Origin of the sequence: Thermosinus carboxydivorans Nor1, from assembly GCF_000169155.1 — a bacterium.
GTDB classification, from domain to species: Bacteria; Bacillota; Negativicutes; order Sporomusales; family Thermosinaceae; genus Thermosinus; species Thermosinus carboxydivorans.
The window spans coordinates 197,672-313,014 of the sequence record NZ_AAWL01000001.1 but is presented as its reverse complement, the minus strand read 5'-3'; the positions used below and the strand labels follow the sequence as shown (position 1 = coordinate 313,014).

General features: G+C 51.4%; 104 protein-coding genes, 1 pseudogene, 2 CRISPR repeat arrays and 2 riboswitches (2 of these 109 running past the window's edge). Of the genes and pseudogenes, 83 read left to right on the top strand and 22 right to left on the bottom strand.

The annotated features are described in order from the left end of the window. On the top strand, positions 1-412 hold the 3' end of the coding sequence (locus tag TCARDRAFT_RS01380; RefSeq protein WP_007288204.1) for a LysR family transcriptional regulator. It extends 488 nt beyond the left edge of the window; only the last 412 of its 900 coding nucleotides appear in the window; its start codon lies beyond the left edge, outside the window; it ends in the stop codon at positions 410-412. Positions 413-433: 21 nt separating this feature from the next. Here TCARDRAFT_RS01380 and TCARDRAFT_RS01375 read toward each other — a convergent pair whose 3' ends face one another. From TCARDRAFT_RS01375 to TCARDRAFT_RS01365, 3 genes are all read right to left on the bottom strand, one after another. Next, on the bottom strand, positions 434-1,234 hold the full coding sequence (locus tag TCARDRAFT_RS01375; RefSeq protein WP_007288203.1) for a tRNA 2-thiocytidine biosynthesis TtcA family protein: 801 nt from the start codon (positions 1,232-1,234) through the stop codon (positions 434-436). A gap of 70 nt (positions 1,235-1,304) precedes the next feature. Beyond that, on the bottom strand, positions 1,305-2,072 hold the full coding sequence (locus TCARDRAFT_RS01370; protein ID WP_007288202.1) for a DUF4130 domain-containing protein: 768 nt from the start codon (positions 2,070-2,072) through the stop codon (positions 1,305-1,307). After that, positions 2,035-3,252, bottom strand: coding sequence for a putative DNA modification/repair radical SAM protein (locus tag TCARDRAFT_RS01365; RefSeq protein ID WP_007288201.1), 1,218 nt, complete (start codon positions 3,250-3,252; stop codon positions 2,035-2,037). Before TCARDRAFT_RS01365 ends, TCARDRAFT_RS01370 begins: the two co-directional genes overlap by 38 nt. 161 nt (positions 3,253-3,413) lie before the next feature. Beyond that, positions 3,414-3,500, top strand: a riboswitch (glycine riboswitch). Between the two features lie 160 nt (positions 3,501-3,660). Here TCARDRAFT_RS01365 and gcvT point away from each other — a divergent pair. From gcvT to waaF, 20 genes and pseudogenes are all read left to right on the top strand, one after another. Then, a complete protein-coding gene (gcvT, locus tag TCARDRAFT_RS01360; RefSeq protein ID WP_007288200.1) occupies positions 3,661-4,758 on the top strand; it encodes a glycine cleavage system aminomethyltransferase GcvT in 1,098 nt (365 codons plus the stop codon). 3 nt (positions 4,759-4,761) lie between these two features. Continuing rightward, positions 4,762-5,148, top strand: a complete 387-nt coding sequence (gene gcvH, locus TCARDRAFT_RS01355; RefSeq protein ID WP_007288199.1) for a glycine cleavage system protein GcvH — start codon at positions 4,762-4,764, stop codon at positions 5,146-5,148. Then, positions 5,149-6,498: an aminomethyl-transferring glycine dehydrogenase subunit GcvPA gene (gcvPA, locus tag TCARDRAFT_RS01350; protein ID WP_007288198.1), complete on the top strand. Its 1,350-nt coding sequence runs from the start codon at positions 5,149-5,151 to the stop codon at positions 6,496-6,498. Beyond that, positions 6,495-7,964 (top strand): aminomethyl-transferring glycine dehydrogenase subunit GcvPB, encoded by a 1,470-nt coding sequence (gcvPB, locus tag TCARDRAFT_RS01345; protein WP_007288197.1) that lies wholly within the window; start codon positions 6,495-6,497, stop codon positions 7,962-7,964. The genes gcvPA and gcvPB overlap by 4 nt, the downstream gene beginning before the upstream one ends. Next, on the top strand, positions 7,940-8,785 hold the full coding sequence (locus TCARDRAFT_RS01340) for a lipoate--protein ligase family protein (RefSeq protein ID WP_232199064.1): 846 nt from the start codon (positions 7,940-7,942) through the stop codon (positions 8,783-8,785). The genes gcvPB and TCARDRAFT_RS01340 overlap by 25 nt, the downstream gene beginning before the upstream one ends. 141 nt (positions 8,786-8,926) lie before the next feature. Continuing rightward, positions 8,927-10,570: a putative manganese-dependent inorganic diphosphatase gene (locus tag TCARDRAFT_RS01335; RefSeq protein ID WP_007288195.1), complete on the top strand. Its 1,644-nt coding sequence runs from the start codon at positions 8,927-8,929 to the stop codon at positions 10,568-10,570. Positions 10,571-10,688: 118 nt separating this feature from the next. Further along, positions 10,689-12,890 carry a DNA helicase PcrA gene (pcrA, locus tag TCARDRAFT_RS01330; RefSeq protein WP_007288194.1) on the top strand — a complete coding sequence of 734 codons (2,202 nt, stop codon included), beginning with the start codon at positions 10,689-10,691 and terminating at the stop codon, positions 12,888-12,890. Positions 12,891-12,903: 13 nt separating this feature from the next. Beyond that, the gene (gene ligA, locus TCARDRAFT_RS01325) at positions 12,904-14,925 is read left to right on the top strand and encodes an NAD-dependent DNA ligase LigA (RefSeq protein WP_007288193.1); all 2,022 of its coding nucleotides are present in this window, start codon (positions 12,904-12,906) and stop codon (positions 14,923-14,925) included. Between the two features lie 78 nt (positions 14,926-15,003). Further along, entirely contained in the window at positions 15,004-15,294 is a 291-nt protein-coding gene (gene gatC / locus TCARDRAFT_RS01320) for an Asp-tRNA(Asn)/Glu-tRNA(Gln) amidotransferase subunit GatC (RefSeq protein ID WP_007288192.1), read from the top strand. Positions 15,295-15,304: 10 nt separating this feature from the next. Beyond that, the gene (gene gatA, locus TCARDRAFT_RS01315; protein ID WP_007288191.1) at positions 15,305-16,768 is read left to right on the top strand and encodes an Asp-tRNA(Asn)/Glu-tRNA(Gln) amidotransferase subunit GatA; all 1,464 of its coding nucleotides are present in this window, start codon (positions 15,305-15,307) and stop codon (positions 16,766-16,768) included. A 3-nt stretch (positions 16,769-16,771) separates the two neighbouring features. Continuing rightward, a complete protein-coding gene (gene gatB / locus TCARDRAFT_RS01310; RefSeq protein WP_007288190.1) occupies positions 16,772-18,205 on the top strand; it encodes an Asp-tRNA(Asn)/Glu-tRNA(Gln) amidotransferase subunit GatB in 1,434 nt (477 codons plus the stop codon). A gap of 148 nt (positions 18,206-18,353) precedes the next feature. Then, positions 18,354-19,034, top strand: a complete 681-nt coding sequence (locus TCARDRAFT_RS01305) for a CPBP family intramembrane glutamic endopeptidase (protein ID WP_007288189.1) — start codon at positions 18,354-18,356, stop codon at positions 19,032-19,034. Between the two features lie 13 nt (positions 19,035-19,047). After that, positions 19,048-19,305 (top strand): hypothetical protein, encoded by a 258-nt coding sequence (locus TCARDRAFT_RS01300; RefSeq protein WP_040682887.1) that lies wholly within the window; start codon positions 19,048-19,050, stop codon positions 19,303-19,305. A gap of 53 nt (positions 19,306-19,358) precedes the next feature. Next, on the top strand, positions 19,359-21,797 hold the full coding sequence (locus TCARDRAFT_RS01295; protein WP_007288188.1) for an ATP-binding protein: 2,439 nt from the start codon (positions 19,359-19,361) through the stop codon (positions 21,795-21,797). Between the two features lie 98 nt (positions 21,798-21,895). Continuing rightward, on the top strand, positions 21,896-23,284 hold the full coding sequence (gene rlmD, locus TCARDRAFT_RS01290; RefSeq protein ID WP_007288187.1) for a 23S rRNA (uracil(1939)-C(5))-methyltransferase RlmD: 1,389 nt from the start codon (positions 21,896-21,898) through the stop codon (positions 23,282-23,284). 152 nt (positions 23,285-23,436) lie between these two features. Continuing rightward, positions 23,437-23,691 carry a hypothetical protein gene (locus tag TCARDRAFT_RS01285; protein ID WP_040682886.1) on the top strand — a complete coding sequence of 85 codons (255 nt, stop codon included), beginning with the start codon at positions 23,437-23,439 and terminating at the stop codon, positions 23,689-23,691. A gap of 167 nt (positions 23,692-23,858) precedes the next feature. Continuing rightward, positions 23,859-25,086 (top strand): annotated as a pseudogene (locus tag TCARDRAFT_RS01280) (IS256 family transposase). A gap of 52 nt (positions 25,087-25,138) precedes the next feature. After that, positions 25,139-25,414, top strand: coding sequence for a hypothetical protein (locus TCARDRAFT_RS01275; protein WP_007288255.1), 276 nt, complete (start codon positions 25,139-25,141; stop codon positions 25,412-25,414). A 194-nt stretch (positions 25,415-25,608) separates the two neighbouring features. Next, positions 25,609-26,820 (top strand): O-antigen ligase family protein, encoded by a 1,212-nt coding sequence (locus tag TCARDRAFT_RS01270; RefSeq protein ID WP_040682885.1) that lies wholly within the window; start codon positions 25,609-25,611, stop codon positions 26,818-26,820. A gap of 32 nt (positions 26,821-26,852) precedes the next feature. After that, the gene (gene waaF, locus TCARDRAFT_RS01265) at positions 26,853-27,878 is read left to right on the top strand and encodes a lipopolysaccharide heptosyltransferase II (RefSeq protein WP_007288184.1); all 1,026 of its coding nucleotides are present in this window, start codon (positions 26,853-26,855) and stop codon (positions 27,876-27,878) included. Between the two features lie 50 nt (positions 27,879-27,928). Here waaF and TCARDRAFT_RS01260 read toward each other — a convergent pair whose 3' ends face one another. Beyond that, positions 27,929-29,812, bottom strand: coding sequence for an LTA synthase family protein (locus TCARDRAFT_RS01260; protein ID WP_232199063.1), 1,884 nt, complete (start codon positions 29,810-29,812; stop codon positions 27,929-27,931). 92 nt (positions 29,813-29,904) lie between these two features. After that, complete coding sequence (locus TCARDRAFT_RS01255; RefSeq protein WP_007288182.1) at positions 29,905-30,813, bottom strand: diacylglycerol/lipid kinase family protein; 909 nt, start codon at positions 30,811-30,813, stop codon at positions 29,905-29,907. 105 nt (positions 30,814-30,918) lie between these two features. Here TCARDRAFT_RS01255 and TCARDRAFT_RS14785 point away from each other — a divergent pair, with 105 nt between their 5' ends. Beyond that, positions 30,919-31,239, top strand: a complete 321-nt coding sequence (locus tag TCARDRAFT_RS14785; RefSeq protein ID WP_007288181.1) for a VanZ family protein — start codon at positions 30,919-30,921, stop codon at positions 31,237-31,239. A 43-nt stretch (positions 31,240-31,282) separates the two neighbouring features. Here TCARDRAFT_RS14785 and TCARDRAFT_RS01245 read toward each other — a convergent pair whose 3' ends face one another. Both TCARDRAFT_RS01245 and TCARDRAFT_RS01240 read right to left on the bottom strand, forming a co-directional pair. Next, entirely contained in the window at positions 31,283-31,702 is a 420-nt protein-coding gene (locus tag TCARDRAFT_RS01245; protein WP_007288180.1) for a PIN domain-containing protein, read from the bottom strand. Then, positions 31,674-31,946 (bottom strand): AbrB/MazE/SpoVT family DNA-binding domain-containing protein, encoded by a 273-nt coding sequence (locus TCARDRAFT_RS01240; protein WP_007288164.1) that lies wholly within the window; start codon positions 31,944-31,946, stop codon positions 31,674-31,676. Before TCARDRAFT_RS01240 ends, TCARDRAFT_RS01245 begins: the two co-directional genes overlap by 29 nt. 848 nt (positions 31,947-32,794) lie before the next feature. Between TCARDRAFT_RS01240 and wbaP the strand changes: the two genes are divergently transcribed. The 14 genes from wbaP (at position 32,795) to TCARDRAFT_RS01165 (ending at position 50,931) form a co-directional block, all read left to right on the top strand. After that, the gene (gene wbaP / locus TCARDRAFT_RS01230; protein WP_007288179.1) at positions 32,795-34,282 is read left to right on the top strand and encodes an undecaprenyl-phosphate galactose phosphotransferase WbaP; all 1,488 of its coding nucleotides are present in this window, start codon (positions 32,795-32,797) and stop codon (positions 34,280-34,282) included. Continuing rightward, positions 34,283-35,125, top strand: a complete 843-nt coding sequence (rfbD, locus tag TCARDRAFT_RS01225) for a dTDP-4-dehydrorhamnose reductase (protein WP_007288178.1) — start codon at positions 34,283-34,285, stop codon at positions 35,123-35,125. Positions 35,126-35,141: 16 nt separating this feature from the next. Beyond that, positions 35,142-36,206: a dTDP-glucose 4,6-dehydratase gene (gene rfbB / locus TCARDRAFT_RS01220; RefSeq protein WP_007288177.1), complete on the top strand. Its 1,065-nt coding sequence runs from the start codon at positions 35,142-35,144 to the stop codon at positions 36,204-36,206. A 30-nt stretch (positions 36,207-36,236) separates the two neighbouring features. Continuing rightward, the gene (gene rfbA / locus TCARDRAFT_RS01215) at positions 36,237-37,121 is read left to right on the top strand and encodes a glucose-1-phosphate thymidylyltransferase RfbA (RefSeq protein WP_007288176.1); all 885 of its coding nucleotides are present in this window, start codon (positions 36,237-36,239) and stop codon (positions 37,119-37,121) included. Continuing rightward, on the top strand, positions 37,118-37,678 hold the full coding sequence (gene rfbC / locus TCARDRAFT_RS01210; RefSeq protein ID WP_007288175.1) for a dTDP-4-dehydrorhamnose 3,5-epimerase: 561 nt from the start codon (positions 37,118-37,120) through the stop codon (positions 37,676-37,678). Before rfbA ends, rfbC begins: the two co-directional genes overlap by 4 nt. A 49-nt stretch (positions 37,679-37,727) precedes the next feature. Beyond that, positions 37,728-38,546 carry an ABC transporter permease gene (locus TCARDRAFT_RS01205; RefSeq protein WP_007288174.1) on the top strand — a complete coding sequence of 273 codons (819 nt, stop codon included), beginning with the start codon at positions 37,728-37,730 and terminating at the stop codon, positions 38,544-38,546. Then, entirely contained in the window at positions 38,536-39,870 is a 1,335-nt protein-coding gene (locus tag TCARDRAFT_RS01200; RefSeq protein ID WP_007288173.1) for an ABC transporter ATP-binding protein, read from the top strand. The genes TCARDRAFT_RS01205 and TCARDRAFT_RS01200 overlap by 11 nt, the downstream gene beginning before the upstream one ends. After that, the gene (locus TCARDRAFT_RS01195; RefSeq protein WP_007288172.1) at positions 39,863-41,338 is read left to right on the top strand and encodes a hypothetical protein; all 1,476 of its coding nucleotides are present in this window, start codon (positions 39,863-39,865) and stop codon (positions 41,336-41,338) included. The genes TCARDRAFT_RS01200 and TCARDRAFT_RS01195 overlap by 8 nt, the downstream gene beginning before the upstream one ends. A gap of 2 nt (positions 41,339-41,340) precedes the next feature. Continuing rightward, a complete protein-coding gene (locus tag TCARDRAFT_RS01190) occupies positions 41,341-44,088 on the top strand; it encodes a glycosyltransferase (protein WP_007288171.1) in 2,748 nt (915 codons plus the stop codon). Between the two features lie 20 nt (positions 44,089-44,108). Next, the gene (locus TCARDRAFT_RS01185) at positions 44,109-45,533 is read left to right on the top strand and encodes a glycosyltransferase (RefSeq protein WP_007288170.1); all 1,425 of its coding nucleotides are present in this window, start codon (positions 44,109-44,111) and stop codon (positions 45,531-45,533) included. After that, entirely contained in the window at positions 45,530-47,485 is a 1,956-nt protein-coding gene (locus tag TCARDRAFT_RS01180; protein ID WP_007288169.1) for a glycosyltransferase family 2 protein, read from the top strand. The genes TCARDRAFT_RS01185 and TCARDRAFT_RS01180 overlap by 4 nt, the downstream gene beginning before the upstream one ends. A 323-nt stretch (positions 47,486-47,808) precedes the next feature. Then, complete coding sequence (locus TCARDRAFT_RS01175) at positions 47,809-48,732, top strand: NAD-dependent epimerase/dehydratase family protein (RefSeq protein ID WP_007288168.1); 924 nt, start codon at positions 47,809-47,811, stop codon at positions 48,730-48,732. A gap of 33 nt (positions 48,733-48,765) precedes the next feature. After that, positions 48,766-49,683: a glycosyltransferase gene (locus TCARDRAFT_RS01170; RefSeq protein WP_007288167.1), complete on the top strand. Its 918-nt coding sequence runs from the start codon at positions 48,766-48,768 to the stop codon at positions 49,681-49,683. Positions 49,684-49,791: 108 nt separating this feature from the next. Further along, positions 49,792-50,931 carry a glycosyltransferase family 4 protein gene (locus tag TCARDRAFT_RS01165; RefSeq protein WP_007288166.1) on the top strand — a complete coding sequence of 380 codons (1,140 nt, stop codon included), beginning with the start codon at positions 49,792-49,794 and terminating at the stop codon, positions 50,929-50,931. Positions 50,932-51,012: 81 nt separating this feature from the next. Here TCARDRAFT_RS01165 and TCARDRAFT_RS01160 read toward each other — a convergent pair whose 3' ends face one another. From TCARDRAFT_RS01160 to TCARDRAFT_RS01145, 4 genes are all read right to left on the bottom strand, one after another. Then, positions 51,013-51,432, bottom strand: coding sequence for a PIN domain-containing protein (locus TCARDRAFT_RS01160; RefSeq protein WP_007288165.1), 420 nt, complete (start codon positions 51,430-51,432; stop codon positions 51,013-51,015). After that, positions 51,404-51,676, bottom strand: coding sequence for an AbrB/MazE/SpoVT family DNA-binding domain-containing protein (locus TCARDRAFT_RS01155; protein WP_007288164.1), 273 nt, complete (start codon positions 51,674-51,676; stop codon positions 51,404-51,406). Before TCARDRAFT_RS01155 ends, TCARDRAFT_RS01160 begins: the two co-directional genes overlap by 29 nt. A gap of 424 nt (positions 51,677-52,100) precedes the next feature. Beyond that, entirely contained in the window at positions 52,101-52,409 is a 309-nt protein-coding gene (locus TCARDRAFT_RS01150; protein ID WP_007288252.1) for a type II toxin-antitoxin system PemK/MazF family toxin, read from the bottom strand. Then, positions 52,394-52,588, bottom strand: a complete 195-nt coding sequence (locus tag TCARDRAFT_RS01145; RefSeq protein WP_040682883.1) for a DUF2281 domain-containing protein — start codon at positions 52,586-52,588, stop codon at positions 52,394-52,396. Before TCARDRAFT_RS01145 ends, TCARDRAFT_RS01150 begins: the two co-directional genes overlap by 16 nt. A 331-nt stretch (positions 52,589-52,919) precedes the next feature. Here TCARDRAFT_RS01145 and TCARDRAFT_RS01140 point away from each other — a divergent pair, with 331 nt between their 5' ends. The 5 genes from TCARDRAFT_RS01140 to TCARDRAFT_RS01120 all read left to right on the top strand — a co-directional run bounded on the left by TCARDRAFT_RS01140 (position 52,920) and on the right by TCARDRAFT_RS01120 (position 56,059). Beyond that, a complete protein-coding gene (locus tag TCARDRAFT_RS01140) occupies positions 52,920-54,320 on the top strand; it encodes an ISLre2 family transposase (RefSeq protein ID WP_007288163.1) in 1,401 nt (466 codons plus the stop codon). A 144-nt stretch (positions 54,321-54,464) separates the two neighbouring features. Then, the gene (locus tag TCARDRAFT_RS01135) at positions 54,465-54,878 is read left to right on the top strand and encodes a nucleotidyltransferase substrate binding protein (protein WP_007288162.1); all 414 of its coding nucleotides are present in this window, start codon (positions 54,465-54,467) and stop codon (positions 54,876-54,878) included. Continuing rightward, a complete protein-coding gene (locus TCARDRAFT_RS01130) occupies positions 54,868-55,194 on the top strand; it encodes a nucleotidyltransferase family protein (RefSeq protein WP_007288161.1) in 327 nt (108 codons plus the stop codon). The genes TCARDRAFT_RS01135 and TCARDRAFT_RS01130 overlap by 11 nt, the downstream gene beginning before the upstream one ends. A 243-nt stretch (positions 55,195-55,437) precedes the next feature. Then, positions 55,438-55,887, top strand: coding sequence for a type VII toxin-antitoxin system MntA family adenylyltransferase antitoxin (gene mntA, locus TCARDRAFT_RS01125; protein ID WP_007288160.1), 450 nt, complete (start codon positions 55,438-55,440; stop codon positions 55,885-55,887). Then, complete coding sequence (locus TCARDRAFT_RS01120; protein WP_007288159.1) at positions 55,880-56,059, top strand: hypothetical protein; 180 nt, start codon at positions 55,880-55,882, stop codon at positions 56,057-56,059. Before mntA ends, TCARDRAFT_RS01120 begins: the two co-directional genes overlap by 8 nt. A gap of 182 nt (positions 56,060-56,241) precedes the next feature. Here TCARDRAFT_RS01120 and TCARDRAFT_RS15175 read toward each other — a convergent pair whose 3' ends face one another. After that, the gene (locus TCARDRAFT_RS15175) at positions 56,242-57,360 is read right to left on the bottom strand and encodes an RNA-guided endonuclease InsQ/TnpB family protein (protein WP_007288158.1); all 1,119 of its coding nucleotides are present in this window, start codon (positions 57,358-57,360) and stop codon (positions 56,242-56,244) included. Positions 57,361-57,497: 137 nt separating this feature from the next. Here TCARDRAFT_RS15175 and TCARDRAFT_RS01105 point away from each other — a divergent pair, with 137 nt between their 5' ends. Together TCARDRAFT_RS01105 and TCARDRAFT_RS15400 are read left to right on the top strand one after the other, a co-directional pair. Next, complete coding sequence (locus TCARDRAFT_RS01105) at positions 57,498-57,740, top strand: AbrB/MazE/SpoVT family DNA-binding domain-containing protein (RefSeq protein WP_007288157.1); 243 nt, start codon at positions 57,498-57,500, stop codon at positions 57,738-57,740. Next, positions 57,727-57,867 carry a PIN domain-containing protein gene (locus tag TCARDRAFT_RS15400; protein WP_156784613.1) on the top strand — a complete coding sequence of 47 codons (141 nt, stop codon included), beginning with the start codon at positions 57,727-57,729 and terminating at the stop codon, positions 57,865-57,867. The genes TCARDRAFT_RS01105 and TCARDRAFT_RS15400 overlap by 14 nt, the downstream gene beginning before the upstream one ends. Before the next feature lie 153 nt (positions 57,868-58,020). On the opposite strand, the gene TCARDRAFT_RS01100 is transcribed toward TCARDRAFT_RS15400, so the two are convergent. From TCARDRAFT_RS01100 to TCARDRAFT_RS01085, 4 genes are all read right to left on the bottom strand, one after another. Continuing rightward, entirely contained in the window at positions 58,021-58,341 is a 321-nt protein-coding gene (locus tag TCARDRAFT_RS01100; RefSeq protein ID WP_040682882.1) for a type II toxin-antitoxin system PemK/MazF family toxin, read from the bottom strand. Then, positions 58,334-58,594, bottom strand: coding sequence for an AbrB/MazE/SpoVT family DNA-binding domain-containing protein (locus TCARDRAFT_RS01095; protein WP_007288251.1), 261 nt, complete (start codon positions 58,592-58,594; stop codon positions 58,334-58,336). Before TCARDRAFT_RS01095 ends, TCARDRAFT_RS01100 begins: the two co-directional genes overlap by 8 nt. A 223-nt stretch (positions 58,595-58,817) precedes the next feature. Continuing rightward, positions 58,818-59,399 carry a DUF1847 domain-containing protein gene (locus tag TCARDRAFT_RS01090; protein WP_040682881.1) on the bottom strand — a complete coding sequence of 194 codons (582 nt, stop codon included), beginning with the start codon at positions 59,397-59,399 and terminating at the stop codon, positions 58,818-58,820. Between the two features lie 90 nt (positions 59,400-59,489). Next, complete coding sequence (locus TCARDRAFT_RS01085) at positions 59,490-60,332, bottom strand: aldehyde ferredoxin oxidoreductase C-terminal domain-containing protein (RefSeq protein ID WP_269635003.1); 843 nt, start codon at positions 60,330-60,332, stop codon at positions 59,490-59,492. Between the two features lie 352 nt (positions 60,333-60,684). Here TCARDRAFT_RS01085 and TCARDRAFT_RS01080 point away from each other — a divergent pair, with 352 nt between their 5' ends. From TCARDRAFT_RS01080 to TCARDRAFT_RS00990, 18 genes are all read left to right on the top strand, one after another. Beyond that, positions 60,685-61,287 carry a Uma2 family endonuclease gene (locus TCARDRAFT_RS01080; protein WP_007288154.1) on the top strand — a complete coding sequence of 201 codons (603 nt, stop codon included), beginning with the start codon at positions 60,685-60,687 and terminating at the stop codon, positions 61,285-61,287. Between the two features lie 26 nt (positions 61,288-61,313). After that, entirely contained in the window at positions 61,314-61,640 is a 327-nt protein-coding gene (locus TCARDRAFT_RS01075; protein ID WP_007288153.1) for a nucleotidyltransferase family protein, read from the top strand. After that, positions 61,610-62,011, top strand: coding sequence for an HI0074 family nucleotidyltransferase substrate-binding subunit (locus TCARDRAFT_RS01070; RefSeq protein WP_007288152.1), 402 nt, complete (start codon positions 61,610-61,612; stop codon positions 62,009-62,011). The genes TCARDRAFT_RS01075 and TCARDRAFT_RS01070 overlap by 31 nt, the downstream gene beginning before the upstream one ends. Positions 62,012-62,083: 72 nt before the next feature. After that, positions 62,084-62,731, top strand: a complete 648-nt coding sequence (gene grpE, locus TCARDRAFT_RS01065) for a nucleotide exchange factor GrpE (protein ID WP_007288151.1) — start codon at positions 62,084-62,086, stop codon at positions 62,729-62,731. Further along, positions 62,724-64,568, top strand: a complete 1,845-nt coding sequence (locus TCARDRAFT_RS01060; RefSeq protein ID WP_007288150.1) for an Hsp70 family protein — start codon at positions 62,724-62,726, stop codon at positions 64,566-64,568. Before grpE ends, TCARDRAFT_RS01060 begins: the two co-directional genes overlap by 8 nt. 2 nt (positions 64,569-64,570) lie before the next feature. Then, the gene (locus TCARDRAFT_RS14470; protein WP_007288149.1) at positions 64,571-65,902 is read left to right on the top strand and encodes a DnaJ domain-containing protein; all 1,332 of its coding nucleotides are present in this window, start codon (positions 64,571-64,573) and stop codon (positions 65,900-65,902) included. 401 nt (positions 65,903-66,303) lie between these two features. Further along, positions 66,304-67,686 carry a mannose-1-phosphate guanylyltransferase/mannose-6-phosphate isomerase gene (locus TCARDRAFT_RS01050; protein WP_007288148.1) on the top strand — a complete coding sequence of 461 codons (1,383 nt, stop codon included), beginning with the start codon at positions 66,304-66,306 and terminating at the stop codon, positions 67,684-67,686. A 276-nt stretch (positions 67,687-67,962) separates the two neighbouring features. Further along, positions 67,963-69,327: a phosphohexomutase domain-containing protein gene (locus TCARDRAFT_RS01040; RefSeq protein ID WP_007288147.1), complete on the top strand. Its 1,365-nt coding sequence runs from the start codon at positions 67,963-67,965 to the stop codon at positions 69,325-69,327. 317 nt (positions 69,328-69,644) lie between these two features. Further along, positions 69,645-70,580, top strand: coding sequence for a UTP--glucose-1-phosphate uridylyltransferase GalU (gene galU / locus TCARDRAFT_RS01035; protein WP_007288145.1), 936 nt, complete (start codon positions 69,645-69,647; stop codon positions 70,578-70,580). Continuing rightward, positions 70,580-71,575: a UDP-glucose 4-epimerase GalE gene (gene galE, locus TCARDRAFT_RS01030; RefSeq protein WP_007288144.1), complete on the top strand. Its 996-nt coding sequence runs from the start codon at positions 70,580-70,582 to the stop codon at positions 71,573-71,575. The genes galU and galE overlap by 1 nt, the downstream gene beginning before the upstream one ends. Further along, a complete protein-coding gene (locus TCARDRAFT_RS01025; protein WP_040682879.1) occupies positions 71,565-71,753 on the top strand; it encodes a hypothetical protein in 189 nt (62 codons plus the stop codon). Before galE ends, TCARDRAFT_RS01025 begins: the two co-directional genes overlap by 11 nt. After that, complete coding sequence (locus TCARDRAFT_RS01020; protein ID WP_007288143.1) at positions 71,743-74,616, top strand: tetratricopeptide repeat protein; 2,874 nt, start codon at positions 71,743-71,745, stop codon at positions 74,614-74,616. Before TCARDRAFT_RS01025 ends, TCARDRAFT_RS01020 begins: the two co-directional genes overlap by 11 nt. Before the next feature lie 10 nt (positions 74,617-74,626). Then, the gene (gene pgaB / locus TCARDRAFT_RS01015) at positions 74,627-76,492 is read left to right on the top strand and encodes a poly-beta-1,6-N-acetyl-D-glucosamine N-deacetylase PgaB (RefSeq protein WP_007288142.1); all 1,866 of its coding nucleotides are present in this window, start codon (positions 74,627-74,629) and stop codon (positions 76,490-76,492) included. Positions 76,493-76,504: 12 nt separating this feature from the next. Next, positions 76,505-77,758: a poly-beta-1,6-N-acetyl-D-glucosamine synthase gene (pgaC, locus tag TCARDRAFT_RS01010; protein ID WP_007288141.1), complete on the top strand. Its 1,254-nt coding sequence runs from the start codon at positions 76,505-76,507 to the stop codon at positions 77,756-77,758. Between the two features lie 26 nt (positions 77,759-77,784). Next, entirely contained in the window at positions 77,785-80,493 is a 2,709-nt protein-coding gene (pgaD, locus tag TCARDRAFT_RS01005; RefSeq protein WP_007288140.1) for a poly-beta-1,6-N-acetyl-D-glucosamine biosynthesis protein PgaD, read from the top strand. Between the two features lie 155 nt (positions 80,494-80,648). After that, a complete protein-coding gene (locus TCARDRAFT_RS01000; protein WP_007288139.1) occupies positions 80,649-82,133 on the top strand; it encodes a hypothetical protein in 1,485 nt (494 codons plus the stop codon). Positions 82,134-82,273: 140 nt separating this feature from the next. After that, the gene (locus TCARDRAFT_RS00995; RefSeq protein ID WP_007288138.1) at positions 82,274-82,666 is read left to right on the top strand and encodes a GxxExxY protein; all 393 of its coding nucleotides are present in this window, start codon (positions 82,274-82,276) and stop codon (positions 82,664-82,666) included. A 155-nt stretch (positions 82,667-82,821) separates the two neighbouring features. After that, positions 82,822-84,063 carry an adenosylhomocysteinase gene (locus tag TCARDRAFT_RS00990; RefSeq protein ID WP_007288137.1) on the top strand — a complete coding sequence of 414 codons (1,242 nt, stop codon included), beginning with the start codon at positions 82,822-82,824 and terminating at the stop codon, positions 84,061-84,063. A gap of 40 nt (positions 84,064-84,103) precedes the next feature. On the opposite strand, the gene TCARDRAFT_RS00985 is transcribed toward TCARDRAFT_RS00990, so the two are convergent. Continuing rightward, positions 84,104-84,526 (bottom strand): helix-turn-helix domain-containing protein, encoded by a 423-nt coding sequence (locus tag TCARDRAFT_RS00985; protein ID WP_083795350.1) that lies wholly within the window; start codon positions 84,524-84,526, stop codon positions 84,104-84,106. A 148-nt stretch (positions 84,527-84,674) separates the two neighbouring features. Here TCARDRAFT_RS00985 and TCARDRAFT_RS00980 point away from each other — a divergent pair, with 148 nt between their 5' ends. From TCARDRAFT_RS00980 to TCARDRAFT_RS00960, 5 genes are all read left to right on the top strand, one after another. Further along, positions 84,675-84,920, top strand: a complete 246-nt coding sequence (locus TCARDRAFT_RS00980; RefSeq protein WP_040682878.1) for a hypothetical protein — start codon at positions 84,675-84,677, stop codon at positions 84,918-84,920. Between the two features lie 96 nt (positions 84,921-85,016). After that, the gene (locus TCARDRAFT_RS00975) at positions 85,017-85,523 is read left to right on the top strand and encodes a hypothetical protein (protein ID WP_007288135.1); all 507 of its coding nucleotides are present in this window, start codon (positions 85,017-85,019) and stop codon (positions 85,521-85,523) included. Between the two features lie 38 nt (positions 85,524-85,561). Next, on the top strand, positions 85,562-86,806 hold the full coding sequence (locus TCARDRAFT_RS00970; RefSeq protein WP_007288134.1) for a secretin N-terminal domain-containing protein: 1,245 nt from the start codon (positions 85,562-85,564) through the stop codon (positions 86,804-86,806). A gap of 28 nt (positions 86,807-86,834) precedes the next feature. Continuing rightward, the gene (locus TCARDRAFT_RS00965; RefSeq protein ID WP_007288133.1) at positions 86,835-87,512 is read left to right on the top strand and encodes a response regulator; all 678 of its coding nucleotides are present in this window, start codon (positions 86,835-86,837) and stop codon (positions 87,510-87,512) included. Between the two features lie 67 nt (positions 87,513-87,579). Continuing rightward, positions 87,580-88,065, top strand: a complete 486-nt coding sequence (locus TCARDRAFT_RS00960; protein WP_007288131.1) for a glycosyltransferase family protein — start codon at positions 87,580-87,582, stop codon at positions 88,063-88,065. Here the strand turns inward: TCARDRAFT_RS00960 and TCARDRAFT_RS00955 are convergent. Beyond that, positions 88,062-88,640: a hypothetical protein gene (locus TCARDRAFT_RS00955; RefSeq protein WP_007288132.1), complete on the bottom strand. Its 579-nt coding sequence runs from the start codon at positions 88,638-88,640 to the stop codon at positions 88,062-88,064. The two genes, TCARDRAFT_RS00960 and TCARDRAFT_RS00955, sit on opposite strands and share 4 nt — an antisense overlap. 356 nt (positions 88,641-88,996) lie before the next feature. Here TCARDRAFT_RS00955 and TCARDRAFT_RS00950 point away from each other — a divergent pair, with 356 nt between their 5' ends. From TCARDRAFT_RS00950 to TCARDRAFT_RS00940, 3 genes are all read left to right on the top strand, one after another. Then, the gene (locus TCARDRAFT_RS00950; protein ID WP_007288130.1) at positions 88,997-90,298 is read left to right on the top strand and encodes an IS110 family RNA-guided transposase; all 1,302 of its coding nucleotides are present in this window, start codon (positions 88,997-88,999) and stop codon (positions 90,296-90,298) included. A gap of 475 nt (positions 90,299-90,773) precedes the next feature. Further along, entirely contained in the window at positions 90,774-91,685 is a 912-nt protein-coding gene (locus TCARDRAFT_RS00945) for an acyl-CoA dehydratase activase-related protein (RefSeq protein WP_007288129.1), read from the top strand. Further along, a complete protein-coding gene (locus tag TCARDRAFT_RS00940; RefSeq protein WP_007288128.1) occupies positions 91,682-92,761 on the top strand; it encodes a hypothetical protein in 1,080 nt (359 codons plus the stop codon). Before TCARDRAFT_RS00945 ends, TCARDRAFT_RS00940 begins: the two co-directional genes overlap by 4 nt. A gap of 134 nt (positions 92,762-92,895) precedes the next feature. On the opposite strand, the gene TCARDRAFT_RS00935 is transcribed toward TCARDRAFT_RS00940, so the two are convergent. The 3 genes from TCARDRAFT_RS00935 to rbr all read right to left on the bottom strand — a co-directional run bounded on the left by TCARDRAFT_RS00935 (position 92,896) and on the right by rbr (position 94,332). Beyond that, positions 92,896-93,195 carry a nucleotidyltransferase family protein gene (locus TCARDRAFT_RS00935; RefSeq protein WP_007288127.1) on the bottom strand — a complete coding sequence of 100 codons (300 nt, stop codon included), beginning with the start codon at positions 93,193-93,195 and terminating at the stop codon, positions 92,896-92,898. Next, positions 93,192-93,590 carry a nucleotidyltransferase substrate binding protein gene (locus TCARDRAFT_RS00930; RefSeq protein ID WP_007288126.1) on the bottom strand — a complete coding sequence of 133 codons (399 nt, stop codon included), beginning with the start codon at positions 93,588-93,590 and terminating at the stop codon, positions 93,192-93,194. The genes TCARDRAFT_RS00935 and TCARDRAFT_RS00930 overlap by 4 nt, the downstream gene beginning before the upstream one ends. A gap of 148 nt (positions 93,591-93,738) precedes the next feature. After that, on the bottom strand, positions 93,739-94,332 hold the full coding sequence (gene rbr / locus TCARDRAFT_RS00925; protein ID WP_007288125.1) for a rubrerythrin: 594 nt from the start codon (positions 94,330-94,332) through the stop codon (positions 93,739-93,741). Positions 94,333-94,842: 510 nt separating this feature from the next. On the opposite strand from rbr, the gene TCARDRAFT_RS00920 reads away from it, so the two are divergent. After that, positions 94,843-95,049 carry a hypothetical protein gene (locus TCARDRAFT_RS00920; RefSeq protein WP_007288124.1) on the top strand — a complete coding sequence of 69 codons (207 nt, stop codon included), beginning with the start codon at positions 94,843-94,845 and terminating at the stop codon, positions 95,047-95,049. A gap of 118 nt (positions 95,050-95,167) precedes the next feature. Here TCARDRAFT_RS00920 and TCARDRAFT_RS00915 read toward each other — a convergent pair whose 3' ends face one another. After that, positions 95,168-96,337 (bottom strand): ABC transporter substrate-binding protein, encoded by a 1,170-nt coding sequence (locus TCARDRAFT_RS00915; protein WP_007288123.1) that lies wholly within the window; start codon positions 96,335-96,337, stop codon positions 95,168-95,170. A gap of 180 nt (positions 96,338-96,517) precedes the next feature. Further along, positions 96,518-96,618: riboswitch (glycine riboswitch) on the bottom strand. A gap of 564 nt (positions 96,619-97,182) precedes the next feature. On the opposite strand from TCARDRAFT_RS00915, the gene cas1 (TCARDRAFT_RS00905) reads away from it, so the two are divergent. The 13 genes from cas1 (TCARDRAFT_RS00905) to TCARDRAFT_RS00845 form a co-directional block, all read left to right on the top strand. After that, on the top strand, positions 97,183-98,181 hold the full coding sequence (gene cas1 / locus TCARDRAFT_RS00905; protein WP_007288122.1) for a CRISPR-associated endonuclease Cas1: 999 nt from the start codon (positions 97,183-97,185) through the stop codon (positions 98,179-98,181). 26 nt (positions 98,182-98,207) lie between these two features. After that, positions 98,208-98,543 carry a CRISPR-associated endonuclease Cas2 gene (cas2, locus tag TCARDRAFT_RS00900; protein ID WP_007288121.1) on the top strand — a complete coding sequence of 112 codons (336 nt, stop codon included), beginning with the start codon at positions 98,208-98,210 and terminating at the stop codon, positions 98,541-98,543. A 173-nt stretch (positions 98,544-98,716) separates the two neighbouring features. Continuing rightward, positions 98,717-101,572: a CRISPR direct-repeat array (repeat unit 35 nt; unit sequence GTTTAAAAACAAAATCCCCGTAAGGGGACGGAAAC). A gap of 233 nt (positions 101,573-101,805) precedes the next feature. Then, positions 101,806-104,322, top strand: coding sequence for a type III-A CRISPR-associated protein Cas10/Csm1 (cas10, locus tag TCARDRAFT_RS00895; RefSeq protein WP_007288120.1), 2,517 nt, complete (start codon positions 101,806-101,808; stop codon positions 104,320-104,322). Next, entirely contained in the window at positions 104,322-104,726 is a 405-nt protein-coding gene (gene csm2, locus TCARDRAFT_RS00890; RefSeq protein WP_007288119.1) for a type III-A CRISPR-associated protein Csm2, read from the top strand. The genes cas10 and csm2 overlap by 1 nt, the downstream gene beginning before the upstream one ends. A 2-nt stretch (positions 104,727-104,728) precedes the next feature. After that, complete coding sequence (gene csm3 / locus TCARDRAFT_RS00885; RefSeq protein ID WP_007288118.1) at positions 104,729-105,445, top strand: type III-A CRISPR-associated RAMP protein Csm3; 717 nt, start codon at positions 104,729-104,731, stop codon at positions 105,443-105,445. Next, positions 105,426-106,451: a type III-A CRISPR-associated RAMP protein Csm4 gene (gene csm4 / locus TCARDRAFT_RS00880; protein ID WP_007288117.1), complete on the top strand. Its 1,026-nt coding sequence runs from the start codon at positions 105,426-105,428 to the stop codon at positions 106,449-106,451. Before csm3 ends, csm4 begins: the two co-directional genes overlap by 20 nt. After that, a complete protein-coding gene (csm5, locus tag TCARDRAFT_RS00875; protein ID WP_007288116.1) occupies positions 106,448-107,632 on the top strand; it encodes a type III-A CRISPR-associated RAMP protein Csm5 in 1,185 nt (394 codons plus the stop codon). The genes csm4 and csm5 overlap by 4 nt, the downstream gene beginning before the upstream one ends. After that, positions 107,629-108,492, top strand: a complete 864-nt coding sequence (gene cas6, locus TCARDRAFT_RS14465; RefSeq protein WP_007288115.1) for a CRISPR system precrRNA processing endoribonuclease RAMP protein Cas6 — start codon at positions 107,629-107,631, stop codon at positions 108,490-108,492. The genes csm5 and cas6 overlap by 4 nt, the downstream gene beginning before the upstream one ends. 6 nt (positions 108,493-108,498) lie before the next feature. Next, positions 108,499-109,689: a Card1-like endonuclease domain-containing protein gene (locus TCARDRAFT_RS00865; RefSeq protein ID WP_007288114.1), complete on the top strand. Its 1,191-nt coding sequence runs from the start codon at positions 108,499-108,501 to the stop codon at positions 109,687-109,689. Between the two features lie 14 nt (positions 109,690-109,703). Further along, positions 109,704-111,005, top strand: coding sequence for a TIGR02710 family CRISPR-associated CARF protein (locus TCARDRAFT_RS00860; RefSeq protein WP_007288113.1), 1,302 nt, complete (start codon positions 109,704-109,706; stop codon positions 111,003-111,005). 9 nt (positions 111,006-111,014) lie between these two features. Further along, positions 111,015-111,350, top strand: a complete 336-nt coding sequence (cas2, locus tag TCARDRAFT_RS00855) for a CRISPR-associated endonuclease Cas2 (protein WP_007288247.1) — start codon at positions 111,015-111,017, stop codon at positions 111,348-111,350. Between the two features lie 19 nt (positions 111,351-111,369). Then, positions 111,370-112,368 (top strand): CRISPR-associated endonuclease Cas1, encoded by a 999-nt coding sequence (gene cas1 / locus TCARDRAFT_RS00850; RefSeq protein ID WP_007288112.1) that lies wholly within the window; start codon positions 111,370-111,372, stop codon positions 112,366-112,368. 223 nt (positions 112,369-112,591) lie between these two features. Next, positions 112,592-114,595: direct repeats of the CRISPR family, unit length 35 nt; unit sequence GTTGTACAACCCTCACCCCGTAAGGGGACGGAAAC. Positions 114,596-115,043: 448 nt separating this feature from the next. Continuing rightward, on the top strand, positions 115,044-115,343 hold the 5' portion of the coding sequence (locus TCARDRAFT_RS00845; protein WP_007288111.1) for a ferritin-like domain-containing protein. It continues 198 nt past the right edge of the window; 300 of the gene's 498 nt are visible here — the first part of the coding sequence; its start codon is at positions 115,044-115,046; its stop codon lies off the right edge, out of view.

Genomic DNA, 115,343 nt, shown 5'->3' with positions numbered 1-115,343 from the left:
TGATGAACTGGCGGTTATTGCGCCGCCCAGCCATCCCCTGGCATGTGGCGAGCCATGTGCGCTTGGCGCGCTGCTCAGCCAGCGCTGGGTGATGCGGGAGCGGACATCAGGTACGCGCCGTTTTTTTGAGCTTTTCGTCGAGAAGGCAGGTTATGCGCTCGACCGTCTCAACGTCGTCATGGAACTGGGCAGTACTCAGGCAATAAAGGAAGCGGTAAAAGCTGGCTTCGGAATTGCCGCTATTTCAATTCTAGCCGTGAGCGACGAAGTGGAGCGGGGTGAAATGCGGCCGATTGTCCTGCAGGAAGGGCCTGTCCGCCGGGATTTTACCATGATTTACAACGCCGAAAAGTTCTGTACGCTGGCTGTGGAAAAATTTCTGGCGTTTGTCCCGCAACATTTCGGTCAATAATAATAAAACCTCCCACCTGGTTTATTCAGGCGGGAGGTTTTCGCATGGATGCCAAAAAGCATGGTGTTTTTGTTGCATGTCCTGGCGGGAAAGGGGCGCTGGCCATAGTTCAATGAGCGAGCCTTCCCGCATCGCCGCGGACAAATGGGTGTAGATTAGTTTATTTTTCCGCTCTAAGCCGCGAATTAGTTCTTTTATTTCCTGGCGCTTGGTCTTGCCGTTATACGGGCAGGGACTGGGGATAGGCGTAAAACCGTGGTATTGAATGGTGCGGCGCAGTTCTTTTTCCCGGAAATAAATGAGGGGCCGGATGACGGTGAGACCGGTGCGGTCTAAGTAAGTCTTAGGCAAGAAAGTTTTGATCTGCCCTGAATAGAGAATGCTCATGAGAAAAGTTTCGACGGCGTCATCGTGGTGGTGGGCATAAGCAATTTTGTTAAAGCCGTTTTCCTTGGCAAACCGGTTGATGGCACCGCGCCGGAAAAAGGCGCAGCTATAGCAGGGGTCTTTGCCGTCATTCCGGGCGATGGCACCGGCAATGTCAATTTTAAAGGTATGAAACGGAATGCCCAGGTCGGCGCAGAACGCCGCTAGGCCGGCGGTGGCAAAGTCGGTGGAAAACATAGGATCGAGGGTGATAGCGGCAAGTTCAAATTTGCGGGGCGAATGATCGCGCAGTAGGGCCAGGGCATAGGTAAGAAAGCTGCTGTCTTTGCCGCCGGACAACCCGATAAGGATGCGATCGCCATCGCTGATAAGGTCAAATTCAATGACGGCCCGCCAGAGACGGCTGAAATATTGCTGCGGTAAATGTCGACGCATATGGCACCTCGTAGAGAAAAAATTACATAAAATATTATATAAGCTGCGCGAAATTTTGCCAGCGGCAAAATTAGGTGGAAGCCTCCCGCGCCAAGATTTTGCCTTCCGCCAGCCAGTCCCAGTATTTTTTGGGGATAACCCGTTTGGCCAAGGCTATATTCTTGCGGGTGGCAATATATTGGGACTGGTAATAGGTTTCCCAGGCCTGGCTGAAACGGTCGACGGCAATATGCGGCAGATAATCGGCGGCCGGCACGGTAAACAAGCGCCTGTTTTCCAGGGCGAGAGCGCGGTCGTCCAAGAGCAAAACCAACCGCTGCTTGGGGTAACGGCCAGCGAATTTGCGCAGGATAAGGTCGGCCGTGTCATGAAATAGCTTGGGGCGAGCCACGAGTGCCCCGTCCGGGGCGGGCTGAAACCGGATAAACCCCAGCATCTTATGAATTTCCCGGGCAATAGCCCGGGCCCGGTTGACAAATAACTTACTGACTTCGCTGACCCCGCACAGACAATAAGCATGGCCGTAGCGGAGAGATTGCTCGACGGCGGCGAAAATAACGGCGGCGCGGTCAGGGGACGCGTAACGCAGATTGGCGGCAATCAGCCGGGTCAGCGTGCGTCCCGGCGAACCGAGTAGCCAGCTGGCGTTTAGGCCGCAGTTTTGCCGTAATTGTTCTATCAGACAGGGGAGGGCGGTAAGATCGGCGTCCAGCTGGTCGGTATACATAAACAGACCAAGTGCTGCGTGGTCTCCCTTGAAGCAAGGCAGGTCGTTGTGGATTTGGGCCAATATCGCCGCTTTAATTATCGACCCGGGGGTCGGCGAGCAGGAGATCACGGTCATCACCCCAGAGGCTGAGTTGTTGATAGTATTCACGTTTGGGCGCTTGGAGCAATCGGCGGTTGCCGTAATATTTGCCGTTGACGGTGAGAAACGCTAAGGCCCGTTTGATGACTACCCCGATATTTTTGAGCTGGGCGGGGTCGCTAAACCGGTAGGCGCGCCGCACCTGGACAATCTTGGCCGCTGACCGCGGACCGATACCGGGAACCTTTAGCAGTTCGCGGTAAGAAGCCTTGTTAATTTCCAGGGGAAACAGCTGGGGGTTGTGCAGCGCATAAGCGAGTTTAGGGTCGAGAGATAGATCCAGGTTGCCGGTCGCGTCAAAAACAATATCGTCAAAGGAAAAACCGTACAGGCGCAGCAAAAAATCCGACTGATAGAGACGGATTTCCCGCAGCAGCGGCGTGGGCTGGACAGTGGCCAGCGGCGTGGCGGCGACAGGTTGAAAAGCGCTGAAATAAGCGCGTTTTAATTCGTATTCCCGGTAAAGCCGGGTGACAGACAAGAGGATATCCCGGTCGCTTTCGCCAGCAGCGCCGACGATGTATTGGGTAGAATGGGTGGTATTCTGATGGTGTCGGAGGACGTTGCGGATGTTGGCCATGCCTGACAGCAGCTCGTCGTCAAACTGTTTGGTGCGGCTCAGCCGGGCAAGGTGCGCTGCGGTCGGCGCCTCCATATTAAGGGAAATACGGTTGGCCAGGGCGGCGGCTTTTTCAATCTCGGCCGGCGTGGCCCCAGGGATAATTTTTAGATGGATATAGCCGCCAAAGTGGTAACGATAGCGCAGGATTTCGGCAACCTTGATAATCTCTTCCATGGTGCGGGCAGTGGAATGCCAAACCCCTGAGCTCAGGAACAGCCCTTCTACATAATTGCGGCGGTAGAACTCCATGAACAGCTTTGCTAGCTCGTCGGCGGCAAAGCGGGTGCGGGGCACGTCGCGAGCCGCGCGATTGGGACAGTAGGCGCAATCGCGTTCGCAGTAGTTCGTAAGCAAAACTTTGAATAAAGATATACAGCGCCCGTCGGGAGTGAACGAATGGCAGACGCCGGCCGGGCTGGTTTGGCCGATGGCCGGCCGCCGATGTTTACCAGGGCGGGCGGCCGTCGAGGCGCATACATCGTACTTGGCGCCTTCACCCAGCAGTTTTAGCTTTTGCTCTATTTCCATAGGCTCCACCTGCCCAACCAAGTGTTACTTGTCTTTATTATAAGAAAAAAACATATGTTTGACAAACGTTTGTTCATGGAAAAAATATGGATAATAACGCAATATTCGGGCAGGAAAAGGCTGATTGGCAGAGAAACTATATGCCAAAAGCATAAAGTTGGATGATGACCGGGGGAGAGACCGCCTTAGGCGGCGCCGAAGGAGCAAACAGGCGAGAAACTCTCAGGCAAAAGGACCCTGGTTTGACACGCCTCTGGAGAGAACCGCATGCTGCGGTCACCGAAGGGGAGCCGAATTTAGGCAATCTCTCAGGTAAAAGGACAGAGTAAGCGCCGCGCTTACTTAGTGTCCTTTTTTTCTTTTGTGCTTTTTGGAACAAATAATAATATAGTCTGAAGGGAGGATTTTATGAGCGACAAAAAGACGCCCCTCTACGACATCCACGTGGCTAGCGGCGCCAAAATCATCGAATTTGGCGGCTGGCTCATGCCGGTGCAGTATACCGGCATTATTGAAGAGCACCGGGCCGTGCGGCAGGCGGCAGGACTCTTCGACGTATCCCACATGGGAGAAGTGTCGGTCAGCGGGCCGGACGCCACCGACTTTGTGAATAGGCTGGTGACCAATGATGCTTCCCGTCTCGCCGTCAACCAGGTGATGTACACTCCCATGTGCTATGACCACGGCGGGGTGGTTGATGATCTTTTGGTCTATCGCCTTGGCGAACAAGAATATCTGTTGGTGATTAACGCCGCCAATATTGACAAAGATTACGCCTGGATGGTGCAGCACGCGGCGAACTATGACGTTACCGTCAAAAATATTTCCGATGTTACCGCCGAACTGGCGCTGCAGGGCCCGCGGGCCGAAGCCATCCTGCAGCGGTTGACCGATGAAGATTTGAGCACCATTAAATATTATTGGCTGCGCCGGCATGTCCGCGTTGACGGAATAGACTGTTTGATTTCCCGAACGGGTTATACGGGAGAAGACGGCTTTGAAATTTACTGCGCGCCGGAGGAAGCTGGCAGACTATGGAAGCGCCTGATGGAGGTCGGCAAGCCGCTGGGACTGGTGCCGGCCGGATTAGGCGCCCGTGATACGCTGCGGTTTGAAGCCGGCTTGCCGCTTTACGGTCACGAACTTTCCGAAAGCATCACACCGCTCGAAGCCGGTCTTGGCGTCTTTGTCAAGTTTGACAAACAAAGCTTTATCGGCTATGAGGCGCTACTGGCCCAGAAAAACGCCGGCATCCGGCGCAAAATTGTCGGGATCGAGATGGTAGGGCGGGGTATTGCCCGCGCCGGCTATACCTGTCATGCCGCCGGCCGGGTCATCGGCACGGTGACAAGCGGCACCTACGCCCCCACCCTTGATAAAAACCTGGCCTTAGCCATTTTGGAAACGGAGTTTTCGGCGCCGGGGACGGAAGTGGCGGTGGAAATCCGCGGCAAACTGGTAGAAGCCAAGGTTGTTACCAAACCATTTTATAAAAGGAGGAAATAAACTATGAATATCCCGCAGGAACTTAAGTACACCAAAGACCACGAGTGGGTTCGCGTCGAGGGGACGCGTGCGGTTGTGGGCATCACCGACTATGCCCAGCATGAGCTGGGAGATATCGTTTTTATCGAGGTGCCCGCCGTCGGCAAAAAAGTTAAGGCGCACGGCAATCTGTCCGTGGTCGAATCGGTTAAAGCCGTTTCCGATATTTATGCACCGGTCAGCGGTACGGTTGTGGAAGTGAACGAGGCGTTAAACGACCGTCCCGAAGTGGTCAACCAGGATCCCTACGGGGAAGGTTGGCTGGCCGTTATTGAACTGGACGATGCCTCCGAATTGGAGGGCCTGCTCAGCGCCGAGGACTACCGCGCGCTGACCGAGGGGGGAAAATAAATGGCCGGGCGCCATTATTTGCCCAACACCGAATCCGACCGGCAGGCCATGTTGGCGGCCATCGGCGTCAGCAGCGTCGATGAGCTCTTTCAGGATATTCCACCGGCGGTGCGGCTGGGCCGCCCGCTTAATTTGCCGCCGGCCCTGAGTGAACTGGAAGTGCTGCAGCTAATGCAGCAGCGCGCGGCCGAAAATGTCCATGTCGGTCAGATGCCTTGTTTTTTGGGAGCGGGCGCTTATGACCATTTTATTCCGGCGGTTGTATCTCACTTGGCCGGCCGCTCGGAATTTTACACCGCCTATACGCAGTATCAGCCGGAAATCAGCCAGGGCGGCCTGCAGGCTCTCTGGGAGTACCAGAGCTATATCTGCGAACTGACCGGCCTGGACGTATCAAATGCTTCGCTGTACGACGGGGCTACCGCCCTGGCGGAAGCGATGAACATGGCCTGTGGTGCTACCGGCCGCAGTAAAGTCGTAGTGAGCGCCGGGATCCATCCGTTTTATCGCCGCGTGCTGGCTACTTACGCCCGCGATCTCGGGTTTGAAATTATTACCGTGTCGACGGTGGACGGCCAAACGGACCGTGCGGCGCTCAAGGCAGCCGTTAACACGGAAGTGGCGGCCCTGCTTATGCAAAACCCGAACTTCTACGGTGTTGTGGAGGACATGGAGGGTATCGCCGATTTGGTGCACAGTCATGGCGGGTTGCTCGTTGCTTGCGTTAATCCTATTTCCCTTGCAATCCTAAAACCCCCGGGCGCTTACGGAGCCGACGTGGCGGTGGGCGAGGGACAGCCGCTGGGCCTAGGACTTAATTTTGGCGGGCCCTACCTTGGTTTTATGGCGGTGCGGGAGAAATACATGCGCCGCATGCCGGGGCGTATCGTCGGCCAGACCACTGATCTTGAGGGCAAGCGCGGCTTTGTGCTGACCCTCCAGGCGCGGGAACAGCATATCCGCCGCGAAAAGGCTTATTCCAATATTTGCTCCAATGAAGGATTGTGTGCCATTACCGCCGCCATTTACCTGTCAGCTTTGGGCAAGCAAGGCCTGGCGAAAGTGGCCCGTCTTTGCCTGCAGAAGGCGCACTACGCCGCCGGGCGCATCGCCTCTCTTCCCGGTTACCGTCTTGCCTACACCGCGCCCTTCTTCCATGAGTTCGTGGTGGAAACGCCGCTGCCGGCCGCGGAAATCAATGCCCGGCTTCAGGAAAAGGGCATCATCGGCGGCCTTGATCTAGCCACCGTGGAAGACGGGCCAGATAGCCGCATGCTGCTGTGCGTGACGGAGAAACGGACGAAAGCTGAAATCGACGCCCTTGTGGCGGTATTGGAGGGGATAAAATGAACCTGACGAACCGCAAGGCCCTGGTGTTTGAACTGAGTAAACCGGGCCGGATCGGCGCCGACCTGCCGGAGGCCGATGTGCCGGAGCAGGAACTGACCGCGCTCGTGCCGGCTGCGGCGCTGCGGGACAAAGAGCCCCAACTGCCGGAGATCAGCGAGGTAGACGTCGTTCGTCATTATACCGCCTTATCGCGGCGCAACTATGGCGTTGACAATGGTTTTTATCCGCTCGGTTCCTGCACCATGAAGTACAATCCGAAAGTGAACGAAGAGGCGGCTAAACTGCCGGGCTTCAGCAATATCCACCCGCTGCAGGATAGCAAGACCGTGCAAGGAGCCCTGGCCGTCATGTATGAACTGCAAAACTATCTGGCCGAAATTGCCGGCATGGACGCCTGCACCCTGCAGCCGGCGGCTGGCGCCCATGGCGAACTGACCGGCCTTAAAATCATCCGGGCATACCACGAAAGCCGCGGCGAGAAGCGGACCAAGGTCATTGTGCCCGACTCGGCCCACGGGACAAATCCGGCAACGGCCACTGTATGCGGCCTGGAGACGGTAGAAATTAAGTCCAATCCCGACGGCAGCGTCAATCTTGATGCCCTGCGGGCTGCCGTTGGCCCTGATACGGCGGCGCTCATGCTGACTAATCCCAGCACCCTGGGGCTTTTCGAGACGCAAATTATTGAGATTGCCAAAATCGTCCATGAGGCCGGCGCTCTCCTCTACTATGACGGCGCTAATGCCAACGCCATTTTGGGGATTACCCGCCCCGGCGACATGGGGTTTGATGTGGTCCACTTCAATCTTCATAAGACGTTTTCTACGCCGCACGGCGGCGGCGGGCCGGGTTCGGGACCGGTCGGCGTTAAGGAAAAACTTATTCCTTTCCTGCCGGTGCCGGTTATCGAGTTTGATGGAAAACGATACCGCCTGAATTACGACCGGCCCCAGACGATCGGCAAGGTTCACGGCTTTTACGGCAATTTCAGCGTCATGCTGCGGGCCTATACCTACATCCGCACGATGGGACCGGACGGTCTCCGTCAGGTCAGCGAGGATGCCGTTCTTAACGCCAACTATGTTATGCGTGCCCTGGCGCCGTACTATAAGCTGCCCTTTGATCGCCACTGCATGCATGAATGCGTGTTCGCTGGACTCAAGGAGCACGCCCCGGAGGTTAAAACCCTTGATGTGGCCAAACGCATTCTGGACTATGGCTATCATCCGCCCACCATCTATTTTCCGTTAATCGTTCATGACGCGCTGATGATTGAACCTACCGAGACGGAGAGTAAGGAGACCTTGGATGAGTTTATCGCCGTCATGAAAGAAATTGCCCGCGAGGCGGTTGAGCAGCCCGAGCTGGTAACCGGCGCGCCGCGAACCACAGTGGTGCGGCGGCTGGACGAAGCAACGGCCGCCCGCAAGCCGGTGGTACGGTGGAAGGAACCGCTTACGCCATGAAATGGCGGGTGATATTTGACAGTCCTCGCGATGCCAGGCACAATATGGCTGTTGATGAGGCCATTCTCCGCTGTCATGCCGCAGGGGCGGTGCCGCCGACGCTGCGCTTCTACACCTGGCAGCCGCCGGCGCTCAGTATCGGTTATTTTCAAAAAGCGCACGCCGAAGTGGATGTAGATGCCTGCCGCGCCCGGGGAATCGACTTTGTCCGGCGCATTACCGGCGGGCGGGCCGTCCTGCATGACCGTGAACTTACCTATAGCGTCGTCGTCCGCGAGGACCACCCGCTATTGCCGCCCACCTTGCTCGGCTCCTACCGCATTCTAAGCCAGGGCTTAATCGCCGGTCTGCATGCCCTTGGCGTACCGGCCGAGATGTCGCTGCCGGGCGCGGCCTTTGGGCAAACGGCGCGGCTGCCGAAAAACGGCGCTTGTTTTGACGCGCCTTCTTTCTATGAAATTACTGCTGGTCGCAAGAAACTGCTTGGCAGCGCTCAGGTGCGCAAAGAAGGGGCGCTGCTGCAGCATGGCTCGCTGCTCTTTGACTTTGACCCGTCCGCGCTGACCAGTCTCTTAAAGTTTCATGACGACGGCGAACGGGAGCGCTGTGAAAAAGTGCTGCAGGCCAAAGCGACATCGCTGCGCCACATCCTGGGTACCGTGCCGGACACTGCGGCCGTGGCCCGCATCATGGCCGGTGAGTTCGGCCGGGCGCTTGGGCTTACGCTGGAAGAGGGACGGTTGACGGCAGAGGAAGAAGCGCTGGCGGAGCGACTGGCAGTCGAAAAATTCGGCGCCGACAGTTGGAACTTTAGTAAATAAAGCCGTTTTGGGGCGTGCCGGCTTGACCGGGCGCACCGTTTAGCGTTACGATAGACTTTGGTCGTGTTGGTCGGCCAGAGTCTTCTTTTTCATTTTAGATATAATACTGCGGAAGAGTTACCAGGAAGCAAGGAGGACCCTATGGCGAAACCTGTGTATGTGATCGGACATCGTAGCCCCGACACCGATTCCATCTGCTCCGCCATTGGCTATGCCCATTTGAAGCAGGCCCTTGGTGAGTCCGCCGTACCGGCCAGAGCGGGCAAGATCAATGCGGAGACGAAGTTTGTCCTGGAATATTTCGGCGTTAAAATGCCGGCGCTAATTAATGACTTTTATCCCCGCGTCAAAGATATTATGACCGATCGCGTGGTGACGGTCAGTCCCCAAAGTACTGTGCGCGAGTTGGGCCAACTAATGAAGCAGCATAATGTTAAGTCCGTCCCGGTGGTGGAAAGCGGCAGCACCCTGGTCGGTATCGTCACGGTCGGCGATTTAGCGAAACGCTACTTTGACGAACTGGAAATGCAGGACTTATCCGAGGCTGGCGTAGACTATGCCAGCGTGCTCAGGGCGCTGGACGGCCGGCTGGTCTGCGGTCAGGATCTCGATCGGCCGGTAACTGGCAAAGTGCGGATTGCGGGGGCGCGGACGCAGACGATGGCTCAATTGGTAGAACCGGGCGACATTGTGCTGGTAGGCGACCGGAATAAGGCTCAACTAGTCTCTATTGAACAAGGCATCGCCTGCCTGGTAGTAACCGGCGGCGCCGCGGTTACGGACGCGGTAGAGCAGTCTGCCCGTAGCCGGGGCGTGATTATTATTAGCACTCCTTATGATACTTACACATGTGCCCGGCTGATCAACCAGAGCATTCCGGTGCGCATGATAATGCAGACCAAGGTGGTCGTGTTTAAGCCTACGGACTTAGTAGCCGATATCAAAAGCGTCATCGTAGCCACCAATCATCGTAATTATCCGGTAGTGGAAAACGGACGCCTTATCGGACTGATCAATCGGGATCGTCTGATCGTGCCCGAGCGGGAAAAGGTCATCCTGGTAGACCATAATGAGCCGGGCCAGGCAGCAGAGGGTATTGAAGAAGCCCAGATTGTCGAGATTATTGATCATCATCGTCTGGGCGGGTTGGAAACAAGTGAGCCTATTTTCATTTGCCACGAACCGGTAGGAGCGACGGCTACCATCGTGGCCAACATGTACTGGCACCGCCATATCGATATTCCTTCGCAAATTGCCGGACTGCTGCTAGCCGCTATTCTTTCCGACACACTGCTGTTTAAATCGCCGACGGCTACGCCTAAAGACCGGGAGACAGCTGAGAAGCTGGCAGCAGCAGCCGGGCTGGATATTCAGGAGTTTGGCCGGGCAGTCTTGAAGGCGGGATCAAGTATTGCCGGCTTGACTCCGGCCGAGTTGATCCAGAGCGATCTCAAAGAGTTTTTGATTGGCGAATACCGGGTTGCGATTGCCCAGGTTTCGGTGATGGAGCCGGCCGAGCTGCTGGGCTTAAAGGACGAACTACTGCAGGCGATGCAGTCGCTGCGGGCCAAAGAAAACTACGATTTGGTGCTGCTCATGATCACCGACATCTTAAGCGAAGCCACCCATCTTGTCTTTGTGGGCCAGCCGGCGGCACTGGTTAGCCAGGCTTTTGGCCAGCCGGCTCGCGATGGGGTACTTTATTTGCCTGGCGTCATGTCCCGGAAAAAACAGGTTGTGCCGCCCCTAATCGAGGCGGCGCGTGCAAAAGTTGGCGCCCCGTAAGGGTCGCCGCTTTTTTATCTTGAGGGAAACCCCAAAATCGACAGGAAAAGCGCGCTTTGTGGAGAAAATACTTATGTTTATGTTTGTGGATAATGTTGCCTGATAACCGGGAGGAAAAATGCGAAACCTATTCGATAGATTGAACGAGAAACAGCTAGAAGCCGTCACCCATATCAACGGGCCGCTTTTGGTACTGGCCGGAGCAGGGTCAGGCAAAACACGGGTTTTGACTTGCCGCATAGCCTATCTGCTTGAACAAGGTGTGCGGCCGTATAACATTTTGGCGATTACCTTTACCAATAAGGCGGCCGCCGAGATGCGCGAGCGGGTCAACGCGATGGTGGGCATACAGGCCAAAGAAGTGTGGCTGAGCACTTTTCACGCCTTTTGCGCCCGCTTTTTGCGCATGGAAATCGATCATTTGGCAGGGTTTAATCGTAACTTTGTCATTTATGATGCGTCCGATGCCTTGGCTTTGATAAAAAGCTGCCTGAAAGAACTCAACCTGGACGAAAAACATTTTTCGCCCTCCGGCCTGCAGGCCGCTATTTCTAACGCCAAAAATGCCCTGCAGGACGCGACAGACTTTGCGGCGCAGGCGGATAATTTTTATGGACAAAAGGTGGCCGAAGTCTATCGTCTCTATCAGCAGAAACTGCAGCAAAACAATGCGGTTGACTTTGACGACCTGCTGCTATTGGCCGTCCGCTTGCTGGAAAGAAATGAGGAGGTACGCCGCCGCTACCAGGATAAATTTCAGTACATCCTGATTGATGAGTACCAGGATACGAACCGGGCGCAGTATTTGCTCGCCCGGCTTTTAGCCGCTAAACACCGCAACATCTGCGTGGTGGGCGACGCCGACCAGAGCATTTACGCCTGGCGGGGCGCCGACATTCGCAACATCCTTGATTTTGAGGCCGATTATCCCGATGCCAAAGTTATCAAATTAGAGCAAAACTACCGTTCAACCCAGACCATTCTCGCTGCCGCCAACGCTGTGATCGAAAACAACACCGGCCGCAAGCCCAAGGCGCTGTGGACGGAAAACTCCCGTGGCGAGCCGATAACCCATTATCTGGCCTTTGATGAACGGGACGAAGCCCGGTTTATTGCGGATACCGTCACTAAACTCCATACGGTGTATCGCGCGTCTTATGGTAGTATGGCGGTATTGTACCGCACCAACGCTCAGTCGCGTGTCATCGAAGAAGCCTTGATGAGAAACGGTATTCCCTACACCATTGTGGGCGGCGTCAAGTTCTATGACCGTAAAGAAATCAAGGATATCCTGGCATATTTGCGCGTCATCTTGAACCCGGCCGATGCGGTCAGTCTGCTGCGCATCATCAATGTGCCGCGGCGGGGCGTTGGCGATGCGACGATTGCCCGCCTGACCGATTATGCCGCGCAAAACGGAATTTCCCTTTTTGATGTGGTGTCCAATCCCGACATGGTGCCCGGTTTGACGGCGCGGGCCAAGCGGCCGCTCGAAAATCTCGCCGAACTAATTTTTAACCTGATTGCCGTTAAAGACCAGTTGCCGGTAGCTGACTTAATTGAACGAGTGATGCAGGATTCGGGCTATCTGGCCGAACTGGAAAAAGAGCAGACGCCGCAGGCCGATGGACGTATCGAGAACCTGCGGGAACTTTTGTCTGTCGCCAAAGAGTTTGCCACAACTGCCGCCGAAGACACCCTGGAAAACTTTCTGGCCCATGTGGCGCTGGTGTCCGACATCGATACGGCGGAACTGGCGGACGAGCGGGTAACGCTGATGACTCTCCATTCGGCCAAGGGACTGGAATTTCCCTATGTTTTCCTGGCCGGCATGGAGGAAGGAATTTTTCCGCACAGCCGGACCTTGATGGACGAAGAAGAGATCGAGGAAGAGCGACGGCTGTGCTATGTAGGCATCACGCGGGCTGAGCGCAAACTGTATCTAACCAACGCTCGACTGCGCACAATTTATGGCAACACGGTCATGTATCCTCCGTCCCGTTTCTTGGCCGAAATCCCGGCAGAACTATTCGAGCGGCATGGCGGCCCTGCGCGTCAGACTGCCGCCGGTGCAGCCGTTAGTCCTGCGCCAGCGGCAACGCCTCGCCCGGCGCCGGTCAGACCGTCGGCCGCTGCCGTCAGCCGCCCGTCCGCACGGGAGTGGCGGGTCGGAGATAAAGCGCAGCACGCCAAATGGGGAGTGGGGACGATTGTGGCCGTGCGCGGCAGTGGTGACAACCAGGAAGTGCATGTTGCCTTTCCCGGGCAGGGAGTGAAGCAATTGATGGTTAAATTTGCCCCCCTGACGAAAGTTGAGTAACGGAGGACTGAGTATGCAAGCGGCTATTCCCGCCACGCTGGAGCAAGCCGCCCGCGAGGCTGAACAGCTGCGGCGGCAGATCCATTATCACAATCACCGGTACTATGTGCTTGACGCACCGGAAATCAGCGATGCTGAGTTTGATGCGCTGATGCGGCGCTTGATTGCCATCGAAGAGGCCTATCCGTCGCTTATCACGCCTGATTCGCCTACCCAGCGCGTGGGCGGCGCACCGGCCGAAGGCTTTGACCGGACTCTTCACCTGACGCCGATGCTCAGTTTGGCGAATGCTTTTTCTGCTGAAGACCTGCGGGCTTTTGACAACCGGGTCCGGAGCGGTCTGGGCGTAGATAAAGCAGAGTATGTCGTTGAACTAAAAATTGACGGTTTGGCAGTCAATCTTGTGTACGAAGCCGGCCGCCTGGTGCGGGGAGCAACCCGCGGCGACGGGCAGTACGGCGAAGACGTGACGGCCAATGTCCGCACCATCCGGTCGGTGCCGCTAGTATTGCCGGTTAATGACCCTCCGGCTCTACTGGAAGTGCGCGGCGAGGTTTATATGCCCCGGCGGGAATTTGACCGACTGAATGAGGAGCGGCAAGCAGCCGGGGAGGCGCTCTTTGCCAATCCGCGCAACGCGGCGGCCGGTTCGCTCCGCCAGTTGGATCCGCGTGTTACGGCCCAGCGGGCGCTCGATATTTTTGTCTATGCAACCGGCCGGCGCGAAGGTCTGAATATGGAAACTCATGCTCAAACGCTGGAAACGTTGGCGGCGCTTGGGTTTAAGGTTAATCCCCATTATCGCGTTTTCGGCAGCATTGAGGAAGTAATTGACTACTGTTACAGCTGGAACGAGCGACGCGTCGATCTGCCCTATGATATTGACGGCTTGGTCATCAAGCTGAACAGTCTGGCCGGCCAAGCGCGGCTCGGGGCAACGGCCAAAGACCCGCGCTGGGCCATTGCTTTCAAATTTCCGGCTGAGCAGGCGACGACCATTGTCGAGGACATCTTTGTCCGGGTGGGCCGCACCGGCGTGTTGACGCCGACGGCCCAGCTCAGGCCGGTCCGATTAGCCGGCTCGACCGTAAGCCGGGCGACGCTCCATAACGAAGACTATATCCGCGACAAAGACATCCGCATTGGCGACACCGTCATAATTCACAAGGCCGGCGAGGTCATTCCCGAAGTGGTAGCGGTAGTGGCATCCCGGCGCAATGGGAGTGAGCGGCCGTTTGTCATGCCCGACCGGTGTCCCGAATGCGGCAGCCCTGTTGTTCGCGAACCGGGCGAAGCGGCGCATAAGTGCGTTAATTCCGCCTGCCCGGCTATGCTGCGCGAGGGGCTCATCCATTTTGTCTCTCGCGATGCGATGAATATCGAAGGCCTGGGGCCGGCCGTCATTGGCAGCCTACTGGATGCCGGTCTGGTCCGCGATGCCGCCGACCTGTACGCTCTCCGCTTTGACGACCTGACGAAACTTGACCGCATGGGGCCCAAGTCGGCGCAAAATCTGCTCCAGGCTATCGAGGCCAGCAAGGAGGCCGGTCTGGCCCGCCTGCTCTTTGCCCTGGGAATCCGCTTTGTCGGGGCCAAAGCCGCGGGGACGCTGGCTCGCCACTTTGGCAGCATCCATGCCTTGGAACGGGCTACGGTGGAGGAATTGATGGCGCTGGAAGAAATCGGCCCCAAGATTGCCGAAAGCGTCGCCAACTATTTTGCCGACCCGCAGAACATTGCCCTGGTACGCAAACTGGAAGCGGCCGGGGTGAAAGTGACGGAGGAGCGGCCTGCGGCTAAGCGGCAGACGCTGGCCGGTATCACTTTTGTCCTCACCGGGACGCTCGCGACCATGACCCGGGCCGAGGCGACGGAGCTCATCGAGAGCCGGGGCGGCAAGGTTTCTTCTTCGGTCAGCAAAAAGACCAATTATGTTGTCGCCGGCGAGGAAGCAGGCAGTAAGCTGGATAAGGCGCGCGAGCTCGGCATTCCCGTCTTGACCGAGGGTGAATTCAAAAAGCTGCTGGAAGCCTAATCACCAGTTTTCGCTAAATTTGGACAGGTATGGTATAATATAAACTATGCGAACTTTTGCGATTGGATGGTGAAGGAAATGAAAATTTCGCGCAAAGACGTTGAGCAGGTGGCGTTACTATCCCGTTTGGAAATTAGCGACCAGGAAGCCGAACGCTTTACGCAGCAGCTTAACGCGATTTTAGAATATATGGACGTGCTGAACAAGGTAGATACCGAGGGCATTGAACCGACCGCCCACGTTCTTCCCCTGAAAAACGTGCTGCGCGAGGACCGGGTCCAGCCGTCTCTCGACCGCCGCCTCGCCCTGAGTAATGCACCGGAAGAGGAAGAGGGCTACTTTAAGGTGCCCAAAATTTTGGAAGGTTAGGGGGAGTACCGTGAAACTGTATCAATATACCGCGCATGCGCTGCATGAAAAACTGCTAAAGAAAGAAGTGTCAGCCCGCGAAATCACCGAAGCCGTATTTGGCCGCATCGATGCGGTTGAGGGCGAAATTCGGGCCTACATTACCCAGACGCGCGAGCAGGCCTTGGAGCAGGCGCAAAAAGTGGATGAGAAAATTCGCCGGGGCGAAAAGATTAGTCCCCTTGCCGGCCTTCCCGGCGCCATAAAGGACAATATCTGCACGAAAGGGATAAAAACGACCTGTGGCTCTAAAATATTGGCCAATTTTGTCCCTCCCTACGACGCTACCGTTATGGTTAAATTAGCCGCCAACGACGCCGTTATTGCCGGTAAAGCGAATATGGACGAGTTTGCCATGGGCAGTTCGACGGAAAACTCCGCCTTTTTCGCTTCGCGCAACCCGTGGGATACAGCGGCTGTCCCCGGCGGCTCGAGCGGCGGGTCGGCGGCGGCCGTAGCCGCCGGTGAAGCCGTTTGGGCGCTGGGTTCGGATACGGGCGGTTCAATCCGCCAGCCTGCCGCTTACTGCGGTGTTGTCGGCCTCAAACCCACCTATGGCCTGGTATCCCGGTTTGGCCTGGTCGCTTATGCCTCGTCGCTCGACCAAATCGGTCCCATCACCCGGGATGTTACTGACTGCGCTCTGGTACTGAACGTTATCGCCGGCCATGATGCTCATGACTCCACCTCCATCCGGACGGACGTACCTGACTATACCACGGCGCTTGTTCCTGATGTCAAAGGCCTGAAAATCGGCCTGCCGAAGGAATATTTCGTCGCCGGCCTGGACAGCGCCGTCGAACAGGCCGTGCGCCGGGCCGTCGACCAGTTTCGGGCGATGGGCGCTGAAATCGTCGAAGTTTCCATGCCCCATACCGAGTATGCCTTAGCCGTTTACTATCTGATTGCTCCAGCCGAGGCCAGCTCCAACCTGGCGCGGTACGATGGCGTGGGCTTTGGTTATCGCGCCGAAGGCAATGACATTGTTTCCATGTATAAACGGACACGCAGCGAAGGGTTTGGCGCTGAAGTCAAGCGGCGGATTATGCTGGGTACTTATGCCCTCAGTTCGGGGTATTATGATGCTTACTACAATAAGGCGCTAAAAGTGCGGACGCTGGTTAAGCGGAATTTCGACCGGGCCTTTGAACAAGTCGATGTGCTGATCACGCCGACAGCGCCTACCACGGCGTTTAAAGCGGGGGAAAAAGTCAACGATCCGCTGGCCATGTATTTGCAGGACATTTTCACCATCCCGGTCAACCTGGCCGGCGTGCCGGCCATTTCGCTGCCTTGCGGTTTTGCTGGCAACCTGCCCATTGGCCTGCAGCTCATTGGCAAGCCGTTGGGCGAGGCGACCATTTTGCGCGCCGCCTACGCGTTTGAGCAGAATAATGATTACTACAAGCGCCTGGCGCCGCTGGGGGAGGTTTAAGCCATGGATTACGAAATTGTCATTGGCCTGGAAGTTCATACCGAACTTAAAACCAATTCCAAAATTTTTTGTGGCTGCAGCACCAAGTTCGGCGCCGAGCAGAATACCAATGTCTGCCCGGTCTGTCTTGGCTTGCCGGGAGTACTGCCGGTTCTCAACCAAAAAGTGCTGGAGTTCGCGATCCGCACCGGTTTGGCGCTAAACTGCCAAATCTTGCCGTTCAGCAAGTTTGACCGCAAAAACTACTATTATCCCGACCTGCCGAAAAACTATCAGATTTCCCAATATGACTTACCCATCGCCGTTAACGGCTACCTGGATATTGAGGTGAATGGCGAGGTTAAGCGCATCGGCATTACCCGTGTACATATGGAGGAAGATGCCGGTAAGCTGGTTCACGCCGGTACCATTGCCAACGCCGATTACGCGCTGGTTGACTATAACCGTACCGGTGTCCCTTTGCTGGAAATTGTTTCCGAACCGGATATCCGCTCGCCAGAAGAGGCAAAAGCCTATCTGGAGAAACTCAAAGCCATTCTGCAGTATATTGACGTGTCAGACTGCAAGATGGAGGAAGGGAGTCTCCGCTGCGACGCCAACATTTCCCTCCGGCCGCGGGGGTCCGCCCAATTTGGCACCAAGACAGAAATCAAAAACCTCAATTCGTTCCGGGCCGTCCAGCGCGGGCTGGAGTATGAAGCGGCCCGGCAGGCCCAAATCCTGGACGAAGGGGGCACCATCGTCCAGGAAACCCGTTCCTGGGACGAGGGAAGAGGGATTACACTTTCCCTCCGCAGCAAAGAGCAGGCCCATGACTATCGGTATTTTCCCGATCCTGATCTGGTGCCGATCGTTGTTGACCCCGCGTGGGTGGAAGAGATCCGCCGCAGCTTGCCCGAGCTGCCCGATGCGCGCAAAAAGCGCCTAATGGACAGCTATGGCCTTTCTGCCTATGACGCCGATATTATTACTGCCAGCCGGGCCATGGCTGATTATTTCGATGCAGTAGTGGCCCATGAAGTAGACCCCAAGGCCGCTGCCAACTGGTTGATGGGCGAAGTGGCCAAGCACCTCAATGCCCAAAACATTGATATTACCGACTGCCCGATCAAGCCGCAGGATTTGGCCGGAATGCTGAAACTGATTGATAAGGGGACAATTTCGGGTAAGATTGCCAAGACGGTATTTGAGGAGATGTGGACCAGCGGCAAGGACGCCGAGACCATCGTGAAAGAGAAAGGTTTAGTTCAGATTACCGACGAGAGTGCCATTGTGGCCGTGGTCGAGGCCGTTATCGCCGCCAATCCGCAGTCGGTGGCCGACTACAAGGCCGGCAAGGAACGGGCGCTCGGCTTTCTGGTCGGGCAGGTAATGAAACAGACAAAAGGCCGGGCCAATCCCGAACTGGTGAACAAGTTGCTGCGCGAACGGCTGTAGCCGCTGATTTTATTCATCCGCCCAACCTTATAACATAGTAAACTAATTTTTCCAACAGGAGCGCCGTGGTGGCGCTCCTGTTTTTGTGCATGAAAGCAAAGATGCTCGCGCATAATGGTACTGTTACGCTAAAAAAAGAGGGAATGTTATGTTGCCGGAGCAGGTGCCATGGGGTTTAAAAGAGGTACTGCTTGTCCATGTTTTGCGGCTGGTGACCGGGCTAATTCTCGTGCGGGGAGCGTTTCCGCTATTTTTTGTCGCCAGTCCTTTAGTTATTGAAGCAACCGACCGGCTGTTGGTGTTGGCCCTGGTCGGGCTGGTTATTCACCGGCATGGCGCCAAGTGGCAAGAATGGGGTGTTTCTTTCCGGCACGGCGTGCAAAACAGCCTGCGCGGGCTGGCCGGTGGCGCCGTCTTACTCGGCATCAGCCTTTACAGCGAGCGGCTCTATGTTTCTGTTTTTTTTGCTATGCCGGCGCAGCACCCTTTGATTGTGCAGGTGCAAAACGCCGCCACGTGGCGTGACTTGGCCGTCCCGCTGTTTTTAGCCGCACTGGCGGCGCCGGTCATGGAAGAAGCATTATATCGGCTGCTGACCTTTCCGGCGCTTACAGCCCGCTTCGGCTTATGGGGCGGCGCACTGGGCAGTGCCGCTATCTTTGCCTTCTTTCATTTTAATGTTTACTGGTTGGCGGAGATGATGGTAGTCGGCGTTGGATTGGCCTTGCTGTATTATTGGACTGGGTCGCTAATCAGTGCCGTTGTTGCCCACTCTTTTATCAATACCAGCAAAATCCTTATGTTGTTCTTAGGTATACCACTAGTCTAACGAGGTGAAAAACATGCCGCAGTGCAAAAAATGTGGAAATCGTCGTCTATTCGGTTCCAGCAAAGTTCCGTCGGTTGTACCCTATACAAACGGGCCCGTCTCGGGGATCATCGGCCACTTTCATACGGCCGGCGAGGTAGAAACCATTACCAGTATGGGAGTTGATAAAGAAATCACTACTTTGGCGTTTCGGCGGCCGGAAGACTACTTCGACCTGTGTTTGGAATGCGGTAGCCCGGATTTGGAGTGGTCAGGGTCAAGAGGTATTTGAATAGAATATAACGAATTTTCATTATTAACGCTAAGTGAGAAGGGATGATTTAATTGACCAAATGGCAGGAACTTCCGGTAGAGAAACTCCGTTTTCATTGCGACGAGAGTATGTTTAACTTTGAAACTACCGAAACCGTCCCGCCGCTGGATGTTATGATTGGTCAGGAACGGGCCGTCAAAGCCGTTGAATTTGGCCTTTTCACGAAAAATCCGGGCTATAACATTTTTATTTCCGGTTTGGCGGGAACCGGCAAAATTACTTATGCTAAGGCTGCGGTGCGCAAGGTTGCGAACGACGAACCGGTACCTGATGACTGGTGTTATGTCAATAACTTCGAAAATCCTAGTCAGCCGATTGCACTGGCGTTGCCGGCCGGTTTAGGGCGGGGCTTCTGCCAGGACATGCAAGAACTGGTCGATAATCTGAAAAGCGGCATTTCCAAGATGTTTAGCAGCGATGATTACGAACAGGCGAAAACGGCCATTGTGAAAAAATTCCAAGCGCGCAGCGCAGAAATCATGGAGGCCTTTGCCAATAAGGCCAAGCAACACGGTATCCTGCCCCAATGGACCACTACCGGTTTTGCCGGGGTTCCCATCACCGACGACGGACGGCCGATAACGCCGGAAGAATATCAGCAACTGGATAAAAATAGACGCGAAGAAATTGAAAAACAGCTCATGGCCGTTCATGAGAAAGCCATGGAGGCCATGCGCCTGGTGCAGCAGGTGGAGCGCGAAGCCCGTGAAGAATTGAAAGATTTGGACGCTAAGGCGGGCCTTTTTGCTGCCGGCCATTTGATTGACGAACTGAAAGAGAAATATAAGGCCTACGCCAAGGTGGTCCGTTATCTTGAGGCCGTCAAGCAGGATGTAGTGAAAAACATCAACGACTTTAAACCGACGGCCGCCGAAGACGAAAACAATCCCTTTCTGCTGTTTAAGCGCAACCTCCACGATGCCAAAGAGAAATACCGGGTCAACCTACTTGTCGATAACCGCGACATCGACGGCGCCCCGGTGGTTGTCGAGACCAACCCGACGTATTACAACCTCGTCGGCCGGGTTGAGTATGAAACGCGCATGGGAGTTGTCAGTACCGATTTCACTATGATTAAGTCAGGCGCCCTGCACCGGGCCAACGGCGGCTATCTTATCCTCAATGTTCGGGATGTCTTGGCTAATATCGGCGCGTGGGAAGCTTTGAAGCGGGTGCTGAAGACCAAGAAAATCGTGATTGAAAACCTGGGGGAGCAGTATGGCGCTATTGCCATGGCTTCGCTTAAACCGCAGCCCATCCCGGTTAATGTAAAGGTTATTCTCATCGGCAACCCCATCCTTTATCACTTACTATACGCTTACGACGAGGACTTTCGTAAACTCTTTAAAGTTTATGCCGACTTCGATGTGGAAATGGACAACACACCGGTAAACATTCAAAAACTTGCCGGCTTTATTGCCAGCACCGTGCGGCGGGAAAATCTAAAGGACTTTGACCGGACGGCGGTCGCCAGGGTGGTAGAATATTCAACGCGGCTAGCCGGCAGTCAAAACAAACTTACGACCCGGTTCAGCGAAATCGTCGAACTGTTATGCGAGGCTGATACCTGGGCTACCCAGGACAATAGCCCAATCGTTACGGCTCGGCACATCGAGCGTGCCATTGAGGAAAAACGGCGGCGGTTTAACAAGTACGAAGAAAAACTGCAAGAAATGTTCGCCGAGGGTAAGCTGCTGATCGACACCGACGGGGAAAAAGTCGGCCAGGTTAACGGCTTAGCGGTGCTAGCTATCGGCGAGTATATGTTTGGCAAGCCGTCGCGCATTACGGCCAATACCTATCTTGGCAAGAGCGGTGTGGTCAACATCGAACGCGAAACCAAAATGAGCGGGACCAGCCACAGTAAAGGCGTAATGATTTTAAGCGGTTATCTCGGCCAGAAATATGCACAGCGGCAGCCGCTGACCTTGACGGCCAGCCTGACGTTTGAGCAGCTTTATGACGGGGTGGACGGCGACAGCGCTTCCAGTACCGAGCTGTATGCCATCTTGTCCAGTCTGTCCGGGCTGCCGATCAAGCAGTATATTGCCGTTACCGGCTCGGTGAACCAGAAGGGCGAGATCCAGCCGATCGGCGGGGCAACCCAAAAAATTGAAGGCTTTTTTGCCGTGTGCAAGATTAAGGGCTTGACCGGCCAGCAGGGTGTGATGATCCCGTACCAAAATATAAACAATCTCACGCTTTCCGACGAAGTGGTTGCGGCCGTACGAGAGGGTAAATTCCATATCTACCCGGTACGGACCATTGACGAGGGAATTGAAATTCTTACCGGTGTGCCAGCCGGACAGCTGCAGCCTGACGGCACTTATCCGCCGGGTACCGTCCACTATCTTGTCAGCAAAAAATTGGAGGAATATACCCAGACACTTGTTAAATTGGGGAAGAGTGTTGAAGCCGGACAAGATGGAGCCGAAAAAAACGAAAACTAAGATAAAAAATAATATAACCGCAGAGTGAGTGGCAAAAGCTATTGACGCCACCCGCTCTGCGGTTTAATCTGTTTGTAGGCAAAGAAAGGAATGTATATATGACCAAGCAAGTTACAGTTATTCCTGTACAAAAAGGAAAAAGCTATAAAGTTGAAGTTACCGGCCTCGGTCATAGCGGCGAAGGAGTGGGGCGGTACGAAGGGTTTACCGTGTTTGTGCCGGGGGCGTTGCCCGGCGAAACCGTTGTTGCGGCTATTACCGAAGTCAAAAAAAATTACGCCAAAGGCGTGTTGAGCAAAGTGCTAATGCCGTCGCCTGACCGGGTGGAGCCCTTATGCGCCCTGTTTCACCGCTGCGGCGGCTGTCAGCTCCAGCATCTAAGTTACGCGGCGCAGCTCACCGTTAAGCGCCAGCAGGTCGTCGATGCCATTATGCGTATCGGCAAACTGGACGGTGTCGTGGTCCATCCCACGCTACCGGCGCCGAATCCATGGTATTATCGCAATAAAATGCAATTTCCGGTTGGGCTTGCCGGCAACCGGGCAGTGGTGGGCTGTTATGCCCAGGGGACGCATGATATTGTTGATACTGAGCACTGCTATATCCAGCATCAGGCAAACAATATCATCGCTGCCGTCATGCGCGACGTCGTGAACAAGCTAGGTATCGCCACCTATGACGAGCGGACCGGGAAAGGCGTCATCCGCCACATCCTTGGCCGGGTGGGGACGGCTACCGGCGAAGTAATGGCGGTAATTGTCACTGCGACCCGTGAACTGCCGCACCGGGAACGCCTGATTGCAAAGCTCACCAAAGCAGTGCCTGGTTTAGTGAGTATTGTGCAAAATATCAATCCTAAGCGCACTAATGTTATTCTCGGCGAAGAAACCAGCGTCATCTGGGGAAAAGAGACCATCACTGACCGACTTGGCGGGTTTGTTTTCCAGATTTCGGCGCGGTCTTTTTTCCAGGTCAATACCGAACAGACCGTCAGGTTATATAATAAAGCGGTAGAATATGCGGGGCTCACGGGCGTAGAAACGGCGATTGACGCGTATTGCGGCACCGGTACCATAACCTTGTTTCTGGCCAAACGGGCCGCGAAAGTATACGGAATTGAGGTGGTCGAACCGGCGGTGCGGGATGCTTGGCTAAATGCCCGCCGAAACGGCGTGGATAATGTAGACTTCATCGTCGGCGACGCGGTGGACGTTATGCCTAAGTTGTATAAAAGCGGCGTTCGTCCCCAGGCGATCGTTGTCGATCCGCCTCGCGCCGGCTGTGACCGCCGCGTGTTGGAAACATTTGTCCGCATGCAGCCTGACCGCATTGTCTATGTCTCCTGCAACCCCGCCTCGCTCGCCCGTGATTTGGCCGTACTGGCGGAGTGCGGCTATATGACCAGGGAGATTCAGCCGGTAGACATGTTTCCGCAGACAAGCCACATCGAGTGCGTGGTATCGCTTAAAAGAAAACACAGTGAGTAAAGCCTTGCGCAGCAAGGATTTATGGGTTTTTGGAAGGAATTGGATATGTTTCCGTGGGCGGGGGGAACACCTGATTTAAAGAAGTAGTAATATTGTTGTGATAAAATTAAAGCGAAATTGTTTTATCGATATACATGGGGGTGTTAAATAGAATGAGTAAAAATGTTGTTATCCAAGAATACCAAAATGAGGTCGAAATACCTGTATATATCTCGGTAAGTAGAGTAGGTAAGAATTTGATTAAACGCATGCTTAAAGGAAAAGATGTTATTAAAAATAGACTATCTCCTAGTACACAATATGGTCCGAATACTTTTATTGCTTTTAGTAAAAATGGAGAAGAGTATATTTTTACTAATAAGAAGGATTTTTGCGAGGTAAGTACATTTGGAAATGAATGTTATTGAAATCAAGAGCGGTTATCGAATGAAAAATGGTTATTTATATCTTACTCCTAAGGCAAAACAGTAGAGTCCGTATAATTGTGTAAAAAGGAATTATCAAAAAAAGAGCCAATTCAAAATCCTCAGTTAGAATGAAGCGGCAACAACATTCAACGAGAGGTGATTTTGAAATGGCTCAATACCAGATTAACATTGATTCGAAAATTTTGCATCAACTTTTTTTAAGCAATGCAAAAGATGCGGCAATGGCGTCTTTTTTGGAGGAGGTATTGAACCAGATTTTACAAGCACAAGCCACAGAACAATTGCGTGCTGAGCGCTACGAGCGTACAGACGAGCGTCAAGGTTATCGTAATGGAGTGTACCCTCATCGACTTACCACCCGTGTTGGCACGATCACCCTAAAAGTACCACGGTTTCGTGACGGTAAGTTCTCAACCGGAGATGTTTGCCCGCTATCAACGTAGTGAGCAAGCATTAGTGCTGACTTTGATGGAAATGGTCGTAAACGGTGTGTCGACCCGTAAGGTGGCGCAAATCACAGAAGAACTTTGTGGCAGCGAGTTTTCCAAGTCGACCGTATCAGACCTTTGTAAGCGCCTAGATCCAATTGTGCACGCTTGGAATGAACGTCCATTAAAGGATCAAAAATACCCGTTTGTCATGGTAGATGCCATGGTCATTAAAGTCCGTGAAGAAGAACGTGTGCGTTCACGTGGCGTAATGATTGCCGTTGGCATAAATGCTGAGGGCTATCGGGAAGTCCTGGGGATTATGCTGGGCGACAGCGAGTCGGAAGCCAGTTGGAGTGAATTTTTCAGCTGGCTGAAGCGGCGGGGCTTGTGTGGCGTTGATCTGATTATATCGGACCATCACGGTGGGCTAATCCGTGCTATCCGCCAATACTTCCAAGGAGTCACCTGGCAGCGTTGCCAAACGCATTTTATACGCAACATCTTGGATGCGACGCCGAAGTCCTTGCAGCCGGAAATTCTTGCTCGGGTAAGAGCCATTTTGGCTGCGCCGGATAGAGAAACTGCAGTAATGCTTCTTAACGAAACGCTTGCCGCTTATGAAACAAAAGCGCCAAAGGCAATGGCTATACTAGAAGCCGGCTTTGACGATGCCATAGCCGTTTTAGCCTTGCCGGAAAAGTATCGTAAACGCTTGCGTACGACTAATGGGGTTGAACGTCTCAATGAAGAAGTTCGACGTCGCGAAAGGGTCATTCGGATTTTCCCGAACCGGGCTTCTGCTTTACGTTTGATTGGCGCTTTACTCATGGAAATCGATGACAAATGGGCAAGCGGCAAAAAGTACTTGGATATGACCGATTATTGGGATTGGCGTGAACGACAAACTCATATCACGGACAGCAAAATTGTTAAAATATGTTAATTGCTTCAATTTTAACTGGGGATGATTTTACACATAAATTAGGACTTGATCTATGTATGGCTATAATGACAGAAAGAAAAGATTAGAGTATTATAACGACTTGGATCCTGGGTCTGGCGGGCATAGATATTATTTATTTGAGGACTATCCCCATGAAATAGTTTATACTACAGAGAAAATTAATCCCGATATTCTGCGAATGATAAAGTCGGATGGAAACCTGCAAAAATATGAATTTAAAGTATCTGGGTTTAATCAAGCTAAACATGAGTTTGAGATGACAGTAAAGAAGTACTGGTCTTATTTTAGATACGCTATGAGAATTTAAAGCTAAAGGTCACTAATGTAAATTGCTGCGGCTCTCAAAGTGCCTTTAGTTGCTATTTGGGTTGCGCTTCATATGTTCTCTGATACCTGTTGTGTTGAGTAAAAGAGCTGAAGAAGTTATATAGCTGTGTAGAATCTAGTCCTTGCTAAGGAAGACCAAGGTTTTGAACATAAATTCATATGCGGAGGTTACTAATGGTGAATTGGTGTCAATTATCGAACACTAGTTGTGTGATACAAAAAAACATAATTGAAAAAATTATATACTTTTTACTGATTGCTTATGCAGCTGTTGCTACCATTTCAATTTCTGCATCAAATATTGTAATATCACTTGCTTTAGTATTAGCTATTATTCATTATGCAAAGTATCCGACAACAAACTTAGGTATCGACAAAGGACTATTAAAGGCGATATTATTTTTTTTATTTGCCATGTTTGTTTCCGCGGTTTTTGCTTATAATCCTGCACTGGGATTTCCGGAGATTGGGCATACAGCTTACCGGACGGCACCTTTATTTTTAGCATCGTCATTTATAAAGGATAAGCGTCAATTGTGGATAATATTATTGGTCTTAATTGCAGCATTTACTGTGAATAATTTTTATGCAATATGGCTAGGGGTTAATGGTAACCTTAGGGCATCCGGTATTAGGGGGGGACCGATGATTTTAGCCGGTTATCTAGTACAATTAATACCGTTAATCTTTATTTTGTTCATCAATAATATTTGTAACACAAAGGATAGACGTTTTTTGGGCTTAGCGATTTTTATCGCGTTTTTAGCTTTGTTGTTTAATGGTACACGGGGGGCGTGGATTGCTGTTGCTGCAGTACTCTTTGCATATGCAATTCTTCAGGTGCGCAGGAATACGAAATTAAGCTTAGTAGCATTATTATTTTTGATTGTGTTGATTATCTCGCTGTTCAGTAATCAGATGTTTTATGACCGGGTCAAAACTATAACCGACATAACATTCCAGTCTAATTCAGAAAGATTATTAATGTGGCAAAGTGCGTGGCACATGTTTTTGGATCACCCGTTGACCGGTGTGGGGACAGGAAACTATGGCGATCTTTACCAAATAAAATATATTTCACCCCAAGCGCAGGAACCATTCCAGCGACATGCTCATAACAACTTTTTTCAGGTATTGGCTGAGTATGGGTTGATAGGTTTTATCGCTTTTTCTTATATGTTTGGATATATTCTTTTTAATGCTTATGTAAAACTACGGGATAACCAAAACAATATATGGGCGCTGGCAGCTATATTAGTGACTTTGGGACTATTAGTACAGGGACTTACTGAATATAATTTCGGGCATTCGGTAATTATGCGGTTGTATTGGTTTTTGCTCGGGCTGTTTTATGCAGCGGGACGTATTTACGGGACGTATTTATAAGTTAACATTACTATAGCGTTACGGAGATACATATGTACAATAGCATCCTCATCATCAACCTCATGTACATCGGCGACTTATTATTTACCACCCCACTTATCCGCGCTCTGCGCGCCAACTTCCCGAGCGCCCATATTGCCATGCTGGCGGATAAGAAAAACGCCGACGTAATCAAATATAATCCACACCTTTCCGAGCTAATTGCCATTGATAAAAAAGGATATCACAACAAGTTAAAAAATTACATCGGTCTGATTAGCGATATCCGCAAACGTCAATTCGATCTTGTTATTAATCTCCATGCCAATGAGCGGGCTTCGGCTATCGCGGCTTTTAGCGGCGCTAGGGAAGTCATTGGCTTTGCTGCCCGCCCGTTTGGCATCTTTTTTGACCGCGTAGTAAAAGAGCGGCATGATGTCCACCAAGCCGATGCTTATCTTGAAATCCTCAGGGAGCCGGGGATTGCGCAAGTAGATAACCATGGCCTGGAAATATGGGTGGACGAAGGCACGGAGGCTAGGGCAGACAAGCTTTGGCAAGAAGCTTTTGCTGATAATAGTGTTGATACCCGTAAGGTCATCGGTCTCAACACCGGCGGGAGCTGGCCGACTAAGCGCTGGACTAAGGAGGGATTTGCTGCTCTTGCCGACCGGTTGCTGGAAACCGGCTACGGCGTGGCATTTTTTGGCGGTCCCATGGACAGAGAGGACGTTGACCAAATACTTAGCCTGATGAATAAGCCGGACCATCCCAAACTGGCCGTATTTACCGGCAAGACGACACTGTTGGAGACCGCTGCTTTGATAAAAAAATGCGCCGCGTTTATCAGCGGCGACTCTGGCCCCATGCATATTGCTGTCGCGCAAAAAGTGCCGGTAGTAGCAATATTTGGCCCTTCTGACCCGGTACGCTATCATCCCTACGATCAGCAAAACGCAGTTGTTACAGCAGGACTTTTGTGCCAGCCGTGCGGCGAACATGCATGCAGCCGCAGGCATGAATGCATGGAACGAGTAACTGTGGATATGGTTTGGGAAAGAATAATGAAGCGAGTATAGAACATCTAGCAGAATTTGGTGTTTGGGCAACATGCGTTAATTTTGCAGCTTTACAGCCCTGATCCCATCTTTACCCGCCACCAGGACACCGCTTGCACCGCATCAACCGTCGCCTTAAGCTCGGCCTTGTCCGGCGGAACTGCTCCCGGACGGTAGTAAGGCGTATGCTCGGTAGCATTAGTACTGATGCGGCCGATGTAGTCGTACGTCACCCACAGATCGCTGCCGATGCCGATCCCCGCGCCGTGCGTAAGGCTGCGGCCGAGGGAATAATAGACAAAACCGCGCGGGGCAATAAGTTCTATCAGGGTGGGGGCGATGTCGAGGTGGCTGCCGTAAGCTGTTTGCGGCAGAATATTTTTATGTATGCCTTGACCGTACAGCACTAACGGCACGGCGTAGCGGACAAATAGCGGCGGGTTTGGTTCGATGTTCATCCTGTCGGCATGGTCGCCGGTGATGGCAAACAAGCTGTCCGGATAGCGGCGGTACATTGCATCAACAAAATCAGCTAGTACTTTATCGGCATACCAGAAATGACCTAGTTTTGCCAGCCAAGCTTTATCTTGCCGGAAAGTTTCAGGCAAGATGGACGGGCTAAACCCTTCTTTGGCCAGGTCGACGGTATATGGAGGATGGTTGGAGATAGTAAGAATTAGGTGGAAACTTGGCTCGCTTCCATCCCAAATACGCTCTATTGCTTCAAACAAAAATTTATCTTCAATGCCCCAGGCGTTACCGGGAGCTTGACCGATATCACCGGCTCCGTAAAACGCGTCAAATCCCTGGGCCAGGGCGAAATCGCGGATGCGCTGCCAGGAGGGAAAACCGCCATACCAGAAATATGTCTTGTAGCCGAGGCGTTTCATCTGCACAGCTAACGCCGTTGGGTATTGCTGCCGATAGGTTTCCGGCTGGTAGTTGGGATAGAGGTTAACTTCGGCCAGCCCGGTGATTAAGCTGCCCAAACTGCTCATTGTACCATGACCAGCCGGCACGAAGGCCGAAGCGCAGGCGGCATTGTCGCGGGCGGCGATGTTTTTTAGCCCGTCAGCTATATGCAGGTTGTCATATTCCGGCAAAAGCGGCCAGGCAGCATAGCTTTCACCGACAATTAAAAAGATATGACGGGGCCTGGGGATAAGCGCGCCGTCAGCTTCTTTGCGCAAATAATCGTCCAAGTTAGCCGTTACCGGTTGTTTGCCGGTTAAATTGGCGGCATAATTGGCAACGCGCGTCGCTGTGAGATTTAGAGCAGTCGCTTGGGCTAGCATTTTGTGCATGCTCCAGGCCCGATACAAGGCTTGCACATCGTCAAGCACGGCTTCATTAAGAAATTCATCGCGGGTGACCGCCGCGTTATGCCAGTGAACCGAACCGGCATAACCGAGGCTGCCGCCAAAACGGGCGAAAACCATAAACCAGGCGATAGCGAGCACAACCACGGTACGAAACCCTCGGCGCAACCAGCGGTTGGTAAACCGGGGAACCGGTAAATTACGCGTGTTAAGCCACCAGGCCAGTAGCCAACAGCCACCCACGGCGCCGGCAATGGCGGCAGCGAGGCGGGGAATGAGATCATATTCTTTAACCAAGGTAGATATAATTGCTTGGACATCATCGCGGAACGTATTGAAAATAAGTGGGCTAAACACGGTGTGGAATTGTTTGTAGTAGGGCAAACGGGCCGCGAATAATAGCGTGAGCGTAAAAATAAAGGTATAGCCGATAATACGACGCAGTCTTTCTGTGCGCAGTGACGGACGAATAACGTTAATCAGGGTGCAGAATATAAAACTAAGCAGGGCAGCGATGCCGGCGCTCTTAAGACTAATGCGGCCGCCGTAATAGATGGATGTCGCGATATCGACCCAGGTTATGCCTGGGCTTATATATTGTGGCAAAAGGGCAATAAAGGCAATGCGAAAAAACATTAATAGCATCCATATAAACGTGTAAAGTTTTAAATCTTGCTGGCAATTGAGCCAAAACCGTTCCCAACGAGTCATTATTATATTTGCCCCTCTCAATAGACGACTGTTAACGGTACCGTGCCGACTTCTATTAGTAGCGGCAATCGGCCGCCAGGGTCACCGTCAAGTTGCACCGGCTGACCGACCGGGCCGTGAATTAATATGGAGTTGGCCGGTAGCACGGTTACCTGACGATGCTGATTTAACCGGCCGCAAGCGAGATGAAAAATATAGGACGCCAAAGAACGAATAGTGCCGCTCGCAAATAAAACGGCGTACAGCTGTTGATCGGTAAGACGTGCCTGGTTGGCAACTACAAAACGCCCGGCATAGTAATGGCCTTTTGCCACGATTAGCGCTGGCGTGTGGTAACTATGTCCGTCAATTTCTACGGTATAGCGATGCGGCCAGCCGCGAGCGGTATAGGTTGCTTTTATTAAAGTTTTTATTGTCTCATAAACATAGGCGAAGCGTGAGAACAATTTTTTCTTTAGCAAACTTACGCTATTAACGACATAAGCATCGATACCAACACCGGCTACAGCGACAAAATAGCGCCCATTGGCTTGGGCGGGCCAAATGGTTGCCGTATTGGCCCGGGTTAGGACGCGGGCGGCAAATGTATCCGGACAAGATGGCACATTAAGTTCTCTGGCAACGAGATTAACCGTTCCTACCGGAAATACGGCAAGTAATGGCAATTTATTTGTCAGACCGCTGGCCAGCATTCCGTTTATGACCTCGTTAAGCGTACCGTCGCCACCAGCAGCCACAATAATGCTGGCGCCAGTACGACAGGCTTCGGCGGCCAACGCTATGGCATGTCCAGGATGCAGTGTTGGCTTTACTATTGGCATGATGCCGCGCGACGCAAACGCCGTCAAAAGCTTTTTTACCCGTCGCCGCGTGCACCAGCCGGCAGCAGGATTATGTATGATCCAGATATTGGTATGATTGCTCATAGATGCTCCTGTTGATCATAGCATTATTTTCCAAAAATAATATACCATATCATCTCCAACCTGCATATCGTTACCGACGGCCCATTGCGGGCAAAGCTTGTCCAAATGTTTGGCATCCATACCTATAAAATCGGCCGTGACGGTTTTTTCTCGTATGTCTTTAGCATCGATCCGGACTGGATAGCCCACAAAATTGGCCATGTGGTGTTCTTCGGCCTCTTGGGGGCTACGCTGCAGTACGCGTTGCGGCGGCCATACCTGGCGGCAGTAATCGCGCTTGCCATTGCCTGTGGCGACGAACTGCACCAATATTTTGTTAGCGGCCGCAGTAGCCGTTTTGGTTATATTGTCTTGGACAGCATCGCTGCGATTGGCGCAATTATTGTCATACATAGAGCATTTGCCAAAAGACGGGCTCAGGCTTGACTTATTTGAAAAATTGACTTATTTTGCTGTAGTTATGCCGTCTTTACGGAGTAACGCGGGTAATCCCGGGTATCCGGGTGAAGTGGTGGTCAAAAGTGCATATGGTTGTGTAGCCCCATTCCAACATCCTGGCAGCGATCAGGGCATCTGACCATTTAATGTTCTTTCCCCAAAACAGGTCTAAGGAAGTGTGGACTACGCTGGCTTCGATGCCGAGAGGGAGTACGCCGGGCAAGTTAAACCAGTCTCTGACGGTAGCAACTATTTCTTCCTTAGGAACTTTCATTCCGGATAATACATAGATAACATCGGAAATCACAGGCTCAGGCACCAAAAGGACTATCTCACCGGCTTCGGCTCTTTGCAGGAGGTTAAAGACCTTACTAGCCTGGTCCGGGACATCATTTAAAACCGCCCGCAGGACGATATTGGCATCAATAACCAAGTTCTTTACGCCGGTCACTTTCCATGTTCTCCCTCAGTTCGTAAGCATTAACGATCTTTTCTGTATTTGCGTATTTCTGCAGCCGTCCGATCACTTGGGCGGCAGTCGTTGGCCTTTCAACAACAACGACACCGTCATATCTTACCCGAAAGCGGACTTTGCCGCCATTGGGCACACCTAAATAGTCGCGGACTGGCTTGGGGATAGTGACTTGTCCTTTTTCGGTAACAGTAGCCCATGCATCATATTCTACCGGCACCATTTTGCTTACCTCCAACCATAATTCCTTACATATTATTATAAAGTAATGAAAAAATGCCGTCAAGGCAAGGGGTCAGGCTTGACTTATTTGAAAAATTGAATTATTTGGGCGAAAAGTATGGGCCGTTTTTCCGTGGGCATTGCTTAGCGTTATCAAAAAGTTTTAAAAAGTTCTTAAATGAACAAAGACGGCCGGGTTTGGGCCGTCTTTTGGTATAATATGGTATAATATGGTCAGGAGTATTTTTCGGGAGAAAGATAGCTTTAGCATGCAGCATGCGCTAGGTGCTTTTGCTGTAGCCGGATAATTCAATGGCTTCTACACTTTCTTGATTATTTTATCTCGCATTTCCATGACATTTTATATCCCCCTGGCGTTTTTACAATATAACCTGATTTTTCAGCTTCTTTTAAGAAATAATATACGGCGCGGGCTAATGCTTTAGCCTCATATGGCGTGCGGGAGCTTATAAAAAATTTTATAAAAATAAAATATGCTGTTTTGTTTACCATGATTTTTAAACTTTTAAAATATGGATTTGTCGAAGAAGCATATTTATTTTGGCTAAAACTGCGGGATTTTCATAAAAAAGAGTTCCCCTGTTTACCATTCATCCCGTGGTGTTTATTTGTTATGATGGCGCGGGTGGAGTTTTTACGAAAAAGATTTAAGAGAGCGGTAAAACGATTTTTACTCTAACAGTTTTTTGGAGTACGCAAAATAGTTATGACAAATTATGACAAAGTTCGCTATTGCTTTAAGATATGTCGAAAAATTATAATTGAGTTTAGTTGATAGATACTTTTCTATACTAGATCCTCGCCAATAGAAAGCGGAGTGATGCGATAATGCAGTCTGAAGCACATACGCCAGCTGTCAACGTGCATATGGGACAAGCGGCGGCCTTGCCACTGGCGGTACGGCTGGGGCAATTTCTATCTCCGCTTTTGCTAGCAGCGGCCGACTACTTTGCGGTCGTTGCGGCCATTTATAGCGCCGCCTGGTTGCGGGGAACTTTTCTGCCAAAGCTATTTCCCGCCCTCTTGCCGTTTCACTTCGGCCATACTTACATATATTTTGTAATTCCCGTTGTGTATTTGACATTTATTGCGGCTCAAGGCCTGTATACCAAGCGCCTGCCCTTCTGGCAAGGAGCAGGGCTGTTATTCAAGGCATGCAACTATGTTATCATATTAGTCATTGGAATTGTATATTTTTTAAAAACCGGGCATGTATCGCGAATATTTACCGTTGCCGTTTGGGGGCTGAGTTTTGCTTATCTTGCCGCAAGTCGTTATGTTCTCAAGCACCTCCTTGCTCGGGCCGGCCTTTGGCAAAAACCGGTGATTATCGTTGGCGCCGGCAAGACGGCCGAACTTCTGGCCGGGGCGTTTGCTGCTGACCCTTATATTGGTTATAAGGTTGCCGGCCTGATTGAAGACAACTATGCTGATCGCCCGCTGACCCGCCAGTATCCTTATCTTGGGACATTTGACCAGGCCGAGAGAATAATAGCTGCCAGCGACATCAAAGATGTAATTATCGCCGCGCCCGGTCTTAATCGCGACCGGCTCCTGGCTCTGGTCAACCGCCTGCAGCCGCACGTAAGCAGTTTGACAGTTGTTCCCGACGTATGCGGTTTGCCGCTTGCCGGGATGGAAGTTGAAACCCTGTTTAACGAAAAACTGGTGCTGCTCAAGTTGCGCAACAACTTGGCTTTGCTTCACAACCGTCTGCTGAAAAGGGCGTTTGATATTGCGGCCAGTGTGGTCGGTGGCATATTTATTTTACCTCTGCTGCTAGTCATTGCGGCGGCAATATATCTAGATTCACCAGGTCCGGTGATATTCTCGCACCAGCGCATCGGCCAGAATGGCAGGCCTTTTCCGTGTTACAAATTCCGGTCAATGGTGGCTAACGCCCAGGAAGTGTTAGAGTCTTATCTTGCGCAAAACCCGGCTGCCCGTGAAGAGTGGGAGCGCGACTTCAAACTGAGAGACGACCCGCGGGTAACCAGAGTTGGCAAATTTTTGCGCAAAACCAGTTTGGACGAGCTCCCCCAGATCATAAATGTAATCTGCGGCGAGATGAGCCTGGTCGGGCCGCGCCCGATCGTAGAGCAGGAAGTAGTCAAGTATGGCGAGTATATTAACGACTACTATCTTGTGCCGCCGGGTATTACAGGGTTATGGCAGACCAGCGGACGCAATGATGTCGACTATGAAACGCGCGTTCAGATGGATTCCTGGTATGTACGCAACTGGTCGCCGTGGTTAGACATTGTCCTCTTGTTCAGGACCATAAAAGTTATACTAAAAGGGGAAGGGGCGTATTAAATGCAGAAAATACTTGTCACCGGCGCCAACGGCCAGCTGGGGCGCGCTTTGCAAAGACAATTTTGCGAAAAATATGAACTTGTGCTTTGCGATTTGCCTGAGCTCGATATAACCAATTTCAAAGCTTGCCGTGATGCTGTCCGGACGTATGGGCCGGACATCGTCATTAACGCCGCCGCTTATACCAATGTCGAGCGAGCCGAAGACGAACCCGACGCCGCCTATGCTGTCAATGCCATTGGCGCTCACAACCTGGCGCTCGTCTGTCGGGAGGCGAATGTTAAGCTGATACATATCAGTACCGACTACGTCTTCGACGGCGCCAGGGGTACCCCTTATTCCGAATACGACGCTCCTAACCCTTTATCCGTCTATGGCAAGAGTAAGTTGTTGGGAGAGCAGCTTATTCGTGACACGGGCGGCTGGTATTTCATCGTCCGTACCGCTTGGCTGTACGGCGACGGGCATAATTTTGTCCGCACCATGCTGCGCTTGGCCGGTGAACGACCGGAAATCGCCGTTGTCGCCGACCAGTACGGCACTCCCACCTATACTGTTGACCTGGCCGCTCTCTTAGAACAGATCATGCACACTGAATACTACGGTATCTATCATGCGACCAACGCCGGCAACTGTACTTGGTACGAATTTGCCTGTAAAATATTTGAATATGCCGACAAAAAGGTAGCCGTGCGGCCGATAACGACGGATGAATATCCCACAAAAGCCAAGCGGCCGCGCTATTCCGTACTGGATAACCACATGCTTAGACTTCGAGGCTTTGATATCATGCGCCCGTGGGAAGAGGCGCTTAAAGACTATATAGCAAACGACTGTAAATAAATGTGGAGGCAGATTGATGAAGACTATATTCGTGACGGGTGGCGCCGGCTTTATTGGTACCAACTTCGTCCGCCATATGCTTAGCACATATCAAGATACGACCATTATCAATCTGGACAAGCTCACCTATGCAGGCAACCTGGACTCACTCGCCGATGTTTTAAATAACCCCAGGCACATATTTGTTAAAGGTGGCATCGAAGACCGCTCATTGGTCGAATATCTTCTCGCGCAATACCGCCCTCAAGCGGTCGTAAACTTTGCTGCTGAATCCCATGTCGATCGGTCTATCGACGGCCCGGCAGCCTTTATCCAGACCAATATCGTGGGTACTTTTCAATTGCTCGAAGCAGTCCGCGCCTACTGGCAGGCCTTGGCGGAAGTAGAAAAAGAAAATTTTCGCTTTCTCCATGTCTCCACTGACGAGGTTTACGGTTCGCTGGGTCCGGAAGGCTATTTCACCGAGGCTACACCGTATGCCCCGAACTCACCCTACTCAGCCTCCAAGGCCGCGTCCGATCACTTAGTTCGCGCTTGGCATCATACATATGGGTTGCCTGTTCTTACCACTAACTGTTCCAATAATTACGGTCCGTATCAATTCCCCGAAAAGCTTATTCCCCTCATGATCCTCAACGCCCTCGACGGCAAGCCGCTGCCTGTTTATGGTGACGGGCGGAACGTGCGCGATTGGCTGTATGTTCTCGACCACTGCCGGGCGATTGACACCGTCCTGCGCTACGGCCGTCCCGGCGAAACGTATAATATCGGCGGAAATAACGAAAAGGCCAACATCGAAGTCGTTGAAACTATCTGTGATATTCTGGATGAAATGCAGCCCAGACCGGACGGCTCGTCATACCGCACACAGATAACCTTTGTTCAGGACCGGCCTGGCCACGATCGTCGTTATGCCATTGACGCGTCGAAAATAAAACGTGAACTTGGCTGGCAACCGCAAGAAACATTTGCCACCGGCATCCGTAAGACGGTTGAGTGGTATTTGGCTAACCGCGCCTGGTGTGACCGCGTTACTGACGGCAGCTACCGCCGTGAACGGTTAGGGCTTGGTCTTAAATAGAGCGATAAAACCAACGATGCGAGGTGTCCCATGACCAGAAAAGGCATAATCTTAGCCGGCGGCTCCGGTACCCGGCTGTACCCCTTGACGCGGGCGGTGAGCAAGCAGCTCATGCCCGTCTACGATAAGCCGATGATATATTACCCCCTGACTACCCTTATGCTTGCCGGCATACGCGATATTTTGGTCATAACTACCCCTAATGACAACCATTTGTTTCGCGAACTGTTAGGTGACGGCAGCCAGTGGGGGATAAATATCAACTACGCCGTTCAGCCTTATCCGGGTGGTCTGGCCCAAGCCTTCATTATTGGCCGTGAATTTGTCGGCCGTGATAACTGCTCGCTCATATTAGGTGATAACATTTTCTACGGCCACAGCCTTACCGGGCACCTGCGCCGGGCAGCTGCCCAGAAAGACGGTGCTACCGTCTTTGCCTACTGGGTAGCCGACCCCGAGCGTTACGGAGTGGTCGAGTTTGATCAGGACGGCAAGGCGGTCAGCATTGAGGAAAAACCGAAAAATCCAAAATCCAACTATGCTGTCACCGGTCTGTACTTCTACGACAATGACGTGGTTGATATCGCCGCTAACCTAAAGCCATCAGAGCGGGGCGAGCTGGAGATCACCGATGTAAATCGGGTATATTTGGAAAAAGGTATGCTTAATGTCGAGATTCTTGGCCGCGGCTATGCCTGGCTGGACACGGGAACCCACGAGTCGCTTTTAGAAGCGGCCAATTTTATCGAGACCATCCAGAAACGGCAGGGCCTCATGGTCGCCTGCCCAGAAGAAATCGCCTACCGCATGGGCTATATCAGTGCCGACGAGCTTGCCGCTCTGGCCGACCCGCTCAAGAAAAACGGCTACGGGCAATACCTCTTAAATATACTTAACGGAGGCGGGCAACTGTGAAAGTGATTGAGACTAAATTGTCTGGCGTACTTCTCATTGAGCCCGACGTATACGGCGACAACCGTGGCTATTTTCTTGAAACCTGGAATGCCGCACGGTATAGAGAGTACGGCCTGCCGGAAAAGTTCGTCCAGGACAACCTGTCCTTTTCCCGCCGGGGCGTGCTACGGGGCTTGCACTTTCAAAACCCCAACCCCCAAGGCAAACTGGTCTACGTCATCCAGGGCGAGGTATTTGACGTAGCGGTAGATATCCGGCCTGGGTCGCCTACCTTTGGCCAGTGGGTAGGGGTGACGCTGTCGTCTGATAACAAGCGCCAGCTCTACATTCCGGAAGGCTTTGCCCACGGTTTTTGCGTCCTGAGCGATACAGCTCTTTTTGCGTACAAATGTACTGATTTTTACAACCCTCAGGCCGAAGGCGGCATTATCTGGAATGACTTCGATATCGGCATTGCTTGGCCGGTGAGTGAGCCTATTATAAGTGACAAAGATAAAGCAAATCCCCGCCTGCGCGATATCCCGTCGGATAAGCTGGCAGGGTACAATATCGGCTAAACAGAACGAATTAAAGAAAAAACTCGTTTAATATAGAGGTGCTTTTTTGATGCAGCAGTTTTCCATCTCCCCACGGGAAATGATACTCAGCCTATGGCGCAACCGAGGTCTAATCAATACGCTTGTTAAACGGGAAGTGGCTGGCCGTTATCGCGGGTCGATGATGGGCAGTTTGTGGTCGTTTTTTAATCCAGTATTTATGCTCGCTGTTTATACTTTTGTATTCAGTGTGGTGTTCAAGGCCCGCTGGAATTCTGGCAGCGATTCTAAAGCAGAATTTGCTCTCGTCTTGTTTGTTGGCCTGATGGTTTTCAACTTGTTTGCCGAATGTGTCAACCGGGCGCCAGGCTTGGTACTTAGTAATGTGAACTATGTTAAAAAAGTAGTCTTTCCCCTGGAGATTCTGCCATGGGTCGCTATGGGTTCGGCCCTTTTTCATATGTCCATTAGTTTAGGCGTATGGTTCATTTTTTATGTGTTATTGTTTGGCATACCGCCGGTTACCATTCTGCTGTTTCCCTTGGTGCTGCTTCCGCTGATCATGCTAACCGTGGGGCTCTCCTGGTTACTTGCTTCGTTAGGGGTTTACGTAAGAGACGTAGCACAACTTATCGGTATTTTTACTAATACACTCATGTTTCTTTCACCTATTTTCTATCCGACTTCTGCATTGCCAGCAGAATATCAGCCGTTATTGCTCTTAAACCCCATTACGCCGGTGGTGGAGCAGGCCAGAGACGTCCTTATCTGGGGCAAGGCGTCGGAATGGACGTTATTTGTAATTTATCTTATTTTCACAACTTTCGTCGCCTGGCTTGGTTTTGCCTGGTTCCAGAAGACGCGAAAGGGGTTTGCCGATGTCCTCTGATATTGCTATTCGTGTCACCAATCTTAGCAAGTGTTACCAGATTTACGACAAGCCGCAGGACAGACTAAAACAATTCATATTGCCGCGTTTGCAGCGCCTTGCCGGGCGGCAGCCTAAGCAATATTACCGCGAGTTCTGGGCGCTCAAAGACGTGTCGTTTGAGGTAAAAAAAGGCGAAACTATCGGCATCATCGGGCGTAATGGGTCGGGCAAATCGACGTTGCTGCAGCTTATATGCGGTACTCTTACCCCGACAAGCGGCACGGTGGAGACCAATGGCCGTATTGCGGCGCTTCTTGAGCTAGGCTCCGGCTTCAACCCGGAGTTCACAGGGCGCGAGAATGTATACATGAACGGCGCGCTTCTCGGCCTCAGCCAAGAGGAAATCGATGCCCGCTTCGACGACATCGCTGCTTTCGCTGATATCGGCGATTTTATCGAACAGCCGGTGAAGACCTATTCGAGCGGTATGTTTGCACGCTTAGCATTTGCGGTTGCAGTACATGTTGATCCTCAAATATTGATTGTCGATGAAGCTTTAAGTGTTGGAGATGGCTGGTTTCAGCACAAAAGTATGGCAAGGATGCGTAAACTAATGGAAGGCGGCACAACCGTTCTTTTTGTTTCGCATTCAATTGATGCAGTAAGGTCACTTTGCCAGCGCGCAGTATGGCTTGAAAATGGTGCTGTAAAACTGATTGGTGATTCAAACGATATAACTAACCGGTACATGAATGATGTATTCATTGAACACAACCGTTTAGTTATGGCTTCGATAAGTGAATTTTCAAAAAATGAAACCGAAAACTTAGAAATGCTCTCAGCATCGGATGACCAAGAAGATGATAATGCTGTTCTGCCATCAATTAATCTTGATAATTACAATATTGTAACTGTTCGTGATGTATCAGTCCTTAATAGCCATGGATTAGTAACAGATAAAATTAGGCAGGGAGAACCTTTTTCCATATCTATTAGTTTGTTAGTGAATTCCACAATCCGTGACTTGAGTGTTGGGATATTGATTAAGGATCAATTTGGCCTTGAACTTACTGGAGAAAGCATATTTAATAAGTACAGAAAAGGTTTGAATTGTAAACCCGGTGATCAGATCAAGGTAATATTTAGGTCAAAAATGATCTTGCGAGGCGGGCAAAGTTATTCTGTTGCGGTTCGGCTGAATAAAGTGTCGAAGTGGGACAGATCCGATAATATTTTGCTTTTTTGTAATGAGATTGCTGCTGTTTTCGATGTAGTTGCCGACTCGGACGGTCCGATGTGGTTCAAATTTAAACAAGATTTTGAGGTTGATATTCATGGATAAATGGTATCTATACTGTGATCCTGACAGCAAGGAAATACTTGAGAGTTCAGCTCCCAAAGCATTTCTGGTAGGAAGCGATTTCGGCTATGGTAATTTTGGTGACATTCTCCAATTAAAAGGAACAATTCGGCTGCATAACAGTATTGGCAGTTTTATACCTATACCTGTATTCGCCGTTGAATCTATTAGTGATCAAAACTTTATCCTTTATGCAAAGAGGGTATATGGGGTTTCTTGTATATTATTTGTTTCGCAGAAACCTTTAGATTTTTCAGAGTCAGGACTTTATATTGAGAAAGCTCTGAATTTTAGAGCGGTTGAATTAATGCACTTATACGGCGGCGGATTTTTAAACGGAAAATGGGGTGATTATGTTCTTTCATTAACAGAGTTTCTAATCAATTCATTAAAAATACCAGCTTATGTTATATCAGGGCAGCAAGTTGATTCCATATTTTCTGAAAGAGTAGCAAAGCACATTGTTACTTTTAAACCGCTCATGGTAGGCGTAAGAGATGAGTTATCTCGTCAAAATTTGGCCAATAATGGTATTGCCGCCTCATTCTCTTTTGATGACGCATATGAAGAGTTGAAAAAACTTGCGTCTGGATTTGATGTTGATGTTAGTCGCGGGTTGTTGTTACATTTAAATCTTTCGACATATACCGGAAACGATAATCAGCTTTCTTTACTGTGTGATCACCTAAATAAGCTAACTACCACTGAGGCTGCAAAAGGCGGCGTGACTGTTATTAATGCGTTTAATGACAAACGGCACTTTGTCGTTGATACTCTTTCTTCGATAAAGGAACTGGAAAAACAGTTCCCTTTTGGTGACTATCGCGTTCTCGACGGCGCTTTTTTAGCTTACTGCGGCAAACCTTGTAATAAGAAGCGGATTTCTGCGTTAATGGCTTATTCATGTTCATACCATGTTACGCTGTTTATGCATTTACTGGGCGTGCCATGTTGGCTAAATAGTAATAACGACTATTACAGCCAGAAGTGCCTTGCGCTAGACATCAAACAAAGTTTTGAAGAATTCTTAGTAAATCCTGTGCTGCCAGATTATGAATGGAAAGTAGCCGCCAGAAAGCGCTGGCTTGAAGGGGTGGTTAACTGCATTCAAGGGTTGGTTTCTAAACGTAGAGAGATAACAGCTATCCTTGATTATGATCCTGTTGGGTTTTCACATAAATTTGTTTATAAGAGCAATGAAATAGCTTCTATTCATGATGTTGAGTGGCATAAAAACAATGCAACAAAGTACTGGGAAGAAGCCAGTCATTTTAAGTGGAGGCTTGCACTGGCGGAACAAGATATTGCTTGCAAAGAACAAGAGATCGCCAGCCTCAAGCAGGCCGTGGAAGAACGTGATGCGCAGATCGCAGCGGTTCTGTCTTCACGATCATGGCGGCTTACCAAGCCGTTGCGAGTATTGCGAAAGCTAGTTATGGGGGACTTTTGATTATGACACTTTTTTCTACATCTCTCTTTGCGAATTTCTCAGCAGGTACTTACACTTATATTCCAACTCAGTTTAAGGTAAATCGTGGCCTATTTCAGGAAATGGGGCTTACGTTAACTGGAGTTTGTTCCAGTGGCCGGCAGCTATGGATATTCGGTGATTATGATTTTGAAGTCCCTGATGATTGTTCGGTAACTTGGTTCGATTTCCCTGCTGAACGGTATTTGGGCCGTGAGCGGTTTGTGCCCCTAATGGTGGATAGCTGGGCAACAACGGTGGACGACCTTTATTTGCGAGGCTCGGCGCAGCCATGCGTTTTTCTGCTAACATCTGAGTATCTTTCGTGTCTCGTCGATCCCAGACCTGTGCTGCTGGCACTCAAGAAGCTTTCTTTGCACAATAGGTCTTCTGCAGTTGTGATTTATACCCCGGAACAGAAGGGTGTCAGATATTGGACAGAGGATGAATTTAAAACCTTTTTGCTAGCTAGTGGCTTTGAACTGACTGAACTCAGCCGAAAGCCATCAGGGATAGTTTTCAGCTGTAGCGTGTCGCCATTAGGTTATCAGCGTTACCTTGAGAGCTTAGGCTTACTGCACTCTGCTCTGCAAGCTGACTTTTTGCTGGTTACAACCGAAGATGCATCATTAAAGCCAACGGGCGGGATTGGTACATACGTTGCCAACATCAAGCGCTTTAATGACAGGTGTGTAACTCTATTTTGCGATCTCGATCCGTCAGTTGAAGCAAAAGATGGCCGAACGATATTAGTTCGATCAGTTATCGAGCATTTGTCATGGGAGCAGATGATTGACGGTCCTGGTTTGATTGAAGCAATTAAAGTCGTTCTCTTTACTTTACCGAACTTACGGATCTGCGAGTTTCAGGACTATCTATCTCTTGGGTTTAGGATTGTTCAGGCCAAGAAGACCGGGGTTCTTCCACAAAGTTTGTGGCTGCGAGTGTTCCTGCATGGTTCAGTGGATTACATCAAATTCGGAGAGCAGGATGAAAAAGCCTCAAATTATACAGTTGATGAATTGAAAATAACTATAAAAGACAACTATACTTTTAAGAATGTCGATGAGTGCTGGGTGCCATCCAATTACTTGGCGCAATTGTTGCAGAATGAGTTTGGCCACGAGGTGCATAATCTAACCATTCGAAGATTGCCTTTTGATTTGAGCCTTTTGCCAGAGGTGTCGCCTGTCAAATTTGGTCAGATCCGAAAAATTATATTTATTGGGAAATACATGCAATTAAAGGGGTGGCCGGATTTCCTCGATGCAATCTTCCTGCTTTACGGGCGATCGGCGTTGGACGGCATTCAAGAAATTATATCTGTTGGACCAGGCAGTCCAAGCGATGAGGATATTCATAGACTTGGTAAAATAAAGGCCTATAGATGGTTGAGATTTAATCATTCGGACTTCATAAAGTTTGTAATCGATAATCGCCAGGATGCCTTGTTTGTAGTGCCCTCGCGCGGAGAAAGCTACTCTTATGTAGTGCTTGAGCAATTGCTTTTATCGACCCGTTTTGTTGCCTATAATACCGGCGGTGCCATTGAGGTGGTTGATGATGAGCAGTATGTGAAGCGATTTTTTTCAAATCCGTCGCCAGAAGCTTTAGCCCAAAAAATCGAGGAGATAATTACATTACCTGTGGATAGCTACGAAGATATTGTTTACGAAAAGTCGGTACGAATTCTCAAGCGACAGCATGAAGTCAATAATACATACAAAGTGACATCTCCTGCTACCTTTACCTTAAGCCAATTGGAATGGGACTGGGCAGCAGCGACAGATATTACGATTTCGACACCTGTGTACAACACACCACTTCATTATCTTCGTGACTTGTTTAAATCCATTTTGGGATCGCAATTAAGACCCAAGGAATGGATTCTTATCGATGATGGCTCTAATAATTCGTACCATCAGGAATTGCTTCGCTTCGTTGAAGATTGTAACTCCGTCCTTCCCACGCGAGTCATAAGGCAGGAGAATAAAGGCCTTGCCGGCGCCAGAAACTGTGGTTTATATGCGTCGCAATCGAAATACACCTTCATGATTGATTCCGATGATGTATTGCTGCCTCAAACTTTAAGCGATGCCTTCGTTGCGATGCAGGTTGATAATTCTCTTATCGCAGCTACTGGTTTTGCGATCTACTTTTCTGAGCTTGCTGATCTGCCAGACGATTTATCTCCAATGCGTTATGGGTGGTATTGGAAACCCATCGGTGTACCTGAGGCTCGTGCTTTATCGCTTTACGAAAACCAGTTTATTTCAGCTAATGTTTTCATAGATACTGATAGGGTTCGTGCCGTGGGCGGTTGGGATCAGAGTGATCGCTCTACGTGGGAGGATTGGGCATTTTATACCAAAATGGCATGGTTAGGGAACCGTTTTAGCTTAATTCCTTCTCCAGGCTATTTGTATAGAAACACTCCTGGTAGCATGTCGAAAACTTACAACCGCTATTTTGGCCGTAGAAGGTTGATCCGTAACATTCCAGTATTGTCGCGTCTTGATGCTAATGTGATTCTAAGCCTCATTCACGCATCGCCTGGTCACCCGGATTCGGTCACAACCATACAGTTCAACAGCAGCGAAGTCTTATTTCCTAAAGAGATTGAACTTATATCTCTTGTCAGAACGATCAGGGGTAAAAAAGTGTGGCGACTTCTCTTGAAATTTTCATATTGGGTGTACTCTCTTTTAAAGCTTATAGGTAAAAATAGATAAGTTCTTTGCGGAGGGAAAAGTTGACTAATTCGAAGTGGTTTATTTATTTCGTTCGTTATCTTTATCACCGAATTCCGCTTCCTATACGTGTCAAATGGCGCATTCGTGAGATTGTTTCTCAATTTTTGAAAGTGTTCTTAAGCAGCATCCATGGTCGATCTTTTTGGGATGTACTACGGCAATTGTACGTTGCAGTCAGAAGACGACCGGTCTGGAGCGCTAGTGACGATTTATCTTTGGTGCAGTTGGTTCAGGATTTAAGCGTTCATTGTGCTATCTATGGGCCAGTAGGTCATGTAATTGCTCTGCCTTTGTTAAGTACAGGTGGCGCTGAGCTTGTTGCGCTTAATTTTGCGCAGGCGATACGCGAAATAGAACCGGACCGATCGGTTGTCATTTTGGTAGCGGATCAGAATGTAGTGAATAACCGCATCGAACTGCCGTCCGGGGTCAAATTGGTAGTGCTGGATCGTTACCTGGGGGGGGATTTAGGCTACCATCGCAAGCGTGCGTTGATGAAAAATCTTCTGTTAGCTTTACGCCCCAATGTTTTTCATAACATTAACAGTGAAGTCGCCTGGAGGTTGATCTTGGACGAAGGCGGTCGTATACGCAATTTTACCAAGATATTTGCCAGTATTTTTGCCTTCCAATTCGATCCGGGTGGTAAAAAGATTGGCTATGCTGCGTATTTCCTTCAACCAGGTTTGCCTTATTTAAGTGGTTTGCTTAGTGACAACCGTCGTTTTCTGAACGACGCGATTCGGGAGTATGCACTCGATGAGGCTAGCCAGCGGAAATTGAGGGTCGTCTACAATCCGTGTCGGATACTTGATGAGACGACTATTAGCCGATCTAGAGCCTTTATCCGGACACTTGCTGCACGCTCTCCTGGCCGACGGTTGCGTGTGCTGTGGGCGGGGCGGCTAGATGCAGAGAAGCGGGTGGACTTGCTGCTTGAAATAATACGTCACTGTTCATTCGCAGATTTCGTTGTTTTCGGTCACTGTGTTGTTGATGAAGAAAAAACTCTGCCGGTATTACCAAATCTTATTTACCGGGGACCGTTTTCGAATCCTCGGGAACTGATTACCGATAGTGATTTCGACGGTTTCATCTTTACCTCGCGGTGGGAGGGAATGCCTAACATAATTCTGGAAGTCGGTGCACTTGGTATTCCGGTAATTGCTCCGATGGTCGGTGGTGTTGGCGAATTGATCTATGAGAATACTGGCTACCCGCTTCCAGAGCGGCCGGACGTGGCTGATTATGAGTCCGCGTTGCGCCAAATTGCAGCAAATCCTGAAGACGCAGCACGCCGTGCCGAGGCGCTACTGAATCTCATTGAAACCCGTCATGCTTGGAACGTGTTCGTCAAGAGTGTAAAGGAGATTCCATTATATTTTTCCACTGTGGACGGATCTCGGGAGGAGGCACTCGGATGATTCCTATTTCCCCCCCAAAGGTATCTGTAATCATCCCCTGCTATAACCAAGGAAAATATTTGTATGAATCAGTCTCTTCGGCTCTGCTGGCGTATAGTGGACCATTGGAGATCATTGTTATCGACGACGGCAGCTCGGATCCCAAAATGCCATATTACCTCAACCAGGTTGCAATGCTTTCCGATTTTATTCGGGTTGTTCGACAGTCAAACCGTGGACTATCTGGAGCACGGAATGTAGGTATTGAGATGGCGACTGGGGATTTTATTCAGTTCCTTGACGCTGACGATTTACTGATTCCAGGAAAACTAGATGCCCAGGTGGCGCATATGATAGTTGCCCGCGATCTTGATGTGTCCGTGTGCAATTTTCTTATCTGCGATGAGACATGTAGTCATTTTTACAAGCCGGACGAAGCAATTGCGCGTTTCGATCTCTCGCTGGAGGATTTCCTCTACCGGTGGGAAAGGGGCTTCTCTATTCCAATCCATTGCGCGCTTTTTCGCGCCAGCGTGTTCGCGGAAACTTGCTTTGACAATGAGGTGCGCGCCAAGGAGGATTGGGTCTTTTGGTGTTCCCTTGCTATCAAAGGCAAAAGGATGGCTTATTTGCCAGGCCATTATGCGATTTATCGCCAACATGAAAATAGTATGCGTCGTTCTGTAGTTAGTATGGGAAAGAACTGGCTAAATGCTGCTCTCAAAATTGATTCCATGGTACATAAGATGGAACCGCTATTTTTCGATTCGGCAGTGTCATGGTTCGAGCAGTACTACCGAGGCCATCCTGAATATCGGAAGGAAATCTCCAGATTGCAGGCCGAGGTGCCATCATCCCAGCCAACGGGGCTATCAGCAGGTCCCCTGAACGTAGATTCTGATCTTTCGGATCAGCTGCTTGCGAGGCTTGGCTTTCTGGGTACGATAGTTGAATCTCCGTTGCTAACTGTCATTATTCCGATCTATAACCATTTTGACTATCTTGAGGAATGCTTGAATTCGCTTGCTAATCAGGGATTGACGGACATTGAGGTTATCTGTATTGATGACGCTTCGCCCGATATGCGGGTGAAGGCACTCTTGCGGTCTCTTGAAGGGAAGCTATCAAGACTACGGATTATCATAAATGAACAGAATCGCGGTGTTTCTGTCACGCAAAATGTGGCCGTTGAACTTTCCCGAGGCGAGTACATAGCCTTTCTTGATTGTGATGATGCACTGCCGCCTGGTGCGCTTGCACGGGTGAGGGAAGAAATTATACGGCATCCTGAAGCAGATTACTTCTTTACAGACCGCCTGGATGTCGACGAGTCTGGCAAGGTGCTTCGCGTTGCCAAATACGGGGGCTATGACCAAATCCGGCCACGGGGCCCCGAACATATTCGGAGCGATCTACTCGATGGCATGATCGCCTCGCACTTAAAGGTGATCCGTCGGCACGCCTATATTGCCGTAGGAGGATGTGACGAGGAATTGTCGGGGGTTCAAGACTGGGAACTGGCTTTGAAAATTGCGGAAATCGGCACATTTGTGTATATCCCAGAGCCGCTTTATCGGCATAGAATTCACTTAAAGTCGGTGACCAAGTCGGCTCGGGTCGAGCAGTTCCGTAAGACAAACATAGTTCGCCGGCGATTCATTCGGCGTTGGCTCGTCCCGACTGACTACCAGCCGCTTGAGCGCGCCGAACTACAAAAACTTATCCAAAGCGGGAGAGCTGGGGCCTTTAGAGTGTTCAAAGTAAGGGAGAGCTTGCCGTCTCTGGCTGATCTCAAGGAGTGTCAGTCGCGTGGGCAAGCATGCGTGTTTGATTTGCGTGGTTCGGTGCCGATTGACGTGATCAATTTTGTTCGCGAGTACAACTCATACGTGGATCTCATCTTATGGGACGATCCAGCCACCGCAGCGGCGTTAATCGGATATTTGTGGGGAGATGTGCTTTGGAGACAATGATATTGCCTGGCTATTTGGACTGCGAAGTCATCATTGTCACTTACAATACCGAGAATTTGCCGGCTACGTGTGTCGCGTCAATGCTTTCAATGACATTGGGTGCGTAATTGTCTGTATAAGTAGTGAAGTTAAAAGAGCGGTGAATTAAATAGGTAAAAAAGGTCAATGTATCTTAAGCAGGTTTAGGTCAAAAAGTGTGAATTGAAATAATTTACTCCATAGATGGGTTAAGGCATTTGAACATCTTTTTCTGCTAGTGCGGGGAATAGCGGCAGCACGGATTAGGTTTAGTGTATTGGGCTTGCAAAAAAGGAGCTGATGTAATGAAGATATTGGTTACTGGCGGGGCCGGATTCATTGGTTCCCATACGGTTGATAAGTTAATACATGAGGGTTGTCAGGTGACGGTTGTGGACGATCTTAGCACCGGCCGACGGGAAAACGTCAATGCTCAGGCTACATTTATCGAAATGGATGTGTGCAGTCCAGTATTGTTTGAACTGTTTGCAAATGTTAAGTTTGATGGGGTTGTCCACCTGGCGGCGCAGACGTCGGTACCGGTATCGATGGACAAGCCAGATTTTGATTGTCGAGTCAATGTACTGGGAACAGTGAATGTACTGGAAGTCTGTCGTCGTTTTGGGGTGCGTCGGGTAGTGCTGGCTTCGTCGGCAGCGGTTTATGGCGATGGAGTAGCCGTGCCGGTAAGGGAAGACGCTAAGATGGCTCCTGCGTCTGTTTACGGTTTGAGCAAGTTGACGGCAGAAACATATTTGTCCATGTACACGCGGTTGTTCGGTCTTGAAGGCGTGGTACTGCGATATGCCAATGTCTATGGTGAGCGTCAGGGCGACGGTGGAGAAGGTGGTGTTGTTAGCATTTTTACCAGCCGGATGGCTCGCGGTGAAGCATTGACAGTGTATGGCGACGGTTACCAGACGCGAGACTTTGTGTATGCAGGCGATGTGGCTAATGCCAATTGGCTGGCGTTGATTACGCCTGATGTCAACGGGGTATTTAATGTTGGTACGGCTAGTGAGACAAGTGTTAACGATTTGATACAGTTATTGACTGATGTAGCTGGACGGACAGTTGACATACAGTACTGTACGCCACGTCACGGTGATATATATCGATCGGCGCTGGATAACCGACTGGCTAGGGAAAAGCTTTGTTGGCAACCTCAGATTCCGCTTAGAGAAGGTTTGGCACGGACTTGGGACTGGATTGGACAGATTCAGAGTTAGAGGGATTATTGCTAGGATAAAGGTGTGGCTTCAATGTTTAAAGCCTTATCACTTATCATTCCCACTCTAAATGCCGGCAGCAACTTTGAATTGTTGTTGCAGTCAATAAAGAAACAAAGTATAGTTCCTCATGAAGTCATTGTAATCGACTCAGAATCTGATGATGCAACTCCCCAAGTTGCGCTGAAATATGGGTGTAGCGTTATTTCGATACGGCGCAAGGACTTTAACCATGGGGCTACCAGGCAGTTTGGCGTGGAACGATCAGGCGCTGATATAGTTGTTTTTTTAACACAGGACACAATATTAGCGTCTGCCAGTTCCTTAAAAAATATTATTGACTGCTTTAATGATCCGACCGTCGGCGCCGCTTACGGACGCCAGCTGCCCCACCTCCATTCTTCGCCCATTGGCGCCCATGCCCGGCTGTTTAATTATCCGCCGGAGAGCAGGATAAAAACGATGGGCGACGCCGCGGAATTAGGGATAAAAACTGCTTTCATCTCAAATTCCTTTGCCGCCTACCGGCGGGCGGCGCTGCAAGAAGTTGGCGGCTTTCCCGCTAATGTTATTCTTAGCGAGGATACCTATGTGGCCGCGAAAATGCTGCTGGCTGGGTGGAAGGTCTACTACTCCGCCGACGCGCAGGTTTATCATTCGCATGACTATACTGTCTGGCAGGAGTTTAAGCGCTACTTTGATATAGGCGTTTTTCATGGCCGTGAGTCTTGGCTTCGCGAAGCCTTTGGGCAGGCTGAGGGCGAGGGCTTTAGGTATGTTTGTTCCGAGCTGAGGTATTTATGGGTGAGCGGCAAACGCTTCATACCAAAAGCTTGTTTGCAAAATCTCGCCAAGCTGGTGGGCTATAAACTGGGGCTGCACGAAAAGCTTCTTCCTCGCTGGGTGAAAAAAAGGCTGAGTGCTAACAAACAATACTGGGCTCAGGCTTGACTTATTATAAATTAAAAGACGGCATTAGTGACGCCGTCTTTTGCTTTTTTTAGTATAATATGGAATAGTAGTGGACTGTGCTAATGGCTTACCTAATTGCATGTATGCATGATCATGTCAGGCTATCAGGAAGCGGGGGCGACCAATACCGGGGCGGAGCTGCAGGCGGCCACTCTTATCAGGCACCTGCGCCAGAACGGCTGCCAGGTGACGGTGATCGCCAAGAAACACACCTGGCGCAGTCCCTGGCAGGAAATGATTGATGGGGTAGAGGTGTACCGGGTGGGACCGCCGGGGCTGCGTCGCCTGATGGCGGCCGCCATTTTGTGGCGGCAGCGGCGCAAGTTTGATATTGTCCATGTGCATGGCCAGGATGGACTGGGGGTAGCGGCCATTACCTTGGCACAGTTGTTGGGCTTGCCTTCGCTACTAAAAGTTACCATGGCCGGGCGGGTGTTTGTGCGTACTGCCTGGGACAAGCCTTTTCCCCGGTCTTGGCGTATATTTCGCCGCCTATCCAATCTGCTGGCCCGCCGGGCAACGGCGTATATCGCTATCAGCCAGCAGATTGCCGAGGAATTGCCCCGGGCCGGGTATCACCGGGAACGGATTGTGCGCCTGCCTAATGGGGTAGACACCAACCGCTTTCATCCTGTAACGGATGAGAAACGAATAAGATTGCGGCGCGATTTGGGTTTGCCGGAAAAGGCGAAAATCGTGCTGTTTGCCAGCCGGCTTATTCCCCGCAAAGGGTTTGATTTGCTGTTGGCCGCGTGGCCGGATATTAAATCCAGGCATGCCAATGCCCACCTGGTAGTGGTGGGCGGGGGTCCAGCGGCGGCGGTCGGGGCGCTGCAGCGGCTTAATGAAGCCACCCCCGGCGCGGTTACTTATATTGGTGAAGTTGCTGACACCGCGCCGTATCTTCAGTGCGCCGATGTCTTTGTTTTTCCCTCGCGCGGCGAAGGTCTTCCCAACGCCTTACTGGAAGCCATGGCCTGCGGCTGTGCGTGTGCCGCCTCCGACCTGGAAGGCTGTCAGGAACTATTAGACAGTGGGCGGTGCGGCGTATTATTCACTAGAAACGACGCCGCTGCGCTGACCGCCGCGGTATGCGCCCTGTTGGCTGAACCGGTGCGGGCGCAAGCTTTGGGGCAGGCGGCGGCGCAACGGGCTGCCAGCGATTTTGATATTACGGTAGTCGCCCGGCGCGTCATGGCACTGTATGAGGCGTTAGCACGACGGTGATTTTCTGCTCTAGCGTTAAGCGTAGGCGGGCTCAGGCTTGACTTGTTTTTTAAATTGACTTATTTTGCTGCATTGGCCGGCTTATGGAGTAACGCGGGTAATCCCGGGTATCCGGGTGAAGTGGTGGTCAAAAGTGCATATGGTTGTGTAGCCCCATTCCAACATCCTGGCAGCGATCAGGGCATCTGACCATTTAATGTTCCTCCCCCCAAAAAGGTCTAAGGAAGTGTGGACTACGCTGGCTTCGATGCCGAGAGGGAGTACGCCGGGCAGGTTAAACCAGTCTCTGACGGTAGCAACTATTTCTTCCTTAGGAACTTTCATTCCGGATAATACATAGATAACATCGGAAATCACAGGCTCAGGCACCAAAAGGACTATCTCACCGGCTTCGGCTCTTTGCAGGAGGTTAAAGACCTTACTAGCCTGGTCCGGGACATCATTTAAAACCGCCCGCAGGATGATATTGGCATCAATAACCAAGTTCTTTACGCCGGTCACTTTCCATGTTCTCCCTCAGTTCATAAGCATTAACGATCTTTTCTGTATTTGCGTATTTCTGTAGCCGTCCGATCACTTGGGCGGCAGTCGTTGGCCTTTCAACAACAACGACACCGTCATATCTTACCCGAAAGCGGACTTTGCCGCCATTGGGCACACCTAAATAGTCGCGGACTGGCTTGGGGATAGTGACTTGTCCTTTTTCGGTAACAGTAGCCCATGCATCATATTCTACCGGCACCATTTTGCTTACCTCCAACCATAATTCCTTACATATTATTATAAAGTAATGAAAAAAATGCCGTCAAGGCAAGGGGTCAGGCTTGACTTATATGAAAAAATGACTTGTTTTTGCGTAAAATACATACTTGCCAGCACGAAACCGTGGTACTGAGCCAGTGATAAGAAAAAACTAGTTTAATCTGCTAATATCACTTACTTTGCTGCATTGGCCGGCTACGGAGTAATGCGGGTAATCCCGGGTATCCGGGTGATCAAAAGTGCATTAAAAAAGACGGCGCGAGCAGCGCCGTCTTTTTTGGTATAATAAGAATAAAAGAGTAAGCCAGCGAGGTGGCTGTATGTATTATTCGGATGATACCGATATTCGTTGGAAGCAGCGATATCAGAATTTTGCCAAAGCGGCCACCAAGCTGACCTTGCTCATTTCACTTTTCAGACTTTATAATGTTGATAATTCGCCCGACTACTTCCCGCATTTTAGAACGCGTTAATGAGCCAATACGATATAAAATAATATTATGATCAGCGGTAAATAAACGGTTTGGCCGGATATTGCTGCTTCTGTTAAGTTTGCCATCGCGCATGTCTTGATCGGCAAAAGCTATGGCATAATCATCGCTAACATTCTGACTGGTAATTTGACATAGGATTAAATCATCACCTTTAAGCGAAGCGACTACCAATGCAGGCCGACGTTTTGCCTGAGTTACATCACCTTTTACAAATCGGCCCATGCGTCATCTTCCTCTTGCCGTAGCCAATCTTTTGCCAAAGCACTTTCGCTTAACAGGGCTGAAGAAAACTTTTCTTGGGCAGTTTTTGCCTTTAGGAAACGGATAAAATCCAATACTTCGGCTAGGATTGGTTCAGATACATTTTCTAATTCCTTAAGTAAAATTTCTTTATGCAGCATTTACCGTCACTCCTACCGTTTAATAATTTGGAGATACCGTTATATTTTGATTAATATTATTATATCATACTGCAGCCCAAAATCGAAAATCGCAGGCGTTTTGACGCAAGACATATGTGCGGTACCAGATTGAACGGCGGGCCGGAGCAGCTAGAGGCCGCCGGTAAAGCCGGTATCCCGCAACGCCTTGTTCCGGGACGCAAAGAGATCTTAGCATATGAAAGTTAGTGTAAAATTACTGTAGGATTTTTGAGGAAGAAAAAAGAAGAAGACATCACCATCCTTCGACGGGATGAGTAATCCAAAAAGATTACCCAGGGGTGATGTCTTCATGTCAGTATTTATTCGATATATCAAAGAAATTATCCTTTCGAAGTTGGAAGAAGACGAGAAAGAATTTGAGCGTTTATTGTATGAGATGGATTTTCAGAATTTTGAGCGGCTGTTACAAAATAAACTACATGACGTAGGGCGCACAATCATCAAGGCGGTTTTAGAAAAAATGGACCAACTGATCAAACAAGATAAGACGCTTCGTCCTGGCTGGGTAGTTTGCCGAAAAGATGACGTTAAAGAAGTAGTAACCTGTTTTGGGCCTGTAAGCTATGCCAGAACCTACTACCGACATAAGGAAACAGGGCAATACGCATATTTAGTTGATGAACAAGCAGGTTACGCGCCGCATATGCGATTAGACCCAACGGTCAAGGCAAAACTGATCGAGCATGCAGCCGAAATGTCTTACCGCAAAAGCGCCGAAAAAGTAGGAGCGGCATGTGGCGGGGTAGCATTAAGCGGGCAGACAGTCTTGCGGGCAGTTCGCGAATTCAAAGAGCCCGAGCTGCCGGTACAAGAGCGTAAAGTAGTGCCAAGACTCTACATAGAAGCAGATGAAGACCATGTAGCCTGCCAGCATGGGCGGGCGTTGGAATCCCGGCTGGTTTATATACATGAGGGCTGGGAAGAAAAAGACGGAAGACGGTCACTAAAAAATCCGGTATATCTAAGCGGTATGGATAAAGAAGCAGATGAATTTTGGGAAAAAGTATGGGACGAAGTAAACAAGCGCTATGACCTTGATCGTATCGAAAAGATCTATGTAATAGGTGATGGTGCAGCATGGATTAAGTGTGCTCAGCTTGTTTTTCCGAAGGCAGAATTTATTCTAGATAAGTTCCACTTAATGAAGTACATTCGGCGAGCGTTAGGCGGAAACAAAGAACTTAACAAGACCCTAATAGGAGCATTGCGATTTGGCAACTTTGAAAAAGCGCAAGAAGTCATTGAAAAGCTATTAAAAAGGGCGACAACGGCAAGTCGGAAACAGGCAATTATACAATCCTGGGGCTACATTCGAAGCAACTGGGAAGGGATAACCAGAATATACAGTTACAAAGAGATAAAATGCAGTGCAGAAGGGCATATCAGTCATGTATTATCGGCGCGCATGAGCAGCCGGCCGATGGGGTGGAGCCGAGAAGGCGCCAAGCATATGGCATACATACGCGTATGTCAGGCAAATGGTCAGTCAGTAGCCGAGGAATATCTAAGACAACAACAAGTAAATTACAAAATTGAGATAATGACAACAAGCCCGGCAGAAACTGTAGAAGTTGAACGGCAAAAGAAAACAAAAGCAACCTGTGAAACACATGACAATATTCCTGTATTAAAGGGGCCGAAAAACTTCTTATATAAGGCCTTGCGGGAGCTTTCGCTTGCCTATGCTTAATATTATGTTAACTCATCCGCGATGGTATGTCTTCTAAAAAATCCTACAATGTCTTGACACTATCGCATATGAAAAGACGGCGCGAGCAGCGCCGTCTTTTTTGGTATAATAAAGATAAAAGAGTGATGCCAGCGAGGTGGCTGTATGTATTATTCGGATGATACCGATATTCGTTGGAAGCAGCGATACCAGAATTTTGCCAAAGCGGTAGCCCAACTGACCGAATTCGTGGAAAAAGGCGAGCTAAATAAGTTTGAAGTACAAGGCCTGATCCAGTGTTTTGAATATACCTTTGAACTTGCTTGGAAAACGGCGAAAGATTATCTGGAGGCCCAGGGATTTGTAGTAAAAAGTCCCAGGCAGGCAATCCAGACGGCCTATCAGTACGGCCTTATCGCCGATGGTCACACTTGGATTGACGCTCTCGAAAAACGCAATCTCATGGCGCATACGTATAATGAAGACTTAGCCCAAGAAATGCAGGGGTTAATTTGTGAAAAATATTATCCAGTCATAAAAGGGCTATACCAAACGATGGCGAGGTTATATGGAGACTAAAAAATGCTTTGGTTTGACCGATGCGGATATAGCCTATATCGTGTCGATAATCGATGACTTTCCCGAGATAAAAAAAGCGGCCATTTTCGGCTCGCGGGCCAAGGGAAACTACAAACCAGGTTCAGATGTGGATATTGCCGTTTATGGCGAGGACATATCCTTAACAACATTGGCGCGGCTGCATTATCGTTTGGAAGAGGAAAGTCCTTTGCCGTATTTTTTTGATATTGTGGATTATACCCATTTAAAACATCAGCCACTGAAAGAACATATTGAGCGGGTTGGGAAAGTAATCTTTGAGCGGGGTCAGGCTTGACTTATTTGAAAAATTGACTTATTTGCCTGCCCAGGGGAGGGTCATCACGCAAACAGTCGCGGGAGGTTGGTTAGGGATGGGCAAGGCCGTTGCTTGGGAACGGATATTGGCTATGGTCAAAAAAATAGTGATCGACAGCTTTGCCGGCCAACCGGCGCGCATTTATTTATTTGGCTCTTGAGGGCTAAGGCGAGAGAGGAAGGGATATTGTGGCGAGAGTATTGAAAAGGGGGAGGGAGCGCTATGGCCGGACATTCGGTAGAGCGGGTCGGGGCTTGCGAGGTCAGGGGAAAAATTTTGCCGCTGTGCCAAGCGCGGCCAGCAATTGCCGCCGTATTTTTATTCGGTTCGTATGGGACCGATTATCAGACGCGGTTTAGTGATATCGACCTCGGGGTGCTCTTTTTTCCTGACGGTATTCCCAATCTGCGGGGCGAAATGGAGCTGGCTGGCGCGTTTTCCAGCGCCCTTGGCCGTGATGATGTCGATCTGGTGATTATGAACAAGGCGCCGCTGCCGCTGCGTTATCGGATTGTCGCCGAAGGCGAGATTGTTTACGAAAAAGATTATGTTTATACCAGCGATTTTTTGGCGGCAACTTATAAATATTTCCTCGATTATAATATTGACTACCGGATGTTTATGGCTGAATACAGTCGTTCACTAAAGGAGGCATACAAGGCTAATGGTTGACCGGGATATTATTTGCAACCGGATAAGTTATATCGAAGACAACATCCGGCAGCTCAATGAGCTGGCGAAGTTACCGGAAGCGGAGTTTCTCAGCCGCTTTTATAAGGAAGGTATAAGCGATATCCAGGCATTTGTCAAGGCTATTGTTGCCTATATGGATGAAAACTCATGAAGGGCAGGCTTGAGCAAAGACGGCATTGGAATAATATAAAAGTGACATCCTCCCCTCAATAAATTGAGGGGCATCCCAACGTGGGATGGCGATTGACCAATCGCAGGTTAGCCAGCATTCCCCGGTCGACCCGGATCATCACCTTGGCCTTAAGGGGTGCCACACTCCCATTTCTCCTAGGGTCATGCCCCAAGAGCATTGAGCGCTTTGGCGGCAATGTTTAAGGCACCAACTCTGTCCGCATCGGATTGGTAGCCACATTTGATACATTTGAACCAACCCTGCGTTTTGCGGTTGTAGCGGGAAACATTCCCGCACTTCGGACAAGTCTTGGAAGTCTCTTTGGGGTCAACGTAGAAAACCAGCACTCCGGCAAGGGCGGCTTTGTACTCGATAAAAGATGCCAATTCTTTGAAATTCCAGCCGGACAGCATCCGGTTGAACTTCTTTGAACCTCTGACCCGCTCGCGGATACCGGTTAGCTGTTCCAGCGCGATGGCTTTACCTTCATCCTTCGCTATCTGCACAATGCGCTTAGAAATGCAGTGGTTGATATAGCGCATCCACCTGCGCTCATGACCAGCTTCTTTCTTCATGCGGGAAAGCCGGCCTGTCTGCTGTAGCGCTTTGCGCCGCTCTGCCCAATGTTCTTTGCGCCACCTTATCGGGCGACCGTCAAAAAAGATATTGCTTGACAGTACGGCCAATTTTACTATCCCAAAGTCGACCCCTATTACGCCGCTTGGCTCTTTAAAACTTGGTTCATATATAAGAGATATAGAAACGTACCATTCGCCGCCTTTATCACGCCAGATTTCCATAGACCCCTGGCGGCAAGAACCTCTTGCCAAATCTACGAGCTTTCTGACGTGATATAAAGAAGCGGCAATAGGTACGGCTATCTGGCTTCTGCCGGAAGAGACGGGAAATTTAATAACCCACGTCCCGGAAGGGAGCTGGTGGAGAGAGTAGCAGTCCTGCCGCACCATTACCGGAACCATTGTCTCAAACTTAGGCAGGCTGGCCTTTTTACCCCTTTGCTTGCGGGAAAGGTAGGAGCGCCTGGCAGACAAGGCTTTAAGCATGGCGCACTGGAGCGTACCTCGATTTAGGTCGAATAATCCCGAAGCCTGCTTATAAGTTTCACGGTTTAAAACTGCCCGGCTGGCAGTATTGAGTGCTTCGGCCTGGGCCAGGAACCAGGAGCACGCCTGGTGGTAGATCTCCAGCATCCGGATCATTTTCTCCAGCTTACCTTTGTTGGGAGACAGGAGTTTCATTTTAAGAGTTATAGTTTGCATTTAATATCTCCTCCGGTTTGCTTAAATTATAGCATAACCAGGAGAATTTTCAAATCGCCATTCATCCCCCGATTAAAATCAGGGGCATTCTGGCGGAGATTTTGTAAAACCAGGACTGCTTATAGGAGGTGGCTGTTATGTTTCTTGCTAAAATATCGGGAAAGGGTCAGCTTACATTGCCGAGCGAGATTAGGCGAAAATATAAAATTGACAAAGCAAGCTATGTTCGTATTATCCAGCTTGAAGACGGCGTTAAACTGGTTCCGGTTAGTCAAGGAGGGATAGCTTCTTTGAAGGGTGTTGTTAAGGTGGACGGTGAACAGGATTTTAAGGCCATTCGTAAACAGGTGATGGAGGCCCGTAATAATGAATATCATTGATGCCAATGTTATCGATTGGTCGGATGCGTTTACAGCCAGCCAAATGATAAATCGAGGAATTGCTGAGATATATTCATTTGATAAGCACTTCGATCGAATTGCTAATATTACTAGAGTTGAGCCATGAGAACTTTTAGGTCAAGCCAAATTCCTTGCCGCTCTCAAGGACAAATAAAGAATCTGTGTTCTTTAAGACTACCCAGAGAACACCCAACGACACCAATAGCCCTCAATAAATAAATAGACTTCTATACTAATAGAAGCCTAATAGATACCAATTTTAATCCACAAGATATTCCTTAATGATTGATTTAATTGTTTGTATCTCTACATTACTCAAGCGACCTACCTTATTACAGAAGCGAGTTTTATCTAATGCCCTCATTTGGTCTAAAGCGACAAACCCTGTTACATTCTTTACTTTAACTTTACAGCGCGTGGGTAGCCCTAAGTCGGTGCTTGTTATAGGGGCAGAAATGACCGTCAGAAAATGCTTATTTGCTTCAGTCGGTGAAAGTATCACACAAGGACGGACTTTATTCATTTCGCCACCTTTGGTCGGGTTTAGGTCTACCCAATATACACTATATTGTTCATACATTGGTAGACTTCTCCTCCAGCATGTCGAGGTCTATTGTGTCATCATAAATAACATGGTCATCTTCATGTACTCTTGAGACCGCTTTCTTAAAGGCTTCTTCCCAGCCCTGACGAGGAGCGCGGGCAGGTGTCAGTATGATTTTATTACCGTCCACCTTAATTACAACCTTCTTGTCTATTCCGCATTGTTTTAACAAACTGGCAGGTAGGCGGATACCTTTGGAATTACCTATTCTGATTATATCGATTTCCATATTAACCTCCCGATGTAATTATATTGTAATTACATTATATCGGGTCATTTAGTACTCTGCAAGAGTATTTATTTTAATAATCTTATGGTCAAACTAGAGGGTCAGGAAATATGCGAGACGGCCGAACAGTGCCGTCTTTTTTGGGGTGTCAGAGGGACGGTTCTGGTGACAATGGTAAAATTTACCATTGTCACCAGAACCGTCCCTCTGACACACGGCCCTATCAATCTGCCAAGCCCAAACGCTTGTTGCGCCAATAACCGGCATAAATGGCGCCAAGCGGATTATGGGACAACAACCGGTCCTTAGCTACTAATGCCGATACCGGTGCCGCCGAGTGGCGGTTGAAGATCATGTCATGGCCAACGCACAAGCCGACGGTGAAGTTTAGTTCGGTACCGGCGTCGTTGAGTATTTTGGCCTGGATAGCGGGATTGCACATGGCTTCAAACCGGTCGGCTTGAATTTGTTCCAAACCAAACCGCTGCTTATCGATACCGCATACTTTGCAGCATACCGAATGGACCGTGAAAAACTTTTGGAAATACTTGACAATATATTTGGCCTCATTGGCCAAACCAATGCAAAAAGCTACCCCAATGGTTTTGCAGCCTAGTTCCTGGGCAAACTTGACGCTTTCTTCGAGCCGGGAAAGCTGCATATAATGGCGGCCCTCGATAGCGGCAGCAGCGATCGTTAACCGCATGTCTTGTTCATCATAAACTGCCTCGACATCCGCAATTGACAGTTTTGTACAATTTTGACCGGTGTAGCATTTCTTTTCTTTGCATAACGCACATTGCACTCTTATCCTCTCCTTGTCTATACAATACATTTTTGCTTCCCCTAGCATACCGACATTTCCGGCATCGCTATAGAACTAAGCTAGCTGCCATCAGCCAAGATTTAATTCTTTCAGCTTTTCGGCCGCAGGTACACCATCTTTTGTCCATCCTCTGGCTTGGTAATATTCCTGCAGAACCTCCTGCACCTTATCATAATCAAGTTTTCTCCCCGCAGAAGGACCGCCAGGCAGAGGCTCATGGTAAAACCTTGCCGGGTAAACACTCTGCTGCGGTTTTTCCCCGCATCTTAGATTGAATAACTTTTGCATGTTCCAAGTTCTTTCCCCGGCTAACATGACTTCTGTTTCGGATGTGTCAATTCCCGTTAAAGCAGAAAAAAGTTGCGCGATATATTTAGGGCCAATTGTTTGCAAGACCGGCGGCCTTATACAAATCCCGACGGAATTGAAAACAGAAATTAAATCTTCTGCCCATTTCGACATTTTAGGGATATTAACATTGTCGCCTTCAAAAATCTCGTTCTTCAAATTGCGCGGTATGTCAAGCTTGTTAAATACGTCCTCCCCCAGACCAAATTTCTCATATTTATACTGGTTTGGTTCGGAATTAAATCGCAAGTTTTCGACCGGATTACGATTGCGTAAGTGGTCGCCGCCGCGAATATTGGTAAGATTGCCAAAAGTCCAGGTTGACCAGCGACCCCTCGGATCAGCCATGGGTATTTCCAACCCTTTAACATGCATGGCATAATAACTGGCTCCACTTATCTTTTCCCCGGCACGCATAGTACCTTCGGCCAATAAATCGCCAATCCCCTCTCTGTTGGCGATCAAGTCCAGTAGTCCCAAAACGGCTTGTTCACTGCCCCATTCCAGCTTAAAGCCGATATCTTGTTCTTTTAAAATACCTCTTTGATAAAGCTCTTGTCTGATAAATATGCGAAGTTTATTGTACGCTGTCTAGCAGCAGTTCTCTGTACTCAAAGACAATCAGACCATGTTCTCAAACAACGGAGTAATCTCCAAACCGTCCCTCGGTCTTATTCCTGCAACTTTGAGTATAGCATAAAACTTGGTTTGTGCGGCTGACGTCGTTTTCATCAGTTCTCTGTGTCAAGCATTGTCATGGCTGTTCTGGTGACAATGGTAAATTTTACCATTGTCACCGGAACCGTCCCTCTGACACAGAACCGTCCCTCTGACACACAACTTACCATTTGCTACTTCCCAGAATAAAAGGATATAATAAAAATTAAGGTAATTGTGCGCGAAAGGGGAGATGGGGATGGCATTGGCGGCACCAAAACCTGAGCGGCGCTATACGTATCGCGATTATCTTAAGTGGCATGACAATGAGCGGTGGGAACTTATCGGCGGGGAGGCCTATAGTATGACGCCGGCGCCGTCACGGCGGCATCAAATGTTGGTTGGCAATATTTTTGCCGCGCTGCATGCGTATTTCCGCGACAAAACGTGTGAGGTGTATGTCGCGCCGTTTGACGTGCGGTTGCCGGCGGCGGGTGAGGACCCGGACGAGGCGAGCAATGTGGTGCAGCCGGACATCGTCGTAGTGTGTGACCAGGCGAAGCTGGATGATCGGGGCTGTCTAGGGGCACCGGATTTGGTCGTGGAAGTGGTGTCGCCTGGTACCGCGAAAAAGGATATGGCTGAAAAACTAGAGCTATACGAACAAGCGGGCGTGAAAGAATACTGGATTGTCCATCCAGGTGACGAGACGGTCATGGTCTTTTGTGCAGGCGAAGATGGCCGTTACGGGCGGCATAAGATGTACGGCAAGGAAGACAAACTAGCGGCAACGATATTTCCAGAGCTTGTCATTGAGCTGGCGGATGTGTTTGTAAAAAGCGGGGACAGGGGGCAGGCTTGATTTATTTGAAAAGAGGTTGGTTAGGAATGGACAAGACCGATGCCAGGGAACAAATATTGGCTATGGTCAAAAAAATAGTGACCGATTGCTTTGCCGGCCAGCCGGTGCGGATTTATCTGTTCGGTTCGTGGGCCCGTGGCGAAGAGCGACGGTCGTCGGACATCGATATCGCGGTTGAACACGATGGCCGCGTGGCCCGCAGTGTTTTTGCTAGTGCTCGCGAAAGGCTCGACGAGGCGCCCGTGCCGTACCGTGTGGATTTGGTTGATCTAGCCGCGTCGGCGCCTGAGCTGGCGGCTAAAGTGAGAGAGGAAGGGATACTGTGGCGAGAATACACCAGCGGCTTGAATTAGCCGCCAGAACCTTGACGCGGCTTGAAGAAACGCTGGCCATCGAGCAGCCGACACTTGTTGAGCGCGATGCCGCCATCCAACGATTTGAATTTACGTTTGAAGCGGTGTGGAAGGCGGCTAAAGACTACCTGTTTACGTTGGAAGGAGTTGATGTAGCGTCACCTAAAGGCGTGATCCGGCATTGCCGGGAAGTAGGCATTTTGACTGATGAAGAAGCCCAAACCGCACTGCTCATGGCCGATGACCGCAATTTAACGGTTCATACTTACAACGAGCCGTTGGCAGTGGCTATTCATAGCCGTCTGCCGGCCTACCGCGCGATTTTGGCAAACTGGCTGGCGCGCATGCAGGAGCGGGTTCTTAAATTGTAAAAAAGCAAAAAAACGGCGCGAATTGTGCCGTTTTTTGCTATAATTAAGGAAAGAAATGAAGGGAAGGTGCCAATGGGTTTATTTTTTTGGCGTAAGAATAAAGACGATGTGCAGTACGAACAACTGGCGGGGCAATTAGCGGCGATCCAATACGCTTTGACCAATTTAAGCGAGCAGTTGTCAGCCGATGCCGACAAGCGGCAGGATATAAGCGATCAACTTGCCAAACTGGCCCGGTTGCAATATAAATCAAGCCAGGAAATAACCGGCAGGCTGGCCGATGTGGACCAGCGCCTGGCAGCACTGGCGGCCGCCCAGGCCGAAACCGTGGTGCGGGAGGAAACAGTACAGTCACTTGTTTGGCAGCGGCAATACTTAGTTGATATATTATTGCAGCAACTTGACGAATTGGATCGGGCCTGCGCCGGACTAAACGGCGAAGCGGCTGCTGCCTGGCGTGACCTATTGGCGGCCTGGGCCGAGCGGCTGGTGGCCGCGCTGGCGGCGGTCGGCCTTTATGAGCTAAACGTCACCGGCCAGACATTTGATCCGGAGGTAGCCATTGCGGTCGGCAGCATCCGCCGCCAACAGCCAACGCAAAATGCCGTGCCATATGAAGTGGCCGAGGTCGTCAGGCGTGGGTTTTGCGACGGCGCCGGCCAGGTGGTGCGCAAGGCGGAAGTAATTACCTATCAGGAGGGAGAAAGGGCACATGACTAGTTATGCGCGACCGATTGTAGGCATTGACCTGGGGACAACCAACTCGGCGGTTGCTTACATTAATAATGGCAAACCGGAGATTATCCCATCGCCGCAGGGACAGCGCATCATCCCCTCGGTGGTCATGATCGGCCTGGACGGCAAAGTGCATGTCGGCGAAACGGCCCGGGCGGCGCAGATTGCTATGCCTGACCGGGTCGTCGCTGCCGTTAAGCGCAAAATGGGTTCGACCGAGCCGGTCACCATGGCTGGGCAGCAGTTTTTACCCCAAGAAATCTCGGCAATGATCTTGCGTGAACTCAAAAGTTATGTCGATGCTAAATTTGGACCCGGCGAAAAAGAGGCGGTCATCACCGTCCCGGCCTATTTTACCGATGAACAGCGCCGGGCGACCAAACAGGCCGGTGAACTGGCCGGCTTTATCGTCGAGCGGATTATCAACGAGCCGACGGCGGCGGCCATGGCATTTGGCCTGGAGCGGCTGGAGGAAGATAAGCACATCCTGGTGTATGACCTGGGCGGCGGCACGTTTGACGTGTCGATTGTGGAAATGATGAGCGGTATTTTGGAAGTAAAGGCTTCGGCCGGCAACAACCATTTGGGCGGGGAGGATTTTGACTGGCGGCTGGCCGAGTGGTTGGCCGACAAAATTCGTAAAGCTCATGGCGTCAACCCTATGAAGGATTTGCGGGCCAAAAGCCTGCTCAAAGAACAGGCCGAGCGCATTAAAAAAGAATTATCGACCGTCGACAAAGTCGAAATCCACCTGCCGCTAGTCACCATGAAAGATGATCAGCCGGTCGGCCTGTCGACCACCATAACCCGCCGCGAGTTTGTCGCCCTCATCGACGACCTGCTGGCGGAAACGATTGACTGCGTGCGGCAGGTATTGGCCGATGCCGGCCTTACTCCCGGCGACATTCACGACGTGCTGCTGGTCGGCGGTTCGACTCGTATTCCCCGGGTGCGGGAGCTGATTACTGAATTTTTCAAAAAGGAGCCGCGCTGCGATATTCATCCGGATGAAGCCGTGGCGCTGGGGGCGGCGGTGCAGGCCGGGCTTAAGGCAGGGATACTAGCCGACAGCGGCATGGTTGTTACCGATGTCGCACCATTTTCGCTAGGCATTGCCGTCGTTGGCAATTACAATGGTGAAGAGCGCAGTGGCGTATTTCACGCGATCATTCCCCGCAACACCACCGTGCCGGTGACGCGGACCCATCGCTTTTACACCGCCGCACCGGGCCAGACCGAAGCGGAGATTGAGATTTATCAAGGCGAACACAAGTTAGTTAAACATAACCACTTTTTGGGCAAGTTCCGCCTGAAGGGCATTCCCCCCAACTGGGAAGAAAGCCAGCCAATAGACGTCACCTATCGCTATAACCTCAATGGTATCCTGGAGGTTACCGCCAAATGCGTGGCAAATAGCAAAGAGGCCAGCCTGACCGTGCACGATGCGCTGCAGCGCGACTCGGAAGAAGCATTCCGCCAGAGTTTGGACAAGCTGCAGGCGTTGTATGACCAGGCCACGGCCGCTGAGAATGAGACAGGCGCTGACGATAACGAGGACGACGAGGATTTTGACGATTTGGTACAAGAGCTTTACGACGATCCGGCAGAATACACATATGATAAATTGCATCATCAAATTAAGCGGCTCCTTCTGCGGGTGCAGGTATTTAGCCGGGATTGTGATGAGCTGACCAAGCGTAAACTTAAGAAACTGGAAGAGAAACTGGTGCAGACCGATGCTAGTGGTGATCTTGAGGCAATGCAGCAGGTGATTGACGAAGTGACCGATGCGCTCATTGAATTTGAGCTGCGGGAGGAATAAGAATGGCGAGGCAAGAAAGCCTGTTTTGGGACGAAAGTTACGGTGAAGAAATTGAACGAAAGGCGGCATCAAAAACCAAGCCCCAGCTTAGGCGCCGCAAAAAAGCCAAACGCGAGGTAGAGGACTATTACGCGCTGCTTGGCGTTGACGCCGCTGCCAATCCGGCAGCGCTCAAACGCGCCTACATTGCCAAAACCAAAGAATTTCCGCCGGAAACCCATCCGGAAGAGTTTCAGAAAATCCGTGCGGCCTACGAAACGCTGCGCGATCCGGCCAAGCGCAAGGAACATGACATCCTCCTCCGGTACGGGGAAACGATCGAGGACTTGCTGCGCGAGGCGACCAGCAAGCCGACAATTACCCGTAATGCCATAACTTTGCTCAAGCGGGCGGTGACTATCGATCCTGATCACCGGGGGGCCCGCCTCGCCTTGGCGTATGCGTATTTTGCTACCGGCCGGCTGGCAGAAGGGTGCGGGCAGTTTTACTATATGCGCCGCCGTGCCCAGCCCGAGGAGCTGCCCGCTTTATGGCGCGACCTGATAAAAATGCTGGTGCAGACCAGGTGGGAAGACGAAGCGCTGGCTGAGGCCAAACGGTTTTTGGCAACGTATCCGCGAGAGGCGTGCGCGGCGTGGGATGTGCTTTATGATGCATATGAAACGCTTGGTGAAGGTGACGATCTAATAGTAACGATTGAAAAGATAATTAGCGAACAAAAACCGCCGACGCCGGACGACATAATACTGTACGTTGCCTGGATCCAGGTGGCGGACGCGGTCGATTGGCGCGATCGAGTGATACGCGCTACCAAAGAAGCGCGCAAGTTTATTAAGTCATTCTCCGCGCGTGAAGATTTGAGCCGCATCGCCGCAATTTTGCGGAAAGAAAGCGAAAAATGTTATAACGACAACGATTTTGACACCGCGAAGATATTGATCGATCTGGCACTGGTTGCTGACAAAAGCGATACTGAGAGCAAAGAGTTGTCGCAGCGCTTGGTAACAATAAGTAGCCTCCTGCGCGAAATCGAGTTAGCTCAGCATGATCGAAAAATTTTCCCGCCGCTTATTGGTTTGGCGATGCGGTGGTTAAATGAAGAATTTGACTTTTTTGACGAAGAGATTGACGATGTAATAGACAACATGCTTGATGAGGCGGAAGAAACACTGATGGATTTTGGCGGGATTGGCGGTTATTATGCTGCCGGGGTCAAATATCTCAAGAAAAAATATCCTGCCTTATACAAGCATTTTGAGCAGCGCTGGCAAGACCTTATAAAAGAAAAAACCGCCAACCTCAACCGTGATGAACGCCGCAGCTTCTATTTCTAATTTGTTTCAATTTACTAATAACCAGACCGGTATTTCCCTAACTTGTATTATTTTAACTAATCTCGCGCGACAACTGTCGCGCTTGAATTTATATTATAGAACCACAGAGGACGCGGAGCGTATTTTTACTTTAGCGCGATGAAATCGCGCTCTCTGCGCTCTCCGCGGTTGAATAACTATTTTCATGTTTTTGTGGTGCCAATTATTGGCATGATTATCTTTGCGTCCTTCGTGGTTTTACACTTTTCAGGAGTAGACGGCAGTGTTTATGCCGTCTTTTTTGGTGTGCGGGGCTATAGAAAATTTTGGGGTGGAAGGAAAAGGACGTTTTTTCCCGAATTTTTGTTTATAAATACTAATTTTGGCAATAAATGTAGCTGATAAGGAGGAGGAATGCAGGCATGAAGGTCATCATCTTGGCAGGCGGCGGGGGAACGCGTCTGTTTCCTTTGTCTCGTGCCGGTTTCCCCAAGCAGTTTTTGAAACTGGACGGCGGCATGTCGCTGCTGGCGCTGACGGTCAAACGGTTTTTGGCGGTGGCCAGGCCGGCCGACATCGTAGTCGTGACTAATAAAGACTATGTCCATCATGTTAGGTCTGAGCTGGCGGCCGCTGGTGCATCAGACGCCCATGTCGTCCTGGAACCGGCGGCACGCAACACGGCGCCGGCGATCGCCCTGGCGGCGCGGTATTGTGCGGACGAGCTGGGGGCGCAGCCGGACGAGGTGCTGTTTGTCACGCCGTCCGACCACATTGTCCGGCCGGTCGAAATCTTTGGCCGGAGCGTCCGGCAGGCGGCCGAGCTGGCGGCGGCCGGGCGCATCGTGACGTTCGGCGTAAAGCCGGACAAGCCGGAAACAGGCTATGGCTACATCCAGGCCGGAGCCAAGCTCGGCGCAGGGTTTGTAGTAGACTCGTTCAAGGAAAAACCGGATAAAGCCACGGCGGAAAAGTATCTGGCCGCAGGCAACTACTACTGGAACTCCGGCATGTTCGCCTTTACCGTCGGCTGTCTAATGGACGAGCTGAAGGCCTGTCAGCCGGATGTATACGAGCTGGCGGCGCGCCCGTTTGGCGAGGTGTTGGCGCACTTTGCCGACATGCCCGATATTTCCATCGACTATGCGGTGGCGGAAAAGTCCAAGAAAGTGGCGGTCATCCCTTTTACCGGCTACTGGAACGACATCGGCTCCTGGGACGCCATTTACGAGGTCCTGGACAAGGACGCCGACGGCAACGCCGTGAAGGGCGACTGTCTGGCGCTGGACTGCGCAAGTTCGCTGCTCATGGGGCACAGCCGGCTGATTGCCGGCATCGGCCTGGAGGACGTGCTGGTGGTCGAAACCGATGACGTTATCCTTGTCGCCAAAAAAGGCGAGTCGCAGAAAGTCAAGGACCTGGTGGCCGAGCTCAAGGCCCGGGGGCGGCGCGAGGCCCAGGAACATACCACCGTCTACCGGCCGTGGGGCAGCTACACCGTGCTGGGCGAGGGGCCCGGCTACAAACTGAAGAAAATTGTCGTCAACCCCGGCCACCGCCTCAGCCTGCAGATGCACTACCACCGCAGCGAGCACTGGATCGTGATCGGCGGCACGGCCAAAGTGACTATCGGCGACACTGAGCAGATGGTGCATGAGAACGAGAGCGTGTTTGTGCCTCAGTCGACCAAGCACCGCCTGGAAAACCCGGGCCGCATCCCACTCGAGCTGATCGAGGTGCAGAACGGGAAATACCTGGAAGAGGACGATATTGTCCGGTTCGAGGACATTTACGGGAGAATGTAAAATTGACCGCAAAGATATTCATGCCAATAATTGGCACCACAAAGCATGAAAACCGTTATTCAACCACGGAGGGCACAGAGGCGCGATATTCATCGCGCGAAGAATTGAATAAAAATTTTCTCCGTGTCCTCCGCGGTTCTTTATTCCATGTTTTGAAGTTTAAGGTTTTTCGTGGAGGACACGGAGGCGCAATGTTAATTGCGTTAAAGCAAGTATCCTTAAATAAAATTCTCCGCGCGCTCTGTGGTTAAAAATATTAATAAGGAGGTAGTGGTTATGGAAATCACGACAGCAGCATTTAAAGCATATGATATCCGGGGGCGGGTACCGGCCGAGCTCAACGAGGAGCTGGCTTACCGCATCGGCCGGGCGTTTGTCGAACAATTCGGTGCCCGCCAAGTGGTCGTCGGCCGCGACGTGCGGCTGTCCGGACCGATGCTTCGTGATGCGCTGGTGCGCGGCCTTACCGACGGCGGCTGTAGCGTCGTCGACATTGGCGTGTGCGGCACCGAGATGGTCTACTTCGCCACCGCCCACCTCAAGGTGGACGGTGGCATCATGATCACCGCCAGCCACAATCCCCAGGACTACAACGGCATGAAGCTGGTGCGCGAAGGCGCCCGCCCCATCAGCGGTGACAGCGGGCTCAAAGAACTGGCCGCCCGCGTCGGCGCGGGCCAATTCGCGCCGCCGGCCGACGTGCGCGGCACGGTCACGGCCCATGACATTCTGCCCGCGTACGTCGAGCACCTGCTCACATATATCGACCGTAGCGCCTTAAAGCCGCTCAAAGTAGTGGTCAACGCTGGCAACGGCTGTGCCGGCCCCATCATCGACGCACTGGAAAAGCACTTGCCGTTTGAGTTTATCAAGGTCAACCACGAGCCGGACGGTACTTTCCCCAACGGCATTCCTAATCCGCTGCTGGTGGAAAACCGGGCGGCCACCGCCGACGTCGTCCGGCGGACGGGCGCCGACGTAGGCATTGCCTGGGACGGCGACTTTGATCGCTGCTTCTTGTTCGACGAGAAAGGCGAGTTCATCGAGGGCTATTATCTTGTCGGCTTTTTGGCCCAGGCCATGCTTAAGCGCTATCCCGGGGCCAAAATTATCCACGACCCGCGCCTTACCTGGAACACGATCGAGCTTGTCCGCGCCGCCGGCGGCATCCCGGTGATGACCAAGACCGGTCACGCCTTCATGAAAGAGCGGCTGCGGGCTGAAGACGCCGTCTACGGCGGCGAGATGTCGGCCCACCACTACTTCAAGGACTTTGCCTACTGCGACAGCGGCATGATTCCTTGGCTGCTGGTGCTGGAGATCATGTGCCGGGATGGGCGGCCGCTATCAGAGCTGATGGCTGAGCGTATGGCCTGCTACCCGGTAAGCGGCGAGATCAACCGGGAAGTGGCTGACGGGGCCGCGGTGGTGCGGGCACTGGAAGCCAAATACGCGCCAGGCGCGCTCGTCGTCGACCATACCGACGGCCTGAGCGTCGAGTACGCGAATTGGCGGTTCAACGTGCGTATGTCCAACACCGAACCGCTCCTTCGGCTCAACGTCGAAACCCGCTGCGACCGTGAACTGCTCGCGGAAAAGACGGAGGAACTCTTGGCGTTTATTGATGGGATTAAATTTTAAACCACAGAGGACACAGAGGCGCGATATACATCGCGCTAAAAAATAAATATTTTTCTCCGCGTCCTCCGTGGTTCATTAAAGGAGATATTTATGCAAACAAAGCCAAAAATCAAATGTCCAACACCGAACCGCTGCTCCGGCTGAACGTCGAGACCCGCGGCGACCGTGAACTGCTCGCGGAAAAGACGGAGGAACTCTTGGCGTTTATTGATGGGATTAAATTTTAAACCACAGAGGACACAGAGGCGCGATATACATCGCGCTAAAAAATAAATATTTTTCTCCGCGTCCTCCGTGGTTCATTAAAGGAGATATTTATGCAAACAAAACAAAGGATCAAAAAAGCCGTCATTCCGGCCGCGGGGCTGGGGACGCGGTTTTTACCGGCCACCAAGGCGCAGCCCAAAGAGATGCTGCCCATCGTCGACAAGCCGGCGATCCAATATATCATCGAAGAGGCGATTGCCTCCGGCATCGAGGAAATCCTCATCATCACCGGCCGCAACAAACGGGCCATCGAGGACCATTTCGACCGGGCGATCGAGCTGGAAATGACGCTCAAAGCCCAGGGGAAATACGACCTCCTCGGCCTGGTTGAAGAACTGGCCAATGTCACCATCCATTACGTGCGGCAAAAAGAAGCCAGGGGGCTGGGGCACGCCGTACTGTGCGCCAAGCAGTTCGTGGGCCAAGAGCCGTTTGCCGTGCTCCTCGGCGACGATATTATCGACGCGCCGGTGCCCTGCCTGAAGCAGCTAATTGATGTCTACGAAGATTGCCCCGGCACGGTCGTCGGCGTGCAGGAAGTGCCGGCCAACCGCGTCTCGAGCTACGGCATCGTCAAGCCAATCCCGGTGAAGGAAAACTTGTGGCGGGCCGTCGACCTGGTCGAGAAGCCGAAAGTGGAAGAAGCTCCCTCCCGGCTGGCCGTGCTGGGCCGCTATATCATTGAACCCGAGATTTTCGCCATCCTGGAAAAGACCGAACCGGGGCGCGGCGGTGAGATCCAGCTGACCGACGCCCTGCGCCGCTTGGCGGCAATGAGGCCGGTCTACGCCTTCAACTTCGCCGGCCGCCGCTACGACATCGGCGACAAGCAGGGTTATCTGGAGGCGACCGTCGAGTTTGCCCTCAAGCGGCCCGACCTCAGAGACAAGTTTTTGCGCTACCTCATCAAGACGGTTGGTCCGATCATCGCGAGCGAAGAAGCGGCGGCGAGCGAAGCGCCGGGCAAAGGAGAAGGAGAAAGCTAATGAAGCTGTTAGTAACCGGCGGCGCCGGGTATATTGGGAGCCATACGGTGCATGAACTTGTCCGGGCCGGCCATACGGTGACGGTGTTTGATAACCTTTCGAAAGGCCATCGTGCTGCCGTGCCGGCCGGGGTGCCGCTGATCGTCGGCGACCTGCGCGACCAGGACCTGCTTACCAAAACGCTGCGCGAGCACCAAATCGAAGGCGTCGTCCATTTTGCCGCGGATAGCTTAGTGGGCGAGTCCATGCAGCAGCCGGCGAAATATTATCATAACAATGTCGTGGCCACGTTGGCGCTCCTAGACGCCATGCGGGAGGGCGGCGTGGGCAAAATCGTTTTCTCCTCGACCGCCGCCGTGTACGGCGAGCCGGCCGAGTGGCCGATCACGGAAGATATGCCGACCCGGCCGACCAACGTATACGGCCGGACCAAGCTGGTCATCGAAGGCATGCTGGCCGATTTTGCCATGGCGTATGGCCTGCGGTTCGTATCGCTCCGCTACTTTAACGCCGCCGGGGCGCTGGAGGGCGGCGCGATCGGCGAGGACCACACGCCGGAAACCCATCTCGTGCCCCTCATACTAAAAACGGCGCTGGGGCAGCGGCCGGCCGTTGAGATTTACGGTACTGATTACCCTACGCCGGACGGCACCTGCATCCGCGACTATATCCACGTCACCGACCTGGCGGTGGCCCACGTCCTGGCCAGCGAGCATCTGGCGGCCGGCGGAGAGTCAAAAATCTACAACCTGGGATCAGAGACGGGTTTTAGCGTGCGCGAAGTGATCGAGCGGGCCAAGGCCATCACCGGCGTGGACTTTCCGGTGCGCCAGGCGCCGCGCCGCGCCGGCGACCCAGCCGTGCTGGTGGCGTCCTCGGCGCGCATTCGCCGCGAACTGGGCTGGCAGCCTGTCCTTAGCGACCTGGACACCATCATCGCCAGCGCCTGGCAGTGGCATAAGAGTCACCCGCAAGGATATGCTGATGAAAAATAGTAAGCACCTCCGTGCAGGAGGTGCTCTAATTTTAGCCGCTCCGTTTGCTTACAAAAAAATATTAGCAAAAATTCGCATTGGGATAGGAAAACTTTTAAAAAAAGTCAAAATTTCATCTAATACCCGTTTTGCGAGGCGAATACCAAAGCTTAGCTTTGAGGTGGCAAATGAAAATTAAAAAGCTATTGTTTGCGTTAACTTCATTAATTATTGCTGCCGAACACAAAGCCGGTGAAGCGGCGCCGGCAGAGCCCGGTACTGTTCAGCCTCCCTTAAGTAAAGCCGAAGCAATTGTAGTGGAAAAGACGGCCAGCCCTGACAATGTTGTCAAGGCGGTTAAAGTCAAAAAAGCGGAAACCACTGAGCAAACAAGACGGCAGCTGGACTATTTAAACCGGCTTTTCCAAGACGGGCAATATGAGCGCACCGTCGAAGAGGTTGCCAAGCTTTGGCCTGAACCAGCTACGCGGCCGGCGCAGGCCGCCAAGCTGCTGGCGGAAAGTTATGCCAGGCTGGGGAAAAACGCGCAAGCCCAGGCTGAGTATCAAGCAATTGTTGGCAAGCAGCCTGACGATTTAGAGGCCCAGGTTGGCTTGGCGTATACGCTTGTTTACGGCGGGCAGGTATGGGAAGGATTGCAGCTATATGATAAGGTGCTAAGTCTTAAACAGGAAAAATACGCTGATATTGCACTCGAAGATGCTGTCGCGCTATTGGCCCAGGGCAACGTCATTGGGGGGCGGGCATTATTTGAAAAAATAATCAACTATTATCCCAGCCGGTCTGATTACCAAACGCGCTATGTTCAAGCGCTGGCAATGTTTAAATGGGAAAAGCCGGCAACGGCAAACTGGCAAAAGCTGCGGGCCGAAGGTGGCCAAACCCAGCTGCGAAAGGTGCATGAGCAAGCAGTGGCGCTTGCCAGGCAGGGAAACTATGATGAGGCCATCACGCTGTTAGACTGGCTGAAAAAACAAGAACCCAATGACTTAAGCATTGCTTTTGATTATATAACTATTTTAGCCTGGGCCGGTCATAACGAAGCGGCGATCAAAAACTATGAAGCGCTGTGGACCCAAGACATTCCCGACTATGTTCGCATTTATATCAGCGACGCGTACCGCCGGACAGGCAATCTTGAGCAGGCCATGGCTGCTATTCAGCCAGTGGCGGACCAAGGTGACCGTAAGGCGAAAGTGCGGCTAGCCGAGCTGTGGCTGGAAAAAGGCGACAAGGCTAAAAGCTATGAGCTTTATGATGAGCTTTTAAAGGAAAACAAGCAAGATATTCAAGCTTACTTAAGCCGGGCGGACAGCTCAATGCGTCGCCAGGAATACTCTCAGGCGGCGGCTGATTATAAGATGGCGCTGCGCCTAATCCCTGACGATGAGGCGAATAGCGCCTTGCGGCGCCGCATTGCTGGCGAGCTGGCAGCCGCGTTTATCAATCTTGATCAGCCGGCGCAGGCGATAGTAGCTTTGAAGCCATATATTGCCAACCGGACGGCTACGAAAAACATGGAAGGCAATTATATTTTGGCATTGCGTAACAGCCGCCAGGCCCGCCTGGCTGTCTATACGGCCGGATTATTGTGGCCCAAGCTGGCTGACGCCCCTATTTTTGGTTTGCAAGCCTTAGCCGATTGCTATATTGAGCTAAAAGACTATGAACAAGCGATTGCCATCTATCGGCACTTGGCCGTACGCAGCCCTGACGACGGAAACTATCAGTTTTTAGCGGCCTTTTACCTTTTACTATCAGGGAAAATTTGGGAGGGATTAGCCGTATATGATGAGCTTTTGGCAATATATCCGGATAAAGCCACCGTTGCCATTAACCAGGCTAGTTCCCTTATCGCTACCGGACACTTGGTACCTGGAAGAGCGTTATTTGAGCTGATTGTTAAAAAGTATCCCGGCAAGGCCGTTTACCGGCAGCAGTACGCCGAGGCGTTAGCCGGCAGCGGACTACACCTGGCGGCTTACCAGCAGTATTACGCGCTGGCGCAAACACCTGACGGCGAAGCGGCTGGCCTGACCGGAATGCTGAAAACGGCGCTGGCCGTCAATGATTATCAAAAGGCGCGGCAGGCTTATGAGGCGCTGGCCGGGCGGTATGGCAAGAGCAAAGCCGTAGCGGCCATTATGACTCAGTACGACCAGCGGCGGCTTGGGCAGCTTGACGTGCGCTATATTTATAACACGAGTTATAAACAGCTCAGCTCGCGGCAATGGCAAATTTATGGCGAACAAAATGGAGGCGACAATTATTGGCTGATGGCTGACAGCCGCCGCTATTGGCTAAATGACTGGGGCGCAAACGAACGGCAAATTTTAGATAGTAATAATATTGGGATTGGCTATATCGGCGGGAAAAATGAATATACTTTATGGTACGGACAAACAAATGCTCAAACAACTTTTGCGACCTGGAGCGCGCGGATAGCCCATACCGTACACGACCGGCTGAAGCTGAGCTTGGCCGCTTACCGGTCGCCGGTGCTGGATGTCCAGGCCTTAAGCCCGCTAAACGGCGGGCCGGTCATGGTCGACGGCTATAGCCTGAGCGCAACCTATCAGGCAAATGCCAAGGATACCTATACCTTGACGCTTAACCGCGAGCTTTACACCGATGAAAACCAAGCCTTCGGGTTTTCCCTGGCGCAAACCAAAAACTTGTTCAGCCGTGGGAACATGTCGCTCGCGCGGTTTTTAACGTGGAGCAGGTCATGGTATAGCAAGCAAGACTTGGTTTACGAAAGCCCTTCGCTGCGCGAAGCGGCTGCCCTGGGCTGGGACTTAATCATTAACCGCCCCAATGGTTATTGGTACGGGCGGCTGGCCTTAAATTGGGACAGGGACTATCCCGATCCTTTAGCGCTAAACCCCTACCTGCGTCTTGAAAGAGCGTTTAATTTTGGCCCTGACCGGCTATTGCTGCTTGGAACTGAATATGGGGCGAGAACCGGTGATGCTCTTGGCCGGGGCAGTAGCCGGTTCGGCTATCGCCAGTTCGACCTTTTGTATCGCATGATATGGTAAGGAGGCCAACATGCTGCGAAAGTGCTGTTTATTAGTAGGTTTGGTATTTCTGTTAAATATTGTGGCAATTTCCGGGGCCGCTGCCGGCGTACAAGCGGCGCCAGAGGTGCCGGTCCTTTGTTATCACGATATCGGCAATCCCCGGGGAAATCCTTATACCGTTACTAAGGAGCGGCTGCGCGAACATTTTGAATGGCTGAAAACGAACGGCTTTCAGCCAATAAGCGTGGAAGAATATTTAAAAGCCAAACAGGGGCTGGCAATCTTGCCGGACAAAGCGGTAATGCTCACTTTTGATGATGGCTACCTTTCTTTTTATACCGACGTTTATCCGCTGCTTAAAGAATATAAATATCCGGCGGTATTGGCGGTAGTTACCTCTTGGCTTCAGACAGAGCCGCCGGCTGGTATCGGGCCGCTGGTAACATGGGAACAAATGCGGGAGATGGAACAATCCGGGCTGGTGACGATCGCGTCGCACACGCATGACTTGCACCGGTACGTGCCCGCAAATCCCGACGGTGATTTAGGGCAGGCCGTTTCGACATTTATTTATAAGGATGGTAGTTATGAAAGCGAAGCCAGTTACCGTCAGCGCATTGCTGCCGATCTTGAGATTACCCAACGGGTAATAAGCGGCCATTTAGGGCATCCCAGCCGGGTTCTCGTTTGGCCTTATGGTGAATACACCCAAATCGCGATTGATGAAGCCTATAAAAAAGGGTTTCAGCTGCTGTTCACCTTAGAAAATAATGGGGCTACCGCCTTACATGGCGAATTAGGGGTTAGGCGGATGATAGTGTATAATAATCCGGCCGCTGAAAAGATCGCCCCATATGTGCAAACGGGGAAAATCCAGGCGCCCCTTAGAGTAGGTCAACTGGATATCGATTTAATCTACGACGCTTCGCCACAGCAAATGGCGGAAAATCTGGAAACGGCCATCGCTTATTTGCGCAAAGCCAAAATAAACACCGTTATTTTGCAATCCTTTGCCGATGAGCAGGGAACGGGCAATATCCAAGAACTATATTTTTATACTTCCGCCGCTCCGGTGAAAAAAGACGTTTTAAATCATATTATCCAGCGCTTGCATCGAGAAAAATTCCAAGTCTACGCCTGGATGCCGACATTGGCTGGCCAATGGCTGCTTACCGGGCACCCGGAAGATGAGGTTGCGGCTTGGGATAATAAAAACAAGGGCTGGTACCGTCGCGCTACCCCGTTTAGTCCGCGCGTGGCGGCCGAACTCAAAAAAGTTTTTCGCGATTTAGCCGCCTATAATCCGATTGACGGCATTTTATTCCAGGATGATTTATATCTGAACGATTACGAAGACTTTTCGCCGGCCGCCAAAGCAGCCTTCCGGGAAAAATTCAACCGTGAATTGACGCCGGCGGCGCTAAATGACCCGCAAGTCCGGCAGGAATGGATTAATTTGAAAGTGCAAGCTATGAATAAGTTAACGGCCGAGTTGATGGACGAGGTGCGCCGCTACCGCCCGCAGGCTAAGTTTGCCCGCAATATTTATCCGAGCGCGGTGCTAAGCCCTGAGGCCAAAGCCTGGCTAGCGCAGGATTACGCCGAGTTTCTCCAGCTCTATGACTACACGGTGATTATGTGTTATCCTGCCCTGGAAAAAGTGCCAAAGCCAGAGCGGTGGCTGGCCGATCTAGCCAAAGCGGCCCTGGCTTATCCTGGCGCGGCGGAGCGGACGGTATTTAAACTGCAAGCCTATGACTGGGAGAAAAAACGGTGGATCGCGCCGGCGGTTTTGAAAAAACAAGTCGCCATATTGAAGGAAAACGGCGCGGTTAATATCGGCTACTATCCTTTAAACATTTACTCATCAAAAATGGCGCAGCTGCCTTTTTAGCGGGGTTTATTCATGGCTGCCAAGGATTTGATTTGGTTTCTCAGCGAATTTGTTTTTTATTATCCGCTAGTAATGAGTATTGTCTGGATTGTCGGCGCTTTTTACTTTTATTTGCGGCGGGAAGCAGGGAGGCGAAGGCGGCCGCCGGTGCTCGCCGAGTATCCTTTGGTATCGGTGCTGATTCCGGCGCACAACGAAGAACAGAGTATCCGGGCTACTATCGCCAGTGTGCTTAAGTCCAATTATCCTAACTTTGAAATTGTTGTTGTCGATGACGGCAGTACGGATGCCACGCCGCGCATTTTGCTGGAACTGGCGGCCGAATGCCCAGCGGTCAGAGTGTTAATAATGAAGCAAAATATGGGTAAGCCGTCAGCGCTGCGCTACGGGCTAATGGCTTGCCGCGGGGAAATTATTCTGGCGATGGATGCCGATGCCTTTTTGGATGCCAATGCCATGCGCTGGCTGGTTGCTCATTTTGTTGCCGGGCCGCGCGTCGGGGCGGTTACGGGGAATCCCCGGGTGCGTAACCGGACAAGTTTAATCGCCAAGATCCAAGTCGGTGAATATTCATCAATAATCGGCATGATTAAACGGACCCAGCGGATACTAGGGAAAGTTTTGACCGTTTCGGGGGTAATTGCCGCTTTTCGCAAACGGGCGCTGTTAGATGTCGGCTTGTGGGACATCGATATGATTACCGATGATATTAATGTTACCTGGAAGTTGGAAAAACATTTTTGGGATGTACGCTATGAACCCAACGCCTTATGCTGGATTTTGGTCCCGGAAACACTTAAAGGGCTTTGGCGGCAAAGGGTGCGGTGGGCCCAAGGCGGGGTAGAGGTAATCCGCCGCCATGCCGGTATTTGGACCGATTGGCGGCAGCGGCGGCTGTGGCCGGTATATATTGAATATGTAATTTCCGTTTGTTGGTCTTATGCTTTCGTCAGTTTTGGCGGGCTGTGGTTGCTGAACTTCATTTTTCCCCATGATTTGCCGGTGGCAAAGATTTTCCCGGAATGGAAGGGAGCGGTTTTGGTATCGTTATGCCTTGTCCAGTCAGCGATTGCTTTATGGATTGACCGTCGCTACGAAAAAAATATCTTATGGTATTATTTTTGGGTTATTTGGTATCCATTTGTATATTGGGTTATTTCTGCTTTGGCGACCGTCTGGGCGGCGCCGCGGGCGCTATTTGGCCATAGCAAGGGGAAACTGGCGGTTTGGCAAAGCCCCGACCGCGGCTTATTTGAAAAGTTGTAAGAAAACATCATGGCGAGGTGGTGCAATTGCATTATGTACCAATTTCGGCAACCAGGCGCAGCCGCTACCAATCCCGCCTAGCGGTTAGGTTATTGCCGCGCCGCTATATAGTCAGCTTCATATTCGCCAATTTAATAATGCAATTTGGGCCGGTGGCGCCCCAAGCCGCCCGGCAATTTATGGCGAGCGCTTTTCACGGTGCGGCTTTATTAATCATCGCTTTTTTCCTGTACCGGCTGGCCAGCTGGCTGATAGCGCCCCTTTACACTCGGCTTAAACAAATAACTATTGCATTTTACCGTGTGCTATTAGCTGGTGAACAAACGGCGGCCGTGGGAGATTTTGCGACCAACGTCATTGATACCCCAAGGCTAAGAAAACCGTTTTTACGCCTGGTAGAATTTTTGTTCTCACTATCGATATGGGTAACGTTTATCAGTCTTATTCAGCCGCTGGCGACAGTGCTAATGTGGCTAATCGGTTTTAAACTGATCGACGCGGAGCTGTTTGACTTGGCGGCGGTTGAAAGCACGGTTGAAATGATGAAGCTTTCCGTTTGGTGGGCCGGCATTGTCTTCTTAATTTTGTTTGGTTGGGCCCAGTGGAACTACTGGCGTTATGGCCGCCTTGAGCGGCGCAAGCACCGGCCGGCCGTCACCCCGGTTGACCTGGCGGTTCATTATCAAACTTCGCTGGCCGCCGTACATCAGGCGCAAACGGTCAAAGCAGCGATTGTCGAGGTTGAAGACGGCCAGCCGCGTTTCAGCCAAATCGCGCTCAAGGTTGGCCGGCGTGCGGGAGCCATTGCCGTCCTCGCTCTCATGCTGGCGCTGCCCGACCAGGCGCTGGCGAAAACAGCGGCAATTACGCTGCAACAAATCGGTTATGAGCAGGATATAACCGTTACCGGCGCTAAAACTGCGGTGACTTTCTCTTTCCCGGCGCCGCGCCTAAATCTTTTGCCTGGCAGCATGGCCAGTTTAACGGTGGAACCGGGACCGTTCCTGAATGATCAGAGCAATTTTACCATTTATATCAATGACCGGGCGGCAGCGTTCTATTCGGCCGGCCAGCTGCGAAAAAAGCCTGCCATTCAGCTGCCTTTGACGCAAGATATGCTGCAAAGCGGCAGCTTACGGGTTGCGATTGCTGCTAATCTTTTTGCCACCAATGACCTTTGCGCCGATTACGAGCGCGGGCATTTATTCTATATCATCCGCAACCAGTCCGGGGTAATCTATAACTATAATCCGGTTATCCCCAAGACCGTGCCCGAGTTTTTCGCCGGCTTAACGAGCGGCTTATTAGTGGTCATCCCTGACCAACCCACGCTGGCGGAAATTACGGCCGGTTCCTGGGCCTATGCCCAGTTGCAGAAACAGTATCCTTATCTGCCGGTGAAACTGATTTTGGCCGGTGAGCGGGGCAATTACCCGGAAGTGCCGCGGGTGTGGGTCGCGCTCCATAATAACCTTCCCGCTAATTTGACTGGGTATACCCAGGGGATTCATTTGCCGTTTGCCGATCTGGTGCTTATAACCGCCCAAGATGAGGGCAACTTGTACAATTTATCGCGCCAGTTAGGGCGGACCGACTGGCTACAGGCCGCCAACAGCGCTAATATTAGTGTAAGTTTGCCGGCGGCTGCGGCGGCTAAGGAAAGAGATAAAGTTTTTTTCGGCAACAATGGGCCCCAGGAAGGAATTTTAAGTATTCCGGTTGACTTTACCCTCTATCCCGCTTTGCTCGCAGAAGCGCCGCGGAGCATTACCATCCATTTGGAAGGGCGTTACAGCCCTGCTAACATATCCGGCAAGCAGGTGCGCCTTGATGTTTACTTTAACCGGGCGCTAATCCACAGCGAAGCGCTCGACGGGTCAGGCAAAATAAACAAAGAAATCAGTTTGCCGCCATCTGTGCCGCTGAAAAGCAAAAATGCTTTAAGTATCCAATTTGTCTATCCAGAAGAAGCGGGCTACTGCCAGGTTAAGGGGACCATACGCTCGGCGCAAATTTTTCAATCAAGTTATTTTGCCGGCAACGCGCGTTTGCCGGTTGATAAACTTACCTGGGACAATATCGGCATGCTGTTTAATAAAAAAGGAGCTATTTTAATAAGCGATAATCCGTCCCCTGACGCTATTCGAGCGGTGGGAGAACTCGTGCTGTATTTGAACCGGCAATTGCCGCCAGGCGAATATGCTTATCCATTGGTCGCCTTTTTAAAAGATTGGCAGCAATGGCTAAAACAAGATTATCTCGCGGTATTAGGACTGGCGGAAGCTATCCCCGAAGAGCTTTGGCAGGCATTCCCGCTCCAAAGGGGAAAAGGCTATACTTTGCTTAATAACGAGGGGCAAGCGGTTACTTACCGCTATCATCCGGTCGTCAATACGATTGTTGGCCAGATCGGCAATTGGCAGGGCTGCCCGCTGCTAAGCATTACTGCCAGCAGCGACGCATCAGCGCTTGCCGGTGCTATTCGCAAACTCAATGAACAGCAAAATTTAGCCAGCAATATTTTTTTGGTTGGCGGCGCGAGTCAACTTTTGCCGTTCAAAATTGCTGACGCTCAGCCGGCTGATGAGAGTGATGCCGCATGGACAGGTTTCTTGCGGACATTCTGGGAACGAATAGCGCGGCTGGGGCAAAAATATGAGCAAGCGGTTTTTTGGGCAGCCGGGATTTTACTAGTATTAATGTTGATCAAACACTATTTAACTTCACGGCGGTAAGAAAAGATCACCCGGTATGCGAAGAGGATTTTCCCGGCAAAATAGATAAGATTCAAAATAGATAAGATTATAGATTGTCTTTATTTTTGGGGCTCTGGCACTAGCTAGGTGGTTATAGTCACTAGCCCGCAAACAAATCAAGTGAAGGTGAAACCATGACCAAAGATCAACAAGCGTGCCTCAAACTACCCTCCGGTTTTTGCTTCGATTACGCCAACCTCTACGGTGAGGGCAAGGTTACGGCGGGCGATGTTACCGCTTTGGCCGCGCGCATCGCGGCGGCCCATGCGGCGGTGGAGCATCTGCGCCGCACGGGCCAGGTGCGGGGGCATTTGTCCAAGGATGGATTGCCGGAGAAGGTATTGTTTCCCCAGCTGCCATATATTGAAGAAGGCAATTTAAATTCGCCGGCGAGCATTGCCCGGCTGAAAGCATTCGGCCAGTCGCTGCGCTACAAGGTCGACGCCGTGGTGTCGTTCGGCATCGGCGGCTCGTATCTTGGCAACAAGGTGCTGTTTGACGTCCACTGCGGCGAGTTCTGGAACTATAAGCCGGTCGAGGCAAGAAGCGGCTATCCTAAGCTGCACTTTAGCGGCAATAACATCGACCCGCGGCGGACGCAGGAACTAATTGAACATCTCGTGGCCGAGGCCAAGGCCAAGACGGCGCAAGGCGGGAGCAATGACAAATATAAAGTAACCCTTATCGTCATCTCCAAGTCCGGTTCAACGATTGACACCATGGCCACGTTTATGGTAGTGTATGAGGCGCTACAGCGGCAGGCGCCGCTCATCGCCGTCGATGTCGTCGCCGTCACCGACCCGGCCGAAGGGGCAGGCGAAACGCTGCTTCACCGCCTGGCGCGCCAGCACGGCTGGCCGATGTTCAGCGTGCCCGACGGCGTGGGCGGGCGGTTCAGCGTCTTTTCCGAAGTGGGGCTCGTTACCGCCGCCTGCATCGGCTTTGATATCGACGCCTTTTTGGCCGGGGCACGGGCGATGGACGAGGCGTGCCAAAGCGGCGACATCTGGCGGAATCCGGCCATGCTCAATGCAGTACTCAAGTTTATCGCCGCCGAAAAGTATGGGCGGGATATTGAAGTGTTCATGCCCTACGGCGATTACCTCAAGTCGGTGGCCGAGTGGTACGTCCAGCTGCTGGCCGAATCGCTCGGCAAGCGCTATGACCGCGATGGGCGAGAGGTGTTCTACGGCCGCACGCCCATTGTGGCTGTAGGCACGACCGACATGCACGCCCAGACCCAGCAGCATCAGGACGGCAAAAAAGACAAAGTCGTCCAGTTTGTAAAAATCGCCGACTGGGAGGGCGATCCGATAATTCCCGACGCTTTCCCGGGCGAAGACAAGTTGTCCGCCATTGCCGGCATCACCATGGGCCAGGCACTGGAGGCGGCGCGCTCGGCCAATGCCGAGGCGCTCGCAAGCGACGGGCGGTTTAACGCGACCTTTGTCCTGCCGCGGCTGAATGCCTTTCACCTCGGGGAGCTGCTGTATCTGTTGGCCTTATCGGTGGCTTATGAAGGCGAGCTGGCCAATGTGGATGCGTTTGATCAGCCGGGGGTCGAGGCGTATAAGCGGATTATGGGGACGAAGCTTGTGGCTTTGAAGAAACAAATTTGAACCATGTGAATTTGAACCACAGAGGACACGGAGCGTGCGATTACATCGCACTTCGGGATTAAATTAATTTTAATCAAATTTTATCTTCGCGACCTCTGCGGTTCCAATATCCCTAAAGAGATGTTAAAGTAGGGGATAATTTGGTTTGGCGCAAAAATGATTTAATGGGCAGAATTATTGGTTCAGCAATTGAAGTTCACCGCATTCTTGGCCCAGGATATCTTGAGAGTGTGTATGAAGAAGCACTTGCTCATGAGTTTGTATTACGCAATATTCCATTTGAACGGCAAAAGAAAATTGCCTTAAACTACAAAGGCACTCCAGTTGGCGAGGGTAGGCTTGATTTTCTTGTTAATGGTAGTATCATTGTTGAGTTAAAAGCAGTAGATACCTTTGCTCCTATCCACATGGCGCAAGTGCTGTCTTACCTTAAAGCTACAGGATTAAACCTTGGGTTATTAGTAAATTTTAATGTCGTCAAATTGAGTAGTGAAGGAATAAAGCGCATAATTTTAACTCCGAAAATAATATGATATTTAATCTAATTATTAACTTATTAACCACAGAGGACACAGAGGCGCGATATGCATCGCGCGAAGAATTGAATAATAAATTTTTCTCCGCGTTCTCTGCGGTTCCAATACTCTGTGTTCTCCGTGGTTAAATATAACCAAAGGTGGTAAGTATAATGGAATCAATCATTCGCGATATTAAGCTTGCCCCGGGAGGGCATGACAAGATTGACTGGGTGAAGGAGCACATGCCGGTGCTCAATGTGCTCAATGAAGAATTGTCTCGGACCAAGCCGCTGGCGGGGAAAAAGGTGGTCGTCACCATGCACCTGGAGGCCAAGACCGCTTATCTTGGTTTGGTGCTGAAAAACGCCGGCGCCGAGGTGGCCATGACCGGCAGCAACCCGCTGTCCACCCAGGACGATGTGGCGGCGGCGCTGGTCGAGCGTGGCGTCAAGGTGTTTGCCTGGTACAACAGCACCCAGGAAGAGTATGACCATTTCCTGCACAAGGCGCTTGATACCAGGCCGGACATCATCATCGACGACGGCGGCGACCTGGTGGCGCTGCTTCACGGCGAGCGCAGCGACTTGGCGGCCAATATCCTCGGCGGCTGCGAGGAAACGACCACCGGCGTGCTGCGCCTGCGGGCGCTCGAGGCGGCGGGCAAGCTCAAGTTCCCCATGGTGGCCGTCAATGACGCCTACTGCAAATACCTGTTCGATAACCGCTACGGGACGGGCCAGTCGACGTGGGACGGCATCATGCGGACGACCAATCTGACCGTCGTAGGCAAGACGGTGGTCATCGCCGGCTATGGCTGGTGCGGCAAAGGGGTGGCGATGCGGGCCAAGGGCCTGGGGGCCAATGTCATTGTCACCGAGGTCGACCCCATCAAGGCCATCGAGGCCGCCTTCGACGGCTTCCGGGTGATGCCGATGGCAGAAGCCGCCCGCTACGGCGACATCTTCGTCACCCTGACCGGCTGCATCGACGTCATCCGCCGCGAGCATTTCGCCGTGATGAAAAATGGCGCCATTTTGGCCAATGCCGGCCACTTCGACGTCGAAATCAATAAGAACGACCTGGCGGCGCTGGCCGTATCCCGCCGGGTGGTGCGCAAAAATATCGAAGAGTTTGCCTTGGCCGACGGGCGCAAGCTGTACCTCTTGGCCGAAGGCCGGCTGGTAAACCTGGCGGCCGGTGACGGGCACCCAACCGAGGTCATGGACTTGTCCTTCGCCATGCAGGCCCTGGCGGTGCTGTATATCGCCGAAAATCATGGCAATTTGGCGAATAAGGTGTACAATATGCCGTACGAGCTTGACCGGCGGGTGGCGACCCTGAAGCTTAAGGCGATGGGTATTGCCATTGACGAGCTGAGCGAAGCGCAGATACGGTACCTGCATCAGGCGTAAAAAAATTAAAGCGTCTCGCCCTTTTTTGAGGGTGAGGCGCTTAATTTTTTTGGGTATATTTCGTTATTAAGTATTCTTGAAATTCGGCCAGGCACCATTGGGCGTGGTCGGGCAGGCGGGCCAGGTCTTCCGGTCGACGTAGCGGCGGCCGGGCGTGGTAGCGCTCCCACGTCTCCATAACTTTGGTTTCATGGGGATGCTTGTCGGCAATGGGTTTACAGAACAGGCTTGCGGCAGCTTCGACGGGGAGGTTAAAAAAGTCCAGCAGGGCGTTGAGGAGATTGACGGTAATATTGGTGCGGGCGCCGCTTTCGATCATGCTCAGGTACGATGCCGACAGCCTTACGCCGTATTTTTTCTCAATAGCCGTGGACGCATCTTCCTGGCTGAGCTGCAACTTTTCGCGGGCGAGCTTGATTTGTTCGCCAAATGTCATGTTATCACCCACCAATATTTTACTCATTATTCCATAAAATCCTGTTAACTATAAGTAAAATAAAACCCGGGTCAATAACTGACAGTTATTGACCCGGCATAGGGAGGCATGTATAATAAAAGTGGGTTGTAAAAATATTGAAATATTGACAAAAAATGCATGGGGAGGGGATGGCGTGCGAAAACTTGAGGCAATTTTGGGGTTTTTGCGCTACATGCAACAGGCCCAAAAGGTAGCAGTAAAAATGGCATTTTTGTCGGCCAGCAAGCTCAGGCGCGAGGATTTCAGCGACCAGGAGTGGGGAGAATTTATCGACTGTTACCAGCAGCTCATTGCCCTCGACTATTTCCTTAGCAGTTTAAAGCGGCAGCTAGCGGACTGGTGCACTGTCGACGGCGTCAATAGCAAAGATTTCTTGTAATCCTGTCGTATTTCGACAGGATTTATTTATGCCGTGTAGAAATCATAAGCTAACATAATCCCCCTTTTTTCGAAAATTGGTGTCTGGAGGCAAGACATGGATTTTCGGGCCTTTCTTGCCCAATTCACAACTAAACAGCGGCTGGCGGCGCTTGTGGCCATTGGCGCCATTATCGCGGGCGCCGCTTATTATGTCACATTGCCGCAAACGGCAGTGGCGCCGCCGACCTCGGGAACCACGGCGCCGGGGAGCGTCACGGTAAAGCCGGTTATGCCCAAGGGCTATCAGCCGCACGGCGTCCTGCGCGATCCCTTTGCCCTGCCCGAGACCCAGCAGCCGGTAAGCGCCGCTCAGCCAACCGGAGCTATTGCGCCGGCGTCGTCGCCGCAGCCGGGCAACAAGGCCCAGGCGGCCCGGCCGGTGCTGACCGGAGTGGTGGCCGGCGGCAGCGCCAAAGCGGCGATTATCCGCTATGGCGGCGAGAGCCGGTCGTATCAGGTGAACGAGTTTATCGGGCCCTATCAACTGCTGGCGGTATACGAGGATTCTGTCACGCTGTGGGGGCCGGACGGCAAACTGGTGCTGACTGTTGGGAAGGAATGAGGTATGAAGTATGAGGTATGAAGTATGAGGTATGAGGTATGAAGTATGAGGTAAGGGGGAAGTGGAAAGTGGTAAGGAAGGTGTGGGGGCGGGTGGCCAGTGGGTTGTGCCTGCTGATGCTTTGCCTGCTGCTGGTTATGCCGCCTGCACTGGCGGCCGGGCCGATGGTCAACATGAACGTCACCGACGCCGAAGTGCGGGACGTGCTGACAGCGTTGGCCAGTGTGGGGCGGGTAAGCATTGTCGCCGACGACTCGGTGACCGGCAAAATTACGATACAACTGCGCAATATTCCCTTCGAGACGGCCCTGGACCTGGTGACCAAAACGAAGGGGCTGACCTACTATAAAACCGGCAATGTCATCGTTGTCGCTTCCGCCGACAAGCTGAGCAAAGGGTTTGGGTCGGTCCAGATTATCAAGCTCAAGTACGCGCGGGCTGACGAGGTAAAAAAGTCCTTGGCGCTTGTTATCCCCGACGAGCGCCTGAAAGTGGACGAGGCCACCAATTCCCTGGTATTTAGCGGTTCGCCGGCGGAAAGCGAAGCCTTGCGCCAAGCCTTGGCCGAGCTGGATGTCCCGTACGAGCAGGTATCGCTGGAGGCCCAGGTGGTCGCCATCAACAGAAATGCGGCCAAAGACCTGGGGTTCGACTGGCAGTGGTCAGGTCTGCCGGCCAATACGGAATTTGACAGTACTAGCGGGACGACCAAAACGACGCGGGAGTATCCCGGCGTTATCAAGTTCGGCAAGGCGTATGATGGCACTCCCTACGAATTCACCTTCCAGGCCAAGCTGAGCGCCCTCATAACAAGCGGCGAGGCCAAACTTCTGGCCAAGCCGAAGATCACGACCATTAACGGCAAGGAAGCCAAAATCCTCATCGGCGACCGTATCCCGGTCCTGGTCGAGCGGACAGAGAACGGCAAAACGACCACGACCATTGAATATATCGACGCCGGCATCAAACTGACCTATACGCCGCGTATTAATGCCGACGGCTACATTACCGCCGCCGTCCACACCGAAGTCAGCACGCCCACGCTGGTGCCGGAGATGAAGGCTTACCGCGTCACCACCCGCGAGGCCACGACCAATGTGCGCATGAAAGACGGCGACACGATGGTCATCGGCGGTCTCATCAGCAACGAGGAGTCGGGCGGGAAAAACCGCGTGCCGCTGCTCAGCGACCTGCCGGTGCTGGGCAAATTGTTCGAGAGCGTGCATAAGACGAAAAACGAGACGGAAGTGGTTATTTTCCTGACGGCGAGGATTGTGAAGTAGATTAATTTGGCAAGGGGGAGGTGCCTACATGCCGATTAATATCTTAGTTGCCGACGACCATGCGCTGCTGAGGCAAGGCATCAAAAACGTGCTGGCGCTGGAAAACGATTTTGCCGTTATCGGCGAAGCCGGCGACGGGGAAGAGACGCTGCGCAAAGCGGCCGAACTGGCGCCTGACGTTATCCTGCTGGACATCAACATGCCGCGGCTGAACGGGCTGGAGGTGACCAAACGCCTCCGCGACAGCCACCCCCAGATTAAGGTGCTCATTCTCACCATCCATGACGACGACAACTATGTCGTGGAGGTTATTAAAGCCGGCGCGGCCGGTTATCTGCTCAAGGACGTCGAACCCAGCATGCTGGTGGCGGCCATCCGCGCCGTCTATGAAGGCGAGTCCTTCATCTATCCTACGCTGGCCAAGAGATTGCTTGATGAGACTATTCGCCGTGGCGAAAAGAAAAAACAGGAGTCTGCCGTGCAGCCGGCGCGGCGCGGCGAAGAGCGCCTGACCTACCGCGAACTGGAAGTGCTGCAACTCGTCGCTCAGGGCCTGAGCAACAGTGAAATCGCCCAGAAGCTTTACTTAAGCGAAAAGACGGTGAAAAACCACTTGACCAATATCTTCCGGAAGATCAATGTTACCGACCGGACGCAGGCGCTTATTTACGCGATCAGGCATAAGATCGTCGTTTTGGAAGAATAGGGCGGGCACTTTTAGGCTTGCCGCTGAATATACTATCCTATCCCGCGACGAAGGGGGGTAGGATAGTTTGTTTTTTTCCTATACGGCGAGCGTGGTCTTAGTGTCCCTGGCGCTGTACGGGCTGTGGTGCTTCCTGAAAGACCTGTGGGACTGGTATTTGGCGCCGCATATCTTTCGCCCGCCCGGCGTGACTTTCCTCATCCTGGTAAAAAATGCCGAGCAGGAGATCGAATACTTGCTGCGCTACCTGATTCGTGAACTGGAAACGGCTGACATAGATGCTGACGCCGTGGTCGTCGACTGCGGTTCAACCGACCTCACCCTGGCCATTATTGAGCGGCTGACGGCCGAAGCCGAGACGGTGACGGTTTTGCCCTTACCGGCGAGCGCCAAGCCGGTCGCCGAAGCGCTGCCGCTTTGCCGGGGACAGGTTGTCCATGTCCTCGACCTGGTTAGCCGGCTGCGCGGCGAGGATTTCCTCGTGGCCGTCTGCGCCCTGCTGCGCAGCGCCGGCCGGACGTCAGCCGCTCGGAACTGGCGCGCTGGCGGCTAGTGCTGCTGCCGCAGCCGCATGATGTCACAGATAACTTCCACCAGTTTTTTGGCAATGGGTAGGAGCTCCGGGGCATAAGTTGCCGCCGCTTCCTGCGCTGCCAGGCCTGCGGCGCGGGGCGAATAGGCAGCGGCCAGGCGGGCGTACCCGAGCTGTTTGTGCACGGCTTTCGCCGTCCAAAGGACGGGAATTGACGCGCCGCCCAGGAGTGCCACCGTGGCGGGGAAAGGCCCGGCTTTGTTTTCCCGCACCGCGGTCACCGCCCGCAAATTCAAGTAGCCGGTGCAGGTGTCTTTCGCCACCCGCGGGGTGCGCACTTTGACCGGAAAGAGGACAAGCCCAGGCGCGAGCGGCAGGGGTTGCAGGATATCGCGGCCGGTGGCGCGGGCGCTCGCCTGGCGCAGGGCCGTAAGGTCGGCCGCCAGGCTCCGCGCCAGGCGCACGAGGACGGTGCGGACCCGGGCGTTGGTCGGATGCGCTGCGCCGTCGGTAGTCAAGATGACGGTGCGGTCGCCGCTCGTGGTGTATTCCGGCAGGATGGCCGCGATTGCATCGGGTGGGGGGTAACGGTGCATACAAAGCCTCCTTTGGGTTAGATGGAAAGTGGGAAGTGGAACCGAACGTATGTTCTGAAAATATGGTAGCAAATTTTTCCGGGGCTGACAAGGTTTTTATGTGAACCGCAAAGATATTCATGCCAATAATTGGCACCACAAAGCATGAAAACGGATAGTCTGCGGCGAATATTTAGCTTGCGGCTGGGCGACCAAAGGACGTCGCGTACTAGCGCTTCGAGCCTGACGCAAAGATTGTCCTCAATCATTCGGTGCATCACTAACTGTCACCTCCTATTGGAGAGTACGCAGGGTAGAATACATCCCTAGAGATGATTGCACCAGTCGCAAAATAAGGCCGCAGAAGGAGAATTAGAATGAGTAACAATGTCCAGGTAGTTTATGAGCGGTGTTGCGGGTTAGACATTCACAAACGCAAAATTGAAGCCTGTGCCCTGGTAGGCGAAAAAATGCGGCGCAACAGTTTCGGCACTACGTCAGAACAGTTGCACAAACTTGCCGATTGGTTAAAAAAACATGAGGTTGAAATCGTAGCAATGGAAAGCACCGGTGTTTACTGGAAGCCGGTTATCAACGTTCTGGAAGCCGAAGGAATAAAAGCGATAATAGTCAATGCTCAGCACATTAAAAACGTACCTGGACGAAAAACCGATGTTAAAGATGCCGAGTGGATAGCTTCGCTTCTTCGCCATGGACTACTAAAACCAAGCTTCATTCCCGAGCGCAGGCAACGGGAAATGCGGGAAATCACAAGATTACGCACCTCTAAAATTCAAGAACGCGCCCGTGAAATCCAACGGCTGCAAAAATTCTTGGAAGGCTGCAACATAAAATTGTCATCAGTGGTAAGCGATATAAACGGCGTAACGGCGAAAGAAATCATCAAAGCAATTGCTGCCGGCGTAAATGACCCCAAAAAACTGGCTGAAATATCTCGTGGTCGGCTAAGTGCTTCCCAGGAAGAACTTGAAACTGCCCTAGACGGAATAGTAAGCCCTGACATTCGCGCTCTAATCCAGATCCAACTTGAAGCTATTGAAGCCTTAGACAAACAAATAGCATCACTAGACTTGATGATGGAAAGGATAGAGCGAGAAGACGAAAATTTTAAGCAAGCCCTGGAGCTAATAGATACAATCCCGGGAATAGGGAAACGGATTGCCCAAGTAATATTGGCAGAAATAGGACTTGACATGAGCCGGTTCCCAAGCGCCAAACATGTGTCCGCATGGTCTGGTCTAGCTCCAGGGAACAACGAAAGTGCCGGAAAGCGAAGATCTGGGAAAGCAAAGCCGGGCAATCCACAGCTTAGGTCGCAGCTAGTTCAGGCGGCCCACACGATAGCGCGGATGAAAAACTGTTATTTATCGTCGTTATATCACCGAATAGCAGCCAGAAGAGGTAAAAAACGAGCAGCAGTCGCAGTAGCACATGCGATTATTGTAATCGTTTACCACATGCTTATTCGCAAAGAACCGTATAAGGAGCTTGGGGAAAACTATTTGTCGGAACAAATGCGTCGCAGCAAAATTAAAAGTTTAGTTAACCTTGTTAAAAACATAAAGAAACTGGACGACGATGTTCAGTTCATTATTAGCGACCAAAGTATTCGGATAATAATTGGCGAAGAAGTAAAAGAGTTCTCAATGACAGGTTGACACTAGAAAATCAGCTTTCTTTTGTACACCAGGCCTGTCAAAAAATAGATTTGCACAGGCTTAGTTTGCTATTGCCTAAAAATGGAGTATGACCAAGGGGGTTGGCGCACCCCGTTTTCAGGGTAGGACGCTAAGGACGCAAAGGGTATACCGGGCGCGACGCCTGTCGCGCCAGAAAAATTGGCGCAACTTCGCGCTCTTTGCGTACTACTCCGAAAACTCTACACCTGTTTTCATTCTTTGTTGGTGTCGTGCTAACGACATGGGGGGTCTACCCTGAAAACGGGTATAATCACACGGTGAATAATGGAACCACAGAGGACGCGGAGGGGATATTTTTTACCTTAGCGCGATGAATATCGCGCCTCTGTGTCCTCCGTGGTTGAAAAAAGTTTTCATGCCTTTTAAGTGCCAATTTTTGGCATGAGTATCTTTGCGGTTAAATAATCAAAACAACTGAAAAGGACTGATTACCATGACCATGCGCATTGGCATCCCGCGCGGGCTTTTATATTACCAGTACGGCAGCCTGTGGGAGCGCTTTTTAAGCGAACTGGGGGCCGAGGTAATCGTTACCGGCGAGACTACCAAAGCCACCCTTGATTATGGCAGCGCCCTTGATGAGGTATGCCTGCCGGTCAAAGTGTATTTCGGCCATGTCTGCGACCTGTGCCGCCAGGGCGTAGATGCCCTGTTTACCCCCAGGCTGGTGAGCGTGGCCGCCGGCCAATACACCTGCCCTAAAATCATCGGTATGCCAGACATGCTCCGCAGCAATCTGCCCAACCTCCCGCCGCTTATCGACTGCTCCGTCAACCTGCGGCGCGGCGCCCGCAGCTTGTACCAGGCCATTGTTGGCGTAGGCCGCCTGCTGGGTAAAGGTTCGCTGCCAACCATCGCCGCCTGGTACCGTGCCTGGCGGTATATTCACAGTATCGTTCCTGCAGCCAGCATGCCGCCGCAAAGGCGGCGCGTCGGCCTCATCGCCCACCCCTATCTCATCCATGACCGGCAAATCAGTATGCGCGTGTTGCAGCGACTCCAGCAGCTGGGCGTGGCCGTTGTCACCCCGGATGCGGTTGCTGCCCGCCGGGCGGCCGCGGCCGCTAAAACACTTGGCAAGAAAATTTTTTGGTCAAACAGCGCCCACATGGCCGGCGCCGCCCTCAGCCTGATGCACGAGGCACCACCGGTGGACGGCATCATTTTTATGAGCTCCTTTGCCTGCGGCCCCGACGCCCTGGTCGGCGAACTAATCAGCCAGCGTGCCCACAACCGGAACATCCCCTGCATGCTGCTCACCCTGGATGAACACACGGCCGAAGCGGGCTTTGTCACCCGGTTGGAGGCGTTTACCGATATGCTGCTACGGAGGAAACTGTCATGATCGTCACTTTTCCCCATATGGGCCATTTAAGCATAGCCCTTAAGGCCATTTTTACCGGCCTGGGCTGCACCGTTCTCCCCCCACCGCCCATTTCCAAGCGGACGCTTGCGCTGGGCGTCAAATACGCGCCGGAAATGGTGTGTTTACCGTTCAAAGTTACGCTCGGCAATTTCATCGAAGCCCTCGAACTGGGGGCGGATACGCTCATCACCTGCGGCGGCGTCGGTCCCTGCCGGCTGGGTTACTATGCCGAAGTGCAGCAGGGCATCCTGCGCAGCCTCGGCTATGATTTCACGATGGTGGTATTTGAACCCAATCTGCCCGATGTCTTGCATAGCATCCGCCGGCTCGCCCCCCGTCTGGGTCTGTGGCAGGTCTACCAGTCCTTTCGCCTTGGCCTGGCGAAGATGAACGCCCTTGACAATCTTGAGCGGCAGGTCTCCTTTCTCCGCGCCCGGGAAGCGGCTGCCGGCGGCGCCAACGACATTTGGCAGGATGCCAGGCAGGCGATTGATGACGCCGCGGACCTTACCACGCTAAGGCGAATATGGCAGGACGCGGCTGCCCGCCTGGCGGCTCTGCCCGTCCGGGCCGAGCCGGCGCCGCTGCGCATCGGCATTGTCGGCGAGATTTATGTTATGCTGGAGCCGTTTGTCAACCTTGACCTGGTGCGGCGGCTGGGAAGTATGGGCGTAGAAGTCCACCAGACCATGTACCTGAGCGATTATGTTAACGGCCACCTCTTCCGCCGCCGGGAATATCTCGATCTTTTTCACCGGCTGGCCTCCCTTGCCCAGCCCTATCTTGGACACTATGTTGGCGGCCACGGCCTCAAAAGCGTCGCCTACGCCCTCCATATGGGACAAAGCGGCTATGACGGGCTTGTCCACGTCTTTCCCTTTACCTGTATGCCCGAAGTGGTGGCCAAAAACATCCTCCCCAAGGCCGCTAGCGATGCCGCCATCCCGGTCCTGTCGCTTGCCTTTGACGAACAGTCGGGCGAAGCCGGCCTAGTGACGCGGCTGGAAGCCTTTGTCGACCTTTTGCGGCTCAGGCGCCGGCGCTGCGGGGGCTAATCGTAAATTTTACCATATTCTTGCCGTGCGCTAAAAACCCGGCGAGCATTGCCGCTCGCCGGGCTTAACTTTTGTGATTATTTGTGATTTTTGGCAGTCTGCGCCAACTCATGTTGCGACAGCCAGCATCCCGCTTACTCATTCCGCCGATAAATCTCTATTCCCTGCTCCTCAATCTTTTGCCGCAGTTTTTCCGCCACCGGGCCATTCATATCAACAACATCGATCTTATAAATCCCTGCCGCTTCATCCAAATCCGACCGCAGCCCTGGCGGGAAACTTCCTTCGCAATACACGGCGATATCTATATCGGAATTGTATTTATAATCGCCCCGGGCGCGCGAGCCAAAAATGACCGCCCGGCTTACCGTTTCCCGCCGCTGAAGTTCTTTGACCATTGCTTGCACAACACGTTCCGGCAAGCCAAACTTCATTTGACCGCCTCCGCTATCTTATTTGCCAAGGTAGCGAACTGGGGAAAATACTTTTCCTTGACTTTGGCATAAATCTGTTTTGCATTCTCTTCATTATAAGTGTGGGCCGTCAAATTGCGGTCGTCGATCATCTCCAGCCAAATCTCGCCGTTATCAATCAGCCCTGCCGTAAAAGCCTCCTTAAAAGCCGCGCGCGGCGACTTGACATCAGCGATTCCTTCATACTCTAGATATGCCTTTATAAGCTTCCAAGCCAGTTCATAGGTAAATTCAAAACGCTGAATAACCCCGTCATAAACTAAGATATTGGATAAATCTTCGGCCAATGCCTCTTGGAGCCGCCGCACCGCTTTTTGGTATTCCTTCGCCCGTTCACTTAATCGCTCAATGTTCACCGCTTAACCCCCCTATTATCGTCAGGGCATTGGTTACTCGCCCCAGCCCTTCTCGCCTTATTACCGCAATAAACCCAGCGTCATATCAAGAGCGCTGGGTTTATTTGCGTCCGGATTAAATTCCTCTATCCCGGCAAAACGCGAGAACTTAGTAGGGTTCGACAAACAGTTCAAAATAGGCTTGGGGATGAACACAGGCCGGGCACAATTCGGGCGCCTCTGTCCCTTCGTGGACATAGCCGCAATTACCGCATTTCCACAAGACCTTTTCATCTCTTTTGAAAACCTTGCCATTTTCGATATTGGCGGCTAGTTTGTTAAATCTCGTTTCATGCCTTTTTTCAGCTGAAGCAATCATTCTAAAGGCGGCAGCAATTTCCGGATAACCTTCCTCCTCGGCGGTCTTGGCAAATGCTGGATAAAGGTCTGCCCACTCCTCATTTTCACCGCTGGCTGCTGCCTTCAAATTATCAAGGGTGGCTGCCTGGGCAACTGGGTAAGCGGCATTAATTTCTATCATCGCTGGCAGTTCACCCGCAAAACCTTCGAGCAAAAACTTATAAAACCTTTTGGCATGCTCTTTTTCATTGTCGGCTGTTTCAATAAATATATTTTTAATCTGCTTATAACCTTCCTTATCGGCCACCGAGGCATAGTAAGTATAACGGTTGCGGGCCTGCGACTCCCCGGCAAACGCCTTCAAAAGATTTTCGGCGGTTTTGGTTCCTTTCAGGCTCTTCATAAGAACCCTCCTCGTTTTTTATTTTATTATACCATATAACATTTATTGCCAACCAATAATTGCTTGATATTTCTATTTATTTGCTATCTGTTTCATGCAATATACTAAACTACCTTTTTCAAGATGGTGTTTAATACATAAACAACATTTACCATGGTATTCACAGTTCCGATTTGGACAGGAACAATTTATATTGTTGCAATTAGCCATCGCCCTCACCTCTTTTGCTAAAATTTAATTAATATTTCGTCTAACAACCAATATTATCCTCCATGCAGTTCGACCCGAAGATAGTGGACGAGTTTCTTAGCATCTTAAATGCCGGAGAGTATCAAAAACTCGCCGGCATTTTTACTTCTTAATACCCCTGATTTAGTCGCCATTAGCAATGTAAAAAAATGCAAAATAATGTCAATAAAAGCTGCCACACATATTCTTTAGATGGTATAATTTACTAAAATACATTTAAAAACAGGTGTTTAGGGAAAAGGTGGGGAGAAAGAGGAACGGATGTACCGCCGCAAGCTGATGAACGGCAAGAGCTATCGCAACGCCATCGTCAACACCATGCGCACCACGCTGTCGGCCAAAAGTGCCGAAACGAGTAAACACGCCGAGCGGCTGCAGGATTTGTGCCTGCGAATTGGCCGGGCGCTTAACCTTTCGGGCAAAGAACTGGACGAAAGGTTAAACTTTTCACTATTTCCAAAAACTTAAATGGTTTTTATGAACTGTCTAATCATTCACCGGTGTTACCAGCGCACGGTCTATAAAGAAAGGTATATTTAGAAGGTAACAGGGCGTGCAATAATGCACGCCCTGTTTTACTGAATTGTTATGGATTAACTTTGGCCTTAAAAACTTGTTTACCGTCCTTCATTTCAATTATTACGGCGCTCTTTACCGCGTCATGGGTGGCATTAAGCGTGGTTGCTCCCGTTACCGCAGGGAAGTTTTGCGTCGCCGCCAAGGCCTGGCGGATTTTGTCCGGCTCGGCGCTATTGGCCCGTTTAATGGCGTCAATCAACAAATTGGCCGCATCATACGCCAGTACGGCGACAGCGTCTGGCTTTTGACCATATTCCTTTTGGTAAGCTTCGACAAAGGCTTTTGAAGCAGGGCTGTTATCTTCAACCGAGTAATGATTGGTAAAATAAGTGTTGTTAAGCGCCGCCGCACCAGCAATTTCAACAAGTTTTGGCGAATCCCAGCCGTCACCGCCGACGATCGGTACCATGATGCCGAGGTCACGCGCCTGCTTGACAATTTTCCCTACTTCTTCATAATAGCCGGGCACATAAAGAATTTCAGGATTGAGTGCTTTGACCTTGGTCAAAATTGTCTTAAAATCCTGGTCCTTTTGCAAATACGCTTCTTCCGCCACAACGCGGCCGCCACCTTTAATAAAAGCATCTTTGAAGAAAGCTGATAGCCCTTTGCTGTAGTCGCTGCTATTGTCAATCAATATTGCCGCCGTTTTAAGTTTTAAGTTGTTAAGTACAAAATTTGCACCGACTGTACCCTGGAACGGGTCAATAAAGCATACGCGGAAAGTGTAATCTTTCACTTTGCCAGTTTTTTCATCAACGGTTACTTTAGGGTTGGTAGCTGCTACCGCTAAAAATGGCACCTTATTTGCTTCCGCTACATTTGACGCGGCAATCGCGTTAGAACTTGCGAACACGCCGGTTACAGCCACAACTTTATCCTGGGTAATCAGTTTTGTCATTGCATTAGCCGATTCTGACGGTTCACTTTTATTGTCGGCAACAATCGCCTGAATTTGCTTTCCCAGCACCCCACCCTTGGCATTGGCTTCCTTAATGGCCAGTTTGGCCCCATTGGCCGCCGAAGTTCCAAAAGTTGCGTTGCCGCCAGTCATCTCATTAAGTAGGCCAATCTTAATGTCTTTAGACGCTGAATTGCCACCGCAGCCTGCCAGAGTAACTGTCAGCCAAACCACCGCCAGCAATACCGTTTTTAATTTACACACTGTTTTATTCATAGACACTTCTCCTTCCCCTATTTAAATTTTTAATGTGCCTTAATACCAAAAAGCATACCCCCGGGCCGAAAAACTGGCCAAAGCGCCTAGCACACCGGCAAAAACAAAAGAGCCAAATCAATAGATTTGACTCTCAAACATGACAAAAGCTAGCTACCGCACAATAAAAAAGCTGCGGTAAGCCTGCCCTCTGTCCTTTTGCCTGAGAGTTTCATCGGTCACTTGCATCCCGACTTGCACCTTCGGCGCCCTATTGAAAGGGACTCTCCAGAGGTCCATCCGTTTACGGTCAAGCACAATAGTCTTACCCCAGTACTTTTCCGTAAACTTCATATGGACAAATGTATTAAATTTTCGGCACATCTTGTTAAAATTATACAAACGGCAGCTGTTGTTGTCAAGCTTTTTGGCAAATTTGTCAAGAGTACATGAAAATGTCACCTAAATTGGTTTATGAAAAAATCAACTTTGCCGTTTATGCACCTGAAAGTTCTTGCCCTTTTACCTTCCGGCCGTCTCTTACCTCTTACCTCATACTTCATACTTCATACCACATACCTAATATTCACAAACTATTGACAACCACCCCCGGCCAATTATATGATATAGGCGTAAAAAATTAGCAAAAACTGTCAAAACCTCCCGCTATAGGCGACGCAAGGCTTCATCGGCATTTTGGTGGTGATTGCTACAAATTTCACATAAAAATTGGCGCGATCCCCGCAAACCGCCGAATCAGCCCAGTAATGTTGCCATGGGGACGGTTCTTTTGACAATGGAAAAAATTAACATTGTCAAAAGAACCGTCCCTTTGACAATAAAGAAGGAGGCGAAATATTCAGCCAATGCGTTCACTTTATGTGACAGACGCGGGAAGCCACCTACAAAAAAGCGGCGGGAGGTTTCTCGTCTGCAAAGGCGAACAAATCCTCCACGCAATACCTGCCGAACAACTGGACAACGTCGTGCTGTTCGGCAGCGTTCAAGTTACGGCCAAAACAATAACCGAATTTTTAAAGCGGGGCATAACGTTGACTTGGCTGTCTAGCGCGGGTGAATTTTATGGCCGTCTTGAATCAACCCGTCATGTCGACATTCATAAGCAACGCCAACAATTTAAAATGGGCGAGCGGTTTGACTTTTGCCTCAAATTGGCCAAATCAATCATTGGGGCCAAAATCGCCAACTGTCTAACCATCCTCCGGCGTTACCAGCGCACGGCCCAAAAAGAAGAAGTAGCACACTATATCGAAGTTATAAAGGTATATTTAGACCGTATCGATTCGGCGGAAACCATTGAAAAAGTTTTGGGTCTGGAAGGCATTGCCGCCCGTAACTATTTTCAAGCCTTATCACACTTAGTTCCCGACGATTTCCATTTTTCCGGCCGTAACCGGCAGCCCCCCAAAGACCCCTTTAACTCGCTTCTTAGTTTTGGCTACACCTTGCTGATGTATGACCTGTATACAATCGTGCAAAATGCCGGCCTTCATCCCTATGCCGGTCTTATCCATAAAGACCGCCAGGGCCATCCCACGTTGGTATCTGATTTAATGGAAGAGTGGCGGCCGACTATCATCGACGCTCTGGTTATGTCGGTCATTCAGCGGCGGGAAATACAGCCGTGCGATTTTTTGCCGCCGGACGAAAAAGGCGGCGTATATTTGTGCCGCGAGGCAGCGGCCTCTTTCATCGCCGCCTACGAAAAACGACTGACAAAGTTAAACAAATACGGCGGCAAAGAGCTCACCTTCCGCCAACTGCTTGCCCGCCAAACAAGTCTGCTTGCCAAAGCAGTCTTGGATGAAGATCCGGATATATATGAGCCTGTATATATACGCTAAGCTAAAATTACGAAACGGTGATGGCAATGGAGAAAAACTGGCTGGAATTGGACGACGAAAGCTTGCCGGCCGCTATGGCCTTACCACAGAAATATTTTGTGCTAGTCATCTATGATATTGTCTGCAATAAGCGCCGCCGGCGCATGGTAAAACTGCTGGAAGCCTTTGGTTTTCGCGTGCAAAAATCGGCTTTTGAATGCCAACTTGAACGGCGCCGGTATGATCGGCTGGTAAAAATCGCGCCAAGACTAATCGACAAAACCGAAGACTCTCTGCGTATTTATCTTTTAAGCGGCAAAATGTCGGTACTGTCATGGGGACGCGAAGAATTTGTTGACGACAACGGCACAATAATAATATGATAATAATGATGAAAAATATAATAAGGAAGGAAGTTGGAATTGCCCCCGCTATAGGAAAATCAAGGCTTCCTCGGCATTTTGGCAATTTTTGGCGCCGCTTGTGCGCCAAAACTAGCGTCAGCCCCGCAAACCGCCGATTCAGCCCAATAACCGTGCGACCTAGCGGGCACAGGGTTTAAAAACAAAATCCCCGTAAGGGGACGGAAACAATTCGCGCCGAATCCATTGTCTTGCCCTTTCTTCGTTTTTATAGTTTAAAAACAAAATCCCCGTAAGGGGACGGAAACGCAAGAGAATGTGAATGATTACTTCGCAGAAATTGCACGCGTGTTTAAAAACAAAATCCCCGTAAGGGGACGGAAACAGTAGGAGATAATTCTGCATCTTTGCTAATTTCTTCGCAAAGAAGTTTAAAAACAAAATCCCCGTAAGGGGACGGAAACTATTCTGGCGCCTTCCAGTCGCCCCATTCACTAGCAACTATGAGTTTAAAAACAAAATCCCCGTAAGGGGACGGAAACGTCGCCCCATTCACTAGCAACTATGACCAGGTTCGCCGGCAAGCGTTTAAAAACAAAATCCCCGTAAGGGGACGGAAACTCGTAAATAATACGAGCTGCTTTTTTGGTTTTGCGAGTCGCAGCGTTTAAAAACAAAATCCCCGTAAGGGGACGGAAACCTAAGTCTACGTCAAGTATATCAGTGTAAGCGTTGGTGATAAGCGGTTTAAAAACAAAATCCCCGTAAGGGGACGGAAACCGTGGTAATCCACACAGTACAAGGAGCAGGGATTTGCGTTTTAGTTTAAAAACAAAATCCCCGTAAGGGGACGGAAACCTGGTTCTCAGGCAGAACCTTATGGTATAAGCCCCTGACAAAGTTTAAAAACAAAATCCCCGTAAGGGGACGGAAACATTGTTTTGGGCGGTTAACTGGTATCACTTCGGGCACAGACGTTTAAAAACAAAATCCCCGTAAGGGGACGGAAACTTTCGGCAGGAAGGTAATATAGGAGAACAATGTCCCCGTTAAACCAGGTTTAAAAACAAAATCCCCGTAAGGGGACGGAAACCTTACCCATCTGCCACATTCGTTCAGCCAAATCATAGTGGTTTAAAAACAAAATCCCCGTAAGGGGACGGAAACAAACTGGTGCCAATTAGCCAATCCATTTTTTACCTCTTACCCGTTTAAAAACAAAATCCCCGTAAGGGGACGGAAACCGCCTTCATCCAGGTGTTTTAACATTACCCAGCCATGGACATGTAGTTTAAAAACAAAATCCCCGTAAGGGGACGGAAACTTAAATTCACTTAATTTCATGTTTATTCTCCTCCCGTTTTACTATTGTTTAAAAACAAAATCCCCGTAAGGGGACGGAAACTACACTTTTCCCAGTCTCCTATATACCAACACGAAATAGAGAAGTTTAAAAACAAAATCCCCGTAAGGGGACGGAAACATGTAATGATTGTATAGCCAATATAGTCATCGGCATTTTCAGTTTAAAAACAAAATCCCCGTAAGGGGACGGAAACTTTCTGGCCCTATTTAGAGTCTTTGCTATTTCAGCGAAGAAAAGTTTAAAAACAAAATCCCCGTAAGGGGACGGAAACTTACTTGAGCAACTTGGCCGGTTATTACCCGAAATTAGCGAGGAGTTTAAAAACAAAATCCCCGTAAGGGGACGGAAACTCAAAAATATAGGCTATGCGCTCTTTTGCGGCTTCAAGAAGTTTAAAAACAAAATCCCCGTAAGGGGACGGAAACCATTTGGGTCAAAATTGTAATTGGCTGGGCCATGTTCGATTAAGTTTAAAAACAAAATCCCCGTAAGGGGACGGAAACCGCTGTCGAAGACGGAAAACGAGAATTTTAGAGACGAGTCGTACGTTTAAAAACAAAATCCCCGTAAGGGGACGGAAACACAACGTAGTCAATGTAATTGATGATACTGTCTGGTATGTCTCCGTTTAAAAACAAAATCCCCGTAAGGGGACGGAAACCATTCTTAATCCTACCTATTTTTTTGTTACCGTCACTGATATGTACTGTTTAAAAACAAAATCCCCGTAAGGGGACGGAAACGAAAAATCTAGGGCAAAGTTTTTAGTGAAGGCCAGGAATTTTGGTTTAAAAACAAAATCCCCGTAAGGGGACGGAAACTGCTAGTTATGACGAATGGCATATTGGCGACTATCCCCCTGTCACGGTTTAAAAACAAAATCCCCGTAAGGGGACGGAAACATTCCTCACTTTCTTCGGCCGGAAGGTAATACAGTAATACAATAGTTTAAAAACAAAATCCCCGTAAGGGGACGGAAACTCGCGGCTAACGACCTCCTTCCAGTCTTGCGTCCTGGTCGGTTCAAGTTTAAAAACAAAATCCCCGTAAGGGGACGGAAACTTTATTCTGGCCGCACATCTTCGCACTCGAAGATGTGCAAAGGTTTAAAAACAAAATCCCCGTAAGGGGACGGAAACATTGAATTGAAGCGATTTACGATAGTACCGTAAGGTACTATATTAGGTTTAAAAACAAAATCCCCGTAAGGGGACGGAAACTATTGTATGGTGCACCGTCGCTTTTGTTTAGACGACTATGCCATGTTTAAAAACAAAATCCCCGTAAGGGGACGGAAACGGAATTGACTACCTTCCAGTTGTCATCCCATGCCTGCCGCGGTTTAAAAACAAAATCCCCGTAAGGGGACGGAAACCAAAAACTGGAAAATGGCATTATTCCATGGCGCAAGCCATGGGGGTTTAAAAACAAAATCCCCGTAAGGGGACGGAAACCTTTAAGCCCTTCGTAATATTTGCGCGCCTCTTCCAGCGTTTAAAAACAAAATCCCCGTAAGGGGACGGAAACCTGGCAGTTCAACCAAGGCTTTAAACGACTTTTCATGTATCGTTTAAAAACAAAATCCCCGTAAGGGGACGGAAACCGGGCAGGTTCAGACAGTTTTGTGATTCGCAGTGTTCGTTTGGCGTGTTTAAAAACAAAACCCCCGTAAGGGGACGGAAACCTCAGCGAAAAAGGAAGAAGCAGGCACCACGTGCCTGCTTCTTCCTTTTTCGTCGAACCCGCGTCATTGCCAGCAGTTTTCCCAGCAAAGTTTAAATAGCGCTAACCTGAAAATTTTTGCAAATTTAACCACCGCATTGACAAGTTTCGACAACTCTCATGCCCTGTTTTTGTTAAAATAAAAACAAAATTCTACTGCGGCCACCAGCTGCAGGCTTACAGGAGGACTAGCCGATGGAGCGATGGATCCGCATAATATCGCTGGCAGGGCTGCTGCACGATGTCGGCAAAATTTGCTACCGCGCCGGGTGGGGCGAAGGAAGCCACAGCCAACGCGGTCGTACTTTTTTAGCCGACTGCTTGGGCGAATTCGCCGCTAGCGACGACGGGCGGCTGCTGCTCGAGTGCGTCGCCAACCATCATGCTGCTGACGTACGCGGCCTTACTGACACCAAGCATCTCGCCTGGCTTGTTTATGAAGCCGACAATATCGCCGCCGGCGTCGACCGCCGCAAAGACGAAACGGCTACGCCCGGGTTTGATCTCACTGCTCCGCTGGAGAGCATTTTTACCCGCTTAAACGGAGCCGGCGCGAAAAAAGTCCACTACTTGCGCGGTCTGACGGAAACCGGCCTGATCAACTACCCGGCCGCCAGCGGTACGATTATTGCTTCTGCCGACAAATATCACTTGCTGCTAGATACGCTTAAGGCTAATCTGAAAAAAATCAACTTCGCCGCCTGCCATGTCAATGAAGTGCTAAAAGTAATCGAGGCGGTAACGTCATACATACCGGCCAGCACGGCCACCGACGAGGCCAACGATATTTCTCTGTATGACCACAGCCGCCTGACGGCAGCGATCGCGGCCGCCATGTACGACTTTTTCCACGCGCAGGGCATCACCGACTGGCAGCACTGGTGCTACGGCAGCGGCAACGCCGACTTTCGCCGGCAAAACGCTTTCTTGTTGGCCGCGGGCGACATCAGCGGCATCCAAAACTTCATTTACACCATTCCATCCGCCGGTGCGCTCAAGTCGCTGCGCGGGCGGTCGTTTTACCTGGAAATGCTGCTGGAAACCATCGCCGACGAAATTTTAAGCGCGGCTGGGCTCAGCCGAGCCAATCTGCTATATACCGGCGGCGGCCACTTCCGGCTGCTGCTGCCTAATACGCCGGCGATAATAACCTTGCTAAGCAATATCAAGGAGCGTGTGAGCGACTGGCTGCTGGAGCAGTTCGGCACGGCGCTGTATCTGGAAATAGTGTGGCAGGAAACCGCGGCCAATGATCTGATGGGATCTGACGCCAACGGCAAAAGCGGCACCGGCGCCGTTTTCCAGGCGCTGGCCGCCAAAATGGCGACGGCCAAACTGCGCCGCTATAATAACAAGCAGTTGGCCAAGCTGTTTGACCCGCACAGTCCGCTTAATGCCGTTGCCGATGCCACCCGCGAGTGCGGCGTATGCAATACGTCCAACCAAAAATTGGTGCCGTTTAAAGATAAACCTGATATGTATGTCTGCCCCCGCTGTCACGATCTCTATACCTTTGGCGAACGCCTGCTGCAGCCGGATAGCGTGTTTGCTGTCACCGCCGGCTATAGCGGCGGCGGCATTGCCTTGCCCGCGCTTGCCGGCAGCAATACCCTGCACGTCGTAAAAAAAGACGAGGTGCCCCATTTACAAAAAACAGGCGAACTGCTTCGGCTTTACGCCAAAAACGAAATGGCCGCCGGCGATCTGCTGGCAACCTGCCTGTGGACCGGCGACTATGTCAGCCGCCACGCCAGTGGCGCCGTCATGACGTTTGAAGACCTGGCCGCGGCCAGCACCGGTATCGAGCGTTTAGCCGTGCTGCGGGCCGATGTCGACAACCTGGGCAGCGCCTTTATCGCCGGCTTTGCCCAAAAGCACGCCACTATTTCCCGGTACGCGACGCTGTCGCGCCAGCTGTCGCTTTTTTTCAAATATCACATTAACGATATCTGCCGCGGCAATTTGCGCGGCGAGGCGGACGAAATGGCACCGCTTAGCCTATGGGACCGGCCGCCCGCCGCCCGCAAAGTGTCGATCGTCTACGCCGGCGGCGACGATTATGTAATCGTCGGCGCCTGGGACGATATCATCGCGCTCGCGGTCGATATCCGTCAGGCCTTCCGCCGCTTCACCGCCGACAAGCTGACGCTGTCTGCCGGCATTGCTTTTTTCCCGCCGCATTACCCTGTCGCCCGCATGGCGGAAATCGCCGGCGAGCTGGAGGATGAGGCCAAACACAACCCCGCTAAAGACAGCGTCGCCCTGTTCGGCCTCGCCAAAGACACAACTAAGGAAACCAGCCCCTTTACGTGCCGTCATTGTTATCGCTGGGACGATTTTATAAGCGGCGTACTGGACGATAAATTAACCTTTTTCCGCGCTACCCTGGCATTGGGCAAAGATGGCGCGCGCGTCGGCGCGAGCGGCACCCTGCCCATTTCCCGCGGCGCGCTGTACAAACTGTATACCATGTTTGACGCCGTGCCGGACGAGCAGGGCCGCATCGACCTCGCCCGCCTGGCGTACCTGCTGGCCCGGCTTGAGCCGATGCAGAACAACCTTAAACCCGTATACCGCGAATTTGCCGGCCGGGTATTCCGCTGGTACAGCGAACCATCTAGCCGCCGCCAGGTGGCTACTGCTCTGCAGCTTTTATTGTACGGCCTGCGCGCGCCGCAGGCGCATTCTGCCATAGAAGGAGGGTTCAATTAATGGACGAGATTATCAAACAAGCGCAAAAAATTGTCGCCGACCTTAAAGACCGCGACGGCAAAATTAGGCTTAATACCACTAAACTTCGTAAATTCCTTACGGCCGTCAACGCCATCAACAACAAACTGGAAGCGTACCAAAGCCAGACCGGCGCCGGCAATGAGCTGAAAGAACTGCCCAAACCGCTGGCCGACGAGATCCGCTATCTGGAAGTCAAACTTGCCTATGAAAGCGGCCGGGAAAAGGATGTTAAAGACTTTGTCACTAAAGCTAAGCTGATCGACCGTATCCGCGCCATTGGCACCAGCGCGGACAAATACCGCGATTTCGCCAAATTAATCGAAGCCATTGTCGCTTTCCACAAATATGAAAGCGCGATGAGTAGCGAAGGAGGCCGCCGCTAGCAATGAGCAACGGTAAAATTGCGACCATTTTCGGCAAAATCAATCTGCAAGCCAAACTGAGCCTGGTGACCGGCCTGCACATCGGCGCCAGCAAAGACAACGCTTCTATTGGCGACGTGGACTGTATTGTCATTCGCGACCCGCTTACCAGGCGCCCCATGATCCCTGGCAGCTCCCTCAAAGGCAAAATTCGCACGCTTTTGGCCAAAGCGCTGAGCGAAAATCCCGTCCTCGGCGAACCGGACAGCGACCCGATCGAGGTCACCCGCCTGTTTGGCAGCAGCAAACCAGTCAAACACGCGCGGCTGCAGTTTTATGACGTATTTATGACTGACGACAGTGCCAATAAGATTAGCCGGATGGACACCGACCTCTATCTGACCGAAGTCAAATTTGAAAACGCCATTGACCGGTTAACGGCCGTTGCCAACCCCCGTCAAGTAGAACGGGTACCGGCCGGCGCGGAGTTTGCTTTTCGGCTGGTTTATAATATTGAAGCGCTGGACGAAGCCGCCGCCGACCTCAAGGCGCTGGCCGACGGCCTGAAGCTGTTGGAGCTGGACTACCTGGGCGGACACGGCTCGCGCGGCTACGGGCGGGTCAAGTTTGCCGATTTTCACATTAATGTCATAACCGTCGACCGCAAGCAGGCGGTCAGCCCCGACAGCGTGAAAAAAATTCTTGAAGGAGCCGGTTTTAATGTTATTTCGGCTGTATAAGCTGCGCTTTCTGACGCCCGTGCGCTTCGGCGACGATGGCGCGGCCGCCGGACTCGACCAGGCACGCCTCGCCGGCCGGGCCGACACGCTGTTTAGCGCTTTATGCAGCGAGGCGGCCATGCTGTCCGCCGCCGCTCCCCAGCGGCTGGCCGCAGCGGCAGCGGACGGCAACCTATTAGTGACCGACTTGTTCCCCTATCGGGGCGAAACGCTGTATCTGCCCCGGCCGCTACTGCCGCCGGATACCGCCTGGCAACAACCGGCGGCCGGCCGCACCGCGAGCGCTACGGCGGCCCACATCAAAAAGAAGCTGAATAAGCTGCCCTACCTGCCGGTGCGGCTGCTGCCGGCCTATCTTTACTGGCTGCGCACCGGCGATAGTTCTCAGTTCGACCTGGACAACGCTAACGCCATCGCGCTCAGCGACATTGCCAAATTCAGCGCCGTCAGGGTCAACGCCCGCGTTGACGGCGAGCGCCAAACCCTGCCCTATGTCGTAACCCAATACCAATTCGGCGCTGGCTGCGGCCTGTACTTCGTCGCCGCCGCGGCCGACCAGGATCTACTTGATTGGATCGACCGACTGATTGCCTCGCTTAGCTACAGCGGCATCGGCGGCAAACGCAGCGCCGGCCTGGGCAAGTTCGAGCTGGCCGAAGACCCGATTGATATGGATGAAACAGGCGTCTATGCCGATGATGCCGCGCTGTACTCCCTCCTTACCGCCACCGATGCCGACTGGTACATGGCGCTGTCGTGCCTGTGGCCGCTGCCGAACGAAGTGGCACTGCTGGCCGACGGTTTTTATAGCCTGACGGCACGCGGCGGGTTTGTCGCCAGCCCGGCGTATGCTCCGAGCGCGGTCAAACACCACAGCGTGCACATGCTTGCCGCCGGCTCCTGCCTCAAAGCCAAAGCGGCCGGCCAAGTCGGCGACCTAGCAGCCGGCGGCAAGCATCCCGTCTACCGCTACGGCAAACCTCTCTATGCGGGGTTGAAATTATGAACAAACATCTAGAAACCGTCACCATAAAACTGACCTGCCTTGGGCCCGTCCATGTCGGCTCCGGGGACAAGCTGACCAAACTGCAATATATATACGATACCAAGCAACGCCGTGCCTATTTTCTGAACGAAACGGCCTGGATTGGACTGCTCAGCCAAAAACGTCTGCTCTCTTCGTTCAGCGATCGCATCGCCGCCGGCTCGATCAGCGATTTGTATCGCTGGTGCACTGACAACTGGATCACCCCGGCCGAGATCGAACGGGTCGCCAGTGGTTGGGCGACGGTAGCTCCGGCCATCGAGCGGGACAGTCGCTTGCTTAACAGCATCACGCCGCTCATGCGCGGCGCGGATGGTCGGCCCTATATCCCCGGCAGCAGCATCAAAGGCGCTCTGCGCACCGCCATCCTTCACCACCTGTTGACGAGCAATACTCTTTCCGCAATAAACAAACATGCCTACTGGCAACAACTAGGCGATCTTGTCCGAACGCGGCATATGTCCGATAAAGATAAACTCAAAAAAATCGAGAAGCTGACCGCACAGATTGAAAGCGACTTGCTTCATCGGCTTGAACTTTTCGACGAAAATAACAAAAAAGTACCGGCCAAAGACGCGGTAACCAGCGTCATGAAAGGCATCCGCGTCAGCGATGCTTTCTGCACTGCGCCCAAAGCCCCACCGACCTGCCTGCTGCGCAAAGTCGACTGGCAAGATGCTCCCGGTGGGCGCGACCCAGAAAACTACATTGCGTTGGTGCGCGAGTGCTTTACCCCGGGGACAACCCTCACCTTTACCCTGACGGTCGAACCGGCTTTAACTCGCGCGATCGGCATCGCTTCGCCAGCGGACGTACTGGCTGCCGCCCGCAGCCACGCCGCTCATATGCTAAATATCGAAAAAGCCGCTTTTGGCCAACGGCTCGGCAGCTTATTTAGCCGCATGGCAAGCGCCAACCTCATTTTGGGCGGCGGCAGCGGCTTTTTGGACAAGACCTTGCTCTACAGCCTGGCAACCGTAAACGAAGCCCGGGCTCTTACCGCCGCGCTGCTTGACCTGCGCTTCGCCAAACACCGTCACGTCCAGCGCGATAGCCGCCTAGCCCCCCGCACGCTCAAGCTGGGCATATACAATAACGAACGCTACCTGATGGGCGTATGTAAACTGGAGCAATTGCCATGATCACTCTGACCGAATTCCAACTGGCGACACCGCCGGGGCTGCGCCTTGACGCCAACGCCGGTTCAGTGCTGCACGGCGCTCTCATTGAGCGCCTTGATAGCGCGGCCGCCACTACGCTGCATGAGCCCGGCCTGCGCCCCTATAGCCAGCACCTGCGCGTCACCAAAGAAGCCGCTGTTTGGCGCATTGGCACATTGACGCCGCCAGCGGCGCAACAACTGGTCGCTCCGCTACTGGCTGCACCTAACGCCGCCTTTTACCTCCGCGACAAACATGCCCACATTGCCATAACGGTTAAACGCCAACTCGTCGCTTGCACCTACCGCGAGTTTGTCAACCATTTCTTTCTTTCCCCCGCGCCGGCGCGGCGCTTCGTCATGAAGTTCGCTACGCCGGCTTCTTTTAAAATCGATAACGCATATCAAATATTCCCCAGCGTCTTTCACATCTACCAAAGCCTGGTCAACCGCTGGAACGCCTGTGCCAGCGGCTTTGTCCTCGACCGGCCGCGCCTTATTGACGACCTGACCGCCTATACACGCATTATCGACTACCGACTGCGGCTAAACACCTTTAGCGTCGAAAGCATACGTATTCCGGCCTTTTCCGGCGAAATCACATTGTCAATCGCCGGGCCGGAGCAACTGGTGCGGCTGGCGGCGATGCTCTTGGCCTATGGCGAAATCAGTGGCATCGGCGTCAAAACCGCGCTCGGCATGGGCGGCGTCACCGTGTGGGCCAAGCCCAAAGGTGCTGTCGGCCTTGCCAGCTTGCTTCCCCAAACCTTATCCTCCCCTGACCATTTTGACAGCGGCGATCATCAGAGCGCCATTGGCAGCCCTGCAAGTGAAAATAGGTGATTTATAATGCAAGCAATTACCCTCTTAGGCGACCAAGTCGCCCCGATTTTGATGTTTGCCAGTCTCCTACCTAGTAGCGGCACTCTCCATATTCTCACGACAACGGCCAAGCAAGGCCGGGCCCAGCATTTAACCGCGGCCTTGGCCATGCTTAGCCCCGGCCTAAAAGTCAGCACCCACATTTTGAAAAACCACTATGACATGCGCTCCCTGTCGGCCATGGCGCGCAAGCTAATCGCCGGCAACGGGGAAACTTTGGTCGACCTGACCGGCGGCACCAAACTAATGTCGCTTGCCCTCTACCAAGCAGTGCAGCAAACGTCGGCCAAAGCGATCTACATCGACAGCGAGACCGGGGTCATCCGCGACGTAACCGATGCCTCTGGCCACATCGTCAGCGAGCGCCTGCCGCATATTCCCAGTAACGTCGTTTTTCGCGCTTATGGCAAAGCAGCCTGCGACGACCGGCGTTGGCTGCCCGAGGGGCTGCCGCTGCTGATCGACTACATTGATAACTATTTTCAAGCCTGGTGCGATTTTTTCACTTGGTTCAATACAAGCGAATTTAAACACAAATATACTGCTGCCCCCACGGGCGAAATTCACTTCCAAAAAGATTTGGCGACGCCGCACAACAGCCATGGCAATCTTTGGCCCGCGATAAGCACGGTATTGTCCTATCTCAAAGCCCTCGGCTGGCTTGATTACCGTCGCGTCGGCCAAACGGTATCCATCCGCATGCAATCGGACGCCCTATTGAAATTTTTGCAGCATGGCAGTTGGCTGGAAGAATACATTTACCCCAAGATAAGCGGCCGGTTTCAGGAGGTTCGCAAAAACGTCGCTTTGTACGATTATGACGTCTACGCCGAAATCGCGGCCCAAGGCGGGGATATCGGCCACGTCAAGGCCAACGAAGTCGATGTGCTCATTAATGAATACGGCAAAATGCTGTTTCTGGAATGCAAGGCCGGCTATTCCAAAAGCCTGTTTAGCAACACCGCCGAGCAAATTCCCAAATTGGAATCGGTCGCCCATAAAACCGCCGGCTATTTCGCCCGCATCGCCATCGTCACCCATCGGCGCCAGGACGAAATCCCGCCGATTTTTCGCCAGCGCCTGCAAAATGCGCGGATTGAACTTATCTGCCGCGAGGATTTGAAGGACCTGGCTTGGCGTGTGGCCTGCATGCTTTAACAAGGAGCGTGGAAATGCAGATGAAAAAAGTTTTGCTTATCACCGTCGGCGGCTCACCGCAACCGATCATCGACTCCGTGACCAAGCATCAGCCGGATTATATCGTTTTTCTCTGCACCGCACGAAAAGACGGCGACGAAGGCAGCTATGACAGTATTTACAAAGACACTACCCAGCCGCCGCGCAAATGTCCAAAATGTGGTCATACCGAAACTACTACCAACAAAGCCCTGGCCAGTGCGCTCGGCTTAAGCAACGACCGATTTGAAACATTGGTCGTTGAGGCCGATAAGCCTTTTGACACCTATAAGAAAGCCTGTGATCTGATCGAAAAGTTCCAGCATAACGGCTGGCGCGTCATCGCCGATTATACCGGCGGCACTAAATCGATGAGTGCCGGCCTGCTGCTTGCCGCGGTCGAATATAAAGACATCGTCATCAGCCTGGTAGCAGGCCCCCGCAAAGACCTCATCAAAATCCGCGATGGTGAACAGGTTTGCAGGCGCGTCAACAACAAAGCCGTTGCCTTCCGCCAATCCAGGCAAGCTTTGGCTATGGCCCGTGAATGGAACTATCCGGCCGCGATCAACCTTTTGGACGAACTTTGTCATGACGGCCTGGACGATGAAGTGCCCGATTTTAACCGCCTGCGCAATCTTTGCCGCGGCTTTGGATATTGGGATACGTTTATCTATGATAAGGCGTACGAATATTTGAAGCCGTTTGGTAATGATGGAAAAATTCAGCCGTTAATTATCAAACTCAGCACCGCATGGCGCGGATTGCAATGGTATAGCTCGCCAACCTCAGGCAAATTCCCCGGTTACGTCCTTGTGTACGACGTCCTTGCCAATGCCGAACGCCGTGCAGCCCGGGGCAGCTATGACGATGCCATTGCCCGCATCTACCGCGCACTCGAGATGTATGCCCAATTTTGCCTGCTGGCCAAAGGCCTCAATAGCTCAAACCTCGACACAGCCAAGTTGCCGGAGCCTATCCGCCCGGATTACGAAGCTCGCCGCAATGCCAAAGGAGAAATCCAGATTGGCCTTGTCGAAGACTATGAATTACTGGCAAAACTAGGCGACCCAGTAGGCCAAACATGGCTAAAACACAAGGGAAAAGTTCTTGAAGCCCTCCAAAAACGCAACTACAGCTTTTTGGCCCACGGCATCAACCCGCTCACGCAAACCGATTATAAATATGTAAAAGACGCAATTTGGCCATTTATCTCTGAATGCGACGAGGTGCAAAAAGTCAAAAACGGTCTGTCCGGGTGGCTTGATTTAAACGACCAACTCAAATGCGTGTGGTAGCGGTGGCATATGGGGAAAGTTTGGCTTGAGCTTGACGACGATGCCTTGCCGCCAGAGATGGTAACGTCACACAAGTATTTTGTTTTGGTAATTTACGACATAATTGACGACAAACGTCGCCGCAAAATGGCAAAATTGCTTGAAGCATTTGGTTTTCGCGTGCAAAAATCCGCTTTTGAATGTATGCTTGATCGCCGCCGCTATGACCGGTTGGTTAAAATTGCCCCGCGCCTAATTGACCATGCGGAAGATTCTTTGCGCATTTACCTATTAAGCGGGAAAATGGCCGTACTTTCCTGGGGTAGCGAAACGATTGTCGATGATTGCTCTTCGATAATTATCTGAGAAGCGAGGCATAAATGTCGTGCGTACATTATACGTAACGGACGCCGGCAGCCATATTCAAAAAAACGCCGGGCGCTTTCTTGTCTGTAAAGGCGATACCATCTTGCGCGAAATACCGCTAGAACTTTTAGACAATGTCGTATTATTCGGTAGCATTCAAGTATCGGCCAAAACAATCACGGAGTTTTTAAAGCGGGGCATCACCCTAACCTGGTTGTCAAAAACGGGTGAGTTCTATGGTCGGCTCGAATCGACACGCCACATCGATATCTTTCTGCACCGCCAGCAAATTCGCATGGGCGATCGTCCCGATTTTTGCCTTAAAATTGCCCAAGCGATAATAGACGCCAAAATTGCCAACTGCATGACCATTCTGCGCCGGTATCAACGGACGGCCAATAGCCCCGAAGTTGCCGACCATATTCACGCGATGGGCATAATTGCGGAGAAAATCCCTAATGTAGACAAAATTGAAACCCTATTAGGATTAGAAGGCAGCGCCGCACGGCATTATTTCACCGCTTTGGCCTGTTTGGTGCCCGACGATTTTGCCTTTAAAGGACGAAACAAACAGCCACCGAAAGACCCTTTTAATTCGTTATTAAGTTTTGGTTATACCCTGTTAATGTATGATTTTTACACCATTGTCCAAAATGCAGGCCTGCATCCATATGCCGGTTTTTTGCACAAAGACCGTCAAGGACATCCTACGCTTGTTTCCGACCTAATGGAAGAATGGCGCCCTTCGATAATCGATTCACTAGTTATGTCGCTTATCCACCGCCGGGAAATCCAGCCGCTTGACTTTCTGCCTCCTGATAAAAACGGCGGTGTATACCTAAATCGTGAAGCATCGGCCGAATTTATCGCCGCCTATGAAAAGCGCATGACGCGCCTAAACAAATATGGCGGCAAAGAACTGACATTCCGCCAATTGCTTGCCCGCCAAGCCAAATTGCTCAGCCAGGCGATCGAAAACGAAGACCCGGACATTTACCAGCCGATTTATATCAGATGATACCTAGCGTTCGCTAGCAATAATGGCATTGACAAAGATCCTTGAAATCATTTAGCATAAATAATAGGTGGCTAGCAAAAAATGCAAAAACCTCCCGCTGTAGATTTCTCAAGGCTTAGAGGGCATTTTTCATGACTCATACGGCTAAAGCAAGCCAAACAGTGGCGAGGTTCCCGCAAACTGCATTTTCAGCCCAGTAATTATGCGGCTTCCCAGCCGCAGGGTTGTACAACCCTCACCCCGTAAGGGGACGGAAACCCGCGCCGCTAACGCCAACGCTTATATTGTAAGTTCTGTCGGAGTTGTACAACCCTCACCCCGTAAGGGGACGGAAACCATAAATAAATACTTTGAACCACTAGTACAGGCCGGTTGTGATATTGTTGTACAACCCTCACCCCGTAAGGGGACGGAAACCGGCTAAAATTAGTTCGCTTTTTATTCTCTATCTTGTATTCTTGTTGTACAACCCTCACCCCGTAAGGGGACGGAAACCAAGCATTTTTGCCGCTTGGGAAAGCGAAATCGTCATCGTTGTACAACCCTCACCCCGTAAGGGGACGGAAACTAGTGGGAGAAAAATGCTTATAAATGCTTTACAACCGCGTTGTACAACCCTCACCCCGTAAGGGGACGGAAACGCGGATTAGCTTGTCCTTCCGTCCCTCCCTTCACTTATGTTGTACAACCCTCACCCCGTAAGGGGACGGAAACGCGCGAGGCCTCTGGGACGGTTAGGACTTCCTGGAGCGAGTTGTACAACCCTCACCCCGTAAGGGGACGGAAACTGACTACGGAATTGGCTTCGTGGGAAAACCGTTCTTCGTTGTACAACCCTCACCCCGTAAGGGGACGGAAACCTAATATGTGCCGCAATTAATCACCTGTGCAGTATATCGGGTTGTACAACCCTCACCCCGTAAGGGGACGGAAACTTGATTATCGGAACGCCGGCAATTTCGCCCGCCGGTGGTTGTACAACCCTCACCCCGTAAGGGGACGGAAACTTAGCGATTTCATCAATGCTAACCGCCCTGGCGATATATCCCTCGTTGTACAACCCTCACCCCGTAAGGGGACGGAAACTTTAGCGCTTATATTGTTTCTGCGTCGACAATGAATTATGATGTTGTACAACCCTCACCCCGTAAGGGGACGGAAACTTGCGAACTTCTTCATCCGTTTTGGGACGGATGAAGGCATTATTAGTTGTACAACCCTCACCCCGTAAGGGGACGGAAACCATATGTCACCGACGCATCGCCGTACTGCTTAGTTCCGGTATAGTTGTACAACCCTCACCCCGTAAGGGGACGGAAACGTATGCATCCTCTCTTTCTGAAAATGCTAGCTCTTCGTCGGGTTGTACAACCCTCACCCCGTAAGGGGACGGAAACTGCATCAAAGATCACCTCCCTCACGAAATGTGAGCTATCTATTGTTGTACAACCCTCACCCCGTAAGGGGACGGAAACCTTAAAATGATGTTCACCACGCCAAGCCTTGGCTTGTTGTACAACCCTCACCCCGTAAGGGGACGGAAACGTTTCAATTTCTGTCTCTTCCCCATCGTATGGGGATAAGAAGTGACGTTGTACAACCCTCACCCCGTAAGGGGACGGAAACCATCTTGTAAATCTTTCACGGTCGGGAAGTTTTTACAGTTCAAGTTGTACAACCCTCACCCCGTAAGGGGACGGAAACCCTATTCGGCGGCTTCAACGCAATCGGGAAATTGACTCAGTTGTACAACCCTCACCCCGTAAGGGGACGGAAACGCAAAAAACCTGCCATCACATATTGGACACTCGTACTCAACGTTGTACAACCCTCACCCCGTAAGGGGACGGAAACGTAGAGGGCGTCGTCTCTACCGTTCCACAAGATGGCAAAGGTTGTACAACCCTCACCCCGTAAGGGGACGGAAACGTCCCCAGGCATTAGGTTGACAGCCTGCCCTCCAATTGGTTGTACAACCCTCACCCCGTAAGGGGACGGAAACACGCCTTCCATCTTTTAACTGTGCATAACCCGTAGTAAGTTGTACAACCCTCACCCCGTAAGGGGACGGAAACTCAATCCACCAGCTCGCCGATGTTTGCGCCGTAATACGCTCAAGTTGTACAACCCTCACCCCGTAAGGGGACGGAAACCAGAAATAATGGTGGGTAGCCTTTTTGCCCCTTAATTGCGTTGTACAACCCTCACCCCGTAAGGGGACGGAAACCTTTATAGGTTTATAGGTTGCCGTGGGGACGGTTATTGTGAAAACGCCGTCCCGAAAAAGGCAAAAAAAAAAGACATACCCCAATAAGCCTATGAAATAGGCTAAATTTGGCAAAAGATTGATTCGTATTGAAAAACAATAGTGAAATCTGCCTTGCCGTGACCAAAACCACATCGCAAAAACACTATGTCTAACGCGTACCGCTGCCCAAGCCACTTGACATAAAATCGGTCAGCTGAGGCCAGGAGGTTGATCTGGTTGGCAATGGCGCTACTTATCTGGCACTATACCGCCGCGTATAACAAAATTTCATTGTTCAGGTAAAAAGCGGCAGGAATTTGGCAGAATATTTTTGAATACTATGAAAGAGCAGCCAAGCCTTATTCGCTGTACAAATTCGTGTTTAGCTATTAAGACATATTAAACTTGCCAAAAGGAGGCGTAAACCATGACGCAAAATCTGTTCAGCGACCTTGAGGGTCTGCGCATTGCCATGGAAATCGAAGACCGCGGCCGGGAATTTTACCGCCAGGCTTATGAGTGGGCAGTAAAGCCAGAACATAAGGAATTGTTCATGTTTTTGATGACCGAAGAAAAGCATCATCACGCGACATTTGCCAAGTTGTTTGAAACGCTGCAAGCACGCAAAGAAGCTCATAGCGGCGACTATTTGTTTGATGCCGACACTTCCCGCTACCTCACCGTCTTAGCGGAAGGGCATATTTTCCCGCCAACGGAAAAAATGCAC

Coding starts and splice junctions, on each gene's coding strand:
- TCARDRAFT_RS01375 (WP_007288203.1), bottom strand. CDS start 1,234: ATGCGTCGACATTTACCGCAGCAATATTTCAGCCGTCTCTGGCGGGCC.
- TCARDRAFT_RS01365 (WP_007288201.1), bottom strand. CDS start 3,252: ATGGAAATAGAGCAAAAGCTAAAACTGCTGGGTGAAGGCGCCAAGTAC.
- gcvT (WP_007288200.1), top strand. CDS start 3,661: ATGAGCGACAAAAAGACGCCCCTCTACGACATCCACGTGGCTAGCGGC.
- gcvH (WP_007288199.1), top strand. CDS start 4,762: ATGAATATCCCGCAGGAACTTAAGTACACCAAAGACCACGAGTGGGTT.
- gcvPA (WP_007288198.1), top strand. CDS start 5,149: ATGGCCGGGCGCCATTATTTGCCCAACACCGAATCCGACCGGCAGGCC.
- gcvPB (WP_007288197.1), top strand. CDS start 6,495: ATGAACCTGACGAACCGCAAGGCCCTGGTGTTTGAACTGAGTAAACCG.
- TCARDRAFT_RS01335 (WP_007288195.1), top strand. CDS start 8,927: ATGGCGAAACCTGTGTATGTGATCGGACATCGTAGCCCCGACACCGAT.
- pcrA (WP_007288194.1), top strand. CDS start 10,689: ATGCGAAACCTATTCGATAGATTGAACGAGAAACAGCTAGAAGCCGTC.
- ligA (WP_007288193.1), top strand. CDS start 12,904: ATGCAAGCGGCTATTCCCGCCACGCTGGAGCAAGCCGCCCGCGAGGCT.
- gatC (WP_007288192.1), top strand. CDS start 15,004: ATGAAAATTTCGCGCAAAGACGTTGAGCAGGTGGCGTTACTATCCCGT.
- gatB (WP_007288190.1), top strand. CDS start 16,772: ATGGATTACGAAATTGTCATTGGCCTGGAAGTTCATACCGAACTTAAA.
- TCARDRAFT_RS01305 (WP_007288189.1), top strand. CDS start 18,354: ATGTTGCCGGAGCAGGTGCCATGGGGTTTAAAAGAGGTACTGCTTGTC.
- TCARDRAFT_RS01300 (WP_040682887.1), top strand. CDS start 19,048: ATGCCGCAGTGCAAAAAATGTGGAAATCGTCGTCTATTCGGTTCCAGC.
- rlmD (WP_007288187.1), top strand. CDS start 21,896: ATGACCAAGCAAGTTACAGTTATTCCTGTACAAAAAGGAAAAAGCTAT.
- TCARDRAFT_RS01285 (WP_040682886.1), top strand. CDS start 23,437: ATGAGTAAAAATGTTGTTATCCAAGAATACCAAAATGAGGTCGAAATA.
- TCARDRAFT_RS01275 (WP_007288255.1), top strand. CDS start 25,139: ATGTATGGCTATAATGACAGAAAGAAAAGATTAGAGTATTATAACGAC.
- TCARDRAFT_RS01270 (WP_040682885.1), top strand. CDS start 25,609: ATGGTGAATTGGTGTCAATTATCGAACACTAGTTGTGTGATACAAAAA.
- waaF (WP_007288184.1), top strand. CDS start 26,853: ATGTACAATAGCATCCTCATCATCAACCTCATGTACATCGGCGACTTA.
- TCARDRAFT_RS01260 (WP_232199063.1), bottom strand. CDS start 29,812: ATGTTTTTTCGCATTGCCTTTATTGCCCTTTTGCCACAATATATAAGC.
- TCARDRAFT_RS01255 (WP_007288182.1), bottom strand. CDS start 30,813: ATGAGCAATCATACCAATATCTGGATCATACATAATCCTGCTGCCGGC.
- TCARDRAFT_RS14785 (WP_007288181.1), top strand. CDS start 30,919: ATGTTTGGCATCCATACCTATAAAATCGGCCGTGACGGTTTTTTCTCG.
- TCARDRAFT_RS01240 (WP_007288164.1), bottom strand. CDS start 31,946: ATGGTGCCGGTAGAATATGATGCATGGGCTACTGTTACCGAAAAAGGA.
- wbaP (WP_007288179.1), top strand. CDS start 32,795: ATGCAGTCTGAAGCACATACGCCAGCTGTCAACGTGCATATGGGACAA.
- rfbD (WP_007288178.1), top strand. CDS start 34,283: ATGCAGAAAATACTTGTCACCGGCGCCAACGGCCAGCTGGGGCGCGCT.
- rfbB (WP_007288177.1), top strand. CDS start 35,142: ATGAAGACTATATTCGTGACGGGTGGCGCCGGCTTTATTGGTACCAAC.
- rfbA (WP_007288176.1), top strand. CDS start 36,237: ATGACCAGAAAAGGCATAATCTTAGCCGGCGGCTCCGGTACCCGGCTG.
- TCARDRAFT_RS01205 (WP_007288174.1), top strand. CDS start 37,728: ATGCAGCAGTTTTCCATCTCCCCACGGGAAATGATACTCAGCCTATGG.
- TCARDRAFT_RS01200 (WP_007288173.1), top strand. CDS start 38,536: ATGTCCTCTGATATTGCTATTCGTGTCACCAATCTTAGCAAGTGTTAC.
- TCARDRAFT_RS01195 (WP_007288172.1), top strand. CDS start 39,863: ATGGATAAATGGTATCTATACTGTGATCCTGACAGCAAGGAAATACTT.
- TCARDRAFT_RS01190 (WP_007288171.1), top strand. CDS start 41,341: ATGACACTTTTTTCTACATCTCTCTTTGCGAATTTCTCAGCAGGTACT.
- TCARDRAFT_RS01180 (WP_007288169.1), top strand. CDS start 45,530: ATGATTCCTATTTCCCCCCCAAAGGTATCTGTAATCATCCCCTGCTAT.
- TCARDRAFT_RS01175 (WP_007288168.1), top strand. CDS start 47,809: ATGAAGATATTGGTTACTGGCGGGGCCGGATTCATTGGTTCCCATACG.
- TCARDRAFT_RS01170 (WP_007288167.1), top strand. CDS start 48,766: ATGTTTAAAGCCTTATCACTTATCATTCCCACTCTAAATGCCGGCAGC.
- TCARDRAFT_RS01165 (WP_007288166.1), top strand. CDS start 49,792: ATGATCATGTCAGGCTATCAGGAAGCGGGGGCGACCAATACCGGGGCG.
- TCARDRAFT_RS01155 (WP_007288164.1), bottom strand. CDS start 51,676: ATGGTGCCGGTAGAATATGATGCATGGGCTACTGTTACCGAAAAAGGA.
- TCARDRAFT_RS01150 (WP_007288252.1), bottom strand. CDS start 52,409: ATGGGCCGATTTGTAAAAGGTGATGTAACTCAGGCAAAACGTCGGCCT.
- TCARDRAFT_RS01145 (WP_040682883.1), bottom strand. CDS start 52,588: ATGCTGCATAAAGAAATTTTACTTAAGGAATTAGAAAATGTATCTGAA.
- TCARDRAFT_RS01140 (WP_007288163.1), top strand. CDS start 52,920: ATGTCAGTATTTATTCGATATATCAAAGAAATTATCCTTTCGAAGTTG.
- TCARDRAFT_RS01135 (WP_007288162.1), top strand. CDS start 54,465: ATGTATTATTCGGATGATACCGATATTCGTTGGAAGCAGCGATACCAG.
- TCARDRAFT_RS01130 (WP_007288161.1), top strand. CDS start 54,868: ATGGAGACTAAAAAATGCTTTGGTTTGACCGATGCGGATATAGCCTAT.
- mntA (WP_007288160.1), top strand. CDS start 55,438: ATGGCCGGACATTCGGTAGAGCGGGTCGGGGCTTGCGAGGTCAGGGGA.
- TCARDRAFT_RS01120 (WP_007288159.1), top strand. CDS start 55,880: ATGGTTGACCGGGATATTATTTGCAACCGGATAAGTTATATCGAAGAC.
- TCARDRAFT_RS15175 (WP_007288158.1), bottom strand. CDS start 57,360: ATGCAAACTATAACTCTTAAAATGAAACTCCTGTCTCCCAACAAAGGT.
- TCARDRAFT_RS01105 (WP_007288157.1), top strand. CDS start 57,498: ATGTTTCTTGCTAAAATATCGGGAAAGGGTCAGCTTACATTGCCGAGC.
- TCARDRAFT_RS15400 (WP_156784613.1), top strand. CDS start 57,727: ATGAATATCATTGATGCCAATGTTATCGATTGGTCGGATGCGTTTACA.
- TCARDRAFT_RS01100 (WP_040682882.1), bottom strand. CDS start 58,341: ATGTATGAACAATATAGTGTATATTGGGTAGACCTAAACCCGACCAAA.
- TCARDRAFT_RS01095 (WP_007288251.1), bottom strand. CDS start 58,594: ATGGAAATCGATATAATCAGAATAGGTAATTCCAAAGGTATCCGCCTA.
- TCARDRAFT_RS01080 (WP_007288154.1), top strand. CDS start 60,685: ATGGCATTGGCGGCACCAAAACCTGAGCGGCGCTATACGTATCGCGAT.
- TCARDRAFT_RS01075 (WP_007288153.1), top strand. CDS start 61,314: ATGGACAAGACCGATGCCAGGGAACAAATATTGGCTATGGTCAAAAAA.
- grpE (WP_007288151.1), top strand. CDS start 62,084: ATGGGTTTATTTTTTTGGCGTAAGAATAAAGACGATGTGCAGTACGAA.
- TCARDRAFT_RS01060 (WP_007288150.1), top strand. CDS start 62,724: ATGACTAGTTATGCGCGACCGATTGTAGGCATTGACCTGGGGACAACC.
- TCARDRAFT_RS14470 (WP_007288149.1), top strand. CDS start 64,571: ATGGCGAGGCAAGAAAGCCTGTTTTGGGACGAAAGTTACGGTGAAGAA.
- TCARDRAFT_RS01050 (WP_007288148.1), top strand. CDS start 66,304: ATGAAGGTCATCATCTTGGCAGGCGGCGGGGGAACGCGTCTGTTTCCT.
- TCARDRAFT_RS01040 (WP_007288147.1), top strand. CDS start 67,963: ATGGAAATCACGACAGCAGCATTTAAAGCATATGATATCCGGGGGCGG.
- galU (WP_007288145.1), top strand. CDS start 69,645: ATGCAAACAAAACAAAGGATCAAAAAAGCCGTCATTCCGGCCGCGGGG.
- galE (WP_007288144.1), top strand. CDS start 70,580: ATGAAGCTGTTAGTAACCGGCGGCGCCGGGTATATTGGGAGCCATACG.
- TCARDRAFT_RS01025 (WP_040682879.1), top strand. CDS start 71,565: ATGAAAAATAGTAAGCACCTCCGTGCAGGAGGTGCTCTAATTTTAGCC.
- TCARDRAFT_RS01020 (WP_007288143.1), top strand. CDS start 71,743: ATGAAAATTAAAAAGCTATTGTTTGCGTTAACTTCATTAATTATTGCT.
- pgaB (WP_007288142.1), top strand. CDS start 74,627: ATGCTGCGAAAGTGCTGTTTATTAGTAGGTTTGGTATTTCTGTTAAAT.
- pgaC (WP_007288141.1), top strand. CDS start 76,505: ATGGCTGCCAAGGATTTGATTTGGTTTCTCAGCGAATTTGTTTTTTAT.
- TCARDRAFT_RS01000 (WP_007288139.1), top strand. CDS start 80,649: ATGACCAAAGATCAACAAGCGTGCCTCAAACTACCCTCCGGTTTTTGC.
- TCARDRAFT_RS00990 (WP_007288137.1), top strand. CDS start 82,822: ATGGAATCAATCATTCGCGATATTAAGCTTGCCCCGGGAGGGCATGAC.
- TCARDRAFT_RS00985 (WP_083795350.1), bottom strand. CDS start 84,526: ATGAGTAAAATATTGGTGGGTGATAACATGACATTTGGCGAACAAATC.
- TCARDRAFT_RS00975 (WP_007288135.1), top strand. CDS start 85,017: ATGGATTTTCGGGCCTTTCTTGCCCAATTCACAACTAAACAGCGGCTG.
- TCARDRAFT_RS00970 (WP_007288134.1), top strand. CDS start 85,562: ATGAAGTATGAGGTAAGGGGGAAGTGGAAAGTGGTAAGGAAGGTGTGG.
- TCARDRAFT_RS00965 (WP_007288133.1), top strand. CDS start 86,835: ATGCCGATTAATATCTTAGTTGCCGACGACCATGCGCTGCTGAGGCAA.
- TCARDRAFT_RS00955 (WP_007288132.1), bottom strand. CDS start 88,640: ATGCACCGTTACCCCCCACCCGATGCAATCGCGGCCATCCTGCCGGAA.
- TCARDRAFT_RS00950 (WP_007288130.1), top strand. CDS start 88,997: ATGAGTAACAATGTCCAGGTAGTTTATGAGCGGTGTTGCGGGTTAGAC.
- TCARDRAFT_RS00945 (WP_007288129.1), top strand. CDS start 90,774: ATGACCATGCGCATTGGCATCCCGCGCGGGCTTTTATATTACCAGTAC.
- TCARDRAFT_RS00940 (WP_007288128.1), top strand. CDS start 91,682: ATGATCGTCACTTTTCCCCATATGGGCCATTTAAGCATAGCCCTTAAG.
- TCARDRAFT_RS00935 (WP_007288127.1), bottom strand. CDS start 93,195: ATGAAGTTTGGCTTGCCGGAACGTGTTGTGCAAGCAATGGTCAAAGAA.
- rbr (WP_007288125.1), bottom strand. CDS start 94,332: ATGAAGAGCCTGAAAGGAACCAAAACCGCCGAAAATCTTTTGAAGGCG.
- TCARDRAFT_RS00920 (WP_007288124.1), top strand. CDS start 94,843: ATGTACCGCCGCAAGCTGATGAACGGCAAGAGCTATCGCAACGCCATC.
- TCARDRAFT_RS00915 (WP_007288123.1), bottom strand. CDS start 96,337: ATGAATAAAACAGTGTGTAAATTAAAAACGGTATTGCTGGCGGTGGTT.
- cas1 (WP_007288122.1), top strand. CDS start 97,183: ATGCGTTCACTTTATGTGACAGACGCGGGAAGCCACCTACAAAAAAGC.
- cas2 (WP_007288121.1), top strand. CDS start 98,208: ATGGAGAAAAACTGGCTGGAATTGGACGACGAAAGCTTGCCGGCCGCT.
- cas10 (WP_007288120.1), top strand. CDS start 101,806: ATGGAGCGATGGATCCGCATAATATCGCTGGCAGGGCTGCTGCACGAT.
- csm2 (WP_007288119.1), top strand. CDS start 104,322: ATGGACGAGATTATCAAACAAGCGCAAAAAATTGTCGCCGACCTTAAA.
- csm3 (WP_007288118.1), top strand. CDS start 104,729: ATGAGCAACGGTAAAATTGCGACCATTTTCGGCAAAATCAATCTGCAA.
- csm4 (WP_007288117.1), top strand. CDS start 105,426: ATGTTATTTCGGCTGTATAAGCTGCGCTTTCTGACGCCCGTGCGCTTC.
- csm5 (WP_007288116.1), top strand. CDS start 106,448: ATGAACAAACATCTAGAAACCGTCACCATAAAACTGACCTGCCTTGGG.
- cas6 (WP_007288115.1), top strand. CDS start 107,629: ATGATCACTCTGACCGAATTCCAACTGGCGACACCGCCGGGGCTGCGC.
- TCARDRAFT_RS00865 (WP_007288114.1), top strand. CDS start 108,499: ATGCAAGCAATTACCCTCTTAGGCGACCAAGTCGCCCCGATTTTGATG.
- TCARDRAFT_RS00860 (WP_007288113.1), top strand. CDS start 109,704: ATGCAGATGAAAAAAGTTTTGCTTATCACCGTCGGCGGCTCACCGCAA.
- cas2 (WP_007288247.1), top strand. CDS start 111,015: ATGGGGAAAGTTTGGCTTGAGCTTGACGACGATGCCTTGCCGCCAGAG.